The sequence below is a fragment of the Streptomyces hilarionis genome, from assembly GCF_024539675.1.
Classification (GTDB): Bacteria; Actinomycetota; Actinomycetes; order Streptomycetales; family Streptomycetaceae; genus Streptomyces; species Streptomyces hilarionis.
This window is the reverse complement of sequence record NZ_JAHHIT010000044.1, coordinates 1-92155: the sequence shown is the minus strand read 5'-3', so window position 1 is coordinate 92155 and position 92155 is coordinate 1. Positions and strand designations below refer to the sequence as shown.

Sequence of the window (92155 nt, the reverse complement as noted above, 5' to 3'; positions counted from 1 at the left end):
CACCGAGACGCACTCCCCGCCACCCCGCCCCTCCCGCTCCCGACGGTGGCACCTGCACGAAGACAGGAGATCCCCATGTCCGCGCTCCGCGCCCGGCTGACGGTGATATTGCTCGCCGCATGCCTCCTCTTCGCCGGCCAGGCCCTGACCACACCCCAACGGGCCGACGCAGCCGATCCGGGTTACCTCATGGTCCACTTCACCGGTGAGGGGGCGACCAACCAGCAGATGTACCTCTCGCACAGCACGGACGGCCTGCACTGGAACGACCTCAACGGCGGGGGGATGGTCCTGCGCTCCACCGTCGGCACGAAGGGGGTGCGCGACCCCGCATTCGTGAGATCCCCCGACGGCAGCAAGTACTGGATCATCGCAACCGACCTGTGCATCGGCTGCGGGCAGGACTGGAACTCCTCCATCAACAACGGCAGCCGCAACCTGGTGGTGTGGGAGTCGACGGACCTGGTCACCTGGTCGCAGCCGTGGCTGCTCAACGTCGCCGGCGCCATCCCCGACGGCCGCAACGCCTGGGCGCCCGAGGCGATCTGGGACCCGCAGACCAACGACTACGTCCTGTACTGGGCGACGAACGTGCCCCGCGACGGCAAGACGAAGCACCGCATCTACTACGCCCGCACCGGCGACTTCCGCACCATCACCACTCCGCAGACCTACATCGAGCGCCCCGGCACGCAGGAGATCATCGACACCCAGATCATCGAGATGCCGACCGGAGTGGGCGGCTACCGCTACGTACGCGCTTCCGGTGACGGCCAGATCACCCTCGAGGGCAGCAACTCCATCCTCGGAACCTGGACCCGGCTCGGCGACCTCTCCGGCATCGGCCTGACCGGGTCGATGGTCGAGGGCCCGATGTGGATGAAGTTCAACGGCACCGACAAGTGGGCCCTCTACCTCGACCAGTACGCCTCCGGCGGCGGCTACATGCCGGTCCTGACGACCGACCCGTCCAACCCCGCCTCCTACCAGAGGCAGGCTTCGGGAAGCTACAGCATGGGCGGCACGAAGAAGCGCCACGGCTGGATCATGAACCTGACCGCCGCCGAGGAGAGCCGCGTTCTCGCCCGCTGGCCCAACACCCCCGCCCAGCGGCTCCAGTCGTACAACTTCCAGGACCGTTACGTGCGCCAGACCGACTTCGACGTGCGCATCGATCCCGGCGTGAGCCCCGCCGAGGACGGCCAGTTCCGGCTGCGCCCCGGCCTGGCGGGCACCGGCACCGTCTCCTTCGAGTCGGTGAACCACCCCGGCTACTTCCTGCGCCACTTCACCTTCGACTTCCAGCTGGTCCGCAACGACGGCAGCAGCCAGTTCGCCGCGGACGCCACCTTCCGCAAGGTGGCCGGCCTCGCCGACGCCGGCTGGTCGTCGTTCCAGTCGTACAACTACCCGGACCGCTACATCCGCCACTACGCCTACGAGTTGCGCCTCGACCCGATCACCACCGCGACGGGACGCGGCGACGCCACCTTCCGTGTGACGAGCTGACCCCACGTCGACAAGGACGAGGAACGCGCTGACGACACCGGGACGCGACCGCTGCCGGCCCTGGTCGGCCCCAGCGGGCGCCGGCACTTCCCGGAGTACGCCGGCGCCCCCCCCGGGTCCGTGAAGCCCGGCCGAGATCCGCGTGCGGGCAGATCCACCGCCTGAGATGCGCCCGGGACCGCCCGACGTCGTGGGCCGAGGACACCGACCGACTCGCCGCCCCCCCCTGGAGCCGGCGAGCACCCAGCACCGGGCCCGGTGCCGCAGAGCACAGACTCCGGCACCGGGCCCGGCAGCGCCGAGGCAACCCTCGCCGTCCGCGCCACCGGACACCGAGCGTGCGTCGACGTACCGCACCCCACCCTCTGGAGGAGCCCTTCATGATCAAGCCATTGTGGATGCGCAGCGTCAGACGCGCGCTGCTCGCCGCCGGTGCCACCGCCGCCCTCGCCGCCGGCCTGCTCACCGCGACAGCCACCACTTCGCAGGCCGCGACCCAGGGCCCATGCGACATCTACGCCGCGGGCAACACCCCCTGCGTAGCGGCACACAGCACCACCCGCGCCCTGTACGGGGCGTACAACGGCCCGCTGTACCAGGTCAAGCGTGCCTCCGACAACGCCACCAAGAACATCGGCCTACTGAGCTCCGGCGGCTACGCCGACGCCGCCCAGCAGGACTCGTTCTGCGCGAACACCAGCTGCGTCATCACCGTCATCTACGACCAGTCCCCCAAGGGCAACAACCTCACCCAAGCGCTGAGGGGGCACTGGCCCGGGCCGGCGGCGGGCGGGAACGACAACCTGGCCAACGCGTTCGAGGCGCCGGTCACCGTGGGCGGCCACAAGGCGTACGGCGTCTACGTGGCCCCCGGCACCGGCTACCGCAACAACAACACCAACGGCATCGCCACCGGCGACCAGCCCGAGGGCATGTACGCGATCTTCGACGGCACGCACTTCAACGGCGGCTGCTGCTTCGACTACGGCAACGCCGAGACGAGCGGCAACGACGACGGCAACGGCACCATGGAGGCCCTCTACTTCGGCAACAGCAAAGGCTGGGGCTGGGGCAGCGGCAACGGCCCCTGGGTCATGGCCGACCTGGAGAACGGCCTGTTCTCCGGCGTGAACCGCGGATTCAACGCGGGCGACCCCAGCATCGACAACCGGTTCCTGACCGCCATGCTCAAGGGCGGCCCCAACCAGTGGGCCATCCGCGGCGGCAACGCCCAGTCGGGCGGCCTGTCCACCTTCTACAACGGCGTACGCCCCAACGACACCGGCTACAACCCGATGAAGAAGCAGGGCGCGATCATTCTCGGCATCGGCGGTGACAACAGCAACAGCGGCCAAGGCACCTTCTACGAAGGCGTCATGACCCAGGGCTACCCCTCCGACGCCACCGAGAACGCCGTCCAGGCCAACATCACCGCGGCCGGCTACACCAGCGGCTCGACCAGCACCGGCTCACTGACCCCCGGCTCCCGGATCTCCCTCCAGGCAACCACCTCGCCCTGCTGCACCTCGCACTACCTGCGCCACGACGACGCCGACACCAAAGTCGTCATCTCCAGCATCAACACCGCCAGCCCGGCCACCGACAAGGCCGACGCCACCTGGATCGTCCGCAACGGTCTCGCCAACAGCTCCTGCCTGTCCTTCGAGTCCGCCGACAAGCCCGGCCAGTTCCTGCGCCACTTCAACTACCAGCTCTATCTGAACACCGACAACGGAGCTGCCGCGTTCGCGCAGGACGCCACCTTCTGCCCCACCACCGGCAACAGCGGGGTCGGAAAGTCGTTCCAGTCGTTCAACTTCCCGACGAAGTACATCCGCCACTACAACTACACGGCCTACATAGCCGGCAACGGCGGCGCCAACACCTGGGACTCCACGACGTCATGGGCCCAGGACACCAGCTGGCTCACCACCTCTCCCTGGAGCTGACGAGCAACCGGCCTCGCCAAGGAGAGGTGATCTGAGAGAAGGCACTGCTCACCCCGACACGCCTGCCGAGCGCATACCGCGTCCACGACGCACGCACGGTCTCCACCGTGCGGCGCGCACCCGGACCATGCACTCGGCAGGCTTGTCACATCCGCAGTCGCAGAGATCCATCCCCGCGCCGTCGACTCCACCGTCGTGACGCGGCGCTGTCCACCGGCGAGGTGGCCATCGGTGCTCGCGCGACCGGTCGCGTCCACGCAGAGGTGGGCGGCGTCCCTCGGGCCCCGGCGGGCAATCGCCGGCAGCGTCGCACGTCAGCTGCTGCGCTTCTCAGGGCCGGGCGCCGTCCGGGACGCCGGAAGCGGTTCCGTCGGGACCACGTGGGAGCGCGTTCGGTAGCGACCGCGGAACTCCTCCAGCAGGGCGTCGGTCGCGTCGGCTCCGCCGGCCACGGCGGCGTGGACGTCCCGGAAGTAGTCCTCGTATCCGGCGGGTGTGTACAGGCACAGTGCCCTGGCGGTGAGCGGGCCCGCGTTGCGGAAGCCGTGCGGGGTGCCACGCGTGGCGGCGAGCAGGTGCCCTGGTCCGGCCACCACCTCGCCCTCCCCGGTGTGCAGCGTCAACTCGCCCTCCAGCACGTAGAAGTACTCGTCGTGGCCGTCGTGCACGTGCGGCCTGGCGCCGATGACGCCGGGTGCGAGGCTGAACTCCTCGAAGGCGAAGTGCCCGGCCGTGTGTGCGCCGGTGAGCCGGAAGAAGTGGGCGACACCGGCGACGTCGATGAGCTCTCCGTCCTCGGGACGGCGCAGCAGCGGACGGGCCGGATCGGGCGTTTCGTGATCGCTCATCACGCCAGTGTGAGCCGTCGGACCGTCGGTGGCGACGCGGGAAATCGGGGGAGACAGATCGTCGTCGGCGTGGTTACGATGCGCGGGATGAAGACCTTCTCCACTCTCGGATTGGGGGAATCATTCGCGCAAGGTGAGTGCTGATGGCACATCACTTCGCGACGGAGATTCCGCCCCACCTGTCGATGTGGCAGCGCGTGCGCGAGTACGCCGTGCCACCGTCCATGATCGAGGAAGCGGCCGCGCGGCGTGCGGTCGGCGACTGGGCGGGGGCCTGCGCGGCCGCCCGCGTCTACGTCGACCTCGATCTGCGCGCCGTGCGCGACCGTCACGGCACCGATCTCACCGCACGGCTCCGTCAGGATCTGCGTCGGCTGGCGCCGGACCTGCTGCGGTGGCACATGCCCCGCAGCGCCCCGGACGGACGGCTCCGCCCCGGACTCACCCTCACGCTTGCCCGCTACCGCAGACCCGGCGGCGCGCCGCTGCACCTGGTGGTGCGGACACCGCCGGCCCGGGCGGACGGCGGGCAGCACATGTCCCTCGCCCTGTGGGAGGGCCCGGGGAGCGGCTCCCCCGGCCGTCATCCGCATCCGCATCCGCATCCCGAACGGCGCTTCCGGCTGGACCTCCACCGGCATCTCTGGGACGCGGACCGGGTCGGCGAACTGGCCTGGCGGTGCGGTGTGGACGGGCTCCGTTCCCGATCGGCACCCGACCCCGGTCACCCACCGGACGATCCGTTCCCCGCGGACGCGACCGAGGGTCGCGTGGGCCTCGACTCCTGCTGGGCTGTGGGGAGGTGGGCCGCCGAGGCCGAACTGCTGTTGCGCGCCGAGGGCCTTCCCCGCGGGGCGTTCACCGTGCGGCTCGGTTCGCGGAGCCGCACGGTGCTCGAACTCGTCGCCCCGGACGACAGCCATGTCCCCGCGCTGCGGCCCCTGCCCGAGGACGCGCTGCCACCGCACGAGGTCGCCGTGCTTCCGGTGCTGCCGGAAGCGGCGGCCCGGGTGCTGCCCGATCTGGAGCTGCTGCGCGCCGGGCTCGTGCCGGCCGAGCGTCTGCACCCCCTCCTCGTGGACGTGCTGGCGCCGAACGGCTCCGCGTCCGCGGGCTCCTCCACGCGACCGCCGGGCGATCCGCATCGTGTGGAGTGCCGGGGCGAGGTCCACCGGATCGCGCTGCGGGACGGCGTGCTGACCGCGGTCGACCACGACCGCGACCAACTACGGCGCGAGGAGATGCTCGTGGCGCTCGGCGGGCCCCCGCTGCCGTGCCTGCGGGCGATCGACGCGGTGCACCGCGCCCCGGAGGCTCTGCCCGCGGTCCGGGAGCGGCTGGGCCACGGTGACGTCACCGGGGCGTTCGCCGTACTCGAAGGGCTGCTCGGCCCCGGCGCGATCCTGCGCGACGGGCCGCTCCGGGACGAGCTGGACTCGGCCATGGCCCGCCGACTCGAGCATGGCCTCTTCCGCTCGGGGTTGCAGTCCGCGCACCTGGCCGCCGGTGACGCGGGCAGCGACGGCGTCCCTGGCGCGAGGCGGGCCAGATCGGACCACCGGCCCCGTCTGGAACGCCGTACGCCGCCTTCCGTGCGCCACAAGCTGAGCAGCCGGTCGCGGCCCCGCATCGGTCTGCTTCCCTGACCGACGCGCCGGCCACGCGCGCCGGCCCCCCACCGTCCGGCCACACCGTTCCTCCGCCGCGCGTTGCGCGCACCCCCACTCTCGACCTCCGGAACGGACCTTTCCGCTCCCTCGATCCTCTCCAGGTGATCCCATGACTTCCAGCACCCTCCTGCACACCCCGACGCCGTCCGCCGATCCCTCCCCCTCCGGCCGGGCGAAGGAGACGGGCGCCCAACTCGCCATTGCCGACAGCCTGTTGACCCTCCTGCGGACGACCACCACCGAATCGCGTCCGGACGAACAACTCGAAGCACTCACCATCGCCGTCGCAGCGGACCTGCCCGTGCTCTTGTGGGGCGAGCCGGGCATCGGCAAGACCGCGGCCCTCACCCAGCTGGCCGCTTCCCTCGACCTGCCGCTGACCACGGTGATCGCCAGCGTCCATGAGCCGTCCGACTTCTCGGGGCTGCCGATCGTGGGCGAGGACCCGGCGGTCCAGGGCGTGCCGATGGCTCCGCCGCAGTGGGCCGTCGACCTCGTGCGCGCCGGACGCGGCCTGCTCTTCCTGGACGAACTCTCCACCGCCACACCGGCCGTTCAGGCCGCCCTGCTCCGGGTCGTCCTCGAACGCCGGGTCGGCGCGCTGCAACTGCCGCCGGGTGTGCGGATCGTGGCCGCCGCCAACCCGCGCGCGTCCGCAGCCGACGGGTGGGAACTCAGTCCGCCGCTGGCCAACCGGTTCGTCCACCTGTACTGGGTGCACGACCAGGAGGTGGTGGTACGCGGGCTCGGTGGCGTCTGGCCCAGGGCGGAACTCCCCCGGCTGGCGCCCGAGCGTCTGCCGGAGGCCGTGGCGTTCTCCCGTCGCGTGGTGTGCGGATTCCTGGCCGCCCGGCCGACGCTGATCCACCGGTTGCCGAACAGTGAGACCCGGCGCGGCGGTGCCTGGCCGTCGCCCCGCAGTTGGGACGCCGCCCTGACACTGCTCGCCTTCGCCACGGCCGCCTCGGTCTCCCGTGACGTCCTGGCTCTGCTCGTACGCGGTGCGGTGGGTGACGGAGCAGGGCTCGAACTGTGCGCCTATCTGGACCGGATGGACCTGCCGGATCCGGAATCCCTGCTGGCCGATCCCGCCGCCGCGGTGCTGCCGCAGCGGGGCGACCTGCGGCAGGCGGTGCTGGATTCGGTCGTCGCCGCCGTCGGTGCACGGCCGGAACGCAGGCGCTGGGAGGCGGGCTGGGCCGTGCTGGTCCGCGCGCTGGAGACCGGCGCTGCGGATCTGCTGGTCGGCCCGGCATCGGCCCTGGCCGGGCTGCGTCGCGACGACTGGGAGGTGCCGGAGACGATGGACCGGCTGGCCGCGGTGATCGGCCTGGCCCTTGCGGCGGACCGGTCGGTGCGGCGGGTCGGCGTGGTGGCCACGGCCGGCCGTCCGGGGGCGGGCCGGTGACCGCTGTCCAGAAGCCTCCGGTGCCCCGTCCGCTGCCCCCGCCCGCGCCGCCGCGTCCCGTCCGGGCCACCCCGCTCAGGCCACCGAACGGCTCCGGCGGGCAGGCCGAGGCAGCCGGCCTCCCCCTGGACACGGCCAAGTTGCTCGCCGCGCGGCTGCACGCGGTGAAGGTGCGCCCCTACCTCGCCGACGCTCTCTTCGCGCTGCACGTGGTGGAGGAACGGTCGGTGCCCACGATGGCGGTGGACGCGCACTGGCGCTGCTACGTGTCCCCCGCGTTCGTGGCTCGCATGCCGGTGGAGGAACTGGCGGGCGTCTGGGTGCACGAGGTGTCCCACCTCCTCCGGGACCACCACGGCCGGAGCGAACGCTACGCACAGCAGCACGAGGCGTTCGGTCCGGGCGAGCGGTTGCGGCGGAACATCGCCGCGGACTTCGAGATCAACGACGACATCTACGGAGACGGTCTGCCCCGGCCGACGGGAGCGGTGCTGCCCGGGCTGCTGCGGTTGGCCCCGGGGCTGCTGATGGAGGAGTACCTGCGGACCGCGTCGATGGCCGGGCTCGCGGCGGATCTCGCCTGGCTGGACTGCGGAGGCGGCGCCGACGGACAGGAGCGGCCGTGGGAACTGGGTCCGGAAGGGGCGCACGGACTGACCCGGCAGCAACGGGACGCCGTGCGTTTCCGGGTCGCGGAGGGCATCAAGGGGCGGCCCGGCGAGGCCCCGGAGGGGTGGCGCCGGTGGGCGGACCAGGCGTTCCATCCGGCGCAGCCCTGGCGACAGTTGCTGGGGGCGGCGGTCCGCTCGGCGGCGGGTGCGCCCGGAGGCGGCGAGAACCACAGCTACCGGCGCCCGTCCCGTCGCTCCGCCAGTGTCCCCGGGGTGGTGCTGCCGAGCCTGCGCCGGACACCACCCCGCGTGTGCGTCGTGATCGACACCTCCGGCTCGGTGAGCGACGCCGAGCTGGGCAGTGCACTGCTGGAGGTGGCGGCGATCTCGCGGGCGGTGGGCGGCCGGCGCGACCTGGTGTCGGTCGTCTCCTGCGACGCCGCGGCCGGAGTCGCCGTTCCTCTGTGCCGCGCCGAGAACATCGAGCTGGTCGGCGGCGGAGGCACGGACCTGCGGTCGGGTTTCGCCCGGGCGCTGCGCTCCGGGCCGCGCCCGGACGTGATCGTCGCGCTCACGGACGGTCAGACGCCGTGGCCCTCCGCGCCGCCGCCCTGCCGCACCGTCGTCGGTCTCTTCCCCCGCCCCCTGCGCGCCAGGGACGAGGAGAATCCCGACTACGTGCCCGAGACCCCGCCGTCCTGGGCGCGCGTCGTCCAGATCGGCTGAGCGGGCGAGCGGCGGCTCTCACCGGCCGCCGCACCGCGCGCGACCGATGCCCCGGGTCCCGGGATGCGCTGCGCGACAGCCCCTGGGACTGCGCACCTGGCTCGTCGACCCGGACCCGCGATGTGGAGCGGCACGTCCCCGTCGCCCGGACGGGGAACCATGCCCCCAACCCCACCCGCCCCCGCAGACGACCATGCACCCGCGGCTGCCGATACTCCCGGGGGAGTAATCCGCACCCCCGGCCACCCCGGGCAGTACCGGCGGGCTCCCCCTCCCGTCCGACGCCAACACCTTCCCGTGCCGGAAGGCTGACAACTGAAACGGTCGTAGTCGTAGCGAGGGAGATCTGCTCATGACGGTCGGGAAGACAACCACGAAGGGTGGGGGACGCAGGCGAGCCGTGCCCTGGGTGCTGCTCGGGCTTTGGGTGGCCGCACTCGCGCTGGTCGGCCCGTTCGCGGCCAAGATCGGCGACGTGCAGCACGACCGGGCCACCGACTACCTGCCCTCCAGCGCCGACTCGACCCGAGCGGCCCGCCTACAGGACGCGCTGCCCGGGGGCGAGAGCACCGAGATGGTGATCGTGTATCACCGGGACGGCGGGCTGAGCGCCGACGACCGGCGGATGGCGGCCGGGCAGGTCGCCGAGATCGCCCAAGCGCATGAGCTGGTCGGCGGGACGCCCAAGGGGATTGCGTCCGACGACGGTACGACCCTCATGTACCCCGTCGTCAGCAACGAGCCCGGGCACGACGAGAAGCTGCGGGACGCGCTCGTCGAGGACGTCCGCGGCATCGCCCGCGACCAGGACGGGCTGAGCGTCGAGGTGGGCGGCACCGCAGCGCTCGGCACGGACGCCGGCAAGGTCTACGACTCACTCGGCGGGCCACTGCTCTACACCACCGTCGCCGTCGTCGCCCTCCTGCTGATCCTGATCTACCGCAGCCCGGTGCTGTGGCTCGTGCCGCTCGTCGTCGCCGGCATCGCCGACTACATGTCGATGGGCGTCGCGTACGGGCTCCACCAGGCCTTCGGCACCACCGTCACGGGCCAGAGCTCCGGCGTGATGACGATCCTCGTGTTCGGCGCGGGAACCGACTACGCACTGCTCCTCGTATCCCGCTACCGGGAGGAACTGCGGCGCATCGAGCGCCCGTACGACGCCATGGCCGCCGCCCTGCGCGGTTGCGGGCCCGCCGTGCTCGCCTCCTCCGGCACGGTCGCCGCCGGCCTGCTGTGCCTGCTCGCCGCCGATCTCAACAGCAGCCGCGGGATGGGCCCGCTCGGCACGGTCGGTGTGCTGTGCGCGCTGATCGCGATGCTGACACTGCTCCCGGCCGTTCTCGTCCTGCTCGGGCGGCGGGTCTTCTGGCCGCTCGTCCCGGCCTACGGCAGCGAACACAAGGCGCGGCGCGGCCTCTTCGCCGCGATGGGCGACTCCGCCGCACGCAGGCCGCTGACCGTGCTCGCGACCGGAGCCGTCCTGCTCGGCGCACTCGCCCTCGGCACGCTCAACCTGCCGGGACCGGTCAAGCAGGAGGACTCCTTCGTCACCAAGCCGGAGGCCGTCACCGCCATGCAGACCCTCGCCCGGGCCTTCCCCGAGCGCGGCATCCAGCCCATCGACGTGATCACCCCGGCGGACCAGGCCGACCGGACCCTCGCGGCGATCCGGGACACCCGGGGAGTCGAGAGCGCCGAGAAGGGCCGTACGGGAGACGGCTGGGCCGAGATCTCCGTCATCGCGAAGGACGCACCCCAGTCGGCGGGCGAGACCGCCACCATCAAGTCCCTGCGCAGCGAACTGAAGGGCTCGTACGTCGGCGGGGACAGCGCCCAGCAGATCGACCTGGAGGACACCAACAGCCGGGACACGAAGATCGTCGTACCCCTGGTCCTCGTCTCGGTGCTGCTCATCCTGTTCGTCCTGCTGCGCAGCCTCGTCGCGCCGCTCGTCCTGGTGGCCGCCGTGGTCGCGGTCTGGGGCGCGGCCCTCGGAATCGGCGGGCTGGTCTTCGGGCCGGTCCTCGACATCAAGGGAACCGATCCGGGGCTCGGACTGCTGTCCTTCGTGTTCCTCGTCGCCCTCGGCGTCGACTACGGCATCTTCCTGATGCACCGGATGCGGGAGGAGTCCCTGTCCGGCGCGGAACCGGCCACCGCCGCGCTCACCGCGCTGCGCAGCACAGGCGCCGTCATCGCCTCGGCCGGCCTGGTCCTCGCCGCGACCTTCGCCGTGCTGATGAACATGGGGCTCGTGCAACTCGTCGAACTCGGCTTCGTGATCGCCGTCGGGGTACTCCTCGACACCTTCCTCGTACGGACGTACCTGGTGACCAGTGCCAGCGTCCTCCTGCGCCGGAAGGTGTGGTGGCCGGGCGGCCTCTCCCGCGAACCCGTGCCCGGCGCCGGGCCGTCCGAACCGACCGAGCCGCCGCGGCAGCCGGAACAGGTCGGCGCGCCCTGACCTGCCGGGCTCACCACAGCCGACCGGGCGCCTCCCCTGCTTTTGGCCGGAGAGGCGCCCCCATGACGGAAGATGGAGTCGTGCAGGATCGGGAAGCGACCTCAGCCGCAAGGGACTTGAGCACCACCGTCGTACGGGGGGACGCGCGGCCCCGTCGGATCGAGCGCGTCATGGCGGTCGTCAACCGCGACCCGCTCACCGCGCCGCACCGCGCCCGCAACGACGCGTTCCTCGCCGTCGGCGTCGCCGTGCTGGCCGTCGTCTTCGCGCTGCTCCTCGACGACGGACTCCCGCCCGGTCCGCCCGGCTGGGCCCTGCTGGCCGGCGCCCACGTGCCGCTGGTATGGCGGCGCAGCCGTCCGCTGCTCGTGCTGCTCGTGGTGGCGGCCTGCGTCACCGCGTATCACGCCCTCGACTACAACCACGCCGTGCCGATCCCCGCGACCCTCGTGGCGCTCTACACGGTCGCGGCGACCGGTACGGTACGCCGCTCGCTGCTCACCGCCGTCGTCGTCCTCGGCCCGACGCTGGTCATCAACACCTTCACCAACCCCGACGGGGCACTGGAGCTTCTGCGGATCTCCGGCTGGGTCATCACCGTCCTGTTCGTCGGCGTCGACGCCCGTTTCTACCGCCAGTACGTCGCCTCCATCGTCGAGCGGGCCGAGCGGGCCGAACGGACCCGCGAGGAGGAGGCTCGACGCCGGGTCGTCGAGGAGCGGCTGCGGATCGCCCGCGACCTGCACGACCTGCTCGCGCACAGCATCACCCTGATCGGGGTGCGGACGTCCGTGGCGGCCCACGTCCTCACCGCGGATCCGGACCGGCTCGACCGCAGGGCCGTGGCCCAGGCGCTCGACGACATCGCGGAGACCTGCCGGACGGCCCGGGGCGAGTTGCGTACGACGCTGGAGGTGCTGCGGGCGGACGAGACGAGCGTGAGCGTCGGAGGGGAACGCGAGTGGGCGGACGAACCCGGCTCCGGACCGAGTTCCGGTTCCGGGCTCGGCTCTCCGGACGGGCGTGGGCCGCTGCCCGGGCTCGACGGGCTGGGCGCGCTCGCGGAGGCGGCCAGGGTGGCCGGGGCCGAGGTCGAACTGTCCGTCCACGCGGACGGCGTGCCGCCCTCGGTGGGCGCCGCCGCCTACCGGATCGTGCAGGAGGCGCTCACCAACGCCATACGCCACGGGGGGCGCGAGGACCTGACCGTCCGAGTGGGACTGCGGGCGGCGGGAGGGACCCTGCGGGTGACCGTCACCGACGACGGGGCGGGACAGGGAGTGAGTGGCGCGGTGCGCTACGGGGTCGGGCACGGGCGGGGAGGCGTCGGCGGCGCGCCGGGGTTCGGACTCGTCGGGATGCGTGAGCGGGCCCGCAGCGTGGGCGGCACACTGGACGCCGGTCCCGGTCCCGCCGAGGGCTTCGAAGTGACCGCTCAGCTGCCGCTGCCCCGGGAGGAACCCTCGTGACGGCTCCGACGCCGATCCGCGTACTGCTCGCCGACGACCAGACTCTCGTACGCGCCTCGTTCGCGATGCTCGTCGCGTCCGCCGGCGACATGGAGGTCGTCGCCGAGGCGGGCACCGGGCGGCAGGCCGTGGACCTCGCCCGTTCCGCGAGGGCCGACCTCGTCGTGATGGACATCCGCATGCCCGACCTGGACGGCATCGAAGCGACCCGTCTCATCGCCGCCGACGAGGACTTGGCGGGCGTGAAGGTGCTCGTGCTGACGACGTACGACACCGACGAGCACATCGTCGACGCTCTGCGGGCAGGGGCGTCCGGCTTCCTGGTGAAGGACATCCGGCCGGCCGAACTCCTCGACGCCATCCGGACCGTGGCCGCCGGGGACTCCCTGCTCTCGCCAGGACCCACCGCGCGGCTCATCGCCCGCTTCCTGCGCGCACCCGACAGGGCGATGTCCGCGGTGGGCGGCCCGGACGTGCTGTCCGAGCGGGAGCGGCAGGTGCTCACCCTGGTCGCGCGCGGGTTCAACAACACCGAGATCGCCGAAGCGCTGGGGCTCAGCCCGCTCACCGCGAAGACCCATGTCAGCCGCATCATGGGCAAGTTGGAGGCACGCGACCGGGCGCAGCTGGTGATCGTGGCGTACGAGTCGGGGCTCGTGACACCCGGGGCGGTCTGAGCGCCGCCGCCAAGTCCCCTCCCTACGAGGCGGTTCGGCCGTCCGGCCGGGCCCGGGCGAGGACGGGGAGCGGTGCGTCCCGGGCGGACAGTTCTTCCGCGAGTTCCATACAGCGCAGGCGGGCCGGGGAGAAGTCGTAGGGCATCTTGCCGGTGGCTTCGACCACGCTCATGGAGTCGGCCTCGCGCCTGCCGGGGCCGAGGTCGGTCTCGCGCTCGCCGTCATCGGCGGTGGCAGGGTGCCACGTGTCCCAGGCGTCGAAGAGGGCGTCGTCGTCCCCGCCCAGGCCGGACTCCTCGATGGCGGCCAGCAGGGCGCTTTCGAACGTGTGCCGCTCGACGGCCACTTGAGCCACCCGTGGGTCATCGACGGCGACACTGTCGTCGAGTGCCGCCTCGGCGTCATCGATGCGGTCGGACTCCTCCCGCAGAGCGGGATGCGTGGCCAGGACGGCGAAGCGGGTGGCCTGGACGGCCGCGCCGAGCGGGCCGAAGATCCGCTCAGTGACCAGCAGACTGTCCAGGTCCGCCTGACGCAGGGAGCCCTCGGGCAGGCCGTCGAGGCGTTCGGTGACGACGTCGGAGAGCAGACCCAGCCGGCTGCCTTCGGTGCGCATCCGTTGCACGGCGGTCCGTTGCCGCCGCAATTCCGCCTCCTGCTCGGCGAGGGTTTCCTCCAACCGCTCCAGGATGGGCGCGATACCGTCTCCGCTGTCCGCACCGGCGGAGGCCGTGCCGGTCGTGAAGGCGTCACGGATGTCGTCCAGGGCGATCCCGGCGTCGGCCGTCTTGCGAATCCACAGCAAGCGGATCATGTCCTCGTACCCGTAGCGGCGGCGGTCATCGCCGCCCCGCTCGGGCTCGGGGAGCAGGCCGATCTCGTGATAATGGCGAATCGCCCGTGGTGTGCAGCCGACGAAGGCCGCCGCGTCGCCGATCTTGACCTGACGGGGTGGCATGAAGGACGAGTGCATGAGCGGGGACCTTTCCTCAGGGCATCGGGACGTCGGTCCACCGGACCACATGCCGCTACGGAAGGTGCAACCCCCTGCACGCGGCCGGCGGAGCGCACCTCGGTGGTCCGCGCGCCGTCCGTGCAGCTCCAACGCCTTACGGCACCAGCCGGGCACGGCCACCAGGGTGGTGGGGCGGCAGAGTGGGAGCGAACGTCGCGGGTGCTCTGCGCGAGGACGGAAAAGCCCGGCGCGTCCTCCCCTCACGCTGGGCGGCCTCACACGCTGGGGGTCCACGCAGGACAGGTGGGCCACGCGTGGACGACCACCGCTTCCGGCGCAGGCAGCCGGCTCGCGGTGATGATGTCGTCATGACCATCACTTTCCGGATCCCCGCGGCCAGCCCGGAACTCGTCGGGTTCTCGTACTCGCCGTCGATGGAGGCGGTGCTGAGCCTGCACGTGCTGGTGGAACCCAAGCACCATCCCGTCCAACACGCCTGGGTACGGGCCATGCGCAGGCTGTCTCCGGCACTGAAACGCGAGATCGACGTGTTCTCCTTCGCCTACCGTTCCTACTTTCCGGAGTTCTTCTTCCCGTCGCCGACGGGTGAACTGCTCGGCTTCGAGGACGAACTGCGACGACTGCGCTCGGTCGACCCGGAGCTGGTGCAGCTGGAGTTCGCAGTCGCGCTGGGTGGTGAGGCGTTGGGGGGCGGGCCCGGCAGGAACCCCGCTGCCCTCGACGAAGCCGACGTCCGCCGTCGACTGGACGAGCAGGCAGGGGCAGCGGGCGACCAGAGGCTGGCCAGGCTGCTGCTCGATGAGCCTGCCTCACTGTTGGAACGGTTTCTGAAGATGCTGGAGCACTACTGGGAGGAAGCGTTCTCACACGAGTGGCAGCGCATCGAGCCGGGGCTCGCCGAAAGCGTCGCCGAGGCCGGTTGTCAGATCGCCGAGCACGGTCTGTTCACCCTGTTCCGTGGCCTGTGGCCGGAGGTCCGCTGCGCACCCGAGGCCGGGCGGGTCTGGATGGAACGACCCCACGATCACGACGTCGAGATCACGCCGGAACGGCGGCTCGTCCTCGCTCCGAGCGTTTACGTATGGCCGCACGTTCGCGTCAACTGTGACGGCCCCTGGCCGCTCGGGCTGGTGTTTCCCGCGTCCTCCATCGTCCGGGAGGCCCGCCCGCGTATCCCCCCGGCGCGGCTGACGGGCATCCTCAGGGCGCTGGCCGACGACACCCGCCTGCGGACCCTGCGGCTGATCGCCGAACGGCCCCGCAGCACGCAGGAGCTCGCTCCCCTCGTCGGAATCACCGAGGCCGGTCTCTCCAAGCAGCTGCGCCTGCTGAATGAGGCGGGTCTGGTCGAGCGCCGCCGCGAGGGCTACTACGTGCTGTACCGGCTGGTCCCGGAGCAGGTGGCGGCTCTCGCACCCAGCCTGGAGGCGTTCCTGCACGCGAGCCACCCCACTGATTAGCGTCATTCTCCATCAGTTGATCAGGTGCTCGCTCGTTCCGACAGTGGGGGCATGACACTCCTGAAGGACCGGAACTTCCTGCTTCTGTTCGTGGGTCAGGGCATCTCACGTTTCGGCGACGGCATGTTCACCGCCACCACCGCGTGGATGGCCTGGTCGCTCACCCATGATCCGGCGGCGGTGGCGCTGGTCACCGTGGCCGCGTACGCGCCTGCCTTCGCGGCGACGTTCGTTGCCGCTTCCTACGCCGATCGCTACGACCGGCGACGCCTGATGATCCTCACGGACGTGCTCCGCGCGGCTCTGGTGGCTGTCGCCGTGGGCCTGTTCGCTTTCGGATCGGTGAACCTGACCGTCCTGGTGGCGGCGACGGCGTCGCTGGCCCTGGTCGGGGCCCCGTTCGCTCCCGCCCGCAACGCCATCGTGCCGCAGATCGTGCCGCCCGCCCTTCTCCAGCAGGCCAACGGGCTGCTCCAAGTGGCCTTCCGCGCCGCCTTCTTCGTAGGCCCGTTGGTACTCGCGCCCGTGCTGGCCGTTGCTTCCCTGACAGCCGCTGTGGCACTCAACGGACTGACCTTTCTGCTCTCGGCGGCCGCCGTCGCCGCCCTCCGGGTGCGCGCTCCCGCCCACCGCGACCGGCCTGCCGGGCTCCGCTCCGACCTGGCGGCGGGCCTCAGGGCGGTTCGGTCCGAGCCGGACGTACTGCTGGTGATCGTGACCTTCGTCCTCGCTCTCACCCTTACCAGCGGTTTCCTGACCGTCGGCCTGGTGGCCTTGGTGGGGCAGGGCGGCCAGTACGGTCTGCTCCTGGGCATCGCAGGGCTGGCGGAGGTGGCCGGAGCCCTCCTCCTTTCCAGGGTTTCGATCCGCAGGCTCGCCCTGGTCGCCATACTCGCCTGGGCCCTGCTGGGCATCTTCCGACTTCCGCTGGGTCTGGCCGCCTCTCCGGTCATGGCAGCCGCTCTGCTGGCGCTGACAGGGCTCGCCTCCGCGCTGACCGACATTCCGCTGATCGCACTGGTACAGCAGCGCATCCCGGACGGCCACCTCGCCAAGGCCCTCGGTCTGTGGGAGGCCGGCATCGCCGGCGCCCTCGCCGTCTCCCCGTTCATCGCGGCGACGACTCTCTCCCTGGTCGGAGTGAGGGCAGCGTTCATGCTGTCGGGCGCCGCCCTGGTGACACTTGCCCTGGTGGCCTGCACGATCCTCGCCAGGACCACCACCGAGCGGCCCGACCGGCCGGATGACCGGATGAGTGCTCCAGAGCGAGGCCGGCACGGTTTCATCGCCTCACCCGAAGAACCAGGCGCTTCCCCACGCTGAACCCGACAGCGAAATCGTCGCTGACGACCTCGCGCAACGCGTCCAGGGCTACGGCCTGTGCAGCAGACCAGGTGCGCTCAATCGTGGACTTCCCGGCGGCGGACGGGCCGATGAGGACCACCCGGCTGGGCGCAGCGGCCCCGAAGCTGTCCGCTCCGCTAGCATGTTCGGGCTCACGATCATTATGTGCAAATATAACAAATCGGCTGAAAATTGATATCTGGGATAACGCGAGGTTCCTCGCGAAAAGGCGACCGTCCGGCGGTTCCATGGCGGCAACCACGCACCATGCTGTGGGCCGCGGTGACCGTGGTGGGCCTCGGATTCCTCATCGCACTGGAGATCGCCTCGCGTCGCTACGGCGAGCGCGGGCCGATCACCGACCAGGCGCGAGAGGTGATCTTCGCCCCCCGGTCGGGGACCGTGCTGTACGCCAGCATGGCGTTGATGACGGTGGTGCTCACCTGGCGCCAGCGGTTCATCGCGCTGGGCGCGGCGGTCGGCATCGACGTCGTCTTCTGGCTCGTGCGACGGGCTGTCGGCGCCGAGATGATGTTCGGCAACGGCGCACTGTGGGTGACCCTGGCCTGCGGCGTCATCGCCGTCACGCGCCGAACCGGCCGGGAGCGTGCCCTGCTGCTGAAGGGCGTGGGACTGGCCCTGCTCCTGGTGGCCGGCCGCAAGAGCGGCTACACCTGGCTGCTGATCACGGCGAAGACCCGCCCGATGGTACTGGACCAGTACGTGGCCACCGCCGATCACGCCCTGGGCAACCCGTCATGGCTGGCGGGCCGGATCGTCGCAGCCACCGGCACGGCCGGCGCCCACGTCCTCGAGTGGGTCTACATCCAACTCCCCGTGGCGGCGGTCGCGGTCGCGCTGTACCAACTGCGCAATGTCGCCGTCGAGCGCCGCTTCCCGGGCCATCACCTGGTGCGCACCTTCCTGGTCATCGGCCTGCTGGGGCCCGGCATCTACATGCTCTTCCCGGTGGTCGGACCCGTCTTCGCCTACGGCGCCGACGGAGGGCACTGGGCCATGGCCAACCTCTGGCCGGACACACCGCCACCGGTCGGCACTTTGCGGCCGATGCCCTTCAACGACGTCACCCCACGCAACTGCATGCCCAGTCTGCACATCGCATGGGCCACCGCAATCTTCATCCATGCCCTCAAGGGCCCGTGGGCGTTGCGATGCGCCGGCGCGTTCTGGCTCATCGCCACACTGGGAGCCACCCTGGGCTTCGGCTACCACTACGGTGCGGACATCATCGCCGGTGTGGTCTTCACCCTCACCATCGACATGGCGCTGCGCTCGCTCGACCGCGGCTGGGACCGATCGGCGAAGCGGTTCGTCGCCTACGGCGCAGCGGTCTTCACCGGCCTCTTGGCGTCCTACCGCTATCTGCCGACGGAGATGGCCGCCCATCCGTGGCTCTTCGGACCGCTGCTCGTGCTGGTCCTGGCCTCAGCGGTGTACGGCTATGCGCGGATCACCAGGCTGTCCGAACAGACGGCCGTCTCCGCCCACCTGCCGGAACAGCGACGCGAACCCCAGCCCGAACCGGTCTGAGCGGCGGGGCGAGCCAGGCAGAGGCCGGCTCACCCGGCGCGCTGGGTCGTCTCCCCCGCCTGAACGGGTACGGCTGGCAGGGGGACGGTGCAGGAGGCGCAACGCCGGGCTCGGGCGGGCACGGGGCTGAGGCATTCGGGGCAGTCCCGTTTGGGGGCCTGGACGTCCTGGTGCGGGGCGAGGCGCTCGTGGAGCTTGTTGATCGGGAGCACGACCAGGAAGTACAGGGCGCCGGCGAGGAGGAGAAAACTGATCGCCGCGTTGATGAAGGCGCCGTAGGGGAACTTGGTGGCGCCCACGATGAAGGTCTTGTGACTCATGTCGCCGGTGGCACCGCTGGCCAGCCCGACGAGTGGCGTCAGAAAGGCGCTGACGAAGCCGTTCACCACGGCGGTGAACGCCGCCCCGATGACGATGCCGACGGCCAGATCGACCACGTTGCCGCGCAGAATGAAGCTGCGGAAGCCCTTCACCTTCTCACCCCTCAGAGACCTTCGACGTCGACGGGCGGTACCGAGTCCGCGGTCGGCTCACCCTGTTCGCCTCGACTGCCCGGCCACCCTTCCTCCATGCCTGCTCCGCCGCGCGACGCGGTGACCTGTCGGATGCCGAGGCCACGTGCGTCGACCACGCCGTCACTGCCGGCGGGCATCGGGTCGGCCGGAGCCGCGACTGTCCGGTGAGCGTGGGGGCAGGGCGTGGCAGACGTGGCTGTGGGAATGCGCATCCGGCGCAGGAGCCCACGGGGGGGGTGCGCTTGCGCAGTGCTGCGCCAGGCCAATGCTCTCGGGTGTGGGTCCATGGCCTTCGGATACTTGCCTGACATGAGACTTCCGGCGCAGTTGCGTGACACTGATCGGTTGCTGACCAGACGGGCCGCTGCCCGCATCCCGCCCGGCGTCGGCAAAGCCCTCTCCGCGGTGGAGGAGATGGCCGAGAGCTCGAAGCTGTGGTGCGGAGCCGCCACCGCGATGGCGTGGCTGGGCGGGTGGCGCGGCCGCAAGGCTGCCGCGGCCGGCATGGGCGCCCTGGTGGTGGCACAGCTGGTCTCCAACGGCGTGTGCAAGCAGCTGGCCGACCGGCCCCGGCCACCGAAGGAGTGGTTCCCTCACGACGAAGCGGACGACCGCCCCGACTCCTCGTCCTTCCCCTCCGGTCACACCGCCGCCGCGGTCGCGTTCACCGCCGCTGTCGCCCCGACGTGGCCGGCCGCCGGCGCTGCGTGCGCAGTACCGGCCGCCATGGTGGCGCTCGAACGCGTGCAAAGCGGCGCCCACTACCCCAGCGACGTCGCAGCCGGCGCCGTCATCGGCCTGGCCGGCGCCTGGCTCACCCACCGCACCCCGCGCCTGGTCCTGCGCCGCTGGCTCTGAGAGCCGGAAGCCCGGGCGCATATCCCCATGACCCGTCGGCCGGGCATCCGAGAGCGCGCCCACAGCGCGAACAGATGCACCCCCGGTCATCACACCGTCTGGTCGCCGACGCCACATTTTGCGGCATCGCTGCGGCCATTGGCCGACAAGGAATGGCCCGTCTCGACGCCGGCGCTCTGGCGGGCCAGGGGCGCGACGGAGGGATGGCTGCCGGGCTGAGCGACCGCGTGGGCAGCTTTTGGCGTGCGGGGCCGTCCAGGCGCAGGTGATGCTGCTCTCGATACCTGCCCGTCCGGCTGTGCCGCCACGGGTTCCGAACGCTTCCGCTGTACCGTCTTCGGCCTGCTGCGCCGTCGGGGCGTCGACGACGACCGGCGCGGGACCTGCCACGCCTCGCGCGTACGCGCCGGCCCGCTCGGAAGCTCCCGAGCGGGCCGGCCGCGTGCCCGACGGCCCCACCCACCAGGCACACCCCACAACAGCCGTCCGGGCCACCGCCGCACCCCGTCAAGCCGCACCTGCCGGCTCCCCCGCGGCAGCGAGGTCAAACCAGCGAGGTCAAACCCTGGAACGTGCCTCGCACGTACTGCACCAAGCTGAGCCGTCGGCCGTGAACTCTCGCATCCTGGGTACCCGCTCGCTCGCCAAGCGGCCAGGCGCGTAGGCGGTCCGGGCCACCAGCACGAGGAAGTGACAGGGGGTGAGTGCCGTGTCGGACGCGCAGCCCTACCCGGCCGGAGCCGGTCGCAACACGCCGCACGCCGGGCAGGAGCCGGTGGGCGAGCTGGTGCGGCGGGCCTCGCAGCAGCTGACCGAGCTGGTGCGCGGCGAACTGAGGCTGGCCCAGGCGGAGATGAGGGAGAAGGGCAAGCGCTACGGCAAGGGCGGCGGCCTCTTCGGCGGTGCCGGCGTCGTCGGCTTCCTGACGCTGGAGGCGCTCGTCGTCACGGCGATCGCGGCGCTGGCGGTGCCGCTGCCGGTGTGGGCGGCGGCCCTGATCGTCACGGCGGTCCTGGGTGTGATCGCCGCGGTCCTGGCCATGAGGGGGAAGAAGCAGGTGGAACAGGCCGCGCCGCCCGCGCCAGAGCAGACGATCGAGAACGTGAAGGCCGACGTGGCCGAGATCAAGGAGAGTGCCCAGCGATGACCCAGCCGCCTCACGACGAGATCGCCACGTCCGAACCGGGGGAACTGCGCGAGCGGGTCGACCACACCCGCGACAAACTCGGGCTCACGATCGAGGCGCTCGCGGGCAAGGCCGACGTCAAAGCAGACGCCCTGGGAAGGGCCTCCGAAGTCAGGGAAAGGGCCGCGGCCAAGGCCGGTGAGCTGAAGGAGAAGGCCGCCGAGCTGGCCCACCAGGCGCACGACAGGCTGCCCGACCCTCTCAAGGACACGGCCGCCCGAGCCGCCGAACAGGCACGGACCAAGACGGCCGCGGCCGGACGGCTGTGGCAGGAAAAGGCCCCCGAGCCACTGCGGCAGAAGACGGCCCATGGGGCGCGGTCGGCCCAGGACAACCGCAAGGTGCTGCTGGCCGCGGCCGGCGCGACGGCCCTGGTGTGGCTGGCCTGCCGCCGCCGGCAAGGGTGAGCCAGCAGGCAGGTGACCGACGAAGACACCGTCGGCAAGGGCTGCTCGCCGTCACCGGCCTGGCCGGCCCGAAACCCGCTCGGGAGAAGGCCGCAATGCCGCCATGGGCATGCGACAAGCCCGGCAGCCCGCGCAACCGGCCTTCCCACTCACGGCCTGCACCTCCACGAAGGACGCTCACTGTCATGTCCGATCAGCATGCGGCCACCACAGTCACGGCCGCAGCAGTCATCGCCGCCCTCCTGATCGCCCGCGCAGCGGTGCTCCGCCAGGCCAGCCAACGCCACCTCGCCCGCACCACCCCGACGCGGGACGACCGCACCAGGGCTCGCACCACCGCACAACCTCCCGCCGCGACTTCCGACGACGCCTCCCACGCCGTACGAGAGGACGAGCGGTATGTCCACCGCTGCTGGCAGCAACTCCGTACCCGCGCCGAACCGCCCGACTGACCCACCCGCGGTCGCAACCGGGCCTACCGCCCGATGCCCTGCCTCCCCGGACGCCGGATGTCCGCGTACGGCGAGCGCTCAGTTGTGTGTCCGGCACGTTGTCCTTGTGCCGCGCTTCGGCACGTCGAGCATCACCATCCGTGTCGGCTGTCGTGCCGGGCACTGCACTGACCGGATCGTCGCGTCCTCGATCCCACGTCAGCGGTAGGCAGCCGGGCAGGGTGCGGCCTCGCCGTCGTCGGTCAGTGCGAGGCGCACCGTAATGCGCTTGCCGACCGGCGCCCGCCGCGCTTCGAAGCTCTCGGCGACCGCCATGACGATCTCCAAGCCATGTCGGCCCACCCGCCCGGCATCGGCGGCCCCGGCCACCGGCAGGACCGGCGCACAGTCCCACACCACGATCTCCACCGCATCACCGGCGATGCGCAGGTCCATCTGCACCGGCCCCGGCGCGTACTTGCGGGCGTTGGTCACCAGCTCACTGACCACCAACTGCGTCAGGTCCATCGCGCGTGGCGAGACGTGCAGGCCGTGCTCGGCCTGCACGCGCGTGAGGAAGTAGGCGGCGAAGTGGCGCGCTTGGGCGATGCCCGTGCCCTCACGTTCCAGGGCCAGCGTCGCCTGCACGGCCCGCTCCCCCGGTCCTGCGTCATCCTCACGCACCGAGACTGCTTCCATCGCGGCTCGACTCCCCCCGCCCGCTCACGCCCCCCACGGATACCCCTCCCTGCATACGGAGCAGACGCCGTGCGACCTCAATGCCCGGGCATCGTCCGTGCTGTGGCAGACGAACGCGCGAGGTAGAAGGGTTCCAGGATCACCGACATCGCCGAGGAACGGACGGCGGACACCGGACGAGCCGCTCAGCCGGTCCTGCTGTCGTTCGTCTCCCACGTCACGGACGGCATCCCCGCAGGGACTGCGGTGTCAGCTCGGCGACCGGGCGCCTCACGCGTGCGAAGAGCGCGGAGAGCCGTGCACAGGAGACGCCGACGGTGTCAGGCCGACGTCGAGGCCGCCGAAGGCTTCGCGGATGTCGTCGCGTCGCTCCCGGCGGTTGGCGCGTGTGCAGACACGAGTCGCCGACCACGCACGAGTTCGTCAGGCGTCCGCGAGAAGCGGATCATATGGGGTGTTTCTGCGGCGGCCCGACATGAAGGAAAGGAACTCCCCCACGAACGCGCTGCGGTCGTAGGTCCCGTCGGTGGCGACGAGGTCGCGGTGGAAGGCAGTGCGGAAGAGCCCCCGGTGTTCGTCCGCGTCGATGGTTCCGCTGTTGTCCTTGTCGGTGGCGTCGAAGAGCACCTCGGCGACGCGGATGAGCGCGGGACCGGCGAGGGAGGGTACGGCGGCGGCGTACTCGTCGGCGCTGACCCGGCCGTCGCCGTCCGTGTCGAGGACGGCCTGGAGTTCGCGCCACCAGGCGGCGAAGGCGTCGTAGAGCCGGGTCTCCTCGGGCTCGTCCAGGTCGAGGCGGGTGGCCAGCTCACGGGCCATTGCGGCGAGGTCGGGCCAGTCGAGGTGTCCGTCGCCTGTCTGGTCCAGCACCTGGCGGAAGAACTCATCCGCCGAGCGTCGGCCCTCTCCCGTCGCCGCCGAGGCGGTGGGGACCGGGGCGGGACCGGTGTCACCGCTCAGCGGTGTGAGGAGTCGGAGCAGGGCCGATGCCTGTTTCATGCGGGTGCGCAGCGCGGTCGCGGTCCGGGCGCGGGAGTCGTCGCTGTCGGGCGGGAGGGAGAGGGTCTCGATGATGGTTTCGGCGTTGATCCAGCCCTCGGGCAGGAAACGGGTGAGCCCGGCGGCGAGGTAGGCGCCCTGCATGAGCGTCGGAGCGCCGGGCATCTTGGGCAGACCGGCCTTGCGCCGGTAGGGCTCGGGAAGCGAGGCGACGGTGATCGCGCCGAGGAGCGGACCCACGACAGCCCGCCCGGCCGCCCACAGCGTCGGCGCGCCGTCGAGCAGTGCGGGGGCGGGCAGATGGTCGAAGAGTCGGTAGAGGATGATGCGGGCTGCCTCGGTGTTCTCCAGTTCGTCCTCGACGACCTTGTCGAAGTACGGCCAGAAGTCGTTCAGGTCCTCGGGGAGTTCCCCGGCGTCGCCGTCGAGCGCGGCGAGGAACGCGCGGTACTCGGCGTACATGTGCTCCATGGTGTCCTGGTCGAGCGGCTGACCGCTCAGCCGGCACATGGTGACGGCGCTCTCATAGAGGGTGGCGACCACCCAGGCGCGGGTCGCGCGGTCCATGGCGTCGTAGCTGCGGCCGCGGGAATCGGAGCCGCTCATGCGGGCGTGCAGCCTGTTGAGGCGGGCGGCCTCCCGTTCGCGTACCCCCGGGTCGGCGTCGAACATGCGCCGCATGCTGAGGAAGGTGTTGCGCAGCCGACGCCATGGGTGGGCGACGAAGGTGGAGTTGTCGGCGAGGGCGGCGCCGATCTGCGGGTGGGCGGCCTCCAGCACGGTGGCGCGGATGATGGCCAGAGCCCAGCGCGGGTCGTCGAAGAAGGCGCTGAAGTGCCGTTCCGGACCGAACAGGGGGGCCTCGGCGGCCGTTCCCGTGGTTTCGGTCGTCATGACGGGTCTCCGTTCGTCTGGTGCGGCACGCCGCCGAAGCGGCGGTCACGGCGTCGGTAGGTGCGCAGGCAGGTCAGAAAGTCAGGGGCCCGAAAGTCCGGCCAGAGCGCTTCGGGGAAGACCCACTCGGCGTAGGCGACCTGCCAGAGCATGAAGTTGGAGATGCGCTGCTCGCCGGAGGTGCGGATGACGAGGTCGACGTCGGGGGTGTCGGGAAACGGAAGGTGGTCCGCGAAGAGCCGCTCGGTCACGTCGTCGGCGGACGTTCCGTTGCGGATCAGCGACTTGGCCGCCTCGACGATGTCCCGGCGTCCGCCGTGGTCGAAGGCGACGGTGAGCGTCATCCCCCGGTTGTCGGCGGTCAGCGTCGCCAGATCGTCGAGATCCCGGGTGAGTTCACGGGGGATGCGTGGGTCTGCGACCCCGAGGAAGCGGCAGCGGATACCGCGCGCGAGCAGCAGCGGCGCGTGCTTGCGGACGACCTGGCGGACCAGGCGCATCAGGTAGGTGACCTCGGTGCCGGGACGGTTCCAGTTCTCGGTCGAGAAGGCATACAGACTCAGCCACTCGACTCCGGCCGCACGGGCTGCTTCGATGATGTCGATGACGGTGGTCTCCGCGGCCCGGTGGCCCGCGGTCCGGGGAAGCGAACGCCGCTGTGCCCAACGGCCGTTGCCGTCCATGACGCAGGCCACGTGCCGCGGCACCGCACGCGCCGAGCCGCCCGCCGGCCGCTGCTCGCCGCCATGCTGTCGCCCACTGGGCCCGTCTGCCGGCACCGCGCGTGGACCCTGGACGTCGCGGTCCGTCGCACCCCTCCGTGCATCGCCCGCAAGGGCACGGTCGGCCTTACCGCGCTCAGCCACGCCCACCCCGTATCGCCCGTGCGCACGCCCTCGATGGGGCATTCCCTCCCAGAAGTCTGACGGCACGACAGGGGGCCGACCGGCCGAACGGGGGGACCGTCACCCTTGGCTCGTACGCCCGATTTCCGGCAGCGTCGGCAACGGCCGGTTGAATCCGTGACCGGTGCCGACCTGCCGCGCCACCACCGATCGCGATGGCGTGAGGACCGCACGGGCAGGGCCGGTGCTGCCAGCGAGGTCGACGATGAGTTCGACTCGATCGTGTCGCCCCGGCAGAGCGCCGCGCTCGACCGGGCCGTCGACCGCTTACCCGGCGTTACGTTACGGGGGGGGACCTTGGCGAAGTGCGCGTGCGGGGCGAGTGAACTCGACGGCGTGCGCCCACGGTTCGTACACCGGACGGGCCGCTCCGAGCAGTCGGGGCGCTACGTGTGGAGCAGCCCGAGGGTAATCAGCGCCAGGACGAGGAACAGGACTCCGCAGCCGATCAGGACGTCACGCACGACGGCTCGCCGGCCCTGCGGGGTGTCGGTCCGCCACCGGGGATCGACGGACGCCGTGCCGTTGTCGAGGTTCTCCGCGAGACGCTGCGCGTCCTTCAGGTGGTACACCACATAACTGGTCTCCGACGTGCTGGAGGTGGTCTTCCGCTCCTTGCTCCGCACTCCATGAGCGGAGGCGACCGCCCGGACATGCTTCGGCCGCACTCGCCACAGCGGGGCTATGTGCCAGCCTCTCAACCAGATGTCGTCATCAGCCGTCATCGGTCGTGACTCTACGGCGTGTCAGGCACCGCGGGGAATACGGCGAACGACGGGAGCGACCGCGCACGCCGACGCTGTGAGGCTCCGAACGCGATGGCCGCCGGCGCATCCAGTTCACTCGCTCCCCTGAGGGACGTGGAGTACCTTGCCACGCGCCATGGCCGACGGCGACGCGGGTGCGCTGGCCACCGGAGAGGGTGCCGATCTTCGCGTCGAAGGGCACGTTGCCCGCGCGGACGATGTCCTCGGCGGCGCGCTGGTCCCAGCCGGGGTTCAGCTCTCGCCCCATCCGCAGGGTCTCCGCCACGGTGAAGCGACGAAACAGCGGCTTCTCCTGAGCGAGGAAGGCGGTGCGCCGTCCGGACCGCGCCGAGCCCGGCTCCTCGCCGAACAGGCTGAGCGTGCCCCGAGTGGGCTTCAGGACATGGGCCGCGCGGTTCAACAGGGTGGTCTTGCCCGCCCCGTTGGGGCCCACCAGCCCGCAGATCCTGCCCGCCGGAAGCCGGAAGGCGCACTCCCGCAGCGCCCAGCCCCGCCGGTAGCGCATCCCCAGTCCGTGCGCTTCGAGCGCCGGCTCCCCCGTGTACCTGACGTCACTCACCCGTGCTCCTCGTTGCCATGCCGCCGGTGACCGCCGTGGTCCCCGTGGCGTACTGCTTCTCCAGGGCCGACGCGACCAGCGCGGCAACGTCCTCCTGCTCCAGACCGGCCGCGGTGTTCGGGTTGACGCCGCTCTTCTCGGCGCCGTCCTTGGCGGTGGGCAACCGGTCGCCCGGCACCAGGACGCCCAGACGCAGCGCCTGCTTGGTCTGCCGCACGATCTGCTGGAAGGCAGGGACCCCGCTCCGCCTGTCGATGCGGCACTCCACGGCCGACGGGGTCAGCGGGCAGTCCGGGAACAGAGCACGCGGGCCCGGACGAGGCGGGTCCCTGCCGTTCCGGTCGGCGGCCGGATCCGGCACTGAGATCGCCGACCGGAACGCCAGGCGCTGGCGATGGTCGGCCACGAGTCCCGTCGGCCACGGCCCGGACCTCGTTCGAGCGCGGAGGCACCGGTGTGGGGCCGGCTTCGGATTCGGTTGCGGCCGGTCGCGCAGTTCCCCGCGCTCCGGACTCGGCTTACGGCTGGTCGGGTGGGTCCCCGCGCCGCCGGCCCGGTCCTGTTCCCGCCGTCGCCGAGGCGAGGCCCTCGCGCAGCTGCAACGGTGCCATGCCGTGCCATCGGCGGACAGCCCGGCGCAGGGCGCGCTCGTCGGAGAAGCCCGCCCGGCGGGCCACCTCGCGGAGGGTGAGGTGGGGACGGTGCAGGAGCAGCTCGACGCGCTCACGGCGGACGCCGTCGACGATCGCCTCGTAGGAGGTGCCGCAGTCGGCCAGGCGGCGGCGCAGCGTCCGCTCGCTCGACGCGTGTCTGCGGGCCTGCTCGGAGAAGGAAGGGACGATCGGGAGGCTCTGCGCGACGGAGATCTCCAGGATCTCCAGCAGGTCCTGCTGCCGACGGCGGGAGGCCATCTGACCTTCGAGGAGTTCGAGGGTCGAGGCGTAGGTGACCGGATCACGGCCCGGCATCGGCCGGTTGATCCACGCCTGCGGTACCACCAGCCGGTTACGGGAGGCGCCGAAGTGCAGGGGGCAGCGGAAGAGGTCGCGGAACGGCCGGACGTCACGCGGGGCGGCGAAGGCGAAGTGCACCTCCTGCGGGGCGAGGCCTGCGTCGGCGGCGAGGCGGCCCATGGTGACGACGCTCGAGAACGCCTCCTCGACAAGGAAGACGGCGACGTTCGGGTCGACCATCGGGTCAGGGAGGTCGGCTCGTACCACGTAGTCGGAGCCCTCCCGGCCCGCCGACCAGACCGTCATCGCCCCCGACACGTTCTGGAATCGCACGCCCGTCTCGATGGCGACCCGGAGGGTGTCGCCGGCGAGCATGGCGAAGCCCAGCAGCCCCCAGGCGGTGAGGTGCTGCGCGGCTCCGACCCGCAGGCCCAGGTTCTCGTCCCCGGTCAGTTCGACAGCGCGCCGGATGACGGCACTGCCCTGGCGGTAGGAGACGCGCAGGGCCGCCGAGCGCATCAGGGTCTCGGTGAGACCGACCTGGGCCAGTTCCGGCTGGAGGTCGACCCCGTACTCCTCGGTGATCTGGCCCAGGTAGCGCAGGATGTTCGGCGAGATCGTCGCCGACGTGCTGCGGGTGGTGCCGTTCTCCGGACGGGCTTCCTCGGTCATGGCTTCTCTCCAGGGCCGTGTTCGCGACCACTGTAGGCATCTGCGTCCGTTTTCGGCCGCGCTAGCGGGTACGGATCCAGACGGTCTTCTCCCTGGTCCACTGCGCGAAGGCGTCAGTGGAGCGCTCCGCCCCGCCGAATCCGGACTGTTTCCAGCCGCCGAAGGGGGCGGTGATGTCGCCCTCGCTGTAGCAGTTGACGGACACCACTCCGGCCTGGATGCCGCGGGCGAGACGGAAGGCGGTGTCGAGGTCGTGGGTCCACAGGGAGGCGGCAAGGCCGTAGGGGGTGGCGTTCGCCGTCCGGATCGCCTCCTGCTCGGAGGCGAAGGTCTGGACCGTGACCACGGGGCCGAACAGTTCCTCGGTGAGGACCCGGCTGCCGGCGGGGGCGCCGGCGACGACGGTGGGCGGGTAGTAGGCCCCGCGCGGGTGCAGACCCGCCGGCAACCCGGCGGTGTGGGCCACGGCTCCGCCCGCCACCGCCTCGTCCACCGCGCGGGCGACCCGGTCTCGCGCCGCAGTGCTGATCAGCGGCCCGGTGCGGGTGTCCGGCTTGGCCGGATCGCCGATGACCAGGGCCCCGGCGGCGGCCGTGAAGCGTGCGACGACCTGGGCGGCGATGTCCTCGTGCACCAGGATCCGGGAGCCGGCCGTGCAGTTCTGGCCCATCGTCAGGAACGCGGCAGCGATCATGTCGTCGATGAGGTCGACGCCGAAGTCGAGCGCGTCCGGCATCAGCACCTGGGGGCTCTTGCCGCCCATCTCCAAGGAGACGCGTTTGAAGTTGGTCTCCGCGGCGTCGACCAGGATCCGCCGTCCGGTCGCCGTCGAGCCGGTGAACGAGAGCGCGCCGATCCCGGGGTGGCGGGCGAGCGCCCGGCCGGCTTCCGGGCCGTAGCCGGGCAGCACGGCGAGGGCGCCGTCCGGCAGTCCCGCCTCCCGCGCCAGCCGGGCCAGGTGGAGGGCCGAGCGCGGGGTCGCCTCGGCAGGCTTGAGCAGGAGGCTGTTGCCCGCGGCGAGGGCGGGCCCGATCTTCCAGGCGGCCATGGCGAGCGGGTAGTTCCAGGGGAGGACGGCGGCGACCGCACCGACAGGTTCCCGGCTCATCAGACCCAGATGGTCGTGGCCGGTGGGAGCGGTGCGGCCGAAGACCTTGTCGGCCGCCTCCGCGAACCAGCGGATCGACTCGATCGCGCCCGGCACATCACCGGTACGGCACTCCGTGATGGGCTTGCCTGCGTCCTCGCAGTCCAGGCGGGCCAGGATCTCGGCGTCGCGCTCCATCAGCTCGGCGAGGCGCAGCAGGACCGCGGCCCGCTCCCGGGGCGGCCGAGCCGCCCACACCCCGCTGTCGAAGACGCGGTGCGCCACTTCCACGGCCGCGTCCACCTGGCCCGCGGTGGTGGCGGACAGGGTGTCGAGGGTCTCCCCCGTGGCCGGGTTGACGACGGTGAGCAGGCGGCCGTCCGGGCGGGTGCTCGTGTCGGTGTTCACGGTCATGCCTCCTTCACCATTTCCCAGCGGCCGTCGACCTGCCGGGCCAGACCTCTGCGCCGCAGGTCCTCCAGGTACCTGGCCAGACCGCGTTCGCCGCGCTTGCGGAAGAGCGGGAGGAGACTGGGGAGAAGATTCGGCGCCAGCATGGAGAAGCGGACCAGAAGCGATTCGCCGACGCGTGGATACGCCTCGAGCCGCGGCCGGTCGAGCAGGCTCACCACCGCGGCGACGACGTCGGACGGCTGCTGCGGCGGGTCCTGGAACTGCAGGGAGTTGCCGCCGTCGACGGCCTCCCGGCGCAGCATCGGGGTGTCGGTGGCCGAGGGCAGTACCGAGCCGACACGAATGCCCTTGGCGCCCAGGTCGAGGGCGATGGACAGCATCGCGCCGCGCAGCCCGAACTTCGACGCCGCGTAGATCGGGGTCTCCCCCTGGGGGAAGATGCCGGCGAGGGACAACGTGGTGACGACGCGGGGGTCGGCGCAGGCCCTCAGCAGGGGAATGGCCAGCCGGGTGACCACCAGCGGGGAGACCATGTTGAGGTCGATCTCCCGCTCGATGGACTCCACGGGGCGCACGTCGAACCGCTCGGTGCTGGTCATGCCGACGTTGTTCACCAGCACATCGAGACGGCCGAAGGCGGCGGCGACCTGCTCGAAGAGATCCGCGACCCCCGCCCGGTCCAGCAGGTCGCAGCCGAGACCCAGGTGACCGTCCCCGGGCAGGGCGTCCGCGACCCGCCGCGCGCGCTCACCGTCGATGTCGACGACGACGCACACCGCGCCGCCGATCGCGAACCGCCGGCACAGCGCGCTGCCGATGCCACCCGCGCCGCCGGTCACCAGCATCACCTTGCCGGTGTAGTCGTAGCCGCTCATGCCAGCGTCTCCCTGCTGCGGTCGGCCCGCACGGCCGGCGGGCGGCCCTCGGTGGGCCAGCCCATGGCGGCGGCGGCCTTGGTGACGTACTTGGTGTACGCGGCGCTGTCGACGTATCCGGTGTGGCGCGGGGAGTCCACGAACCGCAGGCCGCCGGTCAGGTCCGGGCGGTCACCGCGAATCATGCCGGCGAACCGCGCGGCGTTCGGCAGGCCCCGACGAGTGTCCTCGACGAAGCCGGCGATGAGCTGAGCCTGGGCGTCGAAGAGCTGGTAGGCGCCGGAGTTGGTCTCGATGAAGCCGACGCCGAAAAGCCCCTCGTGCTCGCGGGAGAACGACGACAGATACAGGTCAGGGTGCTGCTCGTCGCCGAAGTAGGCCTGTGCGACAGGCACCTTGTGCACATAGCCGGTCGCCAGGAGGATCAGGTCGAAGTCGTTGCTGCTGCCGTCGGTGAAGTGGACGGTGCGGCCCTCGGCGCGCAGGATCCCTGGCCGCGCGGTGATGTCGCCGTGCTGAAGGTGGTGCAGGAGCAACGAGTTGACCGTGGGGTGGGTCTCGAAGAGCTTGTGGTCCGGCTTTTGCAGGCCGAGGCGGGTCGGATCGCCGTTGACGATCCGCAGCAGCGCGCCGAACAGCCTCTGCTCCAGCCACTTCGGCATCCGGGGTCCGACGCCTTCGAGGGTGTCCACGGGCCTGCCGAACAGGTGCTTGGGGATGAACCAGTAGCCGCGGCGCATGCTGATCTCCGCATGGTCGGCGGCCCGGGCCGCGTCGCAGGCGATGTCGCAGCCGGAGTTGCCCGCGCCGACCACCAGGACCCGCTTGCCGCGCAGTTCGTCGCCGCTGCGGTAGCCGACCGTGTGCCGGATCTCGCCGCTGAAGTCACCCGGGATCTCCGGGATGTTGGGGTGCCACTGCGAGCCGGTGCAGACCACCACCTGCGCGTGCCGGCTGGAGCGGCCGTCGGCACGGGTGACCGTCCAGGTGCCGTCCGCGTTCTTCGCCACCTCGCGCACCGCGGTACCGAACTCGATGCGTTCCGACAGCCCGTACGCGTCGGCGAACGACGTCAGATACGACAGGATCTGCCGCTGCGGCGGGTAGTCGGCGAAGTGGTCCGGCATCGGCCAGCCGCCGAAGCCCGAGAGGGTCTTGCTGGAGATGAAATGGGCCGACTCGTACATCGGGCTGCCCGGGTTGTCGATGTCCCACAGGCCGCCCGGCCCGGTGTGCCGCTCGATGTGCGTGTAGGGCAGCCCTCGCTCACCGAGCGCGCGTGCCACTGCCAGCCCGGCGGGACCGGCGCCAATGACACACGTGTCGCATTCGGACTCCTTCACAAGTCCACCTCCTCTGGTCGCCACGTTGGCTTGGGAGGAACGTAGGCAGCACGCAAGCACCGCGGGACTGGCCCGTGCGGCCACAAAGGGGGCTGTGGCGGCCACCCCGCTGACCGCCCCGGCGCGCCCCGGACCGAGGCCCCTGCCGCTCGGCCGAGGCGAACCCGCCCCGCAGGGCACCTCCAGCCCATCCGTTCTACGACTGCCGAACTGGTGGCTCCCGCTCCGGGCGTCCGTTTCCGGCCGCGCGCCCTCGGTCTCTGCCCCTGAGCTCTCGCTCCTGTCCGCCGAGGTGTCGAGCTCCTGATCGCCCGGGCCGTCGGCCCCTCGATCCGAGCCTTTCGCTCCAGGAGCCCGGCTTCCGGCTCCGGCCCCCTGGCGCTCCTGGCTCTTGGCTCCTGGCCCCTGGCTCCTGGCTCCTGGCTCCTGGCTCCTGGCTCCTGGACCGTCCGCTTCCGGCCACCCGATCCATCCACTCCCGGCCACCCCCACCGTCGGCTCCTCGGCCTCGGCCGCCGTGGGGTCTCGACCCGAAGGCCTCGGCTACCGGTCCCGGCCGTCCGCGGCTGGCCGCCAGGGTCCCCCGTCTGGCCGTCGGTGTCCTCGGGCAGGTCCGTCCGGATTTCTACGGTTGCTCCAATTCGCGCACGCCGGCCCGTCCACGGTCCGTCACAGGAAGAGGGTCTCCCCATGACCGCATCCGTCGGTGCGACGGCTCCGCCCCGGTCCGTGAGTGGGGGCTCGCTCTCGGGAGCCCGTCGGGTCACGGCCACCGTCTTCGCCGCCCAGGGCGCGGCGGTGGCCGCCGTGTCCACCACCGTGCCCGCCGTGGAGAGCCGCCTGGGGCTGTCGGACCTGGCGATGACCGCCCTCACGATCGCCCTGACCCTGGCCGCGGGCACCGGCAGCTTCGCGGGCCTGGCCGCCGTACGCCGCTCGGGCCCCGTCCCCGTCATGCGCGCGGCGGTGCTGACCGCGGCCGCGGCCCTGCTGTTCGTGGCATGGGCGCCCGCCCGGGCCGCGGCCTCTGCGGCCTACGTCCTCTTCGGGCTGGCGCTGGGCGCCATCGACGTGTCCGTCAACACCCGCGCGGCCACCGTCGAACGCCACTACGGGCGCAGCATCCTCTCCTCCTTCTACGCCGCATGGAGCGCCGCCGGCGTGGCAGCCGCGCTGCTGACGGCGGGCGTCTCCCGGCTGGGCTGGCCTGTCCCGTACGTCCTGACCGCGCACGCCGTACTCGTGGCACTGCTGGCGCTGACCGTCCGGCTCCACACCCTCAAGCCCGTGCCCTCCTCGTCCAGCGACCGACCGGCGCCGGACGAGGCGGTTCCGGGGCGAGTGTGGGCGCGGCTCGTTCCCTTCGGCGTCGTTCTGCTCGTCGCCTACGTCGTCGACTCCACGGTCGCGGCCTGGTCGACCGCCTACCTTCACCACACGCTCGCCGCGTCGCTGGCCGCCGCGCCGCTCGCGTACGCGGCCTACCAGGCGGGCACGGTGACCGGCCGGGCGGGCGCCGACCTCATGGTGCGCCGGGTCGGGCCGCCGGCGGTGGTCCGCACCGCGGCCCTGGTCGCGGCCGTCGCCCTGGCCGGCCTGGCGGTGGCTCCGAGCTGGCCGTACGCGGTCGTCGCGGCATGCTGCGCGGGCCTCGGCATAGCCGCCCTGACCCCGTTGTGCGTCGCCGCGGCCGGCCGGCTGCGACCCGACGCCCCTGAGACGGTGCTGGCCCGGCTCAACGTCTTCAACTACGTCGGCGTACTCGTCGGAGCCGGCGCGAGCGGGGGCCTGGGGGCCACGGGCCACTTCCGCCTCGCCTACGCGATACCCGCTGCACTCGCCGTGGTCCTGGTGGCCACGGCTCGCTTCTTCCGCCCGACCGCACCCGGGCCGCCGCAAGCCTGGACGACCCGCCGCGCGGGCCCGGCCCCCGTCCTCCCCGTGGCCGTGGACAGAGGCCGCAGGCCTTGACCGCGGGCAGGGTGCACCAGGCTGTCTTCCTCGTTGTGACCGACGTCCAGCACCGGGATCACACCTCTGGAAGACCTGAGCCGGCCCGCGAAAGCGCGCGCTCAGCTACGGGAGCCGTGCGGGGCGGGCGGCGGGCCGGGGGGGCGGTCGGCATCTGCCTGGGCGAGGAAAGCGATGGCGCACCGGCGAGCAGCGACGGCCCCGCCAAAGGGGGCGGCCGGCCCGGATCAGCTGCTCGACGGGCGCAGCACCGGCGCTCGCGGAGGCGAGGGGATTCCCGAGGCTCGGTCCTCATTCTGCGTTCGCGGGTGCGCCCCTGCCCGCCCTTCCCTCGTACCTGCCCGGAGCATCTTGTTCCGCACAGCCGTCCGAGAGCATGTGCCCCGGGTGGACGGGGCACAATCAACGCCGCAGGCCCTGACCTGGGCACGCCCGCGCACAACCGAGGACACCGTGACCGACATCGACACAGCCGACCAGCCGGAGCAGTTCTGCGTCGCGCAGCGCCTCGTCAACGGCGTCCGCGTGGTGAGCGTCCAGGGCGAGATCGACCATGACGTCCAGGAACTCCTTACCGAAGCCCTGCTGCCCGGGGACGACGACGGCACGCCGCCGCGGATCGTGGCGGACCTCAGCGGTGTGACCTTCATGGACTCCACCGGCATCAACGTCTTCGTCACCGCCCACCAGGCCGTCGACGCCACCGACGGCTGGGTCCGCATCGTCGGCGCGCAGGAGTCCGTCCTGCGCGTCCTCGAAATGGTCGGCGTCGACGCACTCATCACCTGCCACCCCACCCTCGAACACGCCCTGCACCCCTGAACCCCCGCCACTCGGGTGCCCCCGGGCCCGAGGTGTCGCCCGGACGCGTGTGCCACTGCACGGCCGCCTCCAGCTTCTGACGCACCGGCTCCGGCAGAGGCTCGCCGACCGGCGCTCAGTAGATCACCGCTTCGGCGATCGCCAGCAAGGTGACGTCGGTGTGCAGAGAGAGCTCGCACAGCAATTCGAGAGGGGCAAGGCCCTTGGGAACTCCGCCTCAGCCGACCTGCCCTGTCGGCCGCACCGTGATGTGGTTGATGTCCACGCCCGCGGGCTGGTTGAGGGCGAACACGATGGTGTCGGCGATCTGCTCCGCGGTCATCGTGGTGGCTGCCTCGGGGGTACCGCCGCGGGCGTGCCAGAAGGGGGTGTCCACGACGCCGGGGGCGACCACGGTGACGCCGACTCCGTCCTGGCCGACCAGGAGACGGGTGTTCTCGGCGAGGGCGTGGGCGGCCCACTTGGTGACGGAGTAGAGGTTGCCGGGGGTGTGGCGGACGCCGGCGACCGAGCCGATGATCACGATGCGGCCCGTGGAGGCCCTCAGGTGGGGCAGGGTCTCCTTGATCAGCAGGACGGGGCCCAGGACGTTGGTGAGGATCATGGCGCGCATGTCCTCAGGGGCGTGGGTCTCCAGGTTTCCCGGCAGGGAGAAGCCGGCGTTGGCTATGACGTTGTCCAGCCGGCCCCAGGTGTCCAGCACCTGGTGGACGGCGTCTGCGACGTCATCTGCCTCGCCGGCGTCGCCGGTGATCGTCAGCAGCCGCTCACCCGCCCCCGCGGTGGTGGCGAAGGCGGCCAGCTTGCCCGCGTCGCGTCCGGTGACGGCCACGCGGTGCCCTTGCTCGAGCAGGGCACGGGCGGTGGCGGCGCCGATTCCGGTCGAGCCACCGGTGATCAACGTGACGGGTTCCATGGGACGGCCTCCTCGGCGACGGCGTTATTGGGGCGGCAAAGCGCCTGCACTCTACCCAGCGATCTTCGACGGACGCTCCCGGCTTTCTCCGGCGGCTCCGCACCTGACCGCCGATCAGGAATTGGGCAGAGGGCAGCTCACGCCGCCCCTCGGGGGGGGGTAAGCGCACCGGCCGGGCAGCGCCCGACCGCTCTACCGCGAGGCCGCCGCCGGCTTCGTGACCGCATCCGCTATCCGCAGCACCATCTGGAGCTGGCTGGCGTCGCGGTGCGTCGGCGTCCACGAGTACACCGCGCTGCGCCGAAGGTCCCGCGTCGCCATCATGGCCGAGTTGTACCCGTACCGCTCCCCCGTCTTGCCCCACAGGGCCACGCCGTTGACCGTGACCGTCTGGAGGCCCACGCTGTAGCGGGCCGGGGAGCCGTCCACCATCCGCACTTCCGGTGCCGGCAACTCGAACATCTTGTCCAGCGTCGCCCTCGGCAGCAGTTTGCCCGGCGTGAACAAGGCGGTGATGAAACGGTCCAGATCGCGCGTCGTCGAGAGGAGTTCGCCCTCCCCCCACGCCTCGGACTGGTTGTACTCCGTCACGTCCCGCAGCGTGCCGTCCGACATCGCCAGGTAGCCGTGGACGTGCGGGCCGTGGATCTTCGGGTCGTTGCCCGGGAAGGACGTGTGACACAGGCCCAGCGGGCGCAGGATGCGGTCGCCGATCACCTTGCCGTACGGCTTGCCCGTCACCTTTTCGATCAGCAGCGCCGCCAGGACGTAGTTCATCCCCCGGTACTCCTGCTTCGTGCCCGGCGTGAACTTCATCGGGGCATCCTCGGGCAGAGTGTCCACGAGCTGCATCGGCGTCCATTGGTCGTAGCGGTGCTCGAAGACCTGCTCCGGGGTGTCGGTGCGCTGGGAGTCGGGGATGCGCTCGTCCGGCAACCCGCTCGTGTGGTTCAGGAGTTCAGCGATCTTGATCGGGGCGTAGCCCGAAGGAAGCAGGCCTGGCAGGTAGTCCTGAACCGGCTTGTCCAAGTCCAACCGACCCTCGGCCGACAACTGCAGAACGGCCGTCGCCACGAAGACCTTCGTGATGCTGCCCGCCCGGAAGGTGTCGTCCTGGCGGACCGGTACACCCGTCCTTCTGTCCGCTACGCCTGCGGTGCCGTACCAGTATCCCGCCTTGCCGCTGACGAGCAATTGAGCAGCCGTCGCCTGCGGGTGGTCCAGATCGGAGATCGCGGCCCGAAGTGCCGCCGTGTCGAGCGGCGGGAGCGCGGTGGACGCGGAAGACGTCGCGGATGACGGTCCGGCAGCCGCCACGGCAGGGGGCGTCACGGTCGCGAGGAGGGCGGCCGTCAGCGCCGCACCCACGAAGGCCCGGCGGGAAAGGAAGGTCGAAGTCATGACGATCATGATTCCGAAAAGCCCTCGCCGTGCCATCCGGAAACACCCCCACCTTCCCCCTACACGCCCCTGACGATCTATCAGGGTCGCCCTCCAGTGCCCGCGGACGGATGCTGGGAGGTCAACGGGTGCTCCTGCCGACCGCCGGAGCCGACGACGCACGCTCCCGGGCCGGTGGAACCCTGGAGGGCCAACCGTTGACCTCTCCCCTGCTCGGGACGCCGGACAGCCGGTGGTCGAGGCACGGAAGAACACCAGCGGGTCCAAGGCCGCACCACACGGCTGCCGCCGACGGCCCTCACGGCTCAGTTGATCCGCTTCTCGACCATGCGGCCGCGCTCATCGGTGCGCGTACGTCTTGTGCCGCACCGCCTCTCCCCACAGCGACCCAGATCGTTTCGCGCCTTTTCCGGACCTGCTGCCGGGGGCACCCGCTTCGGTTCACACGTCGTCCATTGCTGTGCGGATGTGATTCCCCTCGACATATTTTCCTCATTTTCAGCCAATTCGACGACACATCATTGATCGAGTTCGCATGGCGGACACCCCCATTTCCCTGTCGTCCGGTACGCCGATCGAAGCCGGACCCCGTTCGAATCGAAGATCACGCTGGTATTATCTCCCCCTCGGCATAGCAAAGTTGAAGCGCCGACATCGGCTGGGGGGCGCCCATGGGGAAGCTGCGTGATCTTTTGGGAGAACTCCCGAAGGCTGTCACCCCTACGAGGAGCACCAACCGCAGGAAGGTGCTCCTCGCCATTGCGATCAAGGCGGGCACCCAGGTCGACATCGCGCGGCGCACGATGCTTTCGCAGGCCACGGTGTCGGCCGCGGTGCGAGAACTGGTCACGGCGGGACTTGTGCCCGAGGTCAAGACGGAAGGGAAAGGCCGCGGCGGCAAAGTCTCCCTCGTCCCCGTCGACGACGTCGGCGTGGGCGTCCACCTCGGGTGGAACCACACCATGGTGGTCGCCCGCAGACTCGACAAGGAATTCGACCAGGTCAGCGTCCGGGTCAGCGCGCAGGGCGTCAGCAAGGGCTGGCACAGGGCGTTGCCCGAGGTCAAGGAGATGATCGCGGAGGCCATCGAGGAGACGGGCCGGCGACGGGCCGACGTGCTGTCCCTCGGCATCGCCCTGCCCCGGATGATCGACCCGCGCACCGGCGGGTTCACCCCGCCGATCCTGCCGCCGTGGCGACCGGGCGACGACCCGGCCGGCGACCTGGGAGCCTGGCTGGGCGTACGCGCCGTCGTCGACAACGACGCCAATCTCGGCGCTCTGGCGGAACAGACCTACGGAACCAGGGAGAACGCGGAGACGGTCGTCTACGTGAAGGCGTCGACCGGGGTCGGGGCAGGCATCATCGTGCACAACAACGTGCTGCGCGGGCACCGGGGCATGGCCGGGGAGATCGGCCACCTCACCGTCGACCCCGACGGAGCGGTGTGCCAGTGCGGCGGGAGAGGCTGCCTGGAAACGGTGATGGGAGCCGATGCGCTGATCGCCCAGGTCCGTGCCGCGCGCACCCGCAACAGCGCTTCAGGCCCCGAGACCCTGGAACAGGTCATCAAGGCCGCCGACGAGCAGGACGCGGTCTGCATGCGGGTGATCCAGGACGCGGGCCGCCGTCTCGGCCACTCACTCGCCCAGCTGTGCAACCTGCTCAACCCCGACCTCGTCGTCGTCGGCGGCCAGCTCGCCGAGAGCCGACTGCTGCTGGACGGCTGCAACGAGACACTGCGCCGCTTCGCGTTGCCCGGCGCCGTCGCCGACGGCGGCGCTTTCACTCTCGCGTTGAGCGAGCTCGGTACCCGGGCAGAACCCCAGGGGGCACTCGTCCTGGGGCTGCGCGGTCAGGAGAACGCGGGCAGCGCCCCTGCATAGCGCGTTGCGCCACCCACACGGTCGCCCGCAACCGCCGCCACGGCCAAGGGCCAGGACCAACGGAAAACGGAAAACAGTCAACGGCCAACGGCCAACGGCCAACGGCGAGAGAAGCACTCGTCGGGGATTCCCGATCCGTAGCGTGCTGCTCAAGTCCCGCCACCATGGTCTTGCGCTCTTCAATGTGGTGCAGAAGCGTGCCGATTCACCCCGCCCTCTCTTCGAATGAGCGACAACAGCCCATCGAACGGAATCCTGCCCGAGTGACGTCACGGCATCGGGCCGTTCCCCGCCTTCGGCGGATACGAGGACCGGGCGTTAATCAGCAGGCCAACGGCCGGGATCCCGCCGTCCGGTTCGACACATGACGCCCTGTGGGAGTGGCTACACTCCACTCGGGAGTGGAATCACTCACGCCACTCACGCACTTGTCTTTCTCGGGGCGCTTCCCGCCCTTGACCCTAGGCGGACACCATGACTCATAAACCTGTCGCCGCATCGTCATGTGCACGGGAGCGCGACGAATGGGGAAGTGCGGAGCATGCGGTGCAGACCGGAGCAGTGGCGTCACCGGACCAGCCGACGGAGTACGAATCCCCCCAGCTCATCGACCTCGGCCACCTCCGCGAGGTGACGCTCGGCAGTTCGCCCAATGGCAATGCCGACGCCAACGCCCAGTACTACTGGTAGCACCTCGGGTTGCCGTCATGTTCAAGTCTGGCCCCTCGGTCCCCGCCGTGGAGAGCCGGGAGCCCGGTCCAGGACCGCGCCTGCCGCGCGACCCCGCCCTCGCTGCCGTGCTTGCGCCCACTGGTTCCCGCCCGCTCCCGACCAGCATCCCAGCGCCCGGAGCAGTCAGGGTGTGGCCCGGCGAAGGGCCCCTGTGGTCGTGGGGACCGTGGCACCCGGGCGAGGTACGCACCGCCACCTGCGCGCAGGCCCGCCTGGTCGCCGTGGGCCAGTGCCTGGCCGACGCGGCGACCATGCGGCGAGACCTGGAGCTCTCAGCCGCAGACGGCCACTGGGAACGTCTCACACGGTGGCCCGGCGCATACCTGCTCATCGTGAGGCACGACCAGGGACGGCTCACCGCCTACACCGACCCGGCCGGACAGTTCCCCCTCTACTACGCGCAGCGCGGAAACCGTACGGTGCTGTCCACACGTGCCACCACCACGGCGCTCCTGGCCGGAACCGCCGACGCCGTCGATCCGACCACACTCGCCGCGCACATCGTGTGCCCCACGGTCCCCGAACTCGTCGAAGGCCGCACCGCCTTGGCGGGCGTCCGGGAACTCGGCGGTGGACAGACGTTGTGCATCGACCCCTCGGGGGGCCTCCGCCGCGGTCCTTACGGAGACTTGGGCCTCAGCCGGAGCGGAACGGGCTTCGCGGAGACCGCTGATCGGCTGAGGTCGGCACTGACCGCCTCCGTGTCGCTGCGCGCGGCCGACGCCACCCGTCTGACCGCCGACTTCAGCGGCGGACTGGACTCGACGTCACTGGCCGTCCTCGCGGCACACGCCTCGCCACATCCCCTGGACGCCTTCGTCTACCACCATCCCGAGGCACCGGCCGGCGACCTCGAACACGCCAGCGCCTACGCCGCGGCGAACCCGGGCATCCGGCTGCATGTGACCCGTGGCAGCCCGACGTCACTGCCCTACAGCGAAATGGACGACCAGGATCCGACGGACCAGCCGGACCCGGCAGCGGTGATCGGCGCGCGGCTGCGCCTTCGCCTGGCCCACATCGCGGAGGGGGGCGCCGGCATTCATCTGACCGGGGAGGGCGGCGATGCTCTGCTGGCGGCACCACCCTCCTATCTCGCAGATCTGCCGGCTTCCGCCGGAATGCGCAGACTCGTGCGTGACGGACGCGCTCTGGCCCGCATGCGCAAAACCTCACCCGTGCAGACCGTCTTACGGGCCCTACGGCTCGCCCGCACACCGAAACGGCAGGCCTTCGACATGCTGGCCCTCCAGCTGGAACGGCCTGCGCGGCACGACACGCACTGGCTGGAGGCGGTCGCCTGGTGGCCACCACCCGGCCCTGAGACGACCTGGCTGACCACCGGCATGCGCCGCCGCCTCGCCGAACTCGCCTCCGACTGCGCCCGGTCCACGGAGTCCGAGACTGCCTTGGCGACCACGCCGGGTGCCCGCGCCGTTCTCCACGAGCTGCGCAACTCGGCCACGGTACAGCGCCAACTCGTCGACAGAGCACGCCCGGTGGGTACCTGGCCCCATGCGCCCTTTCTCGACGGGGAAGTCGTCCGCGCCTGCTTGAGCCTGCCCCTGCCACTCAGGACGGACCCGTTCACCGTCAAGCCACTGCTGGCGGCCGCACTGGCCGGGCTGGTGCCCGACGCCGTGCTGCGACGGACAACGAAGGGGGACTACTCCGCCGAGAACTACAGAGGCGCCCGCCTGTCCGCCAAGGACATCCGTGCACGACTTGCCTCTTCCCCGCTGGCCGACTTGGGCGTGATCGAGCCGTCGCGGGTGATCGCCTCGCTCGACCGTGCGGCCGCCGGGCTTTCGGCTCCCTTCCCCGCACTCAACCGCCTTCTGGGCGAGGACATGTGGCTGATGTCGCGCACCGGCGGAAAGGAGCCGACGTGACCCGACTGAACGTGCCCGGCCACGTGCACGAGAGCGTCGCACCGCACGGCGGAAGCGTGCTGCTGGACGTGCGCTCCGGTCATTGCTTCGCGATGAACGCCATGGCGCGCGTCCTGTGGCGGGAGTGGAGTCGTTGCGAGGACTTCGACACCGCGGTGAACGTACTGACGGCCCGGTACCCCGCGCCGCAGCACGACCGGATCCGCGAGGACGCCCGGCGACTCGCGGACGACCTGATCAGCCGCGGTCTTCTCGCCGCGGACAGACCGCAGTTCCGGCCGGGGCCCCCTCCCGCGACGGCGAAACCGCGACCGTCCGCGTCGAGCGGGTCCGACGACGAGGGGGAGCCCTCGGCTCAGGGCTCCCCGACGGCGGCGACGACCTTGATGGCAGCCGTCCCGACAGGACGCCGCGACGCCCGACTGCGCGACAACCTGGCGGCGACAGCAGCGGGTTCGCTCGGTCTCCTGGCCGCCCTCCTCCTGATCCGGCTCCCGTTCCGCGCTCTCGCGTGCCTGGTGAACTGGATCGACAGAGGATGGTGCAGGCGGGAAGCCACCTCGCAGGAGGCGGCGGACGCCTTGGCCGCTGTGCGCGCCGCCGCCTCGTACTACCCAGGGCGGGCCGCATGCCTGGAGGAGTCACTGGCCACCCTCGCGGCGCTCGCCTTCCGCGGACGGCGAGCGGTGTGGTGCATCGGCATCGCCGACGATCCCTTCCGCTTTCACGCATGGGTGGAGGCACAGGGGGTTCGCGTCATCCCGACGGGAGAGTCCGACGAGGCCGACTTTCGTCGTGTGCTCTCGTTCTGAGCCTACCCATGGGGAATCTCACGCCGAAGGGAGTAGCCGATCTTGACCGCCGCGAGGTGCGTTCGAATCGAATCCTCCCGACGCCGTGAAGCGCGTTCTACTGGAAAGTTGTAAGAGCCGGATCCCGATGTGGGCCGCATTCCCCTTCAGTGAGACGTGTTTGTGCGCTAGTCTCTGCATGAGAAAGGGGCGGCCGCCGGTGTCCGGCAACCGCCCCCGTTCAGAGGGTCAATGCATCCCTCAGGCGCGCGGCAAGAGCGCGTCGAGCACTACCGAGTCACCGTATCCCTGAGCCAGCACGCTCAGGATCGCGATGACGACGATGATGACCACCCGCACGTGCTGCCAGCGCACAGCGACCGTGCAACGGGTGGTCATTGTCATCTTCATGACCATGTGAAACCACCTCCTTCCCCCACTCGGTCGCCGCCCGTTCCGAGGATCCGGGATTGCCTGATCGACTCCGTGTGGCTACCAGTGTTGCCCCCAATTGAGAGAAAGACAACGTGCATTGACGGCACCTCAGCAACCTCACCGGCCTCAACTACAGCGGGAATCGGGAGGACGAGTTCGAATCCCGGTAACGGCGCGTCGAGATGTGCGGCAAGTCGGTGAACTGAAAGGTAAGAGCGCTCTCAACGAGCGAAATGATTCCGGGCCCGCAAGAGCTCGGCACGGCCGCGCGCGATAGGTGATCGAAATGCGGGCTGCCGACGGGGAACCGCCCGTCGAGCCGCCCTTTCTCGGCGAATCGAAGCCTGCCGACTCCCAAACGTCGCCCTGCTCGGCGAACCGACGGAAACAGCTTGCGCGTCAGCGCGCACCCCTGAAACCGGAGCACTCCTCGATGCATGCAGTGTGATGCACATCACTCTGCCGCAGTCCCGCCGACCGGCCGTTTCCGACTTCAGGCCCGCCGGCGTTTCGTTGACCGGGACGCCGTCGGAGGGCGCCCGTCGGGAAGACCTCCGCGGTTCGCACAGGACGCGACAGATCGAGACTGGTACGTTCCGCCTGACGCTCACCGCTATGCTCACGCCCTGCGAGGACGAACACAGGCGGTCAAGACAGCTCGTGTGCTGGCTATTTGGGCGTCTTTCGCACTCTTCATGCGCATCGTCACTGGTCTGACGGGCGACTTCCGAGGCTGGCTGACCACTGCGGTGACGTCCGGGTCGGTAGTAGCCGCCTCGACCCTATCGACTCGACCCAGGGCCACCGCTGACGCCGTCCTCCCCACCGGCCGCGTGAGGTGGGTCGCCTCCAGGCAGTGGCGGCCTCACCCGGCGAAGGATTGGGATCGCACCCGTCACAGCGAGACCTGCTCGCCCACGGTCAACCGTCACGAGGCAGCCCGTAGGGTGAGTGGATGCCAGGGCGAGATGCGGAAACCATTCGGGCGGCGTTGCCGGCTCACACGATCGAGGTCGGGTCCGATCCGCTGGATCGACCGATGCGGAACTCCGTTGGCGGGTGGCCGTTCCTCGACGACACACAGGAGTGGCCCTCGTGCTTCTGTGGGGAGCAGATGGCCCTGTTCTTCCAGCTCGACGTACCCCTGGACCTGGGCCCGTTCGGCGGAGACCACCTACTGGTCTTCCACTGCCGTGCGCACAACGACGCGGCGGAACCCGAGTTCGCCGATGGCCGGCTCGTGCCCGAGTATTGGGATGCTCCCCAACCGCCCTACCCGCGTCCGTTCTGGCGCGTCCTGCTCCAGCAGCACGCGGTGCTGCCCGCTGCGGAGGCCGAACCGTCCGTATGCGCAATGCCGCTGACGCTCCAGCCCTTCGTGGACGCCCCCAACCCACGCGGACTCGGAGCCCAGAAGTTCAAGGTCGGCGGCACACCCTCCTGGGCACAGGATCCCGAGTACTACAGGTGCGCGTGCGGCGCCGATCTGGAGTACCTCTGCCAGATTCCGGAGGGCATGGAGTTCGCAGTCCACCCCGGCCAACCGGAGCAGCCCTACAGCGTGGGGGCCGATACCTACGGGCTGTTTCTCGGCAACGAGGTCTACCTGCTGGCGTGCCCGGCCCACTGCCATCCGGCGGCAGTATGGCCCGTGAACCAGAACTGAGCCTCGGCATCACCGGCCCGCACCTTCCCGTCCGCGCCCTCGCGACGAACCCTTGCACGCGTGCCGCAGGCCGAGACCGGACAGCCCACAGAAGGACCTCTGCGTCGAGCTGGTCGTGAAGATGCAGCACAAGGCAGCCGAGCTCGAGCAGCTCAGGCGGACCGGGCCGCGGCGGTGTCGCGGAGGAGTCCGGCGAAGGTCAGGGCGGCGGGGGTGAGTGAGTGGTCGGCCATGCGCACCAGGAGGATGCGACGGATCGGGGCGGGCGGCTGGAGGGGCAGGACGTTGACGCCGGGGCGGATGCCCTCCAGGGCCAGGGTGGGAGCAAGCGCGACACCGATGCCCGCGGCGACCATGGCCTGGGCCTCCTGGTAGTCGTGGGCCTCGTAGGCGATCTGGGGCTCGAAGCCGACGGCGCGGCAGCCGCGGACCAGGGCTTCGGCCACCGGGTGACGGTCGGCGCGGGTGATCCAGGGGTCGTGTGCGAAATCGGCGAGTGAGGCGGAGTCGCGGTCGGCGAGTGGATGGTGGTCGCCGACGAGGAGGGCCGGCGGGTCGTCGAGGAGTGGGGTGACGACGATGTCCTCCCGGTCGATCCGGCTCCAGTCGTAGTCCCACATCAGCGACATTTCGATCTCCCGGTTCTCCAGCATGGCCCAGAGTCCGGCGATGCGGGCGCTGCGGACGGTCAGGCGTACGTCGGGGTGCGCGTCGCGGAAGGCGATCACGGCCTGCGGGAGGAGCGAGGCGCCGACGGTGGGGAAGGTGCCGATGCGCAGCGTGCCCGCGCGCAGGCCCGCATAGTCGGCGAGTTCGTTCTCCGCGGCTTGCAGTTCGCGTTCGATCCGGTGCCCTCGTTCGGCCAGCGCCCGTCCGGCGTCGGTGAGGGTGACGCCTCGGGCGTGGCGCTCCAGCAGGGGCTGGCCCGCCTCCGTCTCGAGGCGGCTGATCTGCTGCGACACCGCTGACGGGGTGTAGTTGAGGGCGCGGGCGGTCGCTGTCACCGAGCCGTGCCGGGCGACCTCCGTGAACAGCAGGATGCGTCGGACGTCGAGCATGCCGGAACCTCCAGCGTTCACTTCACCTTAATGGCCATGCAGATTTCCGAGATTGTACTTCACGCTGCCGTAACTCACCGTGGAGGACACCACGCACGGCGGGACCGCCGGTGGACTTCCCCTTCCATGGCTGTGAGGAGTCGGTTGTGCTGCGTCTGCAGGGCGAGATGATCCGCGGAGGAACCAGCAAGTGCTGGATCTTCGACCACCGAGACGTGGACGCCACCGGCGTGGACGTCGACGCCTTGCTGCTCGCCGCCTTCAACGCCGCCGACCCCCGCCAGATCGATGGTGTGGGCGGCGCCTCCTCCACCACCTCCAAGGCCGCCGTCGTACAGCCGTCGCCCCGACCGGGCGTTGACGTCGAGTACGCGTTCGCTCAGGTGGGGATCGGCGACGAGCGCGTGGAGTGGGCCAGCAACTGCGGCAACTGCGCCACCGCCGTGGCCCTGTACGCCGTCCACCACCACCTCGTGCCGATCGCGTCGGACACCACCACCGTCCGCATGCTCAACGTCAACACCGGGGCCCGCCTGACCGGTACGATCCCCACTCCCGCGGGGGTGGCTCCGGAGGAGGGCACGGCCGTGGTGCCCGGTACCTCGGCACGGGGTGTGCCCGTCCTGCTCGGGTTCGAGGACCCGGCGGGCTCGACGACCGGCCGTGTCCTGCCGACAGGACGGGCTCTGGACGAGCTGACCGGACCGGACGGTCCCGTCGAGGCGTCCTTGGTGGATGCCGGCGCGCCGGCCGCGCTGTTCGAGGCCAAGGCGTTCGGCCTCGACGGCACGGAATCCCTCACCGCGTTCGCCACCGCGGTACCCGCCCTGACGCTGCTGCGCCGCCAGGCCGCGCTGGCCATGGGCCTGGCCCGTGAGGGCGATCCGGTCAGCCACGCGGTCCCCAAGGTGGGCGTCGTCGCCCGCCCCGCTCCCTATCGCACCGCACAGGGCGTAGTCGTCAACCAGGACGAGTACGACCTGGCCGTGCGCATGGTCTCCATGCACGCCCCGCACCCCGCGATCGGCCTGACCTCCGCCGTGGCCCTGGCCACGGCCGCCGCCACCCCTGGCACCCTCGCCCACCGCGTCGCCCGGCAGACCGCCGACGGCACGCTGCGCCTGGGCACCCCCGCCGGCGTGATCACCACCCGAGCCGTTCCCGCACCGGAGGGCGCGTCCCCCACGGTGCTCCTGCACCGCGCCGCCCGGCGTATCGCCCGAGCCGAACTCCTCGTTCCCGTCCTGGAAGGACGCCCCGCATGAGCCGCAACGACGCCGCCCCGGGTACCGTCACCGCACCACCGGACCGCATCCGCCGCATGCTGTCCCACCTCTACGTCCAGTGCCTGATCGCCGTCCTCCTCGGCGCCGCCGTGGGCGCGCTGTGGCCGTCCGTCGGCGCTGACCTCAAGCCCCTCGGTGACGGCTTCATCGCGCTCGTGAAGATGTTCATCGCACCGATCATCTTCTGCACGGTCGTGCACGGCATCGCCTCCATGGGCGACGCCCGCGCCGTCGGCCGCGTGAGCCTGAAGGCTCTGGTCTACTTCGAGGTGCTCACGACCGTGGCCATGGTGATCGGCCTGGTCGTCGTCAACGTCGTCAAGCCGGGCAGCGGTCTGCACATCGACCTGTCGACCCTGTCCACCAAGGGCCTGCCGCCGGAGGCGACCACGGCCCACGAGGGCTTCGCCGGGTTCCTCCTCGCCATCATCCCGGCGACCTTGGTCAGTGCCCTGACCGGCAACGAGATTCTGCCGGTGCTGCTGGTGTCGGTGCTGTTCGGCTTCGGCCTGCACGCCAGCGGAGAAGCGGGCCTGGGCATCGCCCGGGGCGTCGAGAAGTTCTCCACGGTCCTGTTCACGCTCATCCGCTGGATCATGCGGCTCGCCCCCGTCGGCGCGTTCGGATCGATGGCCTTCACCATCGGCCACTACGGCCTGGGCACCCTGCGCCACCTGGCCCTGCTGGTCGGCTCGTTCTGGCTGACCGCCCTCTTCTTCGTCCTCGTCGTCCTGGGCACCGTGATGCGTCTGAACGGACTGCGGCTGTGGCCCTTCCTGCGCTACATCAAGGAAGAACTGCTGATCGTCCTGGGCACCTCCTCCACCGAGCCCGTCCTGCCCCGCATGATGGGCAAGCTCCAGCACGCGGGCGCCTCGAAGCCGGTCGTCGGCATCACGCTGCCCGCCGGGTACTCGTTCAACCTCGACGGCACCGCCATCTACCTGACCATGGGCTCGGTCTTCCTCGCCCAGGCCCTCGGCATCGACCTCACCCTCACTCAGCAACTGACCATGCTCGCCGTCATGCTGCTCACCTCCAAGGGCGCCGCGGGCGTCACCGGCTCCGGCTTCATCGCCTTGGCCGCCACGCTCAGCGCCGTCCCGCACGTCCCGGTCGCCGCCCTCGCGCTGATCTTCGGCGTCGACCGGTTCATGTCCGAAGCCCGCGCCCTGACCAGCCTGGTCGGCAACGGCGTAGCCACCCTTGCCGTCGCCCGCTGGGAGGGCGAGCTCGACGAGGACCGCGCCAAGGCCGTCCTGCGCGGAGAGATCCCCTACGTCCCTGCCCCGGCCCCCGCCTCTGCCCCCGCTCCGGGTACGGTGCCGGCCGAGCCCGATCCGAAGGAGATGCCCGAGCTCGGGGCGGTGCCCCGGCCCACCCGCGACCCGGTACCCACCGCAAGCTGACATGGCGTCGCCGCGCCGGCCCGGAGCATCCGCTCGGGGCCGGCGCGCCCGCGTCCCCGCGGAATGCCGTACACGCCGTACATGCCGTCCGTGCGGCCTGATCGACAACGTCAGGCCTTCACCTGCGGGTGCGAACCTTCCCTCTCCCCCGACGCTTGGCGCCGTGCTCGTCACCTGCGAAGAAGGTTCGGCCGGGTGGTTGCGGCGCGTGCCTCCGTTCGACCGCGATCATCCGGGCTCCGCGTGCGGTCCGCAGTCGTGGGCGATGCCGGTGTCCACGCCGATGTCCCGCACACCGCGTCCGTCACATCGGCTCCGCACGCGTGTCCCACCGCAGAGCAGATCCCGGCCCCCTGCCGTCAGGGCTGGAAGACCTGCGCGAGATGGCCGGCCAGTCGCCTGCCGTCCGGTGGGGTGAGTCGGCTGCCCAGGTAGCCGTCCGGGCGGATGAGGAAGGCCGATGGGCCGCGGGCCCCGTAGGCGCGGGCGAACTCGCCCCGGGCGTCGCGGTAGACCGGCAGGAGCGTGGTGCCGACGCACGCGCGGCCGCCGAGCAGTACGCAGGTCTCCACCCGTCCGTGGGACAGAGTCGTTGCAAGGGCCGCGAGTTCGTCGAACCCCCGGGTGTCCTGACCGCCGTCGCCTTCGTCCTCGCCGTCGTACAACAGCAGGACGTGTCCGCGGCCCCGCAGCAGGTCGTACAGGCGCAGCGGATAGCAGGCGATCTCGGTGGTGAGGCCGGCGCAGTCGGGAGCCCTGTCGCCGGCCTGCGGGCCGGGCGGGACGACGCTGGGAGAATCGTCACCGGGCCGGCCCACGATCGGGCTGCCGCGGTAGCCGACGAGGAGCTGGGCCTCGCGCAGCATCACGGTGGCCGGGTCCGCCGGGTCGGCCTGGATGCCCGCGGCGGCGTGCCGGACGGTGCGGCCGACGACTTCGGCGCCCACCGGGCGGCGCTCGGCGTCGTAGCTGTCGAGCAGCCGGCCGGCGGCGGTGCCCTCGACCACGAGAGCGAGTTTCCAGGCGAGATTGAAGGCGTCCTGGATGCCGGTGTTCATGCCCTGCGCGCCGGTGGGCGGGTGGATGTGCGCGGCGTCCCCGGCCACGAGGACCCGGCCCCGGCCGTAGCGGTCCACCAGTCGGTGGCTGATGCGGAAGACCGAGGACCAGCGCATCGCGTCGGCGGTGGTGGGGCGCGGCGACAGCCGGTCCAGGACGGTCTGGATGTGCGCGAGCGTCGGCGCCACCCCGCCCTCCAGGCCGTGTGCCACCTCGCCTCCGCCGGGCTCGGGGCGGTCGGCCTTCCGGGCCGCCGACAGCTCGGCGGGCACCGTCATCGACATCCGGTAGCGGCCCGGCCCGGGCAGCGGGATGCACACCAGCACGTCGTCGACGCTTCCGTCGGCGGCGCGGTGCATCGCGCGCACTCCGTACCCGTGCGGCAGGTCCCAGCCGACCTCGACGTCGGCAAGCATGTACTCCTCGGGGAAGGCGCCGCCTTCGAAGCCGAGGCCCAGGCCCTTGCGGACGGTGCTGTGCGCGCCGTCGCAGCCCACCAGGTACCGCGAGCGGACCTCCTCCTCAGAACCGGAGGAGTCGACCAGCCGGCTGGTCACCCCGTCGGCGTCCTGGGCGAAGGAGAGCAGCTCGGTGCCGCGCTCGATCCGGGTTCCGAAGCCGGCCAGGAACTCCTCCAGGATCCGTTCGGTCTCGTACTGCGGCAGCGCGGCGAATCCATAGGGCACTTCCGGCGGCAGGACCAGGTCGATCCGGGGTTGTTCGACACCGTTGACGTAGGTCAGCTGGCCGCGCATCGGCACCGCCGCGTCCAGCACGGCGCGTACCAGGCCCATCCGGTCCCAGAGCTCCAGCGTGCGGGGTTGGATGCCGACAGCCTTCGCGTACGGCAGCCTGGCCGGCAGCCGGTCGACGATCCGGCAGGCGATCTTGCGCCGCCGGAGTTCCGCGGCGGCGGTCAGCCCGACCGGGCCCGCGCCGGCGACCAGGACGTCCGGTGTTCGGGTGTGCACCAATGGAACCTCCCCGGGCGTGCCTCCGTATCTGCCCCGAGAACATTCGGCGATTCGATCGTCGCAGTTCGATCGTCGCAGGCGGCCCGGGCCCCGGCCACCGCTGGCCGCGCGCGGGTCGGGAGCAGAGGCCGACCGTCATGGCGGAGGATGGACGCGTGTACGAACCCTTCGACGATCCCGGGCTCCGTCGCGTCTCGACGGGCGAGTACCCCTGGTGGGACGACGCTCTTGCCCTCCTGAACCGGGACCTGGCAGCGACTCTTCCCGACCAGGGCCCGCTGCAACTGGTGGCCCAACCCTCCTACGAGACGGGCGAGCCGGAGTACGTCTACGTCGCGTTGGCCAGCGGCGAGTGGCACGGCAGTCACCTGTACCCGAAGGTCGCCGACGACCCTGCCCATGCCTTGGCGATCGTCGCCGACGCCGCGCAGGACACCGTCGCGGAGTGTCTGTGGCAGGCGTGGCCGCTGTGCGTCGAACACAACCTGGGCATGCACGCACGCGAAGTGGAAGGGCAACTCTCCTGGTGGTGCTCCGGAGAGGGGCCCCAGCTCGGACCGGGCCACATCCGGGCGGCCGTTGGCGCGCTCGACAGCTCCTCGGCGCTCAGGTAGCCGTCCTCCCCCGGGCCGAAGCCAGGCCGGGACAGCGCCGTTGCTTCGCGATGCTGGTCGCGGGAGCCGAGTTCAAGAGCGGCCTGCCGGTAGAACGTGACACGGTGGCGGCACGGACCCGTCGACCTCCCCTGACCGCGGGCAGGTGATCGGCGTGACGGGGCCGCCACGAGCAGGCAAGCAACGCTCTGACCGCCCCGGATCCGATCCGAGCGCTGCACGAACAGTTCAGCGTCGCTTTCCGGTCTCCGGGGCCGCGGCGCTCTGGCCGGCGCGGTGCATCGCTTCGTACAGCGCGGCGTCCGTTGGTGGGTCCGGGAGCGGTCCGCGGGCCGGGGCCTGGAAGGACTGGATCATCCAGGCGACCAGGCGGCGCCAGGCGTCCGGGGCGGCATCGGCCGTGGCGCTGAGGACTCCGGCGTTGGCCATCAGGAGCAGCACGAGATCGCGGCTGGTGAAGTCCTGGCGCAGGTGCCCGCTGTCCTGGGCGCGGCCGATCAGCTCCAGGAAGCCCTCGTACGCCTGGGCATGGTGCTTCTCCAGTTCCGGGACGCCGGGGAAGTTCATGGTGAGGATGTCGGCGAAGCCGCGGTCGGCGGCCTGCATCGCGCAGACCGTCTCGATGTAGCGGGTGAAGCCGTGCCACGGGTCAGGGTCGGCCAAGGCGGCGTCGGTGGCCTGTGCGTACGCCTTCATGCGGTCGGCGAAGACGGCGGCGAGCAGGTCCTCCTTGCGGGGGAAGTGGCGGAAAAGGGTGGCGATCCCGACTCCGGTCTCCCGTGCGACCGACGCCATCGAGGCGTTCAGTCCGTCGCGCCCGAAGACCGTGCGCGCGGCGGCGATGATCCGCCCTCGGTTGCGCTCTGCGTCGCTGCGCTTGGACTGACCTGCGGAAACGGTCGCGTTTACGTTGGCTTCGGGGTGCGGGTCCGCAGGGCTCATGACGATCAGACTAGCAAACCGGAAGGCCTTATCCGGTTCTCGTGTTACGGTGACGGCAGAGAAACGGATAGGGCTTTCCGGAAAGAAAACGGATAGCTCTATCCATTTACGCCTCAGCGAAAGGCCTCCCCATGTCCACCATTGCCATCGTCGGCGCCGGTCCTCAGCTCGGTCTCGCCATCGCCCGCACCTTCGGCAGTCAGGGCTACGACGTCGCACTGATCGCCCGCGACCGGGCCAAGCTCGAAGGCCTGGCCGCGCAGCTGGCCGCTGAGGGCGTCAGCGCCGCCGCGTTCCCCGCCGACGTCCTCGACCGCTCCGCCCTCACCCAGGCGCTCAAGGACGCAGCCGCGCACTTCGGCGGCATCGACGTCCTGGAGTACTCCCCCGTCGGCGGCCTCCAGACCGTCATGACCACCCCGGGCGCCACTGAGCCGGCCGACGTGCAGCACGAGATGGAGTTCCAGCTCTACGGAGCCATCGCCGCCACCCGCGCGGTGCTGCCCGCCATGCGAGAGGCCGACGCGGGCACCCTGCTGTTCACCACCGGCGCCGGCTCCGTCGACCCCGTGCCGCAGATCGCCAACGTCAACGCCGCCGCTGCGGCCCTGCGCAACTGGGTCATCAACCTGCGCAAGGAACTGGACGGGACCGGCGTCCAGGCGGCGCACGTCGCCATCAACGTGTCGATCGGCACGCCGGCGGTACCCGGATTCCCGACCGCCCAGCCCGATGAGATCGCCCCGGTCTACTGGGACCTGCACACCACCCGGCGCGACCAGGCTGAACTCGTCTTCAGTCGCTGACGCCGGTCAGCCACCCGACCCCCGCACGGCACGCAAGGCGCGCACGGGGCCCAGCGCGCCTCCGGAGCCGTGGGCGATGGGGCCGTCGGGCCTGCGCACGACGCGGCCCGACGCTCTGCGGGCCGGAGGCGGTGCTGCGCTTCCCCGACAGTTCCGGCCGGGCCCCTAGGACAGGGCGCAGCCGCGTGAAGATGCGCTCCCCCCGGTTCGGGCGGACGGTGGAGAGATGGCACATCCACTCGTACCCCCTGGAGAGACCCCGCCCGCCGAGGGCTCGATCGCGGAATCGCATCACGAGCGGCCGGACGGCGGGATCTGGGAGCACCCCTATTTCTGGCTCGCTCTGATCGTGATCGGCTCGCTGATCGTCGCCGCGTTCTTCGTGGCGAGGATCGGCGGCCTGTGACCGGTCCGAGAGTCCGGCGTGCCGCCGGGGCAGTCCCGCCGCAGCGGCCGCAATCGTCGCGTTTCGCTTCGACTGGTTTCTTCTGGTTTCTTCCACGTGGCGGGCTTCGGCGATGACGCCCCCAGCGCCCAGGGCATGCCTGCCCTGGGCGCACCGCTCTGCTGCCCCGCGCCCGGTCACGGTGTCTGGTGGCGGTACAGCCGTCCGTGGTTGCGCCACCAGAGCACCTTCCCGTCGGGTCCGCGCACGAAGTCGGAGCGCGTGCCGATCGGCCGGCCCTCGGCGTCGAGGTCGAGTGCGAAGTCCCGCTTGTAGAAGGCGGCTCCCAGCTCGGTGGTCGGGTCCTCGACCGAGTCCTCCTCTTCGGAGGCTGCTTCGTCCTGCCCGGCCGGGCCATGGGCCTTCTGGCTGCCGTGCAGCCGTCCGTCCTGACGGGTCATCTCGGTGACGACATCCTCCATGGCGCCCTCGTCGTTGATCCGCTGGGCCATGTACCGGCCCTCGTAGGGCGCGAGTTCCTGGCCGCGCAAGGCCATGGCCGTGGCCGGCAGGTTGGTCACACCCGCGTACCGGTTGAGGGCCCAGTCGTCGGTGAACAGCTCGTCCCTGAGCCGCGTGCCGCCTTCCGAGTTGGTCAGCAGCGTCAGTGCGAAGCCGCGGCTGGGAACCATCATGAAGCCGGAGATCTGGCCCGGCCAGGTCCCGCCGTGCTGCACGACGCGGCGTCCTTGGGCGGTCGGACGCAGCATCCAGGTGACTCCCATGCCGTCGAGCTCCACGACCAGCGTGCCGCCGGGCCCGGGAGTGGAGCGCATCTCCTCCAGCGATTTCCGGCTCAGCACGCGTGTTCCGTCGGGGGCCGTACCGTCCCCGAGGTGGAAGCGGGCCCAGCTCAGCTGGTCGCGCACACTGGAGATCAGGCCGCCGGTCGGTGCGAGGCTGCGCGGCTGGGGCCAGAAGGCCGGTTTGAGCACGGCCTTGCCGTCGACGACGTCGTGCGACGCGGCGACGTTGAAGCCCACGATCTCGTCGCTGGAGAAGCGGGTGTGGTCCAGGCCGAGGGGATCGATGAGCAGTTCCCGCACGGCTGCCTCATAGCTCTTGCCGGCCACCACCTCGATGATCCGGCCGGCCACGCACAGGGCCGCGTTGTTGTAGGCGAACACCTTGCCGGGCTCGGTCAGTTGAGGAAGGCGCGCCATGGACGCCACGAAGCGGGCCAGTGCGTCGTCGCCGGGACCGAAGTCCTGGTAGTCGTCGCCCAGCCATCCGGCACTGTGGTTGAGGAGCTGGCGCACGGTGACCTGCGACGACGCGAACGGATCGGCCACCGCGAAGTCAGGGAGGTAGCGGCGTACCGGGGCGTCCAGTTCGACTTTGCCGCGCTCGGCCAGCCGCATCAGCGTCGTGCCGGTGAAGGTCTTGGTGGTCGAGCCGACCCGGAAGACGGTGTCGCCGTCGACCGGAACCGGGTGGTCGACGTTGGTGACGCCGTAACCCTTCACGTACTCCTGGCCGTTCAGAAGGACGCCCACCGCCGCGCCGGGAATCGCGTACGTCCGCATGGCCTCCTCGATCTTGGCGTCGAGGGCGCTGAACAGGGGGTTCCCGGTGCCGCCCGTGCCGCCTCCCTGGGGCGCGGACCGCGGGGATCCGGCCGCCGGCGGCGCGGTGGCCAGCGAGGCGGTCGCGCAGCCGACGGCCGCGGTGCTGAGAAAGCCGCGGCGGGACCACCGTGGGGCCCCTGGACGTCCGGGCGACACGGCGGAGCGCGGAGTGTCGGAGCCGGCCGGGAGCAGATCCTCACTCACTGGTACCGGCTCCCTCGCCGTCGATGGCCAACGACGGCGGTTTCACGGTGTTCACGCAGCTGGTGTCGGGGTGCTCGGGGTCGTCGAAGAAGGAGGTGATCACCTTCGCCCCGCACGGCGTGTCGTACGCGCCGTGGGCGACGCCGGCCAGCGTCACGACGGTGGAGCGTGAGAGCGTCCGGGCCACGTAGCGCCCCCACTGCGCCCCGGTCTGCGCGTCGAAACTGCCGGAGACGGCAAGCGTGGGAATGTCGCTACGGGTGACCTCGCGCACGGAGTCGGGCGCCTTCGGAACCTTCCAGACCCCGCATGCCTGGCGCAGGAACGGCAGCTGGGGCGCCTGGGCCAGGACCGAGCCCGGGAGGTCGGGAAAGGCCTGCCGGCCCTTGGCGAGCTGTTCCTGGGGTGTCTCGAACGGAACCCACTCGCTGCACCAGACGCTGAGCGACAACCCGTGAGCGAACTTCCCCTGCGAGCCGGGCAGCCAGGCGGACGCCCACTGCTCGGCGATGCGCTCGGGGACACCGTGGGCCAGCTCGTCCACCCCCACGGCGAAGGTCTCGGGAGCGTGACTGGCACGCACCATCCAGTTCAGCAGCGCACCGCCGTCGAGGACCACCTTCACCCGGCCGGCCTGTGGCACCGTCACGTGCATGGTGACCGGATGAGCCTCCAACTGACGCACCATACGCAGGTAGGTGGCGCCGATGTCCGGGTAGCGCTGCCGGCAGGAGGCCTGCGCCGCGCAGGCGCTCACGATGTTGTCGAACGCCTCCTTCATGCTGCTCCACGTCCATCCGGGCGTCGCCACGGACGGCGGTACGACGCCGTCGACCGTCACGGAGCGGACGCCTTCGGGGAACATGCGCATGTAGGTCAGCGCCAGTTGCGTGCCGTAGGAATGCGACAGGACGTTCCACTCCCGGATTCCCAGGACCCTGCGCAGATCCGCCGCGTCGGCGGCGTTCTCCCGGGTGTTGTAGGCCGCCAGATCGATTCCCTGGGCCGCCAGCCGGTCGTGGCAGCGAGCCGCAGCCTGGGCGTAACGGTCCCCGGTGGAGGGCGCGTTGTAGAGGAGGTGGACGCGCTCGCCGTAGAACTGGTCGATCTCGGGACACGTCAGCGGCCGTTCGGACGAGTACGTCCCGCGCTGGGACAGGACGATCAGATCACGGTCGCGGTTCAGCCCCGCCTCGGTCAGTCCCGTGATGTCTGCCAGCGCGTCCGCGCCGGGGCCGCCGGTGAAGAACACGATCGGGTCGGCGTGCGGCTTCGGGGACGCGGAGCGCACGCGTGCAACGGCCAGGCGAATCGTGCGCGACGACGGGCGGGCCCGGTTCTCCGGGACGACGAGGTAGCCGCAACTGGCGCCCTCCAGCTCTCCGTACGTGGTCGGGCAGGGAGCGGGCGTGAACCGCGACGACGGCAGGGCACGCGCCGCAGCAGGCTGGGGCAGGGCGAGGACGGTGCCCGGGAAGATCCAGTGGCCCCGGTCGCTGGACGGGTATCCGTGCCGCAGGGCCTCACGCTCGATGGTCTGCCGGTTGAGGTCGTAGACGCTGTCCCACCGCATGGGGTCGCCGAGGGCCTGCTGGGCCATGTCCCACAACGTGTCGCCGGAGGCGACGGTGCGCGTTCCGCCCTTCGCCCCGGCAAGCGCGCCCCCGCCGGCCGGTCGTCCCGGCGACAGGCCGGGCTGCGGCCGGCTCGACCGGCTGGTGGCACCCTCCCCCGCTGCCGGCTTCTGGCGCGTGGGGGCCAGGCCGGATGCGCCGTGGGCCGGAACCGCGGTGAGCATCGTCAAACCGGCCAGGAACATGGCGGCTGCGGCAGCGGAGCCGCGGTTGCGTATGGACATGTCGTCCTTTCGAGGAGTGCCGGTGGCTCCGCGAGGGAATGCCTGCGGCTCCGCGAGGGAATGCCGGGGGCTGCGCGCGGACACCGCTCGACGCGTCACACATGGTCGGGGTCGTCAGACGCCATCCTGCAAAGCCGATGCGCGCCCCGCACCGCGGCAGGCCCAAAGGGGTCAGGCAGACCCTTGCCCCGGCTGCCGCTGTAGCCGCTGCCACACTTGGCGCGCTGCCCGACCGCGCGCACCTCCGCCCTGCGGACCGCGCGCGCGGGACGGGCGGCCCGGCGAGCCCTTTCCACTCCGCCACCGTGCCTCGTACGGCGCCTTTGCAGAGCCTTTTACGAGGCCATCGGCCGGCGCCTCAGCGCGCGAAGACCGCCGTCGCCACCGGCACTGCCAGCAGCAGGCTGAGCCCGATCAGGGGGAGCCGGTCCAGCCACAGAATGGCGGCGAATTCGCGCAGGGTCGCGGCCAGCCAGTACGTGGGAGACGTCGGCGCGCCCACGACGTGCACGGGCACGCCGACGCGGCGGGCCAGCAGGGTCGTGCGATAGACGTGGAAGCCGCTGGTCACCACCGTGGCACGGCGGCCGGGAGTGGCGCCGTCCATGAGGGCCACGCTGAAGCGGAGGTTCTCCCCGGTGTTGACGGAGCGGTCCTCGCGCACGATCCGGTCGGCGGGCACTCCGCGTTCGCGCAGATAGTCGGCCATCGCCTCCGCCTCGGAGCGGACCTCGTCGTCGCCCTGGCCGCCCGAGACGACGAACACCACACCCGGCGTGTCCGGTGCGCGGGCGGCGTCGAGCGCGAGGGCGCGGTCCAGCCGGCGGGTCAGCAGCGGGCCGGGCCGGTCGCCGTTGAGCCCGGCGCCCAGGACGACGACATGGGTGGTTTCCGGCAGAGGGGTGCTGCGGCCCCGGACGCACACATAGCCGGCGAAGACCAGGAAGAGCAGGGTGAGATATCCCGCGGCCGCGTTCACCGCCACCACCAGGGCACCGAACGCCTCGCCGCCGGTCGCGTAGAAGACCGCGTCGAGGCCGAGTACCACCAGCACCGCGCAGCCGGCGGCCCCGGTCGCCAGCAGGGCCGCCTGCGGTCCGTAGCGCCGGACCAGAAGGACACCGTCGGCCACCAGCAACAGGCCCACAACGAGCGCCAGGAGCAGCGCGGCCAGGGCGAGAACGGCGGCGAGGGTCGGGTGGGCTGCGGCCGTGCGAGCGGCCACGCCGAGCCCGGCAGAGGTCGCCGCGAGGCAGAACAGGACGGCGGTGGAGAACCGGTGTGGCGCCAGCAGGGCGTTGACGACTCCGCCCGCGGCGAAGACGACCGCCGCGAGATATTCCGGGTACTCCGGCATGTGCCGCACCGCTCCGCTCTCCCACCCGCCGGGCCCCTGCCCGCACCCGCCCGTGTCTCGTCGTCCCGGGACCCCGGACGGTACGGACGGCTGCCGGCCATCATCCCAGACCTGCTGGAGTGCGCCGAACGCGGGCTTGTCATGGGCCCATGTATGCAGGGGTACCGGACGGTCAAGCGGGGCCGGCTCGGCGCGCTCGGTCTGGTACCGAATGCCGCCGTGCTGTGCACGACCCGCCATCTGGCCGCCGCTGTCGAGGAGTTGCGGACACTGCCCGCCGATGAGCGCGAGCACGGCGTCCTGGACGACAACGTCGCCCGCGTCTCCCCGGTCAAGCACGCGAACCGCAACATGCTGGGCCGCTATGGCTTCCGTGCCTTCCCGCTCGACGGAGGCCTGCGTCCGCTGCGCGACCCGGGTGCGGGCGGTCTCAACTAGGACGAAGAGGAATGAGAGGAGCCAACGGGTTCGGCAGGCGGCCCGGTCAGCCGTACATCGCCACGCAGTAAAGAGTCGCAAGCGCGCGGTCGATGGGGTGGGGCTGCGGCTTGCCAGAGGAGTCGAGCCTGTTCCACTCTGGAGTCGGGACCTCAGTGGAGCGGTCGTGGCGAACTGCCCTCCTGCTTCGCGGCCTTCTCTAAGATTGCTGCCATGCTCACGACCACGAGAGGGACGCTTCGCGTCTCGGGGGTCCTCGTTGCTCTCGCCGCGGTGACCAGCGGCTGCGCGCGGGACACGCACACCGGCACCGCGGACGACTCCTCGACGAAACGTGCCTCCACGTCCGCGCCGGCGTCGCACCGTGGACTGGGTGACATTCTCGTCGGCGGGCAGGCCGTCACCGGTTCGCAGTCCACCAACCTCGCGAAGGTCCCCTACCGGCGCACGTACGCGGACGGCCCGCTCTATGCGCCGGTCACGGGCTATAGGTCGTTGGCCTTTGGCAACACGGGTCTCGAGGCCCTGTACAACGACTCCCTGACTTCCGGCGCGCCGCGTGACGTCACGACAACCATCGACCCCGTCGTTCAGAAAACCGCGTTCAACGCGCTGGGCGACCAGCAGGGCGCCGCCGTAGCGCTAGACGCGAATTCCGGAAAGCTTCTCGCCCTCGTGAGCACCCCTTCCTACGACCCTGCGCAGTTCAGCGGCAACAGTGAGAAGGACGCCCAGGCGTGGAAGTCGGCCACCGCCGACAGCCGTTCACCGATGCTCAACCGGGCCCTGAAGCAGGCCGATGCGCCGGGGACGACCTTCAGCGTCGTCGTCGCAGCCGCAGCCCTGGATCAAGGCCTGTACGCAACGGCGGGCGACGCCACCGTCAGCCCGCTCACCTATGTGCTCCCCCTCTCGACCAAGCGAGTGAAAGGCGCATCGTCGCAGTGTGAGAACGCCTCGATCACAGTGGCGCTGCGCCGCTCCTGCACCAACGTGTTCACCAAGATGGCCGTCGACCTCGGGCAGAACCGACTACGCGCCGCGGCGCAGAAATTCGGCTTCGACGACGACACCCTCATGGTTCCCCTTCCCGTTGCCACAAGCACCTCCATCCGTGACGACACGACGGCCCCCGAGACGGCCCTTGCCGGGATGGGGACCGGCGACGTCAGGGCAACTCCGTTGCAAATGGCGCGAGTCGCCGCAGCCGTCGCCAACGGCGGTCAAGTGATGGCCCCGCGCCTGGTGGAAGAGACTGCGAAGGCGGACGACGCCACGCAGCAGTCGCAGGCCGCTGACGGTGCTGTCTCCATCAAGGCGATGTCGCGGAGCACTGCTGACGCGTTGCGGGCGGCCCTCGGGAGCAACGGACAGACGGGGTGGGTCCCCTGCGGCAGGGGGAACTCGGCCGCCTCGTGGTTCATCGGCCACACCAAGGCGACCAACGGTCGGCATATCGCCGTAGCCGTCCGCGTCGGCGGCCTGCCCTGCGCGGCCGACGCCGACGCGGTGGGCGGCGGCCGGGCGGCGGCCGAGGCGGCGAAGAAAATCCTCGCGAGCGTCTCCTGACATCGGCCGGTCACTACGCGGCGCTGCATCCCCAACGGCGTGATCCGGGGAGTCACTCAGCCGATGCTTGGGGGCCACTCGCCTACTCAACCAATCGAAAGTGCACGATGGCGATCGTGTCGGTCGGCTCGATCCGGGAGTAGTGGAACCGCAGTCTGTCGTGAAGCTCGGCGAGATCACGGAAGCCGTCCGCCCGGGCGTCCGACTCGCTCAGCTGGGCAACCGTCTTGGCCGTGACCTGCGTGACGAGTCCCGGCAGCGTCACCTCGTCGTCCAACTCGAACACCAGGCTCACCGGGCCCGTCCCCACCGGGTCCCGGAAACGGATCGTGGTCGTCTTCCGCCCCGCGCGTACGGCGTCGAGATAGTCGGGGTGGAAGTACAGGGTCTGAGACGCCGTTGAGTGCTGCCTTGAAGTGCTGTCGTTCATTCGGCGCACCCTAACCGAACGGGCAGACCTTGCGCGCCCACAATCCGGTGGATGACTTCGGCCTCGAGTGCTGCACAATTCCGGTCACAGCAAGGGAGCTTGAGCGCGAGGTCACCGGTAGCGGCACCGGCGTCCGCGGTGGCCGTCTTCGAACTCCTCGACCCCTTCGACCCCCTCGAACTCCGCGAACTCCTCGATGGGTGCCCTCGGCGCCCAGGCGTGGGTCGCGGTGCCGGTGCCGACCCCTTCCGACATTTACATAGACTATAAATATAAACTTGCTATGCTTCGTGCATGAGTCGCCAAGACACCGCTCCCGGCGCGTCCGCCGCCATCGGGGCTGCCCTCTACGGCCTGGCCACCAGAGCCGCGCGGCGCCTGCCCCGGGACATGAGCCTGACGTCCGCCGCCACCCTGGCCACCCTGGACCGGACCGGTCCGCGGCGCATCACCGATCTGGCCGCGGTCGAAGGCGTCACTCAGCCCGCGATGACCTCCCTGGTCCGGGTGATGGAGGAGTCGGGCCTGGTCGAGCGGCGGGGCGACGCAGCCGACAAGCGGGTCACGCTGGTGTGCCTGACCGAGGCCGGCGCTTCCTACGTCCGGACACGGCGCCAAGCGGGCGTCCACGCGCTCGAGCGGTTGATCGGTCAGCTCACCGACGACGAGGTCGAGGCACTGGTGGCAGCCCTCCCGGCGCTGAAACATCTGGCAGAACTCGAATACCGGGACCGCGAAGAGCCGAAGCAGTGACCGGGCAGCCGGTCGACGGGGCCGCGGTGAAGGGGGTCCGTGCGGCGCGTTCCGAGGCGGGGTTGCTGGTTCCCGCCCTGATGTTCATCTCTCTGGTGGTGGCGGCGGTCGCCAGCCTCGGGACGCCGCTCATCACCAGCGTCGCGACCTCGTTCCACGTCTCGCTCGGCAGCGCGCAGTGGACGCTGACGGTCGCGCTGCTCAGCGGGGCCGTCGCCACGCCGGTCCTCGGCCGGCTCGGAGCCGGCCCGCACCGGCGGGCCACGATCCTCGCCACGCTCACGGTGGTCGTCGCGGGCAGCGCGCTCACCGTGCTGCCGCTGCCGTTCCCATGGCTGCTGGCCGGCAGGGCGGCCCAGGGCGTCGGGCTCGGACTGACGGCGCTGATGATGGGCGTGGCCAGGGACCATCTCCCCGAGGAGCGCAGCGCGGCGGCGATCGCCCTGATCTCGGTGGTCTCGATCATCGGGGCCGGCGTCGGCTACCCGCTGGCCGCCCTGCTCGCCGAGCTCGGCGGGGTGCGGGCCGCCTACGGCTTCGGCCTGGTCGTCACCGCCGCCGCCCTCCTGACCGCGTGGCGTTCCATGCCCGAAGCCCCGGAGGGCCGTTCCGCCCGGGTGGACGTGGCGGGCGCGGTCGTCCTGGCCGCCGCGCTGTTCCTGGTGCTGTTCCTCGCCGGCGAACGGGGTCTGTGGAACAGTCACCTTGCTGTGGCGGGGAGCCTCGCCGTCGTCGCGGCGGCGCTGCTCTGCGGCTGGACCGTCATCGAGCTGCGCAGCACGACGCCCCTGGTCGATGTGCGGGCGGTGCGGCATCCGGCGGTCGCCGGGGCGAACCTCGCCATGTTCGTCGGCGGGATCGGCATGTACCTCCTGCTCACGCTCATCACCCGGTACGCGCAGACGCCGCACGGCGCCGGCTACGGCTTCGGGCTGACGACCTTCGTCGCCGGGCTGGTCCTCGTCCCGTTCTCGGTGCTGGGGTTCGTCGCCGGCAAGCTCACCCCCCGACTCCGGACCCGGATCGCCGGCCCCCTGCTCCTGGCCGGCAGCGCCGTCGTGGTCGGCGGCGGGTTCGCCCTGTTCGCGGCGGCCCGGTCGGACCTGGTCGAACTGTTCGCGGCGATGGGCGTGCTCGGCTTCGGCGTCGGCGGCTTCTCGGCCGCGATGCCCGGCGTCATCTTGGCCGTGACCCTCAAGAGCGAGACGTCCAGCGCCATGAGCTTCAACTACGTGGTCCGCAGCGTCGGTTACTCCCTGGGCAGCGCCATCGGCGGCCTGATTCTCGCCACCGGGACCGGCCCCGGCCGCCTCTTCCCCGACGACGGCGCCTACACCACCGCGGCACTGGTCGGTATCGGCTGTATGGCGGTCACGACACTGGCAGGCCTCGCTCTCGCCCGCCGACACTTGTCCGAGACTCATCCGTAAGAGCCAGACTCACTCATCCCCACTCCGGAGGTTCCATGCCCAAGGGCTACTGGGTCAGCGCCTACCGCACCATCGCGGACCCTGAGAAGCTGGACGCCTACAACGCGCTGGCCGCTGCGGCCGTCAAAGCCGCGGGCGGTCGGACCCTCGTCCGTGGCGGTCGGGTCGTGGCACACGGCGCCGGAATCGCCGAGCGCACCGTCCTGGTCGAGTTCGACAGCTTCGAGCAGGCCGTGGCGGCGTACGAGAGTGCGGCCTACCAGGAGGCGCTGGCCGCCCTCGCCGACGGCGTCGAACGCGACTTCCGCATCGTCGAAGGCAGCGACTGACGGAGGCCAGGGGACCGAGTGCGGCATGGCGGCATCCGCTGAACCATCCTGGACAAGGCCGACCGGGCCCGCAACCGCAAGTAACGCGGCTCGCTTGGCGGTCGGCCGCCGAAGTTCGACCGGATGGACGACCACGAGCGTTACGCCGTCAAGTGCGGTACTGACCGCCTCGAAAAGGCGCCGGGAAGCCACGCGACACGACACGTTCGCGGTGCGCCACGAGGCGACGGTGTCGCGGCCGTCAACGAGTGGCCGTGACACCCCTTGCGGCAGGACCTCAAGCGCCTTTCTCAGCCAGCGCCTTGATTCCGCAAAGGGTGGCTTCCATCCCGGCGCGCAGCTCCTTCAGCCGGAAGGCGATGATCTCCTTCTCCCGGTCCGGCCAGCGTTCGAGGGCCAGCGTGACTCCGCTGCGGGCCGGCCCGATGCGGGCCGACTGCCGCAGTCGGGTGCCGCCGCCCTCGGCCTCGAGTTCGTAGCGCCAGGACGCCATGGAGGTAGCCGGATCCGACGTCGGCTCGCCAAACCGGCCGTCCGCATCCGTGACCGCCCAGGCGAACACCTGTTGCTCGTCCAGCTCGACCACATGGGAGACGGTCCGCCACTCGCCGAGCTGCTGGTGATGGTTGTAGCCCTCGAAGCACGCACCCACCAAGGGCCGGTCCGCGCCGTCGAGCCATTCGACCCGCTGTAGTTCCGGGCTGAGCCGGGCAGGCAGGCGAATGTCGGTCACCAGATCCCAGACCCGCGGGACAGCTGCCTCGACATGAACATCACAGTGCACGCTCGGACCGTCGATATAGCGCACGTCGCCCCCTCGATGTCGGATTCCCTGATGATCCACGGCCTTGATCCACTTTCACAACAGGCCGCCCTGGTCCGACTCCTGATCATCGCGCCTTCGGGACGGCGCTGCTTGGGCACTGAGCCCACGGTGGCCTTTCTCACTCGGTCCGTCCGCTGGCACAGGGACGCGAGGCCGCCTGCCGGCGGGTGAAGACAGTCGGGGTGGAGCCGGCGCGCCGGTGCTCGTCGTCGCCCCGGCCGCGCCGCGTCCTCGATGCCGGCGCGCGGTGCCGTGTACCCGTATGGCACGCCGCAAGAACGTGCGCGGGGATGTCGATCCCGGCAGGCTCTGTTCGACGCAGGGGTGAGAGAAGGCCGTCGACACGAGAGGCGAAAGCCATGCCCAAGGTCCGCGTACACAACGTCACGATCTCCCTCGACGGCTTCATGGCCGGTGCGAACCAGCGACTGGACGCTCCGTTCGGCGACGGTGTCGGCTGGGGTGACGACCTGCACAGCTGGTTGATCTCCGCGGCGACGGACTCCGCCGCGGGGAAGAGCGGAACCGACGTCGACTACTTCGCCCGAGGCGAGCAGAACATCGGTGCCACGATCATGGGGCGGAACATGTTCGGGCCGCAGCGCGGGCCCTGGGAGGACGAGTCCTGGCAGGGCTGGTGGGGCGACAACCCGCCCTACCACCACGACGTTTTCGTGCACACCCACCACGTGCGCCCGACGCTGGAGATGGCGGGCGGAACGACCTTCCACTTCACCGACGAGCCGTTGGAGACGGTGTTGCAGCGTGCGTTCGACGCGGCGGGCGGCGAAGACGTCCGGATCGGCGGCGGCGCGGCGGTCATCCGGCAGTATCTGGGCGCCGGGTTGATCGACGAGCTCCACCTGGCGATCGCGCCCTTGCTCATCGGGCGCGGGGAGCGGTTGCTCGACCATCTGGGGGACGGGATCGACGGCTACCGGGTGTCCGAGCTGGTCGGCTCGCCGACCGTCACGCATGCGGTGCTGGTCCGCCGCTGACACGCGGGCAAAGGGTCGCCGGGGTGGGTGGGCGGGCTGCCGCACCGCCTCGGTGGACGCCCGGCGCGGGTGACGGGTTTTCCGTTCGCTGTGAGGCCCGTCACTTCGACGTCGAGGGGGGGCGGCCCGCGTCGGCCGCCGCCGCGTCCATGCGGGCCCGAGTTGAACGAGACACTGCGGCGGGCGAGGCCCGCCCGTGGGAGCGGAGGCTCAGAAGAGTTCCACGCGGGTCACGTTGACCAGCGGCTGCGTGAAGATCTGGGCGTCCAGCAGTCCCTGCTCGATCTGGTGCTCCGCCTCGAAGAAGCGGTTGTCGCGCAGGAGCACCCCGCCCAGGAAGGGCATGTTGATGCTGCCGGAGCCGTCCACCGGGAACGAGCCGGAACTCGCATCGATGGTGCCGTCGGGGTTGAGCATCCGCACGAAGAGCTTGTCCCCCGGCTGGATGGTGTTCTCCAGGTCCACCCGGTCGCCCCGCATCCCGAGATTGACGGTGACGGTGGTGAGGATGCCGTCCGTCACGAACCGGTTCTCGATCTCGGCCCGCAGGTCCGGCGTCAGGGGCTTGCCCTCGGCCAGGATCATGTTCAGCGAGGGAATCCGCAGCAGACGGCTGGCGTCGACCGCGTAGTCGTGCGAGAAGTCCGTCACCACCCCCGCCGCGTCCCGTACCTCGACCTGGACGATCTCCCCCAGTTCCAGTGCTGTGGCCGACATGGTCGTTCCTTTCCCGGTGCGCCCGCCGCCCGCTCGGACCGGCTCGGGCCACCATCAGCGTCATGCCCGTCAGCGGCTCCGCCGAGGTACCGGGGCCGCCGGCTGCGCGGTGATCCGCGAGCGCGGACGGCCGGCGTGGCACCGGACAGGACGGCAGTCGTGACCGGCGGCGACGTGCGGTCCGTACCGTCCTTCGACGGTACGGACACGGCGTCAGCGCACCGTCATTCCGTCGTCATCGACAGCGGCCCGTGAGGGACACCGCGAGCGGGCCCCTCCCCCGGCGGTTCCGCAGCAGAGCCGCGTGCTCACAAGTCCACGCGACGGCAAGGGCGTTGACCTTCACCGACGTCCTCCGCCCCGGCGGTCCACAGCGCCGGACGCGGCCCGCCCTCTCGGTCGCGGAGGGTGGCCGCCCCTGCTAGCGTCGACAGGAGGAGGGGCCGAAGCAAGCACGTCACACGCGCATCGGGATGACGTCGTGGCCGGTTCACCAGGTGAGGAACTCCTCGCGGCAGTGCGCACGCAGTGCGTGGTCCTGCTCGACGCCGCACGACGCTCCCTGGAGTCGGCGGGCCGACTCGAACCCCTCACGGCCGCGGGCGACGAGTGGGCCGGTACGGCCCTCGCCCCTCATCTGCTCCAACGCCTGCCGGACGTGGACGCCGGTCAGCCCGGCGTCGCCGCCCTGCTGCGCGGACTCGGCCGCCTCGGCACACCGGAGGCCTCCGGGGGCCCGGTCCACGTCGGCCTGCACGGCTGGGACGCGGCCGGCGGCCCGGGGCAGGGACGGGGGCCGGCGCTCGCCCTGCGGGTCGACACCCCCGGCGGGACTCCCCTGGCCGCGGCCGTCGCGGTCACCGGCGGCCCCGCCGGCCCGCTGCTGTGGGTCGTGGCGTCGGGCTCCGGCGCCGCCGAGGGCGCGGTCGTGGGAGCCGACGGGGACATCACCTGCTCGGCGAGCGGGACCCTGGACGGCCGGTTACTGCTGACCTGCACCCTGGACGGCACGGTCGAGGTGGTGGAGGCGAGCCCGGGGGACAACGTCTCGCTCACGCTGTCCGGCCGGCCGGCCGACCTGCTGGCCGCGCGCGGCGTCGGGCTGCGCCTGGGCGACGCCGCCCTCCAGTGCGACATCGTCGTCGGCGCCGAGGGAGGCGCCCACGCCAAGCTGGACGCCCGCCTCCCGGCGGCCGCCCTCGTCTTCGACACGGGCATGGCGCAGGCACTGCTGGGGCGTCTGGAGCTGCCGGTGGGCTTCTCGTTCGGTCTCGCCGAGGGCGGCGCCCGGCTCAACGACGACCCCGGGCTCAAGGTGTCCCTGCCCACGCCCGGCCCCATCGGCCCCCTGGCGCCCAAGGCGCTCGCGGCGATCCTGGGATTCGAGCAGGGAGCGGAGGCGCTGACCCTGCGCCTCGGTTTCGAGGCGGACGTGCGCACGGCGGTGTCGGCCGTGCCCGCCCAGGCCGCACTGGACGGCCTCACGACGACCCTGCCCGTGCGGCTGGGCGCGGAGGCCCTGGGCCCCGACCTCGACGGCATCACCGGAGGACCGCCGGACGGCGTCTCGATCGCGGTCACCGCCGGGCCGATCGCCGCGGCCGGTCTTCTCGACCTCGGCAGGCCGGGCGAGTACACGGGCGCGCTGGTCGTGCGGATCCCGCCGATGTCGGTGAGCGCGTTCGGCGTCCTCGGCCTGCCCGACACCTCGACGGGAACCCCGCTGTCGTTCCTGGTCGTCCTCGGCGTGCGCTTCCCGCTGCCGGGCATCCAGGTCGGCTTCGGGTTCGCCGTGTCCGGGGTGGGCGGCATCCTCGGAGCGGGACGCCGTATCGACCGGGACGCGCTGATGGCCGCCGTGGCCGACGGCCGTGCCGCCCCGCTGCTGTTCCCCGCCGACCCCGGAGCCGCGCTCGCCACCCTCGGCGACACCATGTCGGCCCTGTTCCCGGCGTGCCCGGGCAGATTCGTCGTCGGGCCGATGTTCGAGCTGTCGTGGGGCGGGCGGCTGCTGCGGCTGGCGCTGGGCGTGGTCGCCGAGCTGTCGGTGTCGGCGGGCGACGGCGGCGACGCGGCCCCGCCCCGGTTCACGGTCCTCGGCAAGCTCACCTTGATGGTGCCCGACGAGGTCGCGCCGCTCATCACCGTGCAGGCCACCCTCATGGCCGACATCGACATCGCCACACCGGCCTTCACCGCGTTCGCGAACCTGACCGGTTCGCAGCTGGCCGGGCTGCCGCTGACCGGCGACCTGTACCTCCTCGTGCGGGGCGGCTCCGATCCGGCGTTCGTGTTCAGCGCCGGAGGACTGCACCCCGCCTACCGGGCGCCCGCCGGGGTGCCCGCGCTGCGGCGCATCGGGATGCGGCTCGGGATGCCGCTCGTGGAGCTGCGCTGCGAGGCGTACGTGGCGGTGACGTCCAACAGCGTGCAGTTCGGCGCCCGCGTGGAGCTGTCCGCCGAGCTCGCGGAGTGCGGGCTGTCCGGGCACTTCGGGTTCGACGCCCTCTTCGAGTGGGACCCCTTCCACTTCTCCGTCCACGCGTCCGCCGCCGTCGCCGTGGAGGTGATGGGCGAGACCCTCATGGGGGTGTCGCTGGACCTGCTGGTGGAAGGTCCCGCGCCGTGGCGGCTGAAGGGAACGGGCCGGGTCGAGACGTTCCTGTTCGACGTGCCCTTCTCGATCGACGAGACCTGGGGCGGTCCGCCGCCGGTGGGGCAGCCGCCGCCCCGCCTCGGGGACCTGCTGGCCGCCGAGTTCGCCAAGCCGCAGTCCTGGCGGGCGCAGGCCGCCCCCGAGGTGCTCGCGGGAGTGCAGCTGACGCAGGAGGCCGCCGACGGCATCGCCGCGGGCACGGTCGTCCACCCGCTGGGCACCCTCCAGGTCCGCCAGCGCCTGATGCCGCTGGAGGTGCCGATCGACCGGTTCGCCGGAGCCGGCGTCCCCCGGCAGACCTGGTCGGTGTCCGAGCCCCGTCTCGTGCGCCGGGACGCGCAGGCGGTCGTGAGCGACGCGACCGACATCCGCCCCGTGACCGAGCAGTTCGCCCTCGGACAGTTCCAGACCCTGTCCCACGAGGAGCAGCTGAGCCGGCCGGCGTTCCAGGACATGGCGTGCGGGGTGACGTTCGGCGCGGGAGGACTGCAACACGCCGACGGGCCGCGGACCGTCACCCTCGAATGGGAGGTCAAGTCCTTCGTGGCGGAGGGGGACGAGGCGCTGGCCCCGCTGCGGACCTGGGACGGCCTGTCCGGGGTGCAGCAGATGCCGCTGGGCGAGCGGTTCCGGCTGGACGACTGGCTGCGCCCGCCCGACGAGCGGGTGGAGACCGGCCCTCAGCCCCTCACCACGGCCTTCGCGTCCGACGTGGCACCCACCGCACGCGTCGCGGACACGCCGTCGTTCGCCGCCGAGGCGCAGGCCCGGGCGCTCGCGGCGACCCTGGACGCCGCCGCCTCCTTCGGCCGCCTGGCCTCGGTGTCCGTCGTGGAGACCTGGGAGCTCGTGTGATGACGTCGCTGCGCTTCACCTCTCACGTCCGGCCCGCCGTCGGCGCCCGGCTCGGCGCACCGCCCGCGGGCGAGGTGCGCCACCGGCTGACCTCGGCTCTCACCCTGACCGCCACCCCGCAGGACACGGCCGAGGTCACCGGGCCCGAGCTGTCCGTCGTCGGCCCCGAGTCGGTGATCGGCGTCGACCCGGGACTCTTCGGACGCCGTACGCCCGCGCCCGGGGTGACCGACGCGGTCGCCAACGACCTGGTGTCCGTCGACGTCTCGGCCGTGGACCTGCCGTGGCGGTTCACGGCCCGGGCCGCCGACGAACAGGGCCGGCTGCGGCCCTGGATGGTGCTCGTCGTCGTCGAGGCGTCGACCGGCCGGCTACAACCGGGCGCGCCCCTGCCGGTGCTGCTCACCCGGCGCCGGGAGCTGCCCGACCTGTCGGAGTCCTGGGCCTGGGCCCACGTTCAGTCGGCCGTCGCCGACCCCGCGGACGCGGGCGCGGTGCCCGGAAGCGACATCGCCCGGCTGGTCTGTCCCCGTCGGCTGACGGCCGGGAGGCCCTACATCGCCGCGGTGGTCCCCGCCTTCGGGGCGGGCGTGGCGGTGGGCACCGGCGCCGACGTCGATCCGGAGACCGCTTCGGGGCCCGCGTGGACCGTCGCCGCGCCCGGGGACGGCCCGGACGACCCCGTGAAGCTGCCCGTCTATCTGACGTGGCAGTTCTCGACCGGTCCCGAGGGCGACTTCGAGCAGCTGGTCTCGCGGATCGCGCCGCTCGAGGGCGAGGCCGCCGAGGGCTTCGGCAGCAGGCCCGTCGACGTGTCGGCGCCCTGGCCCGACGAACAGCCCGACCCCGCGCGGGCCGGCGCCGTCCTGCACGTGCAGGGCGCGCTGCGCGACATCTCGGCGTCGGGCGAGACCCCCGCGCCGCCCGAGAGCGCCGATCTGCGCGAGGCCCTGGCCGACGCCGTCGACGCCGGCGCGCCGGCCGTGCCCGCGGGCGGTCGGGGACCGGCCCGGCCCGGCGCGCTCGCCCCGCCGCTCTACGGCGGCCCCCACGCCGGACGCGAGACCGTCGACCGCACACCCGGCGCCGAGGACCAGGACTGGCTGTCCGCGCTCAACCTGGACGTACGGCACCGCATCGCCGCGGGCCTCGGCGCGGAGTTCGTCCGCCGCAACCAGGAGGAACTGATGGCGTACGCCTGGGAGTTCGCCGGAGCCCTCCGCGAGGCCAACCGCGACCGCGCCCACGGGCGCCTGTCCGAGCGGGTCGCCGCCTCCGCGCACCGGCGCCACGTGGCCACGCTGACCTCCGCCGAGCTGGTGGCGCTGAGCGCACCCGCCCAGCACCGCGTCAGGTCGGTGCGCCGGGCGCAGCTCAGTGTCACGGCCGGCGCCGAACTGCACGTGAGCCGGCTCGCCGACGGCTTCGCCGGCACGGCCTTCGCCCGGCTGACCCGGCCCAGCGGTCCCGTCGCCCGCCGGGCCGTCGCACCCGCCGGGGCGTTCCCCGGGTCCGACGAACACATGCCGCGCAACGTCCCGCGTCCCATCGGCCTGGCCCGGGCCCTGACCGACGCGTCCGCCATCCGCGGGCTGGCCGGCGCGGTGTCGGTGCCCGTGGCGGCGGACGTGCTCCAGGAGGTCCCGCCACCGCCCGCCCAGCCGGTCGCGGGCCTGGTCTCCCTCCAGGTCCAGGCGGTGTCCGCCGCGGAGGACCGGCTGCGGGCCACGCGCTCGCTCACCTCGCTGGAGGTCGTGCGTCTGGTCGCCGAGGCCAACGGGTACACCGCGCCCGCCGCCACGATCGACAGCGGGCTCGACGGCCTTCCCTTCCGTGCCTCCCTCCGCGCGGCCGACGCCTCCGAGGCCGTCTCCGCGCTCGTCGACACCGGGACGGCCGCCATGGCGGCCGGGTCCCTGCGGACCACGCTGGCGTCGCTGACGGACCGCTCGGCCTCCGACGAGCAGGGCCACCTGCTGCTGCACCAGGGCTGTGGACCCGATGTGGGAGGGGCGGGCGTACGCGTCGACGCCGAGGGGTTCCGCCAGCGCCTGGTGGACGGGATGAACCCCGACGGCCTCGTCGGCGCGCGCCTCGCGCAGCGGGTGGCGCTGCCGTCCGGCCTGGGGGACCCGCACAGCACCGAGGACCTGACGCGCGCACCGGACTTCCCCGCGCCCCTGGCCATGGCCCTGCTCGCGGACGCGCCCGACTGGTTCCTGCCCGGGCTGTCGGCCTTCCCCACGGACCGGGTCCGTCTGGTCGCGGCCAACGCCCCGTTCATCGAGGCCTATCTGATCGGCCTCAACCACGAGATGAACCGGGAGCTGCTCTGGCGCGAGTACCCCAGCCACCGCCGGGCGACGACCTTCCGGATGTTCTGGCCGCACCCCGACGGGGCCCAGGACCTGCCGCAGATCGCCCTGTTCGCCGGCGGCCCGCTGGGCAGCCATCTGTCGGCCGACGCGGGCGAGTTGGTGATCCTGCTGGTCAGGGCCGAGCTGCTGCGCCGCTATCCCAGGACCCTGCTGTTCATGGTGCCGGCCCGGGCGGCGGACGACGGGAGCCCCGCGGGACTGGAACCGGACACCACGCGCTGGAGTCCGCCCGTCTTCGCCCTGCCCGTCGACGCCGCCACCACCGCCTACGCCTTCCGCGGCTCGCCGTCGGAGATCGTGGGGCCGCCGGGCGCCTACTTCGTGTTCCAGGAACACGCCTATCAGATGCGGTTCGGCTTCGACCTCGACGAGGCGCCCCTGAACAGCTGGAACGATCTGTCGTGGCCGCTCGTCGCCGACGCACGCGGCTTCGCGTCCGTGAACCGGGCCATCGCCTCCCCCGCGGGCAGCGACCTGGCCTGGGGTGCGGACGCCGCGCAGACGGCGGCCATCGCCCTCCAGCGGCCGGTGCGCGTCGCCCGCCATGCCTCCGAGCTGGTGGCGCCATGAGCGGCGAGGACGTCACCAGGGCCAGGTTCGCGGCACGCGCCCAGTACCGGGCGAGCGAGGCCGCCCAGCGCCGCCACTCCGACCTGGTGGCCTGGCAGACCTCGGCGTCCAAGGAGCTGACGAGCCTGGGCTCCGCGGAACACCTGGCGGAGCGACGGGACCGACTGGCCGCGTTCCTCCCGCAGTTGGAACAGGACGTGAACGCAGCCAAGCAGGCGATGTCCGACGCCGAGGCGCTCAACGACCTCGCCGCCCTCCAGCTGGCGCAGGCCCTGACGGACGCCGAACCCCTGTGGCCGGCGGAGGACCCCCTGCTGCCCGTCGCCCTCTTCCCCCTGCGTCTCGAAGTGCGGTACGCGCCCGTCGACGCCGGCGTCGAACTGTGGATCCGGGCCTACCCGGACGACGTGCACGTCGACGCCTTCCAGCCCGGACTCACCCCGCGCGAGGCCGACGCCGCCATGACGTACTGGCGGACCGTGTGGGACCTCGACCCCGCCGCGGACGCGACGGCGGCGGCCTGGGACCGGGTGCTGAAGACCCTCGGCGCGGCGCGCGCCGCCTGGGCCGTGGAGAGCCTGCGCCCCCCGGTCCCGCCGGGCACCGCACCCCTGGAGTTCCCGCAGGTCCCCACCGCGCCGGAACACGCCACCCGCGCCCCCGGCTCGCTGCTGCTGCCCGAACGGCTGGTGTTCTCCGGGTACCGGCAGGACGCGCTGCGCTGGCGCGTCGAGGGCGAGCCGATCCCACCGGACCTGCCGCTGGGTTTCGACCCCGCCGCGGTCGGAGCCCAGGCCCCCGACCCGGCGGGCGACAAGGTGCCCTGGACCGGACCGAGCCGCTGGCTGATCGACTTCGACGAGGCCGTGCGGGTCGGGATGGCGGTGCGGGTGCCGCTCACGGGCGGCGACCTGGCACACGATCTCGTGACCGCGGTGGGTGTGCGCACGTCGGCCGGCGCCGACGAGGACGCGGCGAAGGTGGCCGACGCCCTGCGCTCCCACCAGTACACCCGCGGCCTGGCCTTCGTCCCGCCCGGCGCCCCCACCAACAACACCCCCCGCAGCCGCTCCTCCTGGTCGAGCCGCCCCGTCATGCGCCGCCCGGAGGAGATGGCCGAACGCCGCGCCGCGCACGATCCCGACGGTCCCTCCGACGCCGCGCGCCTCGCCCGTGCCCTCGGCATCGACGGACGGCCGGTGCTCGCCCTCGCCGACGGCGACGCCTCGCACGAGGAGCCCCGACGACGGGCCGCGCAGCGCCTGGTGACCCTGACCGCGGCGATCAACGGATGGGGACAGGCCGTCTCCACGGAGGCCGACGAGACACAGGAACCGACCGCCTGGCCCCTGGCGCTGCGCGAGGCACAGCCCCTCATGGACCACGCGCTCACCTGGGTCACCGGCCGCGGACCCCTGCCCACCGTGCGGTTCGGCAACCAGCCGTACGGCGTGCTGCCCGTCAGCGCGACCGAGCTGTGGCAGGGCGACGACGTCCCCGTCCTGGCCCTGGTGGCCGTCCGCTCGCTCCTCGACCTGGCGGCCCGCGAGCCGGTCGGCGCGCGGATCGGCGCCGGTCCCGACCAGGACGCCGCCTTCCTGGACGTGCTCAGCCGGGTGCCCCGCTCACCGACCGTGAGCCTGACCTCGTTCGACATCGACCCCGAATCGACCCAGCCCACGGTGTTCGGCTGGATCGACGCCCAACTGGCCGCCCGGGGAGTCGTCCCCAGCGACACCCCCGGCCGGGGCATCCGCACGGCCACCGAGCCGAGCGACGCACTCACCGCCCTGCTGGCCGGTGACGTCTTCTCCGCGGTCGCCGAGCTCGTCGCCAAGGTGCGGGCGGCGCAGGACGCGCCCGCGGGGCAGGAAGTCGACCTGAACGCGGAGTTCGACGCGTTCCAGGCACGCTTCGGCAGCGTCTTCCCGGAAGGCGACGCCGTCAGCCCCAGCGTGTTCGTCCAGCTCGTGTGCGGCGTGGGACTGTTCTGGGGGCTGCTCCTGCGGGGCGGCATCGCCGCGAAGATCCGCGAGCTGCGCGACGCCGGCCAGACGGAGGCGGCGGACCTGTGGGGCGAACTGATCGCCGCCATGGACGACTGGTCGGCCCAGGTCGAACTGCTGCGCCCCGCCACCGCCGAGGACCTCTTCCGCGTCGACGCCCACATCGCCGAAGCGACCGACCTGATCACCCACCGCGTGGACGCCTGGGCCACCTCCTTCGCCACCCGACGCCTTCAGTCACTGCGCGCCGAGAATCCGACGGGCCTGCGCGTCGGGGCCTACGGATGGCTGGAGAGTCTCGCGCCACAGGCGCCGGGGCATCGCGCCGCCGCGGACGGCTGGGTCCTGGCGCCCTCGCTGCACCACGCCGTCACGGCGGCCGTGCTGCGCTCGGGCTGGCTGGCCCACCGCCACCGCGAGGCCTTCGCCGTCGACCTCACCGCGGCACGCATCCGGCGGGCCCGCACCGTCCTGGAGGCGGTGGCGGCGGGCCGGCCCCTCGAAGCCGTCCTCGGCTACCAGTTCGAACGCGCCCTGCACGACCGCCACCTCGACCACCTCGTCCGCCGCTTCCGCAAGAGGTTCCCGCTGGCGCGGGTGCCCGACGCGACGACCCCCGAAGGACAGCGCGAACAGCAGGCCGTGGGCGCCGGGCAGGTCGTGGACGGCGACCTGCTGCTCCGCGGCCGCGCCCTGCTCGCCCAGAGCCCTGCGGACGAGCTGTTCACGGGAGTGTCCGACGAGGACCGCGCGGCCGTCCTCCAGTTCTGCGCGGACCTGGAGGACACCGTCGATGCCGTCGCCGACCTGCTGACGGCAGAAGGCGTCCACCAGCTGGTGGGCGGCCGCCTCGAGCGCGCGGCCGAGTCCGTCGACGCCATCGGCCGCGGCGAACCGCCCCCCACCGACCCCGAGGTCCTGCGCACACCCCGCCGCGGGACCGGCGTCCACAACCGCTTCGCCGTGCGGCTGCCCGCCGCGCCGCCGCCGGCCCAGGAGGACGGATGGGGGCCGGGCGGCGGCCTCGCGGCCCTCGCCCCGCAGGCGGAGGCGTGCGTGCGCGGCCTCCTCGGCCCGGCGAACGACCGGCAGTTCGCCGTGCGGGTGCCCGGCGCGCCCGGACAGTCGTCCCAGGTCGCCATCGTCGGCGTCGCGGCCCTCGGCCTGAGCGCCCTCGAAGCCGTCGCCCAGATCACCGAGCCGATCGCGGCCTGCCCGGCGGCCCGACGCGCCCTCGCCCAGGTCGCCGCCGAGACCGGCACACCGCTGGAACTGCTCGATCACGTCGACAGCCCCGACATCGACGACCTCGCCTGCCTGGCCGACCAGGCTCGCGGCGTCCTCGCGGCCGCAGCACCACTGCTGCCCGGCCACCTCACCGACGAGCCCACCGCCGGCTGGGACACGGCCGACCTGACGGACCTCCACACCCGCGTGAGTGTCTGGACGGACGGCGTCGACCAGGCGCTGTCCACCCTGCGCAAGACGGCGGCGGCACTGGCGGGCGGCCCGTCGCCGACCGCGGCGGCGGCCGTGGACGCGGCCGTGTCCGCCCTGTCCGGCCTCGGCGTCGCCGCGGCGACCGCGTTCTCCGCCCCCGCCCCCGAGGCCGGCGCCGACGCCGACCGGGCCCGCGCCGTCGCCGACTCCGCCCTCGCCCTGGCGCAGGCCACCGAACGGCTCCTGCCGGCCGCCAAGCCGCCGCCCGACGAACCGGACGCCCGCGCCTCCTGGTACACGGACGTCCTCACCGCCGTCCGCGCCCTCGTCGGCGACTGGTTCACCCTGCCCCTCACCTGGCCCGCCCAGCACGCGAGCGACGTCCTCTCCGACGCCCAGCGCCCCGCCGACGCCACCGACGACGCCGTGCGGGACTGGACGGTCGGCCGCCACGGCGTCCGGCCCCGGCTCGCCGCCGCCGACGACCTCCTGACGGCCGCCGAGATCCTCGCCGGCGCGACGCCGGCGCCCACCGTGGTGGGCCAGGCGCCCTTCCGGACGGGGGCCGCGTGGATCGGGCGGGCGCCGACCACCGAACGCCGCGCCGCCACCGTCGTCCTGCGCGACGCCTCCCGGGGCCTGAACACCGCCCCCGACGGCACGGAGCACTGCGCCGGACTGATCCTCGACGAGTGGACGGAGACCCTGCCGTCTCCCCCGGGCGCGTCCGGCCGGCCGGAGGAGATCGCGGCCGCCGCCTTCCACGTGGACCGCCCCGACGCCCGCGCCCCGCAGGCCGTGCTGCTGGCCGTGCCGCCCGACACCGCCCGCCCCTGGGTCCTGGAAGATCTGCACGCCATCGTCGAGGAGACCTTCACCCTGGCCCGGGTCCGCACCCTGGACCGCCTCGACCTGCCCGAACTGGGCCGCGCCGTGCCGTGGTGACGGCACGGACCGCACGACGACGAAAGGGCCGCCACCATGGGATTCGGCTCCCGCATCGAGTCGCTGCCGCGCAGCCACGACATCGAGGAAGGTCTCACCGCCCGCGCCTTCGACGCCCTGTGGTACCTCGCCCGCCAGTGGCAGTTCGGCGAGTTCCGCGGCGACGACACGGGCTCGCCGTACATCTGCAGCGTCGAGGGGACCGCGCACCATGTGACGGCCTGGCGCTCCCACCCCGGCGACCAGCCCGGCGTCTGGCGCCCCTTCGACCCCACGACGACCCATCTGGAGGCCCTCGTCGAGGCCGAACCGGTCGACGACGTCCGCTTGGCGGCGCTGCGCCTGGAAGGCGGCAGACGCCTGCGTGCGCCGCTCGACGCCGCGGGCAGGAGCGCGGCCGCGGACGCCGTGGCGGCGGCCTGCCCCTGGGACGACGCGGGACTGCCGGCCCCACGCGGCCTGACCGCTGTCCTGCGCCGCCTGCTGCCCGACCCGCTGCGCCTCGCCGCACTGCTGTCCGACCCCGATCCCGGCGCCCGTCTCGACGCCGCGGGAGTTCCCGCACAGGATCGCGCCGCGGTGCTCGAACTGGCCGCGCCCTGGCTCGAATGGTGGGCCCCCCGAGCCGACGCCGTGGGCCTCGGGGCGGCCCAGGACCCCGACGTCGCCGGGCCGCACCAGCCCGCCCCCTGGAACATCCACCACCTCGACCACGGCTTCGACCTGGCGGCGCCGACCGCGCCCTCTCCCCTGCTGCGAGCCGCGGCGTACCGCAGCGGCCGGCTCGACTGGCCGGAGTTCGACGACACGGCGGAAGCACTCACCGGCGATCCCGGCCCCGGCGAGACCTCCGAGGTCCAGACACTGGCGATCCCCACCCCCGCCTCCTTCGCCGGGATGCCCGCCAACCGCTTCTGGGAGATGGAGGACGCCGTCGTCGACTTCGGCGAGACCGACGCCTCCGTCCTCGACCTCGGCCGGCTCATGCTCGTGCAGTTCGCCACCGTGTACGGCAATGACTGGTGCGTCGCCCCACTGCGGCTGCCCGTCGCCTCCGTCACGGAGGTCTCGCAGTTCCTCGTCGCCGACGTCTTCGGCGGCCTGGAGGCACTGAAACCGTGCAACGCCGTCGACCACAGCTGGCGCCTGTTCTCCCAGGGCGGCGCCTCGGACGAGGCGGACTCCAGCTTCTTCCTGGCGCCCGCCCTGCCGGGCTCCCTACAGGGTCCGGTCATCGAACAAGTGACCTACCTGCGCGACGAGATGGCCAACGTCGCCTGGGCCGTCGAGAATCTGGTCCCCGACAGCGCGTCGCACGCCGTCGACCGGCTCCAGGAATGGTTCGACCGCTCCGCCACCGCACCCGCACCCGCACCCGCACCCGCACCCGCACCCGCAATGCCCCTGGCCGCGCCCCGCTACCTGGTGTCGACCGACGTGCCCACCCACTGGTTCCCCCTCGTCGCCGAGCAGCTCTCCGACGGCGAGTCGATCAGGCTCCGCCTGACGGGCGTGGCCCGGCTGGTGGACGGCAGCGTGCGACCCGCCGATCCGCTCGGCAGGCTGCTCGCCGACCGGCCCGTGGCGTCCGCCGAGCCGGACGAGCGGCTGTGGCTGTACGAGGAGGACGTACCGCGCACCGGCGTGCGGGTGACCCGAGCGCCACAACTGGTCCGCGCCCATGACGGCGCCACCCGCACCTGGGTGGGGCGCAGCGTGTCGGCCGGAGCAGGGGAGGCGTCGAGCGGACTCCGCCACGACGTGCTCGCCGAACCGGAGCGGGAGGAAGGCTGAACCGGGTGGACCGGGCACCGCGAACGACCAAGTGGACGGTCACCGCAGACAGAAGAAGCAACCGCAGGAGACGGCGCCGCCGACGCCTCCGCTACGGCAGAGGCTCGCCGCGCAGCCTTCGCCCGATCTCCTCCCACCGCTCCCCCGTCATGACCCGCTGCAACGCCACGGCCAGATCGCCCAGGGTCACCACGCCGCTGTCCGGCGAGGCGAAGGGCGCGAGGTGGTTCCGCAGCTCCGGGGCGTCCTCGGCACCGGCGAGGACCGTGTCGGGGGAGGCGCCCCGGACGTCGAAGTCGGAGACGAGCAGCCCGGCCCAGGTGTGCGCCTCGGAGGCGGTGTCCCGTACACCCCGGTCACTCAGATGGCTGCGCGTCACGTTCAACTGGTCATGCGCCGAGAGGGCGAACAGCGCGTGAGGCGGGTCCTCGCCATGTTCCAGGTCGTCGCCGCTCAGCCCGAGGAAGCCGTAGCGTCCGGCGGGGTGATAGGCGTCGAGCCGCAGTCCGCTCTCCACCTCGCCGATGGCCGCGAGGTCCCAGGGCCGCAGACCCAGGTCCCCGGCGATCTCCGCCATGAACAGGAAGAACTCGTCCGGCAGTTCGCGCGTGAAGCGGGTACGCGGCGGAACGTCGAAGCGCCCGTAGACCAGCCAGGCGCAGTCGACCACGCCGTCGACGTCGGCCAGGCCGCGGAAGTGGTCGACGGCCGGTTCGCGGGTGAAGTCGAGCGCATTGGTGAAGGGCTCCCGGTGCACTCTGACCGTGCCGAAATCGTCCGTGTCGCGCGCCGACGGGAACACATACAGCGTCCGCTGGTCCGACTCCGGCTGGACCGGGTCGGGAAGGAGCACCGCCGGCTCGTCGCTCTGCGGGATCACCGACACGTGAGGAGCCTGGGACACCGTCCTGGTGGGCACGTGGACGGTCATGAAGGGACCTCCGAAGATGGGCTGGAAGGTCAGCACCGTGGGCCCCGCCGCCACGGTCATGCCGGCTCCCCTCATCCACTCGCGGATCATCTTCTCGGTGTGGCCCGGACCGAGCGTCGGAACGCGGCGCCCGCGCCTGAGGTCGAACAGCCGGTTCAGTCCGCCCACCGCGATGACGTCGTCGGACACCTGAAAGACCTGCTTGCCCGCCAGAAGCGAGGCGCCACTGTGACCGAAGGCCAGTTCCGGATAGACGTCCGGCCAGGAGACCGTCGGGTGCCACCGCTCTCCGTCCGGCCCGAAGTCCACACGGTTGAGGACCGATCCGGTGGCGAAGAACACGGAGTACTTGTCAAGGTCCATGACCGGCTCGCCTCTCCACGGTGTGTCACCGCCGCCCGCGCCACCGGGTGACCGGGGCCCGGAGCGGTCCCGCGAGGGTCGGCGCACGTGGGTCTGTTCCGCATCGACTCCGGGCGCGGCGAGCGGGAGCGGGAGCGGTGGAGCCTCAAGGTCGCGCGAACGCCGGCACATCAGGCCTTTCCAGGGTATCCGCCCCTCGCCCCCGCCGCAGGCGGGGTGCGTCGGAGGGACCGGGCCCTCGGGATGGGCGAAGGCGAGTCGTTCAGGCCGTACGCGGCGGCCCATCGCTGCGCTTCAGCGGGACGGCGCTCGCTGTCGGCCTCGCCTGCCCGCCGCCCTCGGCGCGGTGGCCGAGTTCCGGCATGCATATGATAGGTAGACCTACCTACCTACTGTGGAGTGTGATGAGCGGGACCAGCGTGAGCGCGGCGCGTCGTCGGCCGGCCCGGCAACGGCTGCTGGAGGCGGCGGCCAGGCTCTTCTACGCCGATGGGGTGGCCGCCACGGGAATCGACACGATCACGGCCGAGGCCGGCGTGGCGAAGATGAGCCTGTACAACAACTTCTCCTCCAAAGCCGACCTGGTCCGGGCCTACCTGGACGCCCGGCACGAGGAGTGGCTCGGTCTGTACCGGGCGAGGCTGGCGCGGACCGACGGCCCCCGCGAAGGGGTGTTGGCGGTCTTCGACGCCTACGCGGACCATGCGGCGTTCGCCTACGAGCACGGCTTTCGCGGGTGCGGCCTGTTGAACGCCGCCGCCGAGCTCCCGGCCGGTGACGAGGGCCGGGCGGTCGTCCGCGCCCACAAGGAAGAGGTCGAGCAGCTGATCGCCGGCCACCTCGAGCAGCTGCTGCCCGGCCGGCCCGGCGAGGCCCGTGCGGCAGCCGAGCACCTGTCCTTCCTGCTGGAGGGCGCCATGGCCCGCGCCGGCCTGGAGGGCGACGGCGAGCGCCTCCAGCACGCCCGCTCGATGGCCGCGGCGCTGCTGGACCGACGGTGACCAGCCTCGACCACGGCCGGTCCGCGGGGGTCGGCGCCCTGTGCGTGCTGGCCGCCTCCCTGCTGTGGGGTACGACCGGCACGGCCGCCACCTTGGCCCCGGACGTGGGCCCCCTGGCCATCGGCGCCGGCGCCATGGGCCTGGGCGGGCTCCTCCAAGCTCTGATCGCCGCCCCGCAGATCGCCCGCCGCACCGCCGTCCTGCGCGGGCAACGCGGCACGGTCCTGCTCGGCGCCGTCTCGGTGGCGGTCTACCCCCTGGCGTTCTACAGCTCCATGCACCTGGCCGGAGTCGCCGTCGGCACCGTCGTCTCCATCGGCACCGCCCCACTCGCCTCCGCCCTCGTCGAACGCGTCGTAGACGGCCGTCGGCTCACCCGCCGCTGGATGCTCGCGGCCACTCTGGGTCTCCTCGGCACGGTCCTGCTCTGCGTCGCCGAAGCCGCCCACGCCACCGACGCCGCCTCCACGACCGGCACACTGCTCGGCATCGGCCTGGGACTCCTCGCCGCGGCCGCCTACGCCCTGTACTCCTGGGCCGCGCACCGGCTCATCAGCCGCCGCATCCCCTCTCGTGCGGCGATGGGCGCCGTCTTCGGCATCGGCGGGCTCCTCCTGCTGCCCGTTCTCGCTCTCACGGGCGGGCCGCTCATCGCCTCCTGGACGAACGCCGCCGTGGGCGCGTACATGGCGCTCGTCCCGATGCTCGCGGGCTATGTCCTCTTCGGCTGGGGACTCGCCCACGTGGCGGCCAGCACCGCCACCGCCCTGTCCCTGCTCGAACCCGCCGTCGCCGCCGTCCTCGCCGTCCTGGTCGTCGGCGAACGGCTCCCCGCCACAGGCTGGGCAGGCATCACCCTCGTCATCGCCTGCCTCGCCGTCCTCACCACCCCCGCCCCGACCCGCCCTTCACGCGAGGGGCCACGGAACGTCGCACACCACCACGACCGTCCCGCGCACACCGCAAGCGCAGCCCAGGAGCAGTGACAGCCGTCCATGACGCGCCGACCGGCGGTGCTCGTCGCTGCCTCCGGTACTGCCGCGGTGACGCGTGGAGGGCACGACCCGAAGTCGCCGAGGCACCAGCACCAGCCATGCCAACCGTGCGGCGGAGACCACAGCGGGAAGAATTTGCTCTCTCTTGAGCTTATGCGGGAACCAATTGAGCCCGATTGGCATCAAGCGCGTATCTGTCTTCGTCCGCTCCGGCCGGACCTCGAGTGACCCGACAGACTCCCTGAACGCGCAGGAGGAACAGTGCAGCTTTCACGCAACATGCTGGGCACTCTCGTGGTGGGCGGCGCATTGACCCTGACGGTGAGTGCCCTCGCCTACCCGTCGATGCTGGGCCTGAACACCGTCTCCGCCTCGGGCGACCGCCTCATCGCCAACACCCAGTGGGGACCGTTCACCGAGAGCGACCGGGCCTTCGTCGTGGCGGTGCGCGCGGCCGGACTGTGGGAACACCCCGTCGGGCAGATCGGGCTGCAAAAGGGCCAGAGCAAAGGGGTCCTGACAGCCAGTCAGCACCTGATCGACGGGCACGCCGCGCTGGACGAGACGTGCCGGAAGATCGCGCCGATGCTGAACGTCGTCCTGCCCAACATCGCCAGTCCCCAGCAGCAGGGCTTCGTGGCCACCCTTCAGGCCGCCCAGGGCAAGCAGTTCGACGTCGACTTCGCCAACATCCTGCGCATGACGCACGGCTCGATCTTCAACACGGTGGCGAAGGTGCGCTCGACGACGAAGAACACCCTGGTGCGCGCTCTGGCCGACCAGGCCAACGACACCGTCCTGGACCACATCACGGTCATGGAGAAGACCGGCCTCGTCGACTTCGACACCACGCTGTTCACCCAGACCACGCCGCCGAAGCTGCCCAAGACCGACATGACCCCGCCGGTCCCGCCCGCCGGCCAGCCGCTGGTCGTCCTGCCCCCGCCGCCGAACGCCACCTCCACCCCCGCCGACCTGGGACCGGCCATGAACGGCCCCGCCGTCGGCGGCTAGACCGGCGCCGGGGACCCGAGCTGCTGCGGCCGCACCCGAACGCCCCAGGCCGGGGCGGGTGCGTGCCGGTGAGTGCTCAGCCGTCATCGAGCGGCTGAAGGTACACCTCGTCCACGAAGCACCAGGCCCACTCGTCGCCGTCCTCGACGGAGCGCATCAGCGGATGTCCGCTGGCCTCGAAGTGCGCCGTGGCATGACCGTGACGTGAGCTGTCGCAACAGCCCACGTGTCCGCAGGTGAGGCACGCTCGCAGGGCGACCCAGTCGTGACCGAGAGCCACGCACTGCCTGCATACGTCGCTCAGCGGCGCGTGCTCCGGTTCGGGGGTCTCGATGTGCGCGCATGCACGCCCGTCCGGCCGGCCGCCATCGGGGCGCAGGGTCCACTTGACCATGAGGTCTCCTCCTTCGTCGGCTTGCGCTCACGGCTGCCCTGCCGATACTTCGGTCCCTACCGGGCTGTCGGATGCGAGCGCTCGCAGGGCGGACATGCGGGCGTCCCCGCCCCTTGCCGCGGACAGGCGGGTCTGGTTTCGTACCGTGCTACAAGTTCGCGATCACGCAGACACGGGGAGACACGAGCGGCGTGGGCCGGGAAACACAGGCGCGGACCGGGGACTCCCTGCCGGAAGGGCTCGGCCGGTCGATACGGGAGACCTCCCGTGCCATCGCCGCGCTCCTGGACGGCGCGACGGACATGACCGCTCCTGTACCGGGGCTGGAGTGGACCGTCGGCGAGACGGCCGCCCACCTGGCACTGGCCAACGCCCTGATGGCCGATGTCGCGTCCGGCCAGGAACGTTCCTACGGAGACGGCACGCCGCAGAGTCTCGCGGCGGCCAACGCACGGAGTCTCGTCGAGTTCTCCGAGCGCACGGCGGAGCCGCTGGCCGCGATGATCGTGGAGCAGGCCGACGCGTTCCTGGACGCGGTGGACCGAGCCGTGGCGGACGGAACCGCGGGCCGGACGCTCCTGACCCCGCTCGGTCCCATGGACCACGGCATCCTCGCCTCGTACCTGCTGACCCACATGCTGGGCCACGGTTACGACCTCGCCCGCGCCCTGCGCCGGCCGCACATGATCGACGAGATGCGGGTCGCCCTGTGCCTGCCGTTCCTGAAGACGGCGATGCCGCGCGTCGCCGCGGCCTCCGCCTCCACGCTGACGGCTCGATACACCCTGCGCGTCCGGGGCGGCGCACCCTTCGGTGTCACGTTCGGCAACGGCACGGTCGAGGTGCTGCCCGAACCGCCGGAGCGATCGGACTGCACCATCCTCACCCAGCCGGTCGCCTTCCTCCTCCTCGCGCTGGGACGCCTGGGCCCGTTGCAGGCCATGGCACGCGGAGGCGTCCTCGCCTGGGGCCGCAAACCCTGGCTCGCCCCCCGCTTCCCCACCCTGTTCGACGCACCCTGACCTGGCGAGCCTCGACCCGACGTGCCTTGATGGATCCGGTGCCGAGATCGTCCGCGGAGCCATGGCGGTGTTCGCCGGCTGCGCGGTGAGATGCCATGACTGTGACAGGTCCGCTTGTCCCAGTGATACTGCTTCGCCTGCTGTTCGGGCTGCCCGCCCGGGAACGGCGGCCTTGCTGGAGGTGAGGTGACGCATGGACATCGAGCTGACGTACGACATGCTCGGGAACCGGTTACGGAAGATCGGTGACGCCACGATCGCCTACGACCAGTTGGGCAACCGGCCTTGCACCCTTGGCACGTGGGCACTCGAGTACGACCGGCTGGGGACGCGTCTGCGCAGGGTGGGCGACGTCCAGATCACGTACAGCAGATGGGCCGGCCTGCCTCTCACCGTCGGCCGGTGGAGCTGTGAGCACAGCAAGCTCGCCTCGCGCCTGCTGCGCATCGGCCCCTACGAGCTGGGATACGACCACCTCGGCAGCCGAGTACGTGCGATCGGCGCTCTGGAGATCTTCTACGACCGGCTCGGGTCCCGCCCCCATCGGGTCAGACTGTCGGGCGAGGTTGTGTCGCTGTCCGACGACCTCCTCCTGGCGCTCTTCCTCGTTCTGCACTGGCAGGAGCAAGCGTCGAGTGCGGCGTCTCGGCGAGAGTGAGTCGGCGCCGGACACAGCTCTCGGTATGGCCATCCGTTCGATGACGCGGGCTCAGGCGCCTCATGTGTTGGGGCAGCAGGGTCACGGGCACGCACTGTCGTGCGCGGTGGGATCGGCCGGGACCCGCACGTCGTCCCGTGGTACTTCTTCTTCCCTGAGCGGTACGGCTGGTCGGCGACGATGCCGTCGATCGGCACCACCGTGCCGTCGAGGATTCTGCAGCTGTTCGTGGGGTGTCGCAGCATGTCGTCCATGGTGCGTACCGCATCCGTACGCCATCCATCAGAGCCCGAAGAGGAATACCTTCACGATGAAGTGGATAATAACGGCCGCTTTGTTCGATATCGCCTATCCCCCCACCTTGCGCATCGCGGCAAGCTTTGAGGGCACCGAAGAAGAAGCACGCTTCAGGTTTCGAGAACTACTGAACTCATACGACGGGGAGGCCAGAAAGGTGACGAGCCGCGAAGTGTTCAAATTCTCGGACAATCAATACCTTGTACGCGTCAAGGGTCGTACCAAGGAGTTCGCATACATGATGCAACTCGGAGAACAGGTCGTCGACACCCGGGATCCCGAGCTTCCGGACTCGGTCGGGTGACCGGACGGACCCACGTTCGGAAGGCAGGACCGGAAGTGCTGCGTCTTCTGGTCCTGCCCGACCGGTGTCGTCGTCGGTGAGAAGCCACCACCCGCTCGTACGCCCGTTGTTCGAGTACAGCTCACCGGCGGTGTAGCAGGAGAAGTAGCTGCGCCCCCGGTACAGCGTGCTTTCCCCTCTCCTGATGGTCCGGAGTCGTGTCGACGGCCCGAGGAGTGACTCCCATAGCGGTGCGACTCGGAAACTTCCTGATCGACTGCATGCAGACCGCTCTTCGTTTCTGGTCCCCATCGGGGCGGGCTGTCGTCAATTCAGCCCCTCACGACTGTTCGCACGCTGCCGCAGATGCCACACCTGCCGCGCGCGCCTCGCGCCGATGCGAGCCTCAGAGTGCTCCCGCTCGTATGTCCATGACGCCGCCGACGTCCTGCTGATGACGAGCGAACCCCGTGCGCTCTTCGAGGCAGCCGGGCAGGCCCTCCGCGCCGTTCACACGCGAGGCCGGTTCAGCAGCCGTGACAGCACGATGGCGCTCTCGGTCCGCTCGACGGGAGCGGTGGCGCGCACGCGCTGGATGGCCTGTTCCAGGTGGTGGATGTCTCTGGCGAGCATGTGGACGACCGCGTCGGCGGCGCCGGAGACGGTGCACGCTTCGACGACCTCGGGGATGCCCGTCAGGGCCTGGCACAGTTCGGCCGGTGTGGGATTGCCGGTGCAGTAGACCTCGACGAAAGCCTCGGTATGCCAGGCCAGCGCCTGAGGGTCGACGAGGGCGGTGAATCCGCGGATCGCGCCGGTGGCCACCAGGCGGTCCAGACGCCGCTTGGCGGCCGGCGCGGACAGCCCGGCCGCCTTGCCGATCTGGGTGTACGTCGCACGTGCGTCGTGCAGCACGCAGCGGATGATCGCTTCGTCGATGGCGTCCATGACCTCACTCCAGACGTCGGAGCCCGTGGGGTGACGCAAGAAAAAGCCATGGGCCCGCCGACATTGCAAGAAAACGACAGCAGGCAGCAGCAAATGGCGATTGTTTGCGTTGCCCGCCGACCATAGTCTCCGGCTTGACCTGATGTCATGTGACGGGAGCGGTGTGGAGATGACAGCGAGCCTGAGCGATGTCGAGGCCTCGGCACTGGCCGCGGTGGACGAGGCGGCCATCGCCCGGTTGCTGCTGGAACTTCTCGCCGTCCCGAGCGTGACGGGGAGCGCCGCGGAGTCCGAGCTCCAGCACGTCCTGGCCCGGCGCCTGGAGCGGATGGACCTCGATGTCGACCTGTGGTCCATGGATCTGCCCGAACTGCGCGCCCATCCCGGTTTCCCCGGCAGCGAGGCCCCGCGCACGGAGGCATGGGGACTGGTGGGCGCCACGCCGCCCCAGGACGACGGGCCGACCCTGGTCCTCCAGGGGCACGTCGACGTCGTCCCTCCCGGTGACCTGGCGCGTTGGGAGGGCGACCCCTTCCGCCCCCGGGTCGTCGGGGACGTGGTGCACGCACGAGGAGCGTGCGACATGAAGGCGGGCCTGGTGGCGATATGCGCCGCCCTGGCGGCGATACGGGAGGCGGGCGCAAGACTGCGCGGCCAGGTGTCCGCGCACTGCGTGGTGGGCGAGGAGGACGGCGGACTCGGCGCGTTCGGCACTCTGCGACGCGGCCACACCGGTGACGCCTGCGTCATCACCGAACCGACCGGCGGCGCGCTCATGACGGCGAACGCCGGCGCCCTCACCTTTCGCATCGAAGTGCCCGGCCGGGCCACCCACGGCAGCACCCGATACGCGGGAGTGAGCGCCATCGACGCCTACCTGCCCGTCCACCGTGCGCTCGCCCGTCTGGAAGCCCGCCGCAACGCGGACGCCGACCCGCTCATGTCCGAATACCCCATCCCCTACCCGCTGTCCGTGGGCACGGTCCACTCCGGCGACTGGGCCAGCAGCGTGCCCGACCTGCTGGTGGCCGAAGGAAGACTGGGCGTCCGGCTGGGCGAGGATCCGGCCCGGGCGCGTGCCGATCTGGAAGCGTGCGTGGCCGAGGCCTGCGCGGCCGACCCCTGGCTGCGCTCCCACCCCGCCACGGTGACGTGGCCCGGCGGCCGGTTCGCCAGCGGACGCCTGCCCGCGGGGCATCCGTTGGCGGCCCGGGTCGGCGAGGCGCACGCCGACGTCACCAACGGCCCCCGGCCTGTCGAGCGAGGCGCCCCGTACGGCAGTGACCTGCGGCTGTACGCCGGGGCGGGCATCCCCACCCTCCAGTACGGCCCCGGCGACGTACGCCTCGCACACGGTCCCCAGGAACAGGTCCGCGTCAGCGAAGTCGTCACCGTCACCCGGCCACTGGTGCTCGCCACACTGCGCACGGTCGGCACCAGGTAGCAGCCGCCCCCGCGGCTCCGGCGTCAGGCAACTCGGTTGTCCGGGGACCCACTGCCGGGTTTCGCGACGGCGATCTTCAGACGCCTGCTGCCGCGGTCCGTCACCCTCGGATGCCCGGTGCGCCGGTACATTCCGGCGATGGCCGCGCACTGAAGTGCCATGGCCAGCGCCATCGCGAGACAGATCCCGGGCAGCCCCGCATCCGACAGGCCGTAGGCGAGCGCGAGTTGGAGGGTCACACCGCACACCGTGATCCGCGCGAGGGCAGGGCTGCCACCACTGCCCTCGAACACCCCGCCGAGCGCGATGAAGCAAGCGAGAAGCACCAAGTACGGCCCCAGGCACCGCAGATAGAGCGCCCCCGCCTCGGCCACCGCTCCCTCGCTGCCGAACGCCCGCATGATCCATGGCCCGGCCGCGAGGAGTACCAGCGCAGCCGTGAACGCCAGCGATCCGGCGAGGAGCACCACCTGCCGTCCGATGACCCGTCGCTCGTCGCGCCCGGCGCCGAGCAGATGGGCGGTGCGGATGGCCGCAGCCTGGCGCACCGCGTAGAAAGCCATGGTCGCGACGTACATGGCCTTCGTCGCGATGCCGTACGCGGCGACCTCGCTGACGCCGATCCGGGCGACGACGGCGACGAGCGCGAGCGCCCCCGCCATGCGGGCGACGAAGTCGGCCGACATGGGAAGCCCGGTCGCGGCGGTCCTGCGCACATCGGCGCCGAGCGAACCGGTGCGGTCCAGGGCCGCCTGGGCTGCCCGCCGCAGTACGTCGTTGCGGTGCAGCGCCGCGAGGCCGCAGACGAGCGCGCCCGTCCGGCCCAGCACGGTGGCGATCGCCGCCCCACGCACGTCGAGGTCGCATCCGAGGATGAGCAGGGGATCCAGCCCGAGAATCAGACCGTTCGCGAGGAGCGCCAGCTTCATCGGGGTGCGGGTGTCGCCCGCGCCCTTGAGGATGCCGTCCACGACGTTGGTGGCGAAGAACACCGCGATTCCTGGCAATGCGATCGCGAAATAGCCGGTGACGAGGGGCAGCGAGTCGCTGCTGCCGCCGCCGAGCACGAGGTGGCCGAGCGGTTCACGGCACAGGTATCCGCCGAGGGCGACCACCGGCGTGACGAGTGCCCACAGGGCCCATCCGCCGCGCACCGCGGAACGCATCGCCGCCCGGTCCCCCGCTCCTCTGGCTCGCGCGACGAGCACGGTCGTGCCCGAGCCGGCGACGAGGATGACGCCGAGCAGCAGGTTCTCGACGTTCGTGGCGACAGCCACCGCAGCGACAGCGCTGCCGCCGAGCCGGGCCACCCAGACCATGTTGACGATCCCGGCCGTGACCCCCGCGAGCAGTTCGCAGTACACCGGATACGCGAGCGACACCAGCCTGCGTCGGTGCTCCGCTGCCTCCATGGACGATCCCCCTCTTTTCGCTGTACCTCGAATCGAGGTACAGCGAAAAGAGATAGCATGACGGCACGGGACGGGCAAGACCGCGGAGAGGCACCGGGCCGACGGTCACAGGAAGGAGCCGGGGGCATGCTGGAGTTGTCGATTCTGGGTTTCCTCTTCGCGGAGCCTCTGCACGGATACGAGGTGAAAGCCCGCATCCAGGGCCTCAGCGGCCACATCCGCCCGGTGAGCGACGGAGCGCTCTATCCGGCTGTCTCCAGGCTGGTGAAAGCGGGTCTGATCGAGCAGCACACCGAGCCGGGAAGCGGCGCCGCGCCCCGCCGCGTCCTGTCCCTCACCGAAGCGGGCCGGACCGAACTGCTGGCGCGGCTGCGGCACCCCAAGGAGGCCGAAATCACCGACGGGCAGCGCTTCTTCACGCTGCTCGCCTTCCTGCACCACCTCCCGGACCGCGCGGAGCAGGCGGCGGTGCTGCGCCGGCGGCAGGCCTTCCTCGACGTCCCGGCGAGCTTCTTCTACCGCGAGGGCGAGCCCGTGCGAGCCGAGGAAGCGCCCAGCATCTTCCAGCAGGGCATGCTGCGCATCGCTCGCGCCACCGGCGCCGAGGAGAAGAAGTGGCTGGCCGAGGCCATCGGCAGCCTGGAGGACTGACTCCCCGCCCGGCCTCTCCCCTTACCTCCCCTCTCCTCTCCCGTCACCTCCCCTCTCCTCTCCCGCCGTCACTGCCGCAGGCGGGACGCTGCCGCCACGACACGGTCCCGTTCCGACGTGGTGAACAGGCCCTGGGCGACCCAGGCGCCGGCGAGCGCGCGCACCGCGGCGGTGAACCGGGCCGACGTCGTGAACGGCGCCTGCTGCCAGAGGACGTCGAGGAAGGTCAGGCCGTCGCCGCGGGCGCGGTTGGCGACGCCTGAGTCCGTCCCGCCGAACACCACGGACGGCTCCGCCCGGCGGAAGTAGGCGTGATAGCGGGCGTCGTCCGCCAGGTGGAACGGGGCCAGGGTCAGGCCGTGCGTGGTGAAGTGCAGCGGTCTGCCCTCCGGCCGGACGCAGTCGGCCAGGTCGCCGCGGAGCCTGAAATCCTTGTAGAACGAGAACTCCCGCAGTGTGCTCGCCTCGCTGCGGGCGACCAGCAGGACGGGCCCGTAGAAGAGCGACTGCACGCTCGGGTCGTCGGGGGTGCGCTCGACGCGCAGCCGGTAGGGAGCGGAGACGGTGACCCGGTCGCCGCGCTGCCACGTCCGGCTCAGGGTGAGGTGGCTGCCGGGCGTCGCCCGGACCGTTTGCACGACCCCGTTGACGCCGACGGTGAAGCCCGCCGTCGCCCAGGAGGGGACCAGCAGACGCAGGTCGAAGCTGCCGCCGCCCTCGCGGAAGGTCAGGGTGCGCACTCCCTCGGCCGGATAGGGACTGCTCTGCTCGATGACGAGCCCCCGCTCCGGCCAGCGCAGAGTCGACGCGAGGGCGAGATTGACGTACAGCGCGTCGCCCGCGGCGGAGCGGAAGAAGACGGAGTCCTGGTACTTGGTGTGGTTCTCCATGCCGGTGCCGCCGCAGCAGGTGCCGATGTTGTCGTACTCGCGCACCGCGCCGGGGCCCATGCCGACGAAGTAGGTGACCTCCGGGCTGTCCTGGCTGGGGGCGTCCCGGCGCGAGGCCAGGATGTGGTTGGTCAGGGCCCGCTCGTAGTAGTCCATGTAGGCGGGATCCGGCGTGCGGAAGAACAACTGCCGGCTCAGCTTGAGCATGTTGTGGGTGGCGCAGGTCTCGGCGTTGTCCTGGCCCAGAGTGGCCGCGACGGCGCCTCGGGCCTTGAACAACTCGCCTTTGCCCGTGCCTCCCGAAGCGTAGGTCCGGGGACCCACGACCATGGCCCAGAAGTTGCGGGCCGCGGCCGCGTACTCCTCCTCGCCGGTGTGGTCGGACAGCCGCGCGTAACCGGTGAACTGGGGGATGTGCTGGTTGGCGTGCCGGCCCTCCAGCAGGTCGCGGTCGGCGGCGCAGGCGTCCAGGAGCGGGGTGTTGTCGAAGCACCGGGCCGCCGCCAGATGCTCCTCGCGTCCGGTGAGCGTGTACAGGTCGGCCAGGACCTCGTTCATGCCGCCGTACTCGCCGGCGATGTAGATCGACCACATGCGATCCAGCTGCGCCTTCGGCAGCCGGCCGAGGCGGCTGTGCACCCAGTCGCCCATCGCCGACGCGATGACGAGCGCCTGCGCGTTGCCGCCCAGCGTGTGTGCGTCGAGGAGCCCTCGCAGGATCTTGTGGCAGGTGTAGTAGGGCGCCCAGATGGTGGGGTAGGTCGCGTAGCTCTCCAGCAGGATGAACTGCGTCTCCGGGTACGCCGCGAGGTAGCCGGGATGGCTCGGCTTCGGCGATCCGTGGTCGGCCGTCGCCCGCTGGCACTCGCCGAGCGAGGCGACGAGATCGTCGAGTTTGGCTTTGAGCGCGGCCTCCCGCGTGTCGGCGTACGCCTGCGAGACGAGGGTGAGGAAGTGGCCGCCGAAGTGGCCGCGCAGGTTGCCGTCGGCGGTCTCCCAGCCGCCCGGCGGCCGGGCGCCTCGGGTGTCGAGTCCGGCGTTGGCCCGGAAGACCGCCAGGATGCGGTCGGCGGGATAGACCCTGGCGAAGTCGAGCATGAGGTCGCGCTTGCGGCGGAAGACGCCGTCGCCGAGGCTGACCTGGCCGAGGGGGAAGGGCTGCACCGCCCAGGTCGAGGGGACGGCCGCGGAGCCCGCGGACGCGACGGCGGGTTCCGCGGCCGCGGACCGGTGGGTGGACGCGTTCGCGGGCCGGGCCGCAGCCGAGGTCGCGTGCAGGAGCGGCGCGGCGGCCGCGGTCCCGGCGGCCAGCCTCAACAGGCCTCGACGGGTGGGAGGTTGGAACATGCTCGGACTCCGTTCGTGGGGGCGGTGCCGGGCGGTGCGGGGCGCTGGGG

75 protein-coding genes and 1 pseudogene are annotated in these 92155 nt (G+C 71.6%); 45 read left to right on the top strand and 31 right to left on the bottom strand.

Features of this window, described 5'->3' with window-relative positions; genetic code table 11:
• Positions 1–75: 75 nt before the first annotated feature.
• Both KMS84_RS10505 and KMS84_RS10500 read left to right on the top strand, forming a co-directional pair.
• The gene (locus tag KMS84_RS10505) at positions 76–1509 is read left to right on the top strand and encodes a glycoside hydrolase family 43 protein (protein ID WP_256915854.1); all 1434 of its coding nucleotides are present in this window, start codon (positions 76–78) and stop codon (positions 1507–1509) included.
• Positions 1510–1889: 380 nt separating this feature from the next.
• The gene (locus tag KMS84_RS10500; protein ID WP_256915853.1) at positions 1890–3458 is read left to right on the top strand and encodes an alpha-L-arabinofuranosidase B; all 1569 of its coding nucleotides are present in this window, start codon (positions 1890–1892) and stop codon (positions 3456–3458) included.
• Between the two features lie 314 nt (positions 3459–3772).
• Here the strand turns inward: KMS84_RS10500 and KMS84_RS10495 are convergent, their stop codons facing one another.
• Positions 3773–4306, bottom strand: a complete 534-nt coding sequence (locus KMS84_RS10495; RefSeq protein WP_256915852.1) for a cupin domain-containing protein — start codon at positions 4304–4306, stop codon at positions 3773–3775.
• A gap of 143 nt (positions 4307–4449) precedes the next feature.
• On the opposite strand from KMS84_RS10495, the gene KMS84_RS10490 reads away from it, so the two are divergent.
• The 6 genes from KMS84_RS10490 to KMS84_RS10465 all read left to right on the top strand — a co-directional run bounded on the left by KMS84_RS10490 (position 4450) and on the right by KMS84_RS10465 (position 13334).
• Positions 4450–5952 carry a hypothetical protein gene (locus KMS84_RS10490; RefSeq protein WP_256915851.1) on the top strand — a complete coding sequence of 501 codons (1503 nt, stop codon included), beginning with the start codon at positions 4450–4452 and terminating at the stop codon, positions 5950–5952.
• Positions 5953–6085: 133 nt separating this feature from the next.
• Positions 6086–7384 (top strand): AAA family ATPase, encoded by a 1299-nt coding sequence (locus KMS84_RS10485; RefSeq protein WP_256915850.1) that lies wholly within the window; start codon positions 6086–6088, stop codon positions 7382–7384.
• Between the two features lie 125 nt (positions 7385–7509).
• Positions 7510–8721, top strand: coding sequence for a vWA domain-containing protein (locus KMS84_RS10480; protein ID WP_256915860.1), 1212 nt, complete (start codon positions 7510–7512; stop codon positions 8719–8721).
• A 352-nt stretch (positions 8722–9073) separates the two neighbouring features.
• A complete protein-coding gene (locus KMS84_RS10475) occupies positions 9074–11188 on the top strand; it encodes an MMPL family transporter (RefSeq protein ID WP_256915849.1) in 2115 nt (704 codons plus the stop codon).
• A gap of 170 nt (positions 11189–11358) precedes the next feature.
• Positions 11359–12657: a sensor histidine kinase gene (locus KMS84_RS10470; RefSeq protein WP_256915859.1), complete on the top strand. Its 1299-nt coding sequence runs from the start codon at positions 11359–11361 to the stop codon at positions 12655–12657.
• Positions 12654–13334 (top strand): response regulator, encoded by a 681-nt coding sequence (locus KMS84_RS10465; RefSeq protein WP_256915848.1) that lies wholly within the window; start codon positions 12654–12656, stop codon positions 13332–13334. The genes KMS84_RS10470 and KMS84_RS10465 overlap by 4 nt, the downstream gene beginning before the upstream one ends.
• 22 nt (positions 13335–13356) lie before the next feature.
• On the opposite strand, the gene KMS84_RS10460 is transcribed toward KMS84_RS10465, so the two are convergent.
• Positions 13357–14307: a MerR family transcriptional regulator gene (locus KMS84_RS10460; RefSeq protein WP_256915847.1), complete on the bottom strand. Its 951-nt coding sequence runs from the start codon at positions 14305–14307 to the stop codon at positions 13357–13359.
• Between the two features lie 350 nt (positions 14308–14657).
• Here KMS84_RS10460 and KMS84_RS10455 point away from each other — a divergent pair, with 350 nt between their 5' ends.
• The 3 genes from KMS84_RS10455 (at position 14658) to KMS84_RS10445 (ending at position 18665) form a co-directional block, all read left to right on the top strand.
• Entirely contained in the window at positions 14658–15770 is a 1113-nt protein-coding gene (locus KMS84_RS10455; RefSeq protein WP_256915846.1) for an ArsR/SmtB family transcription factor, read from the top strand.
• 51 nt (positions 15771–15821) lie between these two features.
• Positions 15822–17093 (top strand): MFS transporter, encoded by a 1272-nt coding sequence (locus KMS84_RS10450; protein WP_256915845.1) that lies wholly within the window; start codon positions 15822–15824, stop codon positions 17091–17093.
• A 288-nt stretch (positions 17094–17381) separates the two neighbouring features.
• Positions 17382–18665, top strand: a complete 1284-nt coding sequence (locus tag KMS84_RS10445) for a phosphatase PAP2 family protein (RefSeq protein ID WP_256915844.1) — start codon at positions 17382–17384, stop codon at positions 18663–18665.
• A gap of 29 nt (positions 18666–18694) precedes the next feature.
• On the opposite strand, the gene mscL is transcribed toward KMS84_RS10445, so the two are convergent.
• Positions 18695–19138, bottom strand: a complete 444-nt coding sequence (gene mscL / locus KMS84_RS10440) for a large conductance mechanosensitive channel protein MscL (RefSeq protein ID WP_256915843.1) — start codon at positions 19136–19138, stop codon at positions 18695–18697.
• Positions 19139–19489: 351 nt separating this feature from the next.
• Here mscL and KMS84_RS10435 point away from each other — a divergent pair, with 351 nt between their 5' ends.
• The 4 genes from KMS84_RS10435 to KMS84_RS10420 all read left to right on the top strand — a co-directional run bounded on the left by KMS84_RS10435 (position 19490) and on the right by KMS84_RS10420 (position 22083).
• Complete coding sequence (locus tag KMS84_RS10435) at positions 19490–20038, top strand: phosphatase PAP2 family protein (protein WP_256915842.1); 549 nt, start codon at positions 19490–19492, stop codon at positions 20036–20038.
• Positions 20039–20813: 775 nt separating this feature from the next.
• Complete coding sequence (locus KMS84_RS10430) at positions 20814–21185, top strand: phage holin family protein (RefSeq protein ID WP_256915858.1); 372 nt, start codon at positions 20814–20816, stop codon at positions 21183–21185.
• Positions 21182–21631, top strand: a complete 450-nt coding sequence (locus KMS84_RS10425; protein WP_256915841.1) for a DUF3618 domain-containing protein — start codon at positions 21182–21184, stop codon at positions 21629–21631. The genes KMS84_RS10430 and KMS84_RS10425 overlap by 4 nt, the downstream gene beginning before the upstream one ends.
• 185 nt (positions 21632–21816) lie before the next feature.
• Positions 21817–22083, top strand: a complete 267-nt coding sequence (locus KMS84_RS10420) for a hypothetical protein (protein WP_256915840.1) — start codon at positions 21817–21819, stop codon at positions 22081–22083.
• 198 nt (positions 22084–22281) lie between these two features.
• On the opposite strand, the gene KMS84_RS10415 is transcribed toward KMS84_RS10420, so the two are convergent.
• The 10 genes and pseudogenes from KMS84_RS10415 to KMS84_RS10370 form a co-directional block, all read right to left on the bottom strand.
• The gene (locus tag KMS84_RS10415) at positions 22282–22761 is read right to left on the bottom strand and encodes an ATP-binding protein (protein ID WP_256915839.1); all 480 of its coding nucleotides are present in this window, start codon (positions 22759–22761) and stop codon (positions 22282–22284) included.
• A 423-nt stretch (positions 22762–23184) separates the two neighbouring features.
• Positions 23185–24654: an oxygenase MpaB family protein gene (locus tag KMS84_RS10410; RefSeq protein ID WP_256915838.1), complete on the bottom strand. Its 1470-nt coding sequence runs from the start codon at positions 24652–24654 to the stop codon at positions 23185–23187.
• Complete coding sequence (gene uppS / locus KMS84_RS10405; protein WP_438818920.1) at positions 24651–25526, bottom strand: polyprenyl diphosphate synthase; 876 nt, start codon at positions 25524–25526, stop codon at positions 24651–24653. The genes KMS84_RS10410 and uppS overlap by 4 nt, the downstream gene beginning before the upstream one ends.
• Positions 25527–25945: 419 nt before the next feature.
• Complete coding sequence (locus KMS84_RS10400; RefSeq protein WP_256915837.1) at positions 25946–26284, bottom strand: hypothetical protein; 339 nt, start codon at positions 26282–26284, stop codon at positions 25946–25948.
• A gap of 166 nt (positions 26285–26450) precedes the next feature.
• Positions 26451–26831 (bottom strand): annotated as a pseudogene (locus KMS84_RS10395) (ATP-binding cassette domain-containing protein); the annotation flags it as partial.
• Between the two features lie 46 nt (positions 26832–26877).
• Positions 26878–27153 carry a GntR family transcriptional regulator gene (locus tag KMS84_RS10390; protein ID WP_256915836.1) on the bottom strand — a complete coding sequence of 92 codons (276 nt, stop codon included), beginning with the start codon at positions 27151–27153 and terminating at the stop codon, positions 26878–26880.
• Positions 27154–27403: 250 nt separating this feature from the next.
• On the bottom strand, positions 27404–28510 hold the full coding sequence (locus KMS84_RS10385) for an AraC family transcriptional regulator (RefSeq protein ID WP_256915835.1): 1107 nt from the start codon (positions 28508–28510) through the stop codon (positions 27404–27406).
• Positions 28511–28571: 61 nt separating this feature from the next.
• Positions 28572–30011 carry an aldehyde dehydrogenase family protein gene (locus KMS84_RS10380; protein ID WP_256915834.1) on the bottom strand — a complete coding sequence of 480 codons (1440 nt, stop codon included), beginning with the start codon at positions 30009–30011 and terminating at the stop codon, positions 28572–28574.
• Entirely contained in the window at positions 30008–30886 is an 879-nt protein-coding gene (locus KMS84_RS10375; RefSeq protein WP_256915833.1) for an SDR family NAD(P)-dependent oxidoreductase, read from the bottom strand. The genes KMS84_RS10380 and KMS84_RS10375 overlap by 4 nt, the downstream gene beginning before the upstream one ends.
• The gene (locus tag KMS84_RS10370; RefSeq protein ID WP_256915832.1) at positions 30883–32229 is read right to left on the bottom strand and encodes a flavin-containing monooxygenase; all 1347 of its coding nucleotides are present in this window, start codon (positions 32227–32229) and stop codon (positions 30883–30885) included. The genes KMS84_RS10375 and KMS84_RS10370 overlap by 4 nt, the downstream gene beginning before the upstream one ends.
• 690 nt (positions 32230–32919) lie before the next feature.
• Between KMS84_RS10370 and KMS84_RS10365 the strand changes: the two genes are divergently transcribed.
• Together KMS84_RS10365 and KMS84_RS10360 are read left to right on the top strand one after the other, a co-directional pair.
• Positions 32920–34200: an MFS transporter gene (locus tag KMS84_RS10365; RefSeq protein ID WP_256915831.1), complete on the top strand. Its 1281-nt coding sequence runs from the start codon at positions 32920–32922 to the stop codon at positions 34198–34200.
• Positions 34201–34653: 453 nt separating this feature from the next.
• The gene (locus KMS84_RS10360) at positions 34654–35022 is read left to right on the top strand and encodes an STAS domain-containing protein (protein WP_256915830.1); all 369 of its coding nucleotides are present in this window, start codon (positions 34654–34656) and stop codon (positions 35020–35022) included.
• 217 nt (positions 35023–35239) lie between these two features.
• On the opposite strand, the gene KMS84_RS10355 is transcribed toward KMS84_RS10360, so the two are convergent.
• Complete coding sequence (locus KMS84_RS10355) at positions 35240–35938, bottom strand: SDR family oxidoreductase (RefSeq protein ID WP_256915829.1); 699 nt, start codon at positions 35936–35938, stop codon at positions 35240–35242.
• Between the two features lie 192 nt (positions 35939–36130).
• Positions 36131–37339 (bottom strand): serine hydrolase domain-containing protein, encoded by a 1209-nt coding sequence (locus tag KMS84_RS10350; RefSeq protein ID WP_256915828.1) that lies wholly within the window; start codon positions 37337–37339, stop codon positions 36131–36133.
• A 746-nt stretch (positions 37340–38085) separates the two neighbouring features.
• Between KMS84_RS10350 and KMS84_RS10345 the strand changes: the two genes are divergently transcribed.
• The 4 genes from KMS84_RS10345 (at position 38086) to KMS84_RS10330 (ending at position 42661) form a co-directional block, all read left to right on the top strand.
• A complete protein-coding gene (locus KMS84_RS10345) occupies positions 38086–39225 on the top strand; it encodes an ROK family transcriptional regulator (protein WP_256915827.1) in 1140 nt (379 codons plus the stop codon).
• A 546-nt stretch (positions 39226–39771) separates the two neighbouring features.
• The gene (locus KMS84_RS10340) at positions 39772–39915 is read left to right on the top strand and encodes a lasso RiPP family leader peptide-containing protein (protein WP_256915826.1); all 144 of its coding nucleotides are present in this window, start codon (positions 39772–39774) and stop codon (positions 39913–39915) included.
• A gap of 17 nt (positions 39916–39932) precedes the next feature.
• Positions 39933–41849, top strand: a complete 1917-nt coding sequence (locus KMS84_RS10335; protein WP_256915825.1) for an albusnodin/ikarugamycin family macrolactam cyclase — start codon at positions 39933–39935, stop codon at positions 41847–41849.
• Positions 41846–42661 carry a lasso peptide biosynthesis B2 protein gene (locus KMS84_RS10330; RefSeq protein WP_256915824.1) on the top strand — a complete coding sequence of 272 codons (816 nt, stop codon included), beginning with the start codon at positions 41846–41848 and terminating at the stop codon, positions 42659–42661. The genes KMS84_RS10335 and KMS84_RS10330 overlap by 4 nt, the downstream gene beginning before the upstream one ends.
• A 240-nt stretch (positions 42662–42901) precedes the next feature.
• On the opposite strand, the gene KMS84_RS10325 is transcribed toward KMS84_RS10330, so the two are convergent.
• Positions 42902–43057 carry a hypothetical protein gene (locus KMS84_RS10325; RefSeq protein ID WP_256915823.1) on the bottom strand — a complete coding sequence of 52 codons (156 nt, stop codon included), beginning with the start codon at positions 43055–43057 and terminating at the stop codon, positions 42902–42904.
• Between the two features lie 1057 nt (positions 43058–44114).
• Here KMS84_RS10325 and KMS84_RS10320 point away from each other — a divergent pair.
• Entirely contained in the window at positions 44115–44741 is a 627-nt protein-coding gene (locus KMS84_RS10320; RefSeq protein WP_256915822.1) for a hypothetical protein, read from the top strand.
• A gap of 152 nt (positions 44742–44893) precedes the next feature.
• On the opposite strand, the gene KMS84_RS10315 is transcribed toward KMS84_RS10320, so the two are convergent.
• Positions 44894–45799: a LysR family transcriptional regulator gene (locus tag KMS84_RS10315; RefSeq protein ID WP_256915821.1), complete on the bottom strand. Its 906-nt coding sequence runs from the start codon at positions 45797–45799 to the stop codon at positions 44894–44896.
• Between the two features lie 146 nt (positions 45800–45945).
• Here KMS84_RS10315 and KMS84_RS10310 point away from each other — a divergent pair, with 146 nt between their 5' ends.
• Together KMS84_RS10310 and dctA are read left to right on the top strand one after the other, a co-directional pair.
• Positions 45946–47064: a PrpF domain-containing protein gene (locus tag KMS84_RS10310; protein WP_256915820.1), complete on the top strand. Its 1119-nt coding sequence runs from the start codon at positions 45946–45948 to the stop codon at positions 47062–47064.
• Positions 47061–48494 carry a C4-dicarboxylate transporter DctA gene (gene dctA / locus KMS84_RS10305; RefSeq protein ID WP_256915819.1) on the top strand — a complete coding sequence of 478 codons (1434 nt, stop codon included), beginning with the start codon at positions 47061–47063 and terminating at the stop codon, positions 48492–48494. The genes KMS84_RS10310 and dctA overlap by 4 nt, the downstream gene beginning before the upstream one ends.
• 359 nt (positions 48495–48853) lie before the next feature.
• On the opposite strand, the gene KMS84_RS10300 is transcribed toward dctA, so the two are convergent.
• Entirely contained in the window at positions 48854–50527 is a 1674-nt protein-coding gene (locus KMS84_RS10300; protein ID WP_256915818.1) for an FAD-dependent monooxygenase, read from the bottom strand.
• 155 nt (positions 50528–50682) lie between these two features.
• On the opposite strand from KMS84_RS10300, the gene KMS84_RS10295 reads away from it, so the two are divergent.
• On the top strand, positions 50683–51141 hold the full coding sequence (locus KMS84_RS10295) for a hypothetical protein (RefSeq protein WP_256915816.1): 459 nt from the start codon (positions 50683–50685) through the stop codon (positions 51139–51141).
• Positions 51142–51369: 228 nt separating this feature from the next.
• On the opposite strand, the gene KMS84_RS10290 is transcribed toward KMS84_RS10295, so the two are convergent.
• Complete coding sequence (locus KMS84_RS10290) at positions 51370–52083, bottom strand: TetR/AcrR family transcriptional regulator (RefSeq protein WP_256915814.1); 714 nt, start codon at positions 52081–52083, stop codon at positions 51370–51372.
• A gap of 131 nt (positions 52084–52214) precedes the next feature.
• On the opposite strand from KMS84_RS10290, the gene KMS84_RS10285 reads away from it, so the two are divergent.
• A complete protein-coding gene (locus KMS84_RS10285) occupies positions 52215–52889 on the top strand; it encodes an SDR family NAD(P)-dependent oxidoreductase (RefSeq protein ID WP_256915812.1) in 675 nt (224 codons plus the stop codon).
• Between the two features lie 226 nt (positions 52890–53115).
• The gene (locus KMS84_RS10280) at positions 53116–53295 is read left to right on the top strand and encodes a DUF6480 family protein (RefSeq protein ID WP_256915811.1); all 180 of its coding nucleotides are present in this window, start codon (positions 53116–53118) and stop codon (positions 53293–53295) included.
• A gap of 176 nt (positions 53296–53471) precedes the next feature.
• Here the strand turns inward: KMS84_RS10280 and KMS84_RS10275 are convergent, their stop codons facing one another.
• From KMS84_RS10275 to KMS84_RS10265, 3 genes are all read right to left on the bottom strand, one after another.
• On the bottom strand, positions 53472–55106 hold the full coding sequence (locus KMS84_RS10275) for a serine hydrolase domain-containing protein (RefSeq protein ID WP_256915809.1): 1635 nt from the start codon (positions 55104–55106) through the stop codon (positions 53472–53474).
• Complete coding sequence (locus KMS84_RS10270) at positions 55099–56964, bottom strand: alpha/beta fold hydrolase (protein ID WP_256915808.1); 1866 nt, start codon at positions 56962–56964, stop codon at positions 55099–55101. Before KMS84_RS10270 ends, KMS84_RS10275 begins: the two co-directional genes overlap by 8 nt.
• A gap of 358 nt (positions 56965–57322) precedes the next feature.
• Positions 57323–58321, bottom strand: a complete 999-nt coding sequence (locus KMS84_RS10265) for a YdcF family protein (protein WP_256915806.1) — start codon at positions 58319–58321, stop codon at positions 57323–57325.
• Between the two features lie 153 nt (positions 58322–58474).
• Between KMS84_RS10265 and KMS84_RS10260 the strand changes: the two genes are divergently transcribed.
• Together KMS84_RS10260 and KMS84_RS10255 are read left to right on the top strand one after the other, a co-directional pair.
• The gene (locus tag KMS84_RS10260) at positions 58475–58759 is read left to right on the top strand and encodes a transposase (RefSeq protein WP_256915805.1); all 285 of its coding nucleotides are present in this window, start codon (positions 58475–58477) and stop codon (positions 58757–58759) included.
• Positions 58760–58972: 213 nt separating this feature from the next.
• Positions 58973–60328, top strand: a complete 1356-nt coding sequence (locus tag KMS84_RS10255; protein WP_256915804.1) for a penicillin-binding transpeptidase domain-containing protein — start codon at positions 58973–58975, stop codon at positions 60326–60328.
• 82 nt (positions 60329–60410) lie between these two features.
• Here KMS84_RS10255 and KMS84_RS10250 read toward each other — a convergent pair whose 3' ends face one another.
• On the bottom strand, positions 60411–60758 hold the full coding sequence (locus tag KMS84_RS10250) for an ASCH domain-containing protein (RefSeq protein WP_256915802.1): 348 nt from the start codon (positions 60756–60758) through the stop codon (positions 60411–60413).
• A 111-nt stretch (positions 60759–60869) separates the two neighbouring features.
• Positions 60870–61013, bottom strand: coding sequence for a hypothetical protein (locus KMS84_RS10245; RefSeq protein ID WP_256915801.1), 144 nt, complete (start codon positions 61011–61013; stop codon positions 60870–60872).
• A gap of 39 nt (positions 61014–61052) precedes the next feature.
• On the opposite strand from KMS84_RS10245, the gene KMS84_RS10240 reads away from it, so the two are divergent.
• Genes KMS84_RS10240 through KMS84_RS10230 form a run of 3 tightly spaced genes read left to right on the top strand, consistent with a single transcriptional unit; the run spans position 61053 to position 63270 of the window.
• Positions 61053–61511 carry a MarR family winged helix-turn-helix transcriptional regulator gene (locus KMS84_RS10240; protein ID WP_256915800.1) on the top strand — a complete coding sequence of 153 codons (459 nt, stop codon included), beginning with the start codon at positions 61053–61055 and terminating at the stop codon, positions 61509–61511.
• A complete protein-coding gene (locus tag KMS84_RS10235) occupies positions 61508–62941 on the top strand; it encodes an MFS transporter (RefSeq protein ID WP_256915799.1) in 1434 nt (477 codons plus the stop codon). Before KMS84_RS10240 ends, KMS84_RS10235 begins: the two co-directional genes overlap by 4 nt.
• Positions 62942–62976: 35 nt before the next feature.
• Positions 62977–63270, top strand: a complete 294-nt coding sequence (locus KMS84_RS10230; RefSeq protein WP_256915797.1) for a DUF1330 domain-containing protein — start codon at positions 62977–62979, stop codon at positions 63268–63270.
• A gap of 277 nt (positions 63271–63547) precedes the next feature.
• On the opposite strand, the gene KMS84_RS10225 is transcribed toward KMS84_RS10230, so the two are convergent.
• Positions 63548–64078, bottom strand: a complete 531-nt coding sequence (locus KMS84_RS10225; protein WP_256915796.1) for an SRPBCC family protein — start codon at positions 64076–64078, stop codon at positions 63548–63550.
• 377 nt (positions 64079–64455) lie between these two features.
• Between KMS84_RS10225 and KMS84_RS10220 the strand changes: the two genes are divergently transcribed.
• Positions 64456–65094, top strand: coding sequence for a dihydrofolate reductase family protein (locus KMS84_RS10220; RefSeq protein WP_256915794.1), 639 nt, complete (start codon positions 64456–64458; stop codon positions 65092–65094).
• Positions 65095–65304: 210 nt separating this feature from the next.
• On the opposite strand, the gene KMS84_RS10215 is transcribed toward KMS84_RS10220, so the two are convergent.
• Complete coding sequence (locus KMS84_RS10215) at positions 65305–65811, bottom strand: polysaccharide biosynthesis/export family protein (protein ID WP_256915793.1); 507 nt, start codon at positions 65809–65811, stop codon at positions 65305–65307.
• Positions 65812–66292: 481 nt separating this feature from the next.
• Here KMS84_RS10215 and KMS84_RS10210 point away from each other — a divergent pair, with 481 nt between their 5' ends.
• The 4 genes from KMS84_RS10210 to KMS84_RS10195 are packed head-to-tail and all read left to right on the top strand — an operon-like array spanning position 66293 to position 78455.
• Positions 66293–69322, top strand: coding sequence for a DUF6603 domain-containing protein (locus tag KMS84_RS10210; protein ID WP_256915791.1), 3030 nt, complete (start codon positions 66293–66295; stop codon positions 69320–69322).
• A complete protein-coding gene (locus KMS84_RS10205) occupies positions 69322–72270 on the top strand; it encodes a hypothetical protein (protein WP_256915790.1) in 2949 nt (982 codons plus the stop codon). Before KMS84_RS10210 ends, KMS84_RS10205 begins: the two co-directional genes overlap by 1 nt.
• Entirely contained in the window at positions 72267–76661 is a 4395-nt protein-coding gene (locus KMS84_RS10200; RefSeq protein WP_256915788.1) for a hypothetical protein, read from the top strand. Before KMS84_RS10205 ends, KMS84_RS10200 begins: the two co-directional genes overlap by 4 nt.
• A gap of 36 nt (positions 76662–76697) precedes the next feature.
• Positions 76698–78455: a hypothetical protein gene (locus KMS84_RS10195; RefSeq protein ID WP_256915787.1), complete on the top strand. Its 1758-nt coding sequence runs from the start codon at positions 76698–76700 to the stop codon at positions 78453–78455.
• A gap of 91 nt (positions 78456–78546) precedes the next feature.
• On the opposite strand, the gene KMS84_RS10190 is transcribed toward KMS84_RS10195, so the two are convergent.
• Positions 78547–79749: a hypothetical protein gene (locus tag KMS84_RS10190; protein WP_256915786.1), complete on the bottom strand. Its 1203-nt coding sequence runs from the start codon at positions 79747–79749 to the stop codon at positions 78547–78549.
• Positions 79750–80153: 404 nt separating this feature from the next.
• Here KMS84_RS10190 and KMS84_RS10185 point away from each other — a divergent pair, with 404 nt between their 5' ends.
• The 3 genes from KMS84_RS10185 (at position 80154) to KMS84_RS10175 (ending at position 82759) form a co-directional block, all read left to right on the top strand.
• Positions 80154–80750, top strand: a complete 597-nt coding sequence (locus KMS84_RS10185) for a TetR/AcrR family transcriptional regulator (protein WP_256915785.1) — start codon at positions 80154–80156, stop codon at positions 80748–80750.
• Complete coding sequence (locus tag KMS84_RS10180; protein WP_438818919.1) at positions 80747–81736, top strand: DMT family transporter; 990 nt, start codon at positions 80747–80749, stop codon at positions 81734–81736. Before KMS84_RS10185 ends, KMS84_RS10180 begins: the two co-directional genes overlap by 4 nt.
• Before the next feature lie 306 nt (positions 81737–82042).
• A complete protein-coding gene (locus KMS84_RS10175; protein WP_256915855.1) occupies positions 82043–82759 on the top strand; it encodes a DUF4142 domain-containing protein in 717 nt (238 codons plus the stop codon).
• A gap of 76 nt (positions 82760–82835) precedes the next feature.
• On the opposite strand, the gene KMS84_RS10170 is transcribed toward KMS84_RS10175, so the two are convergent.
• Positions 82836–83153, bottom strand: coding sequence for a UBP-type zinc finger domain-containing protein (locus KMS84_RS10170; protein WP_256915784.1), 318 nt, complete (start codon positions 83151–83153; stop codon positions 82836–82838).
• A gap of 191 nt (positions 83154–83344) precedes the next feature.
• Here KMS84_RS10170 and KMS84_RS10165 point away from each other — a divergent pair, with 191 nt between their 5' ends.
• The 3 genes from KMS84_RS10165 to KMS84_RS10155 all read left to right on the top strand — a co-directional run bounded on the left by KMS84_RS10165 (position 83345) and on the right by KMS84_RS10155 (position 85434).
• Positions 83345–84175: a maleylpyruvate isomerase family mycothiol-dependent enzyme gene (locus KMS84_RS10165; protein ID WP_256915783.1), complete on the top strand. Its 831-nt coding sequence runs from the start codon at positions 83345–83347 to the stop codon at positions 84173–84175.
• A gap of 193 nt (positions 84176–84368) precedes the next feature.
• Complete coding sequence (locus KMS84_RS10160; RefSeq protein WP_256915782.1) at positions 84369–84833, top strand: hypothetical protein; 465 nt, start codon at positions 84369–84371, stop codon at positions 84831–84833.
• A 310-nt stretch (positions 84834–85143) separates the two neighbouring features.
• Positions 85144–85434: a hypothetical protein gene (locus KMS84_RS10155; RefSeq protein WP_256915781.1), complete on the top strand. Its 291-nt coding sequence runs from the start codon at positions 85144–85146 to the stop codon at positions 85432–85434.
• A gap of 489 nt (positions 85435–85923) precedes the next feature.
• Here KMS84_RS10155 and KMS84_RS10150 read toward each other — a convergent pair whose 3' ends face one another.
• A complete protein-coding gene (locus KMS84_RS10150; RefSeq protein ID WP_256915780.1) occupies positions 85924–86361 on the bottom strand; it encodes an Lrp/AsnC family transcriptional regulator in 438 nt (145 codons plus the stop codon).
• A 169-nt stretch (positions 86362–86530) separates the two neighbouring features.
• Here KMS84_RS10150 and KMS84_RS10145 point away from each other — a divergent pair, with 169 nt between their 5' ends.
• Complete coding sequence (locus KMS84_RS10145; protein WP_256915779.1) at positions 86531–87805, top strand: ArgE/DapE family deacylase; 1275 nt, start codon at positions 86531–86533, stop codon at positions 87803–87805.
• A gap of 23 nt (positions 87806–87828) precedes the next feature.
• Here KMS84_RS10145 and KMS84_RS10140 read toward each other — a convergent pair whose 3' ends face one another.
• Positions 87829–89217: an MATE family efflux transporter gene (locus KMS84_RS10140; protein ID WP_256915778.1), complete on the bottom strand. Its 1389-nt coding sequence runs from the start codon at positions 89215–89217 to the stop codon at positions 87829–87831.
• A 126-nt stretch (positions 89218–89343) separates the two neighbouring features.
• Between KMS84_RS10140 and KMS84_RS10135 the strand changes: the two genes are divergently transcribed.
• Positions 89344–89868 (top strand): PadR family transcriptional regulator, encoded by a 525-nt coding sequence (locus KMS84_RS10135; RefSeq protein WP_256915777.1) that lies wholly within the window; start codon positions 89344–89346, stop codon positions 89866–89868.
• A 68-nt stretch (positions 89869–89936) separates the two neighbouring features.
• On the opposite strand, the gene KMS84_RS10130 is transcribed toward KMS84_RS10135, so the two are convergent.
• Positions 89937–92105, bottom strand: coding sequence for a glycoside hydrolase family 127 protein (locus KMS84_RS10130; protein ID WP_256915776.1), 2169 nt, complete (start codon positions 92103–92105; stop codon positions 89937–89939).
• Positions 92106–92155 lie beyond the last annotated feature (50 nt).

What these genes read in the sequence shown, in the direction of transcription:
- KMS84_RS10270 (WP_256915808.1), bottom strand. Translation starts at nt 56,964, where the DNA reads ATGTCCATACGCAACCGCGGCTCCGCTGCCGCAGCCGCCATGTTCCTG.
- KMS84_RS10385 (WP_256915835.1), bottom strand. Translation starts at nt 28,510, where the DNA reads ATGACCGAGGAAGCCCGTCCGGAGAACGGCACCACCCGCAGCACGTCG.
- KMS84_RS10205 (WP_256915790.1), top strand. Translation starts at nt 69,322, where the DNA reads ATGACGTCGCTGCGCTTCACCTCTCACGTCCGGCCCGCCGTCGGCGCC.
- KMS84_RS10145 (WP_256915779.1), top strand. Translation starts at nt 86,531, where the DNA reads ATGACAGCGAGCCTGAGCGATGTCGAGGCCTCGGCACTGGCCGCGGTG.
- dctA (WP_256915819.1), top strand. Translation starts at nt 47,061, where the DNA reads ATGAGCCGCAACGACGCCGCCCCGGGTACCGTCACCGCACCACCGGAC.
- KMS84_RS10435 (WP_256915842.1), top strand. Translation starts at nt 19,490, where the DNA reads ATGAGACTTCCGGCGCAGTTGCGTGACACTGATCGGTTGCTGACCAGA.
- KMS84_RS10215 (WP_256915793.1), bottom strand. Translation starts at nt 65,811, where the DNA reads ATGTCGGCCACAGCACTGGAACTGGGGGAGATCGTCCAGGTCGAGGTA.
- KMS84_RS10150 (WP_256915780.1), bottom strand. Translation starts at nt 86,361, where the DNA reads ATGGACGCCATCGACGAAGCGATCATCCGCTGCGTGCTGCACGACGCA.
- KMS84_RS10415 (WP_256915839.1), bottom strand. Translation starts at nt 22,761, where the DNA reads ATGGAAGCAGTCTCGGTGCGTGAGGATGACGCAGGACCGGGGGAGCGG.
- KMS84_RS10470 (WP_256915859.1), top strand. Translation starts at nt 11,359, where the DNA reads ATGGCGGTCGTCAACCGCGACCCGCTCACCGCGCCGCACCGCGCCCGC.
- KMS84_RS10160 (WP_256915782.1), top strand. Translation starts at nt 84,369, where the DNA reads ATGGACATCGAGCTGACGTACGACATGCTCGGGAACCGGTTACGGAAG.
- KMS84_RS10240 (WP_256915800.1), top strand. Translation starts at nt 61,053, where the DNA reads ATGAGTCGCCAAGACACCGCTCCCGGCGCGTCCGCCGCCATCGGGGCT.
- KMS84_RS10285 (WP_256915812.1), top strand. Translation starts at nt 52,215, where the DNA reads ATGTCCACCATTGCCATCGTCGGCGCCGGTCCTCAGCTCGGTCTCGCC.
- KMS84_RS10355 (WP_256915829.1), bottom strand. Translation starts at nt 35,938, where the DNA reads ATGGAACCCGTCACGTTGATCACCGGTGGCTCGACCGGAATCGGCGCC.
- KMS84_RS10445 (WP_256915844.1), top strand. Translation starts at nt 17,382, where the DNA reads ATGCTGTGGGCCGCGGTGACCGTGGTGGGCCTCGGATTCCTCATCGCA.
- KMS84_RS10250 (WP_256915802.1), bottom strand. Translation starts at nt 60,758, where the DNA reads ATGAACGACAGCACTTCAAGGCAGCACTCAACGGCGTCTCAGACCCTG.
- KMS84_RS10290 (WP_256915814.1), bottom strand. Translation starts at nt 52,083, where the DNA reads ATGAGCCCTGCGGACCCGCACCCCGAAGCCAACGTAAACGCGACCGTT.
- KMS84_RS10170 (WP_256915784.1), bottom strand. Translation starts at nt 83,153, where the DNA reads ATGGTCAAGTGGACCCTGCGCCCCGATGGCGGCCGGCCGGACGGGCGT.
- KMS84_RS10220 (WP_256915794.1), top strand. Translation starts at nt 64,456, where the DNA reads ATGCCCAAGGTCCGCGTACACAACGTCACGATCTCCCTCGACGGCTTC.
- KMS84_RS10265 (WP_256915806.1), bottom strand. Translation starts at nt 58,321, where the DNA reads ATGCCGGAGTACCCGGAATATCTCGCGGCGGTCGTCTTCGCCGCGGGC.
- KMS84_RS10505 (WP_256915854.1), top strand. Translation starts at nt 76, where the DNA reads ATGTCCGCGCTCCGCGCCCGGCTGACGGTGATATTGCTCGCCGCATGC.
- KMS84_RS10190 (WP_256915786.1), bottom strand. Translation starts at nt 79,749, where the DNA reads ATGGACCTTGACAAGTACTCCGTGTTCTTCGCCACCGGATCGGTCCTC.
- KMS84_RS10420 (WP_256915840.1), top strand. Translation starts at nt 21,817, where the DNA reads ATGTCCGATCAGCATGCGGCCACCACAGTCACGGCCGCAGCAGTCATC.
- KMS84_RS10280 (WP_256915811.1), top strand. Translation starts at nt 53,116, where the DNA reads ATGGCACATCCACTCGTACCCCCTGGAGAGACCCCGCCCGCCGAGGGC.
- KMS84_RS10130 (WP_256915776.1), bottom strand. Translation starts at nt 92,105, where the DNA reads ATGTTCCAACCTCCCACCCGTCGAGGCCTGTTGAGGCTGGCCGCCGGG.
- KMS84_RS10315 (WP_256915821.1), bottom strand. Translation starts at nt 45,799, where the DNA reads ATGCTCGACGTCCGACGCATCCTGCTGTTCACGGAGGTCGCCCGGCAC.
- KMS84_RS10185 (WP_256915785.1), top strand. Translation starts at nt 80,154, where the DNA reads ATGAGCGGGACCAGCGTGAGCGCGGCGCGTCGTCGGCCGGCCCGGCAA.
- KMS84_RS10350 (WP_256915828.1), bottom strand. Translation starts at nt 37,339, where the DNA reads ATGACTTCGACCTTCCTTTCCCGCCGGGCCTTCGTGGGTGCGGCGCTG.
- KMS84_RS10155 (WP_256915781.1), top strand. Translation starts at nt 85,144, where the DNA reads ATGAAGTGGATAATAACGGCCGCTTTGTTCGATATCGCCTATCCCCCC.
- KMS84_RS10325 (WP_256915823.1), bottom strand. Translation starts at nt 43,057, where the DNA reads ATGGTCATGAAGATGACAATGACCACCCGTTGCACGGTCGCTGTGCGC.
- KMS84_RS10410 (WP_256915838.1), bottom strand. Translation starts at nt 24,654, where the DNA reads ATGACGACCGAAACCACGGGAACGGCCGCCGAGGCCCCCCTGTTCGGT.
- KMS84_RS10475 (WP_256915849.1), top strand. Translation starts at nt 9,074, where the DNA reads ATGACGGTCGGGAAGACAACCACGAAGGGTGGGGGACGCAGGCGAGCC.
- KMS84_RS10230 (WP_256915797.1), top strand. Translation starts at nt 62,977, where the DNA reads ATGCCCAAGGGCTACTGGGTCAGCGCCTACCGCACCATCGCGGACCCT.
- KMS84_RS10260 (WP_256915805.1), top strand. Translation starts at nt 58,475, where the DNA reads ATGCAGGGGTACCGGACGGTCAAGCGGGGCCGGCTCGGCGCGCTCGGT.
- KMS84_RS10450 (WP_256915845.1), top strand. Translation starts at nt 15,822, where the DNA reads ATGACACTCCTGAAGGACCGGAACTTCCTGCTTCTGTTCGTGGGTCAG.
- KMS84_RS10500 (WP_256915853.1), top strand. Translation starts at nt 1,890, where the DNA reads ATGATCAAGCCATTGTGGATGCGCAGCGTCAGACGCGCGCTGCTCGCC.
- KMS84_RS10135 (WP_256915777.1), top strand. Translation starts at nt 89,344, where the DNA reads ATGCTGGAGTTGTCGATTCTGGGTTTCCTCTTCGCGGAGCCTCTGCAC.
- KMS84_RS10425 (WP_256915841.1), top strand. Translation starts at nt 21,182, where the DNA reads ATGACCCAGCCGCCTCACGACGAGATCGCCACGTCCGAACCGGGGGAA.
- KMS84_RS10490 (WP_256915851.1), top strand. Translation starts at nt 4,450, where the DNA reads ATGGCACATCACTTCGCGACGGAGATTCCGCCCCACCTGTCGATGTGG.
- KMS84_RS10455 (WP_256915846.1), top strand. Translation starts at nt 14,658, where the DNA reads ATGACCATCACTTTCCGGATCCCCGCGGCCAGCCCGGAACTCGTCGGG.
- KMS84_RS10375 (WP_256915833.1), bottom strand. Translation starts at nt 30,886, where the DNA reads ATGAGCGGCTACGACTACACCGGCAAGGTGATGCTGGTGACCGGCGGC.
- KMS84_RS10365 (WP_256915831.1), top strand. Translation starts at nt 32,920, where the DNA reads ATGACCGCATCCGTCGGTGCGACGGCTCCGCCCCGGTCCGTGAGTGGG.
- KMS84_RS10400 (WP_256915837.1), bottom strand. Translation starts at nt 26,284, where the DNA reads ATGACGGCTGATGACGACATCTGGTTGAGAGGCTGGCACATAGCCCCG.
- KMS84_RS10460 (WP_256915847.1), bottom strand. Translation starts at nt 14,307, where the DNA reads ATGCACTCGTCCTTCATGCCACCCCGTCAGGTCAAGATCGGCGACGCG.
- KMS84_RS10380 (WP_256915834.1), bottom strand. Translation starts at nt 30,011, where the DNA reads ATGACCGTGAACACCGACACGAGCACCCGCCCGGACGGCCGCCTGCTC.
- KMS84_RS10200 (WP_256915788.1), top strand. Translation starts at nt 72,267, where the DNA reads ATGAGCGGCGAGGACGTCACCAGGGCCAGGTTCGCGGCACGCGCCCAG.
- KMS84_RS10195 (WP_256915787.1), top strand. Translation starts at nt 76,698, where the DNA reads ATGGGATTCGGCTCCCGCATCGAGTCGCTGCCGCGCAGCCACGACATC.
- KMS84_RS10255 (WP_256915804.1), top strand. Translation starts at nt 58,973, where the DNA reads ATGCTCACGACCACGAGAGGGACGCTTCGCGTCTCGGGGGTCCTCGTT.
- KMS84_RS10485 (WP_256915850.1), top strand. Translation starts at nt 6,086, where the DNA reads ATGACTTCCAGCACCCTCCTGCACACCCCGACGCCGTCCGCCGATCCC.
- KMS84_RS10320 (WP_256915822.1), top strand. Translation starts at nt 44,115, where the DNA reads ATGCGGAACTCCGTTGGCGGGTGGCCGTTCCTCGACGACACACAGGAG.
- KMS84_RS10245 (WP_256915801.1), bottom strand. Translation starts at nt 61,013, where the DNA reads ATGTCGGAAGGGGTCGGCACCGGCACCGCGACCCACGCCTGGGCGCCG.
- KMS84_RS10140 (WP_256915778.1), bottom strand. Translation starts at nt 89,217, where the DNA reads ATGGAGGCAGCGGAGCACCGACGCAGGCTGGTGTCGCTCGCGTATCCG.
- KMS84_RS10495 (WP_256915852.1), bottom strand. Translation starts at nt 4,306, where the DNA reads ATGAGCGATCACGAAACGCCCGATCCGGCCCGTCCGCTGCTGCGCCGT.
- KMS84_RS10335 (WP_256915825.1), top strand. Translation starts at nt 39,933, where the DNA reads ATGTTCAAGTCTGGCCCCTCGGTCCCCGCCGTGGAGAGCCGGGAGCCC.